General features: G+C 69.8%; 95 protein-coding genes, 1 tRNA gene and 3 pseudogenes (2 of these 99 running past the window's edge). 39 read left to right on the plus strand and 60 right to left on the minus strand.

Annotated features, from left to right (window positions below):
* The 3 genes from ACFYP5_RS22975 to ACFYP5_RS22985 all read right to left on the minus strand — a co-directional run.
* On the minus strand, positions 1-923 hold the 5' portion of the coding sequence (locus ACFYP5_RS22975) for an alpha/beta fold hydrolase (RefSeq protein WP_389038998.1). Its footprint begins 70 nt before the window's first position; 923 of the gene's 993 nt are visible here — the first part of the coding sequence; the start codon lies at positions 921-923; its stop codon lies off the left edge, out of view.
* Positions 924-1,422: 499 nt separating this feature from the next.
* A complete protein-coding gene (locus ACFYP5_RS22980; RefSeq protein WP_389039001.1) occupies positions 1,423-3,540 on the minus strand; it encodes a PQQ-dependent sugar dehydrogenase in 2,118 nt (705 codons plus the stop codon).
* 59 nt (positions 3,541-3,599) lie between these two features.
* Positions 3,600-4,562: a hypothetical protein gene (locus ACFYP5_RS22985; protein WP_389039004.1), complete on the minus strand. Its 963-nt coding sequence runs from the start codon at positions 4,560-4,562 to the stop codon at positions 3,600-3,602.
* A gap of 720 nt (positions 4,563-5,282) precedes the next feature.
* On the opposite strand from ACFYP5_RS22985, the gene ACFYP5_RS22990 reads away from it, so the two are divergent.
* Complete coding sequence (locus tag ACFYP5_RS22990) at positions 5,283-5,756, plus strand: hypothetical protein (protein WP_389039007.1); 474 nt, start codon at positions 5,283-5,285, stop codon at positions 5,754-5,756.
* A gap of 96 nt (positions 5,757-5,852) precedes the next feature.
* Here ACFYP5_RS22990 and ACFYP5_RS22995 read toward each other — a convergent pair whose 3' ends face one another.
* Complete coding sequence (locus tag ACFYP5_RS22995; protein ID WP_389039010.1) at positions 5,853-7,940, minus strand: hypothetical protein; 2,088 nt, start codon at positions 7,938-7,940, stop codon at positions 5,853-5,855.
* Positions 7,941-8,678: 738 nt separating this feature from the next.
* On the opposite strand from ACFYP5_RS22995, the gene sph reads away from it, so the two are divergent.
* The gene (gene sph, locus ACFYP5_RS23000) at positions 8,679-9,659 is read left to right on the plus strand and encodes a sphingomyelin phosphodiesterase (RefSeq protein ID WP_389039011.1); all 981 of its coding nucleotides are present in this window, start codon (positions 8,679-8,681) and stop codon (positions 9,657-9,659) included.
* A 256-nt stretch (positions 9,660-9,915) separates the two neighbouring features.
* On the opposite strand, the gene ACFYP5_RS23005 is transcribed toward sph, so the two are convergent.
* Both ACFYP5_RS23005 and ACFYP5_RS23010 read right to left on the minus strand, forming a co-directional pair.
* Positions 9,916-10,368 (minus strand): transglycosylase SLT domain-containing protein, encoded by a 453-nt coding sequence (locus ACFYP5_RS23005; RefSeq protein WP_389039298.1) that lies wholly within the window; start codon positions 10,366-10,368, stop codon positions 9,916-9,918.
* A gap of 452 nt (positions 10,369-10,820) precedes the next feature.
* Positions 10,821-11,387: a histidine phosphatase family protein gene (locus ACFYP5_RS23010; protein WP_389039013.1), complete on the minus strand. Its 567-nt coding sequence runs from the start codon at positions 11,385-11,387 to the stop codon at positions 10,821-10,823.
* Between the two features lie 231 nt (positions 11,388-11,618).
* On the opposite strand from ACFYP5_RS23010, the gene ACFYP5_RS23015 reads away from it, so the two are divergent.
* The 5 genes from ACFYP5_RS23015 to ACFYP5_RS23035 all read left to right on the plus strand — a co-directional run bounded on the left by ACFYP5_RS23015 (position 11,619) and on the right by ACFYP5_RS23035 (position 15,780).
* A complete protein-coding gene (locus ACFYP5_RS23015; RefSeq protein ID WP_389039015.1) occupies positions 11,619-12,443 on the plus strand; it encodes an N-formylglutamate amidohydrolase in 825 nt (274 codons plus the stop codon).
* Positions 12,444-12,556: 113 nt separating this feature from the next.
* On the plus strand, positions 12,557-13,237 hold the full coding sequence (locus ACFYP5_RS23020; RefSeq protein ID WP_389039018.1) for a DUF899 family protein: 681 nt from the start codon (positions 12,557-12,559) through the stop codon (positions 13,235-13,237).
* Between the two features lie 391 nt (positions 13,238-13,628).
* Positions 13,629-14,069 carry a hypothetical protein gene (locus ACFYP5_RS23025; protein ID WP_389039021.1) on the plus strand — a complete coding sequence of 147 codons (441 nt, stop codon included), beginning with the start codon at positions 13,629-13,631 and terminating at the stop codon, positions 14,067-14,069.
* On the plus strand, positions 14,066-15,457 hold the full coding sequence (locus ACFYP5_RS23030) for a hypothetical protein (RefSeq protein WP_389039024.1): 1,392 nt from the start codon (positions 14,066-14,068) through the stop codon (positions 15,455-15,457). Before ACFYP5_RS23025 ends, ACFYP5_RS23030 begins: the two co-directional genes overlap by 4 nt.
* Before the next feature lie 59 nt (positions 15,458-15,516).
* The gene (locus tag ACFYP5_RS23035) at positions 15,517-15,780 is read left to right on the plus strand and encodes a hypothetical protein (RefSeq protein WP_389039027.1); all 264 of its coding nucleotides are present in this window, start codon (positions 15,517-15,519) and stop codon (positions 15,778-15,780) included.
* A 468-nt stretch (positions 15,781-16,248) separates the two neighbouring features.
* Here the strand turns inward: ACFYP5_RS23035 and ACFYP5_RS23040 are convergent, their stop codons facing one another.
* The 5 genes from ACFYP5_RS23040 to ACFYP5_RS23060 all read right to left on the minus strand — a co-directional run bounded on the left by ACFYP5_RS23040 (position 16,249) and on the right by ACFYP5_RS23060 (position 21,086).
* The gene (locus tag ACFYP5_RS23040; protein ID WP_389039030.1) at positions 16,249-17,010 is read right to left on the minus strand and encodes an inositol monophosphatase family protein; all 762 of its coding nucleotides are present in this window, start codon (positions 17,008-17,010) and stop codon (positions 16,249-16,251) included.
* Entirely contained in the window at positions 17,007-17,633 is a 627-nt protein-coding gene (locus ACFYP5_RS23045; RefSeq protein WP_389039032.1) for a 2'-5' RNA ligase family protein, read from the minus strand. The genes ACFYP5_RS23040 and ACFYP5_RS23045 overlap by 4 nt, the downstream gene beginning before the upstream one ends.
* Positions 17,630-18,487, minus strand: coding sequence for a carbohydrate kinase family protein (locus ACFYP5_RS23050; protein ID WP_389039035.1), 858 nt, complete (start codon positions 18,485-18,487; stop codon positions 17,630-17,632). The genes ACFYP5_RS23045 and ACFYP5_RS23050 overlap by 4 nt, the downstream gene beginning before the upstream one ends.
* Positions 18,484-19,746, minus strand: coding sequence for a DUF4145 domain-containing protein (locus tag ACFYP5_RS23055; protein ID WP_389039038.1), 1,263 nt, complete (start codon positions 19,744-19,746; stop codon positions 18,484-18,486). Before ACFYP5_RS23055 ends, ACFYP5_RS23050 begins: the two co-directional genes overlap by 4 nt.
* Before the next feature lie 71 nt (positions 19,747-19,817).
* Positions 19,818-21,086: a hypothetical protein gene (locus ACFYP5_RS23060; protein WP_389039041.1), complete on the minus strand. Its 1,269-nt coding sequence runs from the start codon at positions 21,084-21,086 to the stop codon at positions 19,818-19,820.
* A 639-nt stretch (positions 21,087-21,725) separates the two neighbouring features.
* Here ACFYP5_RS23060 and ACFYP5_RS23065 point away from each other — a divergent pair.
* The 3 genes from ACFYP5_RS23065 (at position 21,726) to ACFYP5_RS23075 (ending at position 25,993) form a co-directional block, all read left to right on the plus strand.
* Positions 21,726-23,186 carry an amino acid permease gene (locus ACFYP5_RS23065; RefSeq protein ID WP_389039044.1) on the plus strand — a complete coding sequence of 487 codons (1,461 nt, stop codon included), beginning with the start codon at positions 21,726-21,728 and terminating at the stop codon, positions 23,184-23,186.
* Positions 23,187-23,498: 312 nt separating this feature from the next.
* On the plus strand, positions 23,499-24,449 hold the full coding sequence (locus ACFYP5_RS23070) for an LLM class flavin-dependent oxidoreductase (protein ID WP_389039047.1): 951 nt from the start codon (positions 23,499-23,501) through the stop codon (positions 24,447-24,449).
* Between the two features lie 305 nt (positions 24,450-24,754).
* Entirely contained in the window at positions 24,755-25,993 is a 1,239-nt protein-coding gene (locus tag ACFYP5_RS23075; RefSeq protein WP_389039301.1) for an Ig-like domain-containing protein, read from the plus strand.
* A gap of 455 nt (positions 25,994-26,448) precedes the next feature.
* On the opposite strand, the gene ACFYP5_RS23080 is transcribed toward ACFYP5_RS23075, so the two are convergent.
* The 3 genes from ACFYP5_RS23080 to ACFYP5_RS23090 form a co-directional block, all read right to left on the minus strand.
* Positions 26,449-26,574 carry a hypothetical protein gene (locus ACFYP5_RS23080; RefSeq protein WP_389039049.1) on the minus strand — a complete coding sequence of 42 codons (126 nt, stop codon included), beginning with the start codon at positions 26,572-26,574 and terminating at the stop codon, positions 26,449-26,451.
* Between the two features lie 263 nt (positions 26,575-26,837).
* The gene (locus ACFYP5_RS23085) at positions 26,838-27,371 is read right to left on the minus strand and encodes a hypothetical protein (RefSeq protein WP_389039051.1); all 534 of its coding nucleotides are present in this window, start codon (positions 27,369-27,371) and stop codon (positions 26,838-26,840) included.
* Positions 27,372-27,755: 384 nt separating this feature from the next.
* Complete coding sequence (locus ACFYP5_RS23090) at positions 27,756-28,028, minus strand: hypothetical protein (protein ID WP_389039054.1); 273 nt, start codon at positions 28,026-28,028, stop codon at positions 27,756-27,758.
* Positions 28,029-28,196: 168 nt separating this feature from the next.
* Here ACFYP5_RS23090 and ACFYP5_RS23095 point away from each other — a divergent pair, with 168 nt between their 5' ends.
* Together ACFYP5_RS23095 and ACFYP5_RS23100 are read left to right on the plus strand one after the other, a co-directional pair.
* Positions 28,197-28,829, plus strand: a complete 633-nt coding sequence (locus tag ACFYP5_RS23095; RefSeq protein WP_389039057.1) for a hypothetical protein — start codon at positions 28,197-28,199, stop codon at positions 28,827-28,829.
* Positions 28,830-29,380: 551 nt separating this feature from the next.
* On the plus strand, positions 29,381-31,258 hold the full coding sequence (locus tag ACFYP5_RS23100) for a CocE/NonD family hydrolase (protein ID WP_389039059.1): 1,878 nt from the start codon (positions 29,381-29,383) through the stop codon (positions 31,256-31,258).
* A gap of 517 nt (positions 31,259-31,775) precedes the next feature.
* Here ACFYP5_RS23100 and ACFYP5_RS23105 read toward each other — a convergent pair.
* Positions 31,776-32,870: a MerR family transcriptional regulator gene (locus ACFYP5_RS23105; RefSeq protein WP_389039061.1), complete on the minus strand. Its 1,095-nt coding sequence runs from the start codon at positions 32,868-32,870 to the stop codon at positions 31,776-31,778.
* A 155-nt stretch (positions 32,871-33,025) separates the two neighbouring features.
* Here ACFYP5_RS23105 and ACFYP5_RS23110 point away from each other — a divergent pair, with 155 nt between their 5' ends.
* Positions 33,026-33,811: a hypothetical protein gene (locus ACFYP5_RS23110; RefSeq protein ID WP_389039063.1), complete on the plus strand. Its 786-nt coding sequence runs from the start codon at positions 33,026-33,028 to the stop codon at positions 33,809-33,811.
* 247 nt (positions 33,812-34,058) lie between these two features.
* Here ACFYP5_RS23110 and ACFYP5_RS23115 read toward each other — a convergent pair.
* Positions 34,059-34,143: transfer RNA gene (locus ACFYP5_RS23115), tRNA-Leu, on the minus strand.
* Between the two features lie 226 nt (positions 34,144-34,369).
* Here ACFYP5_RS23115 and ACFYP5_RS23120 point away from each other — a divergent pair.
* Positions 34,370-35,674 (plus strand): DUF2254 domain-containing protein, encoded by a 1,305-nt coding sequence (locus ACFYP5_RS23120; protein ID WP_389039065.1) that lies wholly within the window; start codon positions 34,370-34,372, stop codon positions 35,672-35,674.
* A gap of 19 nt (positions 35,675-35,693) precedes the next feature.
* On the opposite strand, the gene ACFYP5_RS23125 is transcribed toward ACFYP5_RS23120, so the two are convergent.
* The 3 genes from ACFYP5_RS23125 to sucC all read right to left on the minus strand — a co-directional run bounded on the left by ACFYP5_RS23125 (position 35,694) and on the right by sucC (position 39,614).
* A complete protein-coding gene (locus ACFYP5_RS23125) occupies positions 35,694-37,262 on the minus strand; it encodes an aldehyde dehydrogenase family protein (protein ID WP_389039066.1) in 1,569 nt (522 codons plus the stop codon).
* Between the two features lie 283 nt (positions 37,263-37,545).
* The gene (gene sucD, locus ACFYP5_RS23130; RefSeq protein WP_389039069.1) at positions 37,546-38,469 is read right to left on the minus strand and encodes a succinate--CoA ligase subunit alpha; all 924 of its coding nucleotides are present in this window, start codon (positions 38,467-38,469) and stop codon (positions 37,546-37,548) included.
* Positions 38,470-38,480: 11 nt separating this feature from the next.
* The gene (gene sucC, locus ACFYP5_RS23135; protein ID WP_389039072.1) at positions 38,481-39,614 is read right to left on the minus strand and encodes an ADP-forming succinate--CoA ligase subunit beta; all 1,134 of its coding nucleotides are present in this window, start codon (positions 39,612-39,614) and stop codon (positions 38,481-38,483) included.
* 165 nt (positions 39,615-39,779) lie between these two features.
* Between sucC and ACFYP5_RS23140 the strand changes: the two genes are divergently transcribed.
* From ACFYP5_RS23140 to ACFYP5_RS23155, 4 genes are all read left to right on the plus strand, one after another.
* Positions 39,780-41,462, plus strand: a complete 1,683-nt coding sequence (locus ACFYP5_RS23140) for a thiamine pyrophosphate-binding protein (RefSeq protein WP_389039074.1) — start codon at positions 39,780-39,782, stop codon at positions 41,460-41,462.
* Positions 41,463-41,478: 16 nt separating this feature from the next.
* Positions 41,479-42,708, plus strand: a complete 1,230-nt coding sequence (gene frc, locus ACFYP5_RS23145) for a formyl-CoA transferase (protein WP_389039077.1) — start codon at positions 41,479-41,481, stop codon at positions 42,706-42,708.
* A 2-nt stretch (positions 42,709-42,710) separates the two neighbouring features.
* Entirely contained in the window at positions 42,711-44,858 is a 2,148-nt protein-coding gene (locus tag ACFYP5_RS23150) for an acetate--CoA ligase family protein (RefSeq protein ID WP_389039080.1), read from the plus strand.
* Between the two features lie 127 nt (positions 44,859-44,985).
* Positions 44,986-46,374 (plus strand): OFA family MFS transporter, encoded by a 1,389-nt coding sequence (locus tag ACFYP5_RS23155; RefSeq protein ID WP_389039083.1) that lies wholly within the window; start codon positions 44,986-44,988, stop codon positions 46,372-46,374.
* 296 nt (positions 46,375-46,670) lie between these two features.
* Here the strand turns inward: ACFYP5_RS23155 and ACFYP5_RS23160 are convergent, their stop codons facing one another.
* The 15 genes from ACFYP5_RS23160 to ACFYP5_RS23230 form a co-directional block, all read right to left on the minus strand.
* A complete protein-coding gene (locus ACFYP5_RS23160; RefSeq protein ID WP_389039085.1) occupies positions 46,671-47,828 on the minus strand; it encodes a sugar phosphate isomerase/epimerase family protein in 1,158 nt (385 codons plus the stop codon).
* Positions 47,829-47,877: 49 nt separating this feature from the next.
* The gene (locus ACFYP5_RS23165; protein WP_389039087.1) at positions 47,878-49,293 is read right to left on the minus strand and encodes an alkaline phosphatase family protein; all 1,416 of its coding nucleotides are present in this window, start codon (positions 49,291-49,293) and stop codon (positions 47,878-47,880) included.
* Positions 49,290-50,465 carry a metabolite traffic protein EboE gene (gene eboE / locus ACFYP5_RS23170; RefSeq protein ID WP_389039089.1) on the minus strand — a complete coding sequence of 392 codons (1,176 nt, stop codon included), beginning with the start codon at positions 50,463-50,465 and terminating at the stop codon, positions 49,290-49,292. The genes ACFYP5_RS23165 and eboE overlap by 4 nt, the downstream gene beginning before the upstream one ends.
* Positions 50,466-50,469: 4 nt before the next feature.
* A complete protein-coding gene (locus tag ACFYP5_RS23175) occupies positions 50,470-51,318 on the minus strand; it encodes a TatD family hydrolase (RefSeq protein ID WP_389039091.1) in 849 nt (282 codons plus the stop codon).
* Positions 51,318-51,998 (minus strand): EboA domain-containing protein, encoded by a 681-nt coding sequence (locus ACFYP5_RS23180; RefSeq protein WP_389039094.1) that lies wholly within the window; start codon positions 51,996-51,998, stop codon positions 51,318-51,320. Before ACFYP5_RS23180 ends, ACFYP5_RS23175 begins: the two co-directional genes overlap by 1 nt.
* Entirely contained in the window at positions 51,995-52,867 is an 873-nt protein-coding gene (locus ACFYP5_RS23185; protein WP_389039096.1) for a sugar phosphate isomerase/epimerase family protein, read from the minus strand. Before ACFYP5_RS23185 ends, ACFYP5_RS23180 begins: the two co-directional genes overlap by 4 nt.
* Positions 52,864-53,979, minus strand: a complete 1,116-nt coding sequence (locus tag ACFYP5_RS23190; RefSeq protein ID WP_389039099.1) for an SCO3242 family prenyltransferase — start codon at positions 53,977-53,979, stop codon at positions 52,864-52,866. Before ACFYP5_RS23190 ends, ACFYP5_RS23185 begins: the two co-directional genes overlap by 4 nt.
* A complete protein-coding gene (locus ACFYP5_RS23195) occupies positions 53,976-55,094 on the minus strand; it encodes an inositol-3-phosphate synthase (RefSeq protein WP_389039101.1) in 1,119 nt (372 codons plus the stop codon). Before ACFYP5_RS23195 ends, ACFYP5_RS23190 begins: the two co-directional genes overlap by 4 nt.
* Positions 55,095-55,236: 142 nt before the next feature.
* Positions 55,237-58,959 (minus strand): ThuA domain-containing protein, encoded by a 3,723-nt coding sequence (locus ACFYP5_RS23200; RefSeq protein ID WP_389039104.1) that lies wholly within the window; start codon positions 58,957-58,959, stop codon positions 55,237-55,239.
* A gap of 454 nt (positions 58,960-59,413) precedes the next feature.
* Positions 59,414-60,418 (minus strand): sugar phosphate isomerase/epimerase family protein, encoded by a 1,005-nt coding sequence (locus ACFYP5_RS23205; protein WP_389039106.1) that lies wholly within the window; start codon positions 60,416-60,418, stop codon positions 59,414-59,416.
* 12 nt (positions 60,419-60,430) lie between these two features.
* Positions 60,431-61,660 (minus strand): Gfo/Idh/MocA family protein, encoded by a 1,230-nt coding sequence (locus tag ACFYP5_RS23210; protein ID WP_389039109.1) that lies wholly within the window; start codon positions 61,658-61,660, stop codon positions 60,431-60,433.
* A gap of 68 nt (positions 61,661-61,728) precedes the next feature.
* On the minus strand, positions 61,729-62,766 hold the full coding sequence (locus tag ACFYP5_RS23215) for a substrate-binding domain-containing protein (RefSeq protein WP_389039111.1): 1,038 nt from the start codon (positions 62,764-62,766) through the stop codon (positions 61,729-61,731).
* Between the two features lie 97 nt (positions 62,767-62,863).
* Positions 62,864-63,913 (minus strand): ABC transporter permease, encoded by a 1,050-nt coding sequence (locus tag ACFYP5_RS23220; protein WP_030916189.1) that lies wholly within the window; start codon positions 63,911-63,913, stop codon positions 62,864-62,866.
* Positions 63,910-65,445, minus strand: coding sequence for a sugar ABC transporter ATP-binding protein (locus ACFYP5_RS23225; RefSeq protein ID WP_389039113.1), 1,536 nt, complete (start codon positions 65,443-65,445; stop codon positions 63,910-63,912). Before ACFYP5_RS23225 ends, ACFYP5_RS23220 begins: the two co-directional genes overlap by 4 nt.
* A gap of 146 nt (positions 65,446-65,591) precedes the next feature.
* On the minus strand, positions 65,592-66,773 hold the full coding sequence (locus tag ACFYP5_RS23230) for an ROK family transcriptional regulator (RefSeq protein ID WP_389039115.1): 1,182 nt from the start codon (positions 66,771-66,773) through the stop codon (positions 65,592-65,594).
* 196 nt (positions 66,774-66,969) lie between these two features.
* Between ACFYP5_RS23230 and ACFYP5_RS23235 the strand changes: the two are divergent.
* Positions 66,970-67,929: pseudogene (locus ACFYP5_RS23235) on the plus strand (MFS transporter); the annotation flags it as partial.
* 166 nt (positions 67,930-68,095) lie between these two features.
* Here the strand turns inward: ACFYP5_RS23235 and ACFYP5_RS23240 are convergent.
* Together ACFYP5_RS23240 and ACFYP5_RS23245 are read right to left on the minus strand one after the other, a co-directional pair.
* Positions 68,096-68,773 (minus strand): GntR family transcriptional regulator, encoded by a 678-nt coding sequence (locus ACFYP5_RS23240; protein ID WP_389039118.1) that lies wholly within the window; start codon positions 68,771-68,773, stop codon positions 68,096-68,098.
* Between the two features lie 75 nt (positions 68,774-68,848).
* On the minus strand, positions 68,849-69,805 hold the full coding sequence (locus ACFYP5_RS23245; RefSeq protein ID WP_389039120.1) for a beta-ketoacyl-ACP synthase III: 957 nt from the start codon (positions 69,803-69,805) through the stop codon (positions 68,849-68,851).
* 341 nt (positions 69,806-70,146) lie between these two features.
* Here ACFYP5_RS23245 and ACFYP5_RS23250 point away from each other — a divergent pair.
* Together ACFYP5_RS23250 and fdhD are read left to right on the plus strand one after the other, a co-directional pair.
* A pseudogene (locus tag ACFYP5_RS23250) lies at positions 70,147-70,296 on the plus strand (Fe-S-binding domain-containing protein); the annotation flags it as partial.
* Positions 70,297-70,301: 5 nt separating this feature from the next.
* A complete protein-coding gene (fdhD, locus tag ACFYP5_RS23255) occupies positions 70,302-71,150 on the plus strand; it encodes a formate dehydrogenase accessory sulfurtransferase FdhD (RefSeq protein WP_389039122.1) in 849 nt (282 codons plus the stop codon).
* 162 nt (positions 71,151-71,312) lie between these two features.
* Here the strand turns inward: fdhD and ACFYP5_RS23260 are convergent, their stop codons facing one another.
* Positions 71,313-72,374, minus strand: coding sequence for a bile acid:sodium symporter family protein (locus tag ACFYP5_RS23260; RefSeq protein ID WP_389039124.1), 1,062 nt, complete (start codon positions 72,372-72,374; stop codon positions 71,313-71,315).
* A 117-nt stretch (positions 72,375-72,491) separates the two neighbouring features.
* Here ACFYP5_RS23260 and ACFYP5_RS23265 point away from each other — a divergent pair, with 117 nt between their 5' ends.
* From ACFYP5_RS23265 to ACFYP5_RS23280, 4 genes are all read left to right on the plus strand, one after another.
* Positions 72,492-73,394: a LysR family transcriptional regulator gene (locus ACFYP5_RS23265; RefSeq protein WP_389039127.1), complete on the plus strand. Its 903-nt coding sequence runs from the start codon at positions 72,492-72,494 to the stop codon at positions 73,392-73,394.
* A 228-nt stretch (positions 73,395-73,622) separates the two neighbouring features.
* Complete coding sequence (locus ACFYP5_RS23270; protein WP_389039129.1) at positions 73,623-75,422, plus strand: AMP-dependent synthetase/ligase; 1,800 nt, start codon at positions 73,623-73,625, stop codon at positions 75,420-75,422.
* Between the two features lie 108 nt (positions 75,423-75,530).
* Entirely contained in the window at positions 75,531-76,367 is an 837-nt protein-coding gene (locus ACFYP5_RS23275) for an aldo/keto reductase (protein WP_389039132.1), read from the plus strand.
* 90 nt (positions 76,368-76,457) lie between these two features.
* On the plus strand, positions 76,458-76,940 hold the full coding sequence (locus ACFYP5_RS23280) for an RICIN domain-containing protein (RefSeq protein WP_313940084.1): 483 nt from the start codon (positions 76,458-76,460) through the stop codon (positions 76,938-76,940).
* A gap of 158 nt (positions 76,941-77,098) precedes the next feature.
* On the opposite strand, the gene ACFYP5_RS23285 is transcribed toward ACFYP5_RS23280, so the two are convergent.
* From ACFYP5_RS23285 to ACFYP5_RS23295, 3 genes are all read right to left on the minus strand, one after another.
* Entirely contained in the window at positions 77,099-78,028 is a 930-nt protein-coding gene (locus ACFYP5_RS23285; protein WP_389039135.1) for a class I SAM-dependent methyltransferase, read from the minus strand.
* Between the two features lie 159 nt (positions 78,029-78,187).
* Entirely contained in the window at positions 78,188-78,931 is a 744-nt protein-coding gene (locus ACFYP5_RS23290) for a class I SAM-dependent methyltransferase (protein WP_389039138.1), read from the minus strand.
* A gap of 77 nt (positions 78,932-79,008) precedes the next feature.
* Positions 79,009-79,773, minus strand: a complete 765-nt coding sequence (locus ACFYP5_RS23295) for a LysR family substrate-binding domain-containing protein (RefSeq protein ID WP_389039140.1) — start codon at positions 79,771-79,773, stop codon at positions 79,009-79,011.
* 58 nt (positions 79,774-79,831) lie between these two features.
* Here ACFYP5_RS23295 and ACFYP5_RS23300 point away from each other — a divergent pair, with 58 nt between their 5' ends.
* Positions 79,832-80,236: a DUF5997 family protein gene (locus ACFYP5_RS23300; RefSeq protein ID WP_389039143.1), complete on the plus strand. Its 405-nt coding sequence runs from the start codon at positions 79,832-79,834 to the stop codon at positions 80,234-80,236.
* A gap of 233 nt (positions 80,237-80,469) precedes the next feature.
* On the opposite strand, the gene ACFYP5_RS23305 is transcribed toward ACFYP5_RS23300, so the two are convergent.
* A complete protein-coding gene (locus ACFYP5_RS23305) occupies positions 80,470-80,775 on the minus strand; it encodes a 4a-hydroxytetrahydrobiopterin dehydratase (protein ID WP_389039146.1) in 306 nt (101 codons plus the stop codon).
* Positions 80,776-80,837: 62 nt separating this feature from the next.
* Here ACFYP5_RS23305 and ACFYP5_RS23310 point away from each other — a divergent pair, with 62 nt between their 5' ends.
* Positions 80,838-81,647 (plus strand): helix-turn-helix domain-containing protein, encoded by an 810-nt coding sequence (locus tag ACFYP5_RS23310; RefSeq protein ID WP_389039148.1) that lies wholly within the window; start codon positions 80,838-80,840, stop codon positions 81,645-81,647.
* Positions 81,648-81,686: 39 nt separating this feature from the next.
* Here ACFYP5_RS23310 and ACFYP5_RS23315 read toward each other — a convergent pair whose 3' ends face one another.
* From ACFYP5_RS23315 to ACFYP5_RS23360, 10 genes are all read right to left on the minus strand, one after another.
* Positions 81,687-82,430 (minus strand): YoaK family protein, encoded by a 744-nt coding sequence (locus ACFYP5_RS23315; protein ID WP_389039151.1) that lies wholly within the window; start codon positions 82,428-82,430, stop codon positions 81,687-81,689.
* A 157-nt stretch (positions 82,431-82,587) separates the two neighbouring features.
* Positions 82,588-84,891 carry a protein translocase subunit SecD gene (gene secD, locus ACFYP5_RS23320; protein WP_389039153.1) on the minus strand — a complete coding sequence of 768 codons (2,304 nt, stop codon included), beginning with the start codon at positions 84,889-84,891 and terminating at the stop codon, positions 82,588-82,590.
* A 51-nt stretch (positions 84,892-84,942) separates the two neighbouring features.
* Positions 84,943-85,491, minus strand: coding sequence for a hypothetical protein (locus ACFYP5_RS23325; protein WP_389039155.1), 549 nt, complete (start codon positions 85,489-85,491; stop codon positions 84,943-84,945).
* Between the two features lie 86 nt (positions 85,492-85,577).
* On the minus strand, positions 85,578-86,402 hold the full coding sequence (locus ACFYP5_RS23330; RefSeq protein ID WP_389039158.1) for a rod shape-determining protein: 825 nt from the start codon (positions 86,400-86,402) through the stop codon (positions 85,578-85,580).
* A 184-nt stretch (positions 86,403-86,586) separates the two neighbouring features.
* Complete coding sequence (gene ligA / locus ACFYP5_RS23335; RefSeq protein WP_389039160.1) at positions 86,587-88,701, minus strand: NAD-dependent DNA ligase LigA; 2,115 nt, start codon at positions 88,699-88,701, stop codon at positions 86,587-86,589.
* Positions 88,702-88,728: 27 nt separating this feature from the next.
* Entirely contained in the window at positions 88,729-90,855 is a 2,127-nt protein-coding gene (locus tag ACFYP5_RS23340; RefSeq protein ID WP_389039163.1) for an alkaline phosphatase family protein, read from the minus strand.
* A gap of 97 nt (positions 90,856-90,952) precedes the next feature.
* Positions 90,953-91,357 (minus strand): hypothetical protein, encoded by a 405-nt coding sequence (locus ACFYP5_RS23345; RefSeq protein ID WP_389039165.1) that lies wholly within the window; start codon positions 91,355-91,357, stop codon positions 90,953-90,955.
* Between the two features lie 156 nt (positions 91,358-91,513).
* Positions 91,514-92,953: a gamma-aminobutyraldehyde dehydrogenase gene (locus ACFYP5_RS23350; protein ID WP_389039167.1), complete on the minus strand. Its 1,440-nt coding sequence runs from the start codon at positions 92,951-92,953 to the stop codon at positions 91,514-91,516.
* Positions 92,954-93,028: 75 nt separating this feature from the next.
* On the minus strand, positions 93,029-93,439 hold the full coding sequence (locus ACFYP5_RS23355; RefSeq protein WP_389039169.1) for a YybH family protein: 411 nt from the start codon (positions 93,437-93,439) through the stop codon (positions 93,029-93,031).
* A 32-nt stretch (positions 93,440-93,471) separates the two neighbouring features.
* Entirely contained in the window at positions 93,472-95,010 is a 1,539-nt protein-coding gene (locus tag ACFYP5_RS23360) for a purine-cytosine permease family protein (protein ID WP_389039171.1), read from the minus strand.
* A gap of 103 nt (positions 95,011-95,113) precedes the next feature.
* Between ACFYP5_RS23360 and ACFYP5_RS23365 the strand changes: the two genes are divergently transcribed.
* From ACFYP5_RS23365 to ACFYP5_RS23375, 3 genes are all read left to right on the plus strand, one after another.
* On the plus strand, positions 95,114-96,565 hold the full coding sequence (locus ACFYP5_RS23365) for a PucR family transcriptional regulator (RefSeq protein ID WP_389039173.1): 1,452 nt from the start codon (positions 95,114-95,116) through the stop codon (positions 96,563-96,565).
* A gap of 109 nt (positions 96,566-96,674) precedes the next feature.
* The gene (locus ACFYP5_RS23370) at positions 96,675-97,457 is read left to right on the plus strand and encodes an MBL fold metallo-hydrolase (RefSeq protein ID WP_389039176.1); all 783 of its coding nucleotides are present in this window, start codon (positions 96,675-96,677) and stop codon (positions 97,455-97,457) included.
* Positions 97,454-98,074: a DedA family protein gene (locus tag ACFYP5_RS23375; RefSeq protein WP_389039178.1), complete on the plus strand. Its 621-nt coding sequence runs from the start codon at positions 97,454-97,456 to the stop codon at positions 98,072-98,074. Before ACFYP5_RS23370 ends, ACFYP5_RS23375 begins: the two co-directional genes overlap by 4 nt.
* Here the strand turns inward: ACFYP5_RS23375 and ACFYP5_RS23380 are convergent.
* Together ACFYP5_RS23380 and ACFYP5_RS23385 are read right to left on the minus strand one after the other, a co-directional pair.
* Positions 98,064-99,143, minus strand: a complete 1,080-nt coding sequence (locus tag ACFYP5_RS23380) for an MBL fold metallo-hydrolase (RefSeq protein ID WP_389039181.1) — start codon at positions 99,141-99,143, stop codon at positions 98,064-98,066. The genes ACFYP5_RS23375 and ACFYP5_RS23380 overlap by 11 nt on opposite strands.
* A 105-nt stretch (positions 99,144-99,248) precedes the next feature.
* Positions 99,249-100,532 carry an aminotransferase class I/II-fold pyridoxal phosphate-dependent enzyme gene (locus ACFYP5_RS23385; protein WP_389039184.1) on the minus strand — a complete coding sequence of 428 codons (1,284 nt, stop codon included), beginning with the start codon at positions 100,530-100,532 and terminating at the stop codon, positions 99,249-99,251.
* A 260-nt stretch (positions 100,533-100,792) separates the two neighbouring features.
* Between ACFYP5_RS23385 and ACFYP5_RS23390 the strand changes: the two genes are divergently transcribed.
* From ACFYP5_RS23390 to ACFYP5_RS23400, 3 genes are all read left to right on the plus strand, one after another.
* Positions 100,793-101,947 (plus strand): mandelate racemase/muconate lactonizing enzyme family protein, encoded by a 1,155-nt coding sequence (locus ACFYP5_RS23390; protein ID WP_030916291.1) that lies wholly within the window; start codon positions 100,793-100,795, stop codon positions 101,945-101,947.
* On the plus strand, positions 101,944-102,966 hold the full coding sequence (locus tag ACFYP5_RS23395) for a zinc-binding dehydrogenase (RefSeq protein ID WP_389039188.1): 1,023 nt from the start codon (positions 101,944-101,946) through the stop codon (positions 102,964-102,966). Before ACFYP5_RS23390 ends, ACFYP5_RS23395 begins: the two co-directional genes overlap by 4 nt.
* Before the next feature lie 115 nt (positions 102,967-103,081).
* Complete coding sequence (locus tag ACFYP5_RS23400) at positions 103,082-104,044, plus strand: hypothetical protein (protein ID WP_389039191.1); 963 nt, start codon at positions 103,082-103,084, stop codon at positions 104,042-104,044.
* 49 nt (positions 104,045-104,093) lie between these two features.
* Here the strand turns inward: ACFYP5_RS23400 and ACFYP5_RS23405 are convergent, their stop codons facing one another.
* The 3 genes from ACFYP5_RS23405 to ACFYP5_RS23415 all read right to left on the minus strand — a co-directional run bounded on the left by ACFYP5_RS23405 (position 104,094) and on the right by ACFYP5_RS23415 (position 106,457).
* The gene (locus ACFYP5_RS23405) at positions 104,094-104,936 is read right to left on the minus strand and encodes an SMP-30/gluconolactonase/LRE family protein (RefSeq protein ID WP_389039194.1); all 843 of its coding nucleotides are present in this window, start codon (positions 104,934-104,936) and stop codon (positions 104,094-104,096) included.
* Between the two features lie 5 nt (positions 104,937-104,941).
* A complete protein-coding gene (locus ACFYP5_RS23410; RefSeq protein ID WP_389039197.1) occupies positions 104,942-105,715 on the minus strand; it encodes an IclR family transcriptional regulator in 774 nt (257 codons plus the stop codon).
* Between the two features lie 151 nt (positions 105,716-105,866).
* Entirely contained in the window at positions 105,867-106,457 is a 591-nt protein-coding gene (locus tag ACFYP5_RS23415; protein ID WP_389039200.1) for a TIGR03086 family metal-binding protein, read from the minus strand.
* Positions 106,458-106,538: 81 nt separating this feature from the next.
* Here ACFYP5_RS23415 and ACFYP5_RS23420 point away from each other — a divergent pair, with 81 nt between their 5' ends.
* The 3 genes from ACFYP5_RS23420 to ACFYP5_RS23430 all read left to right on the plus strand — a co-directional run bounded on the left by ACFYP5_RS23420 (position 106,539) and on the right by ACFYP5_RS23430 (position 109,386).
* Entirely contained in the window at positions 106,539-108,044 is a 1,506-nt protein-coding gene (locus tag ACFYP5_RS23420; protein WP_389039202.1) for a bifunctional phosphatase PAP2/diacylglycerol kinase family protein, read from the plus strand.
* A gap of 115 nt (positions 108,045-108,159) precedes the next feature.
* Entirely contained in the window at positions 108,160-108,969 is an 810-nt protein-coding gene (locus ACFYP5_RS23425; RefSeq protein ID WP_389039205.1) for a methyltransferase domain-containing protein, read from the plus strand.
* 63 nt (positions 108,970-109,032) lie between these two features.
* Entirely contained in the window at positions 109,033-109,386 is a 354-nt protein-coding gene (locus ACFYP5_RS23430) for a VOC family protein (protein ID WP_030971888.1), read from the plus strand.
* A gap of 100 nt (positions 109,387-109,486) precedes the next feature.
* Here ACFYP5_RS23430 and ACFYP5_RS23435 read toward each other — a convergent pair whose 3' ends face one another.
* On the minus strand, positions 109,487-111,457 hold the full coding sequence (locus ACFYP5_RS23435) for a DUF5107 domain-containing protein (RefSeq protein ID WP_389039208.1): 1,971 nt from the start codon (positions 111,455-111,457) through the stop codon (positions 109,487-109,489).
* A 215-nt stretch (positions 111,458-111,672) separates the two neighbouring features.
* On the opposite strand from ACFYP5_RS23435, the gene ACFYP5_RS23440 reads away from it, so the two are divergent.
* The 3 genes and pseudogenes from ACFYP5_RS23440 to ACFYP5_RS23450 all read left to right on the plus strand — a co-directional run bounded on the left by ACFYP5_RS23440 (position 111,673) and on the right by ACFYP5_RS23450 (position 113,040).
* Positions 111,673-112,008, plus strand: coding sequence for a DUF6204 family protein (locus tag ACFYP5_RS23440; RefSeq protein ID WP_389039211.1), 336 nt, complete (start codon positions 111,673-111,675; stop codon positions 112,006-112,008).
* Between the two features lie 263 nt (positions 112,009-112,271).
* A pseudogene (locus ACFYP5_RS23445) lies at positions 112,272-112,370 on the plus strand (metallophosphoesterase); the annotation flags it as partial.
* Positions 112,360-113,040, plus strand: coding sequence for a 4'-phosphopantetheinyl transferase (locus ACFYP5_RS23450; protein ID WP_389039214.1), 681 nt, complete (start codon positions 112,360-112,362; stop codon positions 113,038-113,040). The pseudogene ACFYP5_RS23445 and the gene ACFYP5_RS23450, both read left to right, overlap by 11 nt.
* 272 nt (positions 113,041-113,312) lie before the next feature.
* Here the strand turns inward: ACFYP5_RS23450 and ACFYP5_RS23455 are convergent, their stop codons facing one another.
* The 3 genes in view from ACFYP5_RS23455 to ACFYP5_RS23465 are tightly spaced (at most 38 nt apart) and all read right to left on the minus strand, a layout consistent with a single transcriptional unit that may run on beyond the window.
* The gene (locus tag ACFYP5_RS23455; RefSeq protein ID WP_330247193.1) at positions 113,313-114,680 is read right to left on the minus strand and encodes a YcaO-like family protein; all 1,368 of its coding nucleotides are present in this window, start codon (positions 114,678-114,680) and stop codon (positions 113,313-113,315) included.
* 38 nt (positions 114,681-114,718) lie between these two features.
* Positions 114,719-114,847 carry a hypothetical protein gene (locus tag ACFYP5_RS23460; RefSeq protein ID WP_389039217.1) on the minus strand — a complete coding sequence of 43 codons (129 nt, stop codon included), beginning with the start codon at positions 114,845-114,847 and terminating at the stop codon, positions 114,719-114,721.
* Positions 114,847-114,989, minus strand: partial view of an MFS transporter gene (locus tag ACFYP5_RS23465; protein ID WP_330247191.1) — the 3' end only. 1,186 nt of this gene lie beyond the right edge of the window; 143 of the gene's 1,329 nt are visible here — the last part of the coding sequence; the start codon falls outside the window, past its right edge; its stop codon occupies positions 114,847-114,849. The genes ACFYP5_RS23460 and ACFYP5_RS23465 overlap by 1 nt, the downstream gene beginning before the upstream one ends.

Below are 114,989 nucleotides of genomic sequence, written 5' to 3' on the forward strand. Positions count from 1 at the left end.
TCCCCCTCCGCGCTGCCGGGCCGCCCCACCCGCAGCAGTTCCCGCCACCGTTCCTGGCTCCAGTCGGCCGGGGCCGTGGTGCGCACGAAGTCCTCGACCAGGGCGCGGAAGCGCGCGGGGTCGCTGTGGAAGGGGAAGTGGCCCGCGCCATGGAAGATCTCCAGGCGGCTGCCGGGCATCGCCGCGTGCGCGCGGTAGGCGTGCCGGACCGGCACCACACTGTCCCGCGATCCCCACAGGAGCAGCGTGGGCATGCCCTCCGCCAGGTAGCAGCGGTCGAGCATGGTCACCACCTGGCCCTGCCAGTCGACCACCGACCGCAGGGTGCTGATGAACGCGCTTCGCGACGTGGCGTCGGGGAGGGCGTCCACCACGTTGAGCAGCTCTGCGGCATCCTGGCCCAGGTCGGTGTCGAGAAGCTTGATCAGTCGGGTGAAGAGGTCGACCTGGCTGCGCATGCCGGGCAGTCTCAGCGCGGAAAGCATGAGGTCTGCGCCCGGCAGCGACACGGCCCGCAGGACAGGGTTGACCTCGCGCCCCACACCGCCCGTGCTCACCAAAATCAGGCGGTCGGTCCGCTCGGGGAACTGGTACGCGAACTGCATGGCCACGCCACCGCCAAGCGAGTGACCGACCAGGGTGGCACGCTCGATGTCCAGCACCCCCAGCAGGTCACGGATGCCGTTCGCGTATGCCGCCACCGAGTAGTCTGCCCGCGGCTTGTCGGAGGCCCCGTGACCCAGGAGGTCGGGGGCGATGACGGTGTAGTTGCGCGCCAGGTCGGGGATGAGATCCGCCCAGGTCGCGGAGGAGTCGCCGATGCCGTGGATGAGCAGGATCACGGGACCGTCTCCGGCGATCCGGTATGCGCGGCGGTAGCCGTGCACCACGTGGTGGCGCAGCGGTACGTCCTGCCCGGACACCGAGCGCAGGCGGCCCGCTCGGCGCGGGCTCGGTTCAGGTTCTGGGGCGCCGACCACAGTCTCGTCTCCCGTCTGCTTCTCCCCGCTTCCTCCTCGAGCGTAGAGCTTTTGACGCACAGGGGATTTCCGGGACGTTTCAGGCGGTGTGCGTCTGCTCGGCGAATTCGACCGGGCGAAAGGTGGAAGGACTCCCGTCGAATCGGCATGGAACCACGCGCCCGCGAATTCCGTAACACGGACGTAGCAGTCGGGTGGTCCGTGCACCCTGTGATCACCCCCCGGCACACCGCCGCGCCTGGACGAACCAGAGGTGTCCGTCGACTCGCCGTGCTTCTCGCCGCAGGCGCCCGACCGCACGACCGAGCCACATGACCCGTCTCGGCGTACCGAGTCCCGTGATCCACTTTCGATGCACGACCTCACCGCGTGTGCGCGTCGAGCCTCGAGCTTTCGTGACAGCGTGGGAGCGGGCCGACGGTATCGGCCCGCTCCCACGAGGTCAGTCGCCGGCCCGAGCGCCCGTCACCTTCAGGTGACGGATGCGGCCCGCGTTGTCGAAGGATCCGAAACCCACCCGGCCCGAGGCGAAGACCGGGTCGGTGGCCGTGATCAGCGGGGTGCGGCTGCCATCCAGGTAGACGGCGGTCTCACCGGTGTCGGCGCAGTGGGTGAGGCGCACCTTGTGCCATCCTTCGTCCTTGATCGCCGGAGGCGCGCCGTAGGTTCCGTTCCACTGGTCGTCGATGCGCAGCCGGTCGGCGTCGTTCACGGTGAACAGACCGTTGTGCGGGTAGATGGTGTTGTCGCTCGACAGGTGTGCGTACTGGAACCGGGTGTCCGACTGATAGTCCCAGATGAGGATGACGTCACGGTTGGTGATCTCGACGGGGGTGTCGATCCGTACCTCCGCCTCGACGGTGACGGAGGAATAGCGCGGGCCCGCGGTCAGGACGGCGTACTCGAAGGGGCGGCGCGGTCCCGGGCGGGCGACGCCCGGCTCGGTCATGATCGTCTCCCGTGTGGTGTACGCCCACTTGGCCGGGGTGACCGGCGCCCAGTTGTCCGGCCCGGTGGTGTGGGTGGTGGGGGTGTTGCCCACCTCGCAGTCGGCGAAGGTCCGGGTCCCGGTCACCTTCCAGACCTTGCCGTTGGCCTTCGAGACGATGTACAGGCCGCCGCTGCGGTCGGAGCCGAAGCGCAGGTCGACACGCTGGTCACCGGCGAGATCGCGCATGGTGACCGTCTTCCCGGTGGACTTGTCGAACAGCATCAGCTGTTCGAGCGGGGCGAGTTCGCCGCCGCGCTGCATGTCGCGGGTGTCCGCGGCCAGGATCCGGCCGTCGACGAGGTCGCCGAAGATGTACTTCCCGCGCAGCGCCGGCGCGTCCTTGCCGCGGTAGACGGAGCCTCCGGCGATGGCGCGGCCCACATCGGACCGGCAGTTCCAGTCGGCACCCGGGTCGTGGTCGTAGGCGGCGACGGGATAGGTGTAGCCGTACTGGGCGTCGTCGGCGGGGAGGGGAAGGATGCGGGCGCACGGGTCGGTGGCCTTCTTGTCGAATGCGAAGGGGCCCTCGCGCTCGCTCCAGCCGAAGTTGTCGCCGGCCTTGACCTCGTACACCGACTCGATGGCGTGCTCGCCTATGTGGCCGAGGTACATGCGGTGGCTGCCGCCCGCGTCCCAGCTGAAGCGATGCGGGTCCCGCATACCTATGGCGTAGATCTCCCCGAGCGAACCGGGCTCACCGGCGAACGGGTTGGACTCGGGGATGCCGTACCGGCCGTTGGCGCTGTCACGGCCCGTGGGATCGATTCGCAGAAGTTTGCCGTGCGGGAGTGTCAGGTTCTGCGGCTCGCCGTTGCCGACGCCCTGGCCTCCGTCGCCCACCGCGAGGTAGAGGAGGCCGTAGTCCTCGTCGTGGGGCTTTGCCGTCGGGTTGAAGTCGATCTGCTGAATGCCGTGGACCTGGCCGGTGAAGCCGATACGCAGCACCTCGCGATGGGTGCCGTGGAAGACGGCCGCGGAGGGGTCGTCGGCGGTCCACTCGGTGATGATGCCGTGATAGGTGAGTGTGCCGGCCTGCCGGTAGTCGGGCGTCTCGGTGGCTTGCGAGGCGAGCTCGGTATGAATGGTGTAGAAGCGCCCGTTCGTTCCGAACTCCGGGTGGAATGCGGCGTACCCGAAGCCCTGACCGAGGCCTCGGCCCGAGAAGAAGTGCGGGAATGCCGCCTTCACGTCCAGGTAGGGGCGCGGGGTGCCTCCGGAGGTGCGCGTCGCGGTTCCGGGATCGGTGAGGTACAGCGTGCCGTTGAGGTCGGGGGTGGCCATCCGACCCGAGCCGTCGGGGAGTTCGTTGATGGTGTTGATCCGGGCATGGCGCATCAGGCGCGGATCCGTCGGCGCGGGCACGGGTTCCGACTTGGGGAACTGTGCGAACTCCTGCAGGACGAGACCCGTCCTGGACTGAACGGGCTTCTGCGGAATGGGGTCGGTCAGGGCGGCTGTCGCCGCGGCGGGCTCGTCGGCATGGGAGGGCGCGGCGAGACCGCCCAGGGCGAGGGCTGCGCTGACGGCCACGGCCGCCCAGTGCCTTCGGTATGTACGTCGTGACGCCATGCGGGTCCCTTCGGGCTGGCGTGACAGGTGAGGAAAGGACGATCCGGCGGCGAGAGGGGTCAGTGGCCCCGCGTCATGCGCCGGTATTCCGCCGCCACCGCTCCGGCCGGCACCGGGCGGTTCAGGAACAGGAGGTCGTCCATGCGGCAGTCGCAGGCGTTGTTCTCCCGGGTGTTCTGGGGGAAGCTGCCGCCGATCTTGATGCCGCGGGGATCGGTGGGCGAGGCGCGGTGGGGCGCCGGCGTGGTGGCGAGCTCCCAGGGGTCGCCCGGCGTGACGTAGAAGCCGTCCAGGGGCTTGCCGTCGCGGTAGAGGGCGAGGGTGCCGTCGCGGAAGTCGAACGTCGCGGCCAGGTGGACCCATTCACCGCGGGGCAGCAGTTCTTCCCAGGGGATGTCGGCGGCGAAGGTCTGGGAGGCGCCGCTGTCCAGGCGTCTCCCCAGCGCGACCAGCTTCAACTCGCCGTTCACCTGGATGAGTTCGAGCAGAGCACGCACCGCGTGACCGTCGGAGGTCCCGGACAGTACGCCGGCCAGCCCGATCGCGTTGTAGTGGTCACCCGGGTCGGCCGTGTTGGAGTTGAGGGCGGGATTGTCGCCCGTCATCTTGAACCAGCCCATGACGGTGGCGCCCCGGGCACTGCGGAAGGCGTCGAGGGACGATATGCCCTCGGCGTCCCAGGTCCCGGCCTTCCAGTCGTCGTTGCCCGCAGTGGCCGGGTTCTGCTGGCGCACCTGCAGGGCGGGCGACGCACCCGGGTACGCCTCGTCTGCCACGCGCATCGCGGAGCCGCCGTTGATCAGGCTGAGCGCGGTGCCGGAATGTCCGATGTCGCGCTCGCGACCGGGGTCGGCGGGGTCCGGGTGCCCGAAGTCGTACGCCGCCACGGCCTGGGCTCGCAGCGGAGTGTGGGCGGTTGAGGGGCGGGCCGCCTGGGCCGGAATCGTGGCGGCGGCAAGCGAGGTGGTCGCGGCGAGCGCGGCGACGGCGAGTGAGTAGCGTCTGGTGCGGGGCGGTGTCATGCAGCCTCCCAGCGGCAGCGAAGGGGCAGTCGACCGGGGTGATCCCGGACGACAGAAAGCGCTTTCGTCCGCGTGCAGGGACCATGTAACCCCTTCGCCGCGACCCTGACAATGGGCGTGTACTCGCCAATTTTCCTGGGCGCTTCAGCGGCGGCGCGGACCTCCTTGCGGACAAGCACGGAGACCCGAGAGCGGCCCATCCCGGCTCGGACGCCACCGGCCCACGGCGGTTCACGAGCACCTCGCCCCGAGTCCCGGCAGGTACGACGGGTGCGTGAAGCAGTCCGGCGGCGACCGCACGAGTGCGGGTTCACCTGGCGGACCACATCGCTCTGCGGCCTCAAGTGAGCTCAGAAATACGCTAGTTACCCCACAACCCCGCCCTTCCCTCGCCCGTTGCCTCGCGCTCGCCCTCACCGGCCATCACGTCCGCAGAACCCGAGCCGGCTACCCGGTCGTCACGGGTTCGCACACACTGCACCCGGTGGCACCGCGGCAGCAGCGGACAGCCCCTCCGTCGCCACGACAGCGACCACCGCTGTCCCGCCGAAGTCCCCCTACGCCCAATCGGCCGGGACACCCAGGGGCTTTCCCCAGGGGGCGCCTGGGGGGTAACCCCCAGCAAAGTCGGGGATCAACCCGGTCGCTCGGACGACGCCCGGTCCGTAGGTTCCGGGGTGGAATCGAAACACCGTCCCGCCCAGCCCACGGAGGCCCCTCGTGACCGCCCCTTCGCGCCCGCAGACGCGCACTCCTCATCCGCTCGTCGCGACCTTCGTGCGGTTCGTCGTGTGCGGTGGCGGTGTCGGGCTGGCGTCCAGCGGGGTCCTCGTACTGCTCAACGACCGGATCCCGATGGCCCTCGCCAACGCGCTGGTCACCGTCGTCTCCACGGTCATCGCCACCGAGTTGCACGGGCGGGTCTCCTTCCGGAGCGGGCGGAAGGGGTGGGGGGTCCATCTTCAGTCCGGGGTGACCGTCGCCGTGAGCTACGCGTTCACGACGGGGGCGCTGTTCTGCCTGTACGCCGTCCGGTCCGAGCCCTCGGCCCTGGTCGAGCAGACGGTCTATCTGTCGGCGTCCGCTCTGGCCGGGATCGGACGGTTCGCGCTACTGCGGGTCGTCGTCTTCGCCGACCGGACCCCCGCGCCCGACCCCTCGCTCAGCAAGGCCGCAGTGGCGATGGCTGCGTGAGGTCGCCGCCTTCCGGAGATCGTGGAATGCGTCGCTGTGCAGTCGTCCTCCGGCCAGGCCGCCCTCGCTGCTTCCTCGGCCTCGTTCCCGGCGGCGTCAGTGCCGGCGCCTGCCGCCCCTGCCCCGGCCGCTTGCGCCCGGTCGGCGCCGCTGATGGGCGCGGCCGAGATGCGCGGCCGGCCGCCGACGGGCCTGCTCGGCGACCGTCCTCAGATCCGCCAGACCCGCCTCGTCGGGATGACCGGATGCGAGAGCGGCCTCAAGAGCCTTGTGGGCGGAGAGTTCCTGGCCTCCCAGGATTTCGAGCAGGCCCTCGGGGCCCGCTGTCTCCAGGAGCTGGAGCAGACTCTCGGCGACCATGACGAGGCTCTCGGGTTCGTTGAGGTCCTCGGCGCCGAGGACCTGCCGGCGCACCAGGACACTCAGGGCGGTGGGGCCGAGCAGCGGGTCGCCGCGCAGGCCGCGCAGCAGGGCCTCGCCGTCCGGGTAGGCGTCCACCAGTGCGTCCAGCATCGCTTCGGCGCGGGTACGGAACGGGGTCGCGCGCACCGCGTCGGTCAGCTTCTCCAGCGCCTCGGCGGGGCTCTCCCGGGCGGCGACCCAGGCAGCGAGTTCGGTCCGGGCCGCATCCGGGTCGTAGTGCTCGGCAATGACGCCGAGGAGCCCGGAGGCAGGGGCGTGGACGAGTTCCCCGACGCGAGGGGCGTCACGCCCCTCGGCGAGCAGCCGGCGACGTACGCAATCGTGGCCGAGGGCGGTGAGACGTATCAACTCGACGGGACCGCCGGTCAGTTCCGCCCGCTGATTCCTGCTCCGCTCCGCGGCATCCTCGCTCTCCCCGTGTCCACCGGCGACGACACCGAAGAGCTCGGCGAGCTCCGGCGGCATCCCGGCGGGCGGCAGCACGGCGTCCTCGAGCGGTATGTCGAGGAACACCGGGTCGGCCGTGCCCTCGTGCCGCTTGATCGCGCCCAGGTCCTCCAGCACGTCCAGTGCGGTGCGCAGATCACGGTCCGCGTGGCCGAGTTCCATCTGCCAGGCGTAGCCGCCGGCCAGTTCGTGCTCGGCGCGGTAGCGCAGGTGCAGCGAGTCGCGCAGCCTGGGCCAGGGCATGGCGTGCGGCAGGCTGTAGAGGGTGTTGAGAACATCCGGCACGGTGTCCTCGAAGCTGTCGAAGAGCATCGACCCGACGTGTCGGCCGCTGTGGGCGCCCAGGAGCGGCATGCGTAGCTCGGGGAAGGCCTCGAAGGCGCGCCGCCACAGCGCGAGCGGGTCCTGCAGCAGGGGCCGGGCCTTGGCGACCGCGTACAGCCGTCCCTTGGCCACCCGTACCAGCCGGGCCTTCTTCGCCCACTCGACCGCGAGCCCCAGCCTCGGCAGCTGCGTGGAGGAGCGCACCGCATCCACCGCGTCGCCTGTCCCCAGCTCGGCGACGAGGGCTCGCGCGTCCGCCATTCGCAGGTTGCCCTTCGCGGTGAGCACGCGCCCCTCAGGGCCCGCCCAGTCGGCGATCCCTCGCAGCCACCGCAGCGCGCGGGACGTCTCGGCGCGTGCCCGCAGCTCCTTCTCCGCGGGCAGCAGGACCGGCAGCTGCGGTTCGGCGCGTGTCACCACTGCCGGGCCGCGCGCCAGGTGATTGCGCAACACCTCGTCCAGTGCGTCCTGGTCGTACGGCGCCTCGCCTTGCTGAGCCTGCTCCACGAAGCTTTGAAGCGCCGCCGGATCCTGGACATCGACTCCCTGCTCGGCTGCGGTGACCGCCCAGAACTTCGCCATTCCCCAGCGGCCACGATCCGCCATGGCGGGGGCGTACCGGGGTGCGAGGGTCTCGATCGCGGCAAGGTTGTCGGCCGCCGAGGCCCCGCGCGGGTCGCCGAGGCCCATCGCATCGAGGTAGCGCAGCAGGGCCGCGAGCGTGCCGGGCGCATCCGCCGGCTCTTCGCCGGGCAGCACGGTGACTGTGCGCGGCAGCCAGTCCAGCAGATACTCCTCGATGTGCCGGGGCTCCCACAGCCCCAGCCGCCCGTCGCAGGTTCCCCGGTGGCGATAATCGAGCGCCGACTCGACGACGAAGGGGTCCACGCTCTCGCCCCGCTCGTGGGCCCACTGAACCGTCCGACGGATCAGCAGCGAACGCGCTGCCTCGAATTCCTCGGACTCCTCGGGCGCGAAGAACGTCCTCATCACACCGGCCCTGCCTGTCCTGTCGTACGGCCGCCGTCCCACAGCATGCCGGTGGTCCCGGGCCCGATGGAGATCGCGGTTCCGCGGGACCAGGCGGTCACTATTGAACCGTAACCGGTCCGCCGGCGGCCGCAGATGCTGACGGGGGGAACAAGGTGATTCTGCACTGTCGGCAGCGGTTCCCCGTTGAGTTCAGGGCGCTGCGAAAAGTGCGGGAACCGGGAGCGAGGGTTTGGCTCAGGTGAGCGATCGGGCCCCGGACGATGGCGCCCCACGGGCGGCAGCAGCCGGTGGGGCCTGGCGACCGGACCGGCGCCGGACGGCGAGCGCGCGCTCGCTCTGTCCATTCCACTCTTTGCCGCCGCCCCGCGCGCTCGCCATTCCACTCTTCCCCGCCGCCCCCTCGCACTGTGCGAGGGCAGCAGGCGCACAATGCGCCGCGCCGCGGCTGTGGATGCCATGTCTCGATGCGCGGCCATCTGCTACTCGAGCGGCTGCCCGCACGGTGCCGGGTCGTACGCGGATCAGCTGGCCGGTGAAGGTGTCACCGAAGAAGCCCTGCGGGTCGGCGCGTTGACCGCCCGCCGACCGGGATCGGCGCGGACGCGCCCGCCGGGTCCCCACACCATTGGTACGCCGATGGAGAGACTCCCGACACCGGGCGTCTACCCATGGGTAACTCCCGCTGATTTGATGTGGGTTGCCTGTTCCCCCCCATCAGCAGAAACAGGAGACCCCGTGCCGCTCACCGCGCTCCGTCGCACCTCCGGCGTGACTCTGTCCGCCGCGCTCGTCGCCGTCACGCTGGCCGCACATGCTCCGCAGGCATCGGCCGCCGACACCCCGTCGTTGAGAGTCCTCACCTACAACACGTTCTTGATGAGCAAGAGCCTGTACCCGAACTGGGGTCAGGACCACCGGGCGACGGAGATCGCGAAGGCGTCGTTCTTCCAGGGCAATGACGTCGTCGTGCTCCAGGAGGCGTTCGACAACTCCGCCTCCGACGCGCTGGCACGGAACGCGTCCGCCCAGTACCCGTATCAAACACCGGTGGTGGGCCGGAGCAAGAGCGGCTGGGACGCCACGGGCGGCGCCTACTCGGCCGCCACTCCGGAGGACGGTGGTGTCACCGTACTGAGCAAGTGGCCGATCGTCCGCAAGGAGCAGTTCATCTACAAGGACGCCTGCGGCAGCGACTGGTGGTCCAACAAGGGCTTCGTCTATGCCGAACTGAACGTCAACGGCACGAAGGTGCATGTGGTGGGAACCCACGCGCAGTCGACCGACTCCGGATGCGGGTCGGGTGAGGCGGCGCAGATGCGCAGCCGGCAGTTCAAGCAGATCGACGCCTTCCTCGACGCCAAGAACATCCCCGCGTCGGAACAGGTCATCGTGGCGGGCGACATGAACGTTGACTCCCGCTCGCCCGAGTACGCATCGATGCTCGCCGATGCCGGACTTGCCGGAGCCGATGCCCGCACCGGGCACCCGTACTCCTTCGACACGCAGGACAACTCGATCGCCTCGTACCGCTATCCCAGCGACCCTCGCGAGGATCTCGACTACGTCCTCCACCGCGCGGGGAACGCGAAGCCGTCCGGGTGGACCAACGAGGTGATCAAGGAGCAGAGCGCGGCCTGGACCGTCTCCAGCTGGGGCACGGACTACACGTATACGAATCTCTCCGACCACTACCCGCTGATCGGCTCCGTCGGCTAGCGGGACCGTGCGAACCGGCCGGCCTCGGAGTCATCCGTGTCCTACGTGGTGCCGGCCGGTGCCGCTTCGACCGCAGCCACGGTGCGGTGCGGGGGTACGCCGCGGGGTCGGGGCGTGCCGTGGGTGGCTGCGGGAACGGCTGTCGTCGGCCGGCCGGTCGCGGGGGCGCGGCCTGCGGTTCTGTGCCCGGTGGGTCTTGTTCGGGCGCTGGTCTCCCGGGACTGGTTGGGCGACCGAGGTGTTTCGTCGGGCCGGATCAGTAGGCCGAGTTGACGTTGTCGATCGAGCCGTAGCGGTGTGCGGCGTAGTTGGCGGAGGCCGTGATGTTGGCGACCGGGTCGTAGATGTTCGTCGAGGTGCCGGCGACGTGGTAGGTGTTGAAGGTGGGGTCGATGACCTGCATCAGGCCCTTGGAGGGGATGCCCTTCATGGCGTTGGAGTCCCAGTTGTTGATGGCGTTGGGGTTGCCGGAGGACTCGCGCATCAGGTTCTTGTGGATGCCCTCGTAGGTGGCCGGGATGCCCTGCTTGTGCAGGATCTCCAGCGACTGCTTGATCCAGGTGTCGACGTTGCCGCCGGACTGGGTGGGGGTGGCGGCCGAGGCGGCCGGGGCGCTGACGACGGTGCCGGCCATGACGGCGGCGCCGGCTGCGACCATGCCCAGCGAGATCTTCTTGGTCTTGGTCATGCGGGCGAACTTCTTGGGCATCGCGGTGATCTGCACGTGGTAATTCCTGTTCTGTCGGGGGGTGATGCCAAGAATTGTTAATCAGGAGTGAATCCCGGGTCAATGCCCACCTTTTACTACTGCAATTAGTACCGGCGCTGAAAATGGTTGAAGAAGTGGCTTCGTGGCCGGGAAGCGGGACCTCGAGGGTCTACTATTCGACGTCGGAGTGACGCCGGTCATATGGCTCACCCCACACGGCAAATGCCTCAAATCGGCATAAGAGTGACCCAAGTCATGTGGCCTGCGCCATATTGGAGGCTTCCAATTCACTCAGCGTAATACGCCAAATGCATTCCGCGTTCATGGTGCGGCGGGGAATTACCGGTGCTCGTCGGCAAGGAATCCTCGTCGGTGATTTAGGGCCGCTGGTCGAGACCTGATGGGCCTGCCAGATGAATACATCGGGCACCTCGTGCGCCGGCCGGGAAGTGTCACCGGGATGCGCCGGCCACGCGCCAGGGCGTGGGGAGCGTGTATTCCCATCCGGGCTGCCACAGGGGTGGAGCCTCGACGAGGGCTTGCCACTGGGCACCTGTGAGCAGGCAGTCCAGCGCCCAGCGGTTGGCGGAGTGCGCGATCACGAGGACTCGGGTTCCGTCCCGGTCGGCAGCGAGGTCACGCAGGAAGTCATCGGTGGCGGCCTCGACGTCGCGGTAGCTCTGGCCACCGGGGAAGGGCTCATCGATGTGCCGGGTCCTCCGGGTTTCGACGAAGGCCATCGGCCGGCCGTTGAGTTCCCCGTAGTTGCATTCACGCAGACGGGGGTCCTGGTGGATGGGCAGCGCGGTGTCGGTGAAGGCGATCTGCGCGGTGTTCACGGCGCGGTCCAGATCGGAGGTGAAGACTGCGACGATGCCGTCGTCGCGGCGGCGGCGGCCGAGTTCGCGGGCCTGTGCACGGCCGGTCGCCGAGAGTGCGCCCGGCAGCCAGCCGGTGGCGATCCCCGCCTCGTTGTCGGCCGTGGTGGCGTGGGTCTCGTACACGATCTGAATGGACATGCGCGGACTCCGTCGAGATCAGCCGCTTCGGTAAGGGGACATCCGTCGGATCAGGAGGACTTCTCCGTCTCCGGCAGGGTGGACTTCTCCGTCTCCGGCAGGGGGACTTCTCCGTCTCCAGCGGGCCCCACAACGCCCTTGGCAGATAATCGGGTAGCGGGGGCGACACGCACCACACGACCGGCACTCCCCCGCCCATGTCCCGGATCTGCCCCCCGAAGGAACCTCTCCATGGGCCACGCCCTCCCGCCGTTCCACCTCCTGCCCGGCGCGCCCGCGTCACCGGTCCTGCTGCACGTACCGCACTCGGCACGTGTCGTCCCCGATCACGTACGCGCCGGGATAAAGCTGGACGACGAGGCTCTGGGCCTCGAACTCAACCACATCACGGACTCCCACACGGCCGAACTGGCCGCCGGGGCGGCTACGGCCGCACCTCTCACGCCCTGGCGATTCGTCAACGGTCTGTCGCGACTCGTCATCGATCCCGAACGGTTCCCCGACGAACGCGAGGAGATGCTGGCCGTCGGCATGGGCGCGGTCTACACACAGACCACGCACCGCGAGCCACTTCGCTCACCGGACGTGGATCCGCAGCCGTTGATCGACCGCTACTTCCACCCGTACGCGGCAGCGATGACCGCCGCTGTCGACGCACGCCTGGCGGCCGCCGGACGCGCTGTCGTCATCGACGTCCACTCCTATCCGTCGGCTCCGCTTCCCTACGAACTCCACGGCACCGGACCACGCCCACCGATCTGCCTCGGCACCGACGCCTTCCACACACCGCCGGACCTGCTGGCCCGGGCCGAGGAGGCGTTCGCCGGGTTCGGGGGCACGGCCGTCAACAGCCCCTTCGCCGGTACGTACGTACCGCTCAAGCATTACGGAGCGGACCCGCGGGTCAGCGCACTGATGATCGAGATCCGCCGGGACGTGTACATGTCCGAGCCGGGAGGCCCCGCCCACCCCATCGGATCGACCGCGCTGGCGTCGGCGCTCGCCGCCCTGGTCGGCGCGCTGTCCGGTGCGAGCGATCAAGGTTCACGAGCGTGACACCCGGCCCATGCCTTTCACCACTTTCCACCACAGCACTGCCGCCTCGCGAGCCCCCGTGCGGGAACGGACAATGGTGACCGGGGCAGTAGCGGTCCCTCGAGGAGGTAGCGATGCGTCTGACCAATCTCGTCGGGGAGTCGGCCGAACACCTCAGCGCCCGCGAGGAGCTGCGCCTGGCCGAGATCGAGCTCATGCGCCACCGCGAACGCGTCGCTGACCTGCGCCGCCGACTGCCGCTGGGGCCCGTCGTCGACGACTACGCGTTCGAGGAAGGCCCCGCGGATCTCCACGCAGACGATGCGCCGGTGCAGACCGTGCGACTGAGCGAGCTGTTCACCCGGCCCGGACGCGACCTGGTCGTCTATCACTTCATGTTCGGCAAGCAGCAGACCCAGCCTTGTCCCATGTGCACGATGTGGATCGACGGGTTCAACGGAATCGCCCACCACGTCACGCAGAACGTCGACTTCGCGATCGTCGCCGCGGCCGACCTGCCCACACTCCGCGCGCACGCGCGGGACCGGAAGTGGGACAACCTGCGGCTGCTCAGCGCCGGGGCCGGCACCTTCAAATATGCCCTCGGCAGCGAGGACGCCGAGGGCAACCAGGACTCGACGGTGTCGGTGTTCACCCGCGACAGCAACGGCTCGGTACGCCACTTCTACTCGGCACACCCCCGGATGTCCGACGACATCGACCAGCGCGGAATCGACCTGCTCAGCCCGGTGTGGCACATCCTCGACCTCACCCGCCAAGGCCGGGAAAACTGGTTCGCAGAACTGAGCTACTAGCCTGATTCGGTCGGGCTCAGCTGCGCTGGGCCGATAGCCGTCGTGGCCGGCCGCCCGTGGTCGGACAGGGATGACCAGGGGCCGGCGCGCGGACGGGCTGCTTCGAAGGCTCCTCGGATCGTGGGTGATCAGGGAAGCGCCGGCCGGCACACACCCGCTGCGCACCCAAAGCCCGATGGGCAGCTGTTGAGAGTGCTCTTCCGGAACGACTTGACCCAGACGACGCCGGAGGCGGAGAAACAGCAGACCCCGGCCTCGCCCGAACGATCGAGAGGCTGCGCATCAGGGCTTCAACACAACGACTGAAGACGCTAGTTCAGGCACACAGCACTCCTCGTTGGTATGATCATCTACTGCTCGTGAGGCGGGGCCGTCGACCACAGGGGGATATATGACGTTCGACGAGGAGTGGGCCGAACTCAAAGCGGAGGCGCTGACACGCCAGTCCACCAGCATGCAGCTCAATCAACTGCCGGCGGATCCGGGCGGCGCTACCGCCACTGGAACCCTGGACTACAACACTGCTTCGATCAACGGCAATGCAAATTTGCTCATCGAGATCGCGGGCTTCCTCTACGAAGGCAGGCCTGACGGAGACCTGTGCACCATGGCCCGGGAGCCCAGGACGCACGGCGACGTAGCAGCGCAGGTCGAACGCTTCGGCAGTTTCGCCGACGACCAGTTCCAGGATGCGATCGCACTCTTTGCGGCCCTCGCCACACGACTGAAGACCACCGGGACCGACTTCGTGACCGTGGACGACGGCAACGCCCAAGGATTCCTCGACAACATCTTGCGCTATGGCCAGTACGTGGCGCCGGAGGCGAAGTGAACGGTCTGAGCCACCGCAAGGACGTCGAATTCCTGGAAGGCTGCAACCCGGCACTCGTCGAGCGGAACGCCGACGAATTCAAGCGGATACGCGACATGCTGGTGGAAGTCGACGAGCCCGCCGAGCGAGCGGAAAAGAGAACACACTGGCACAGCGAAGGAAGCCAGCACTACGAAGCACGCGTCGCTGAGGCGCGCAAGCTGCTGACGGAGATCGCGGACGGGTACGGCAAGGCCGGCAGCGCCTTGCGCACGTACGCCTATGCCCTGGAGACAGCCAAGAGCCACTACTCCAACGGTAAGGCGAACGAACAGGCGCTGGCCGATCTGATCGGCACCAAAGGCACCGCCATCACCCGTGAGGCACAGGACGCGGAGCCCATGCGCCAGTGGGAGGACATGCGGGAAACCACGGGCGTCCTCGACTTCTTCGCCGAACTCACCATGGACATCGATGACATCAAGGACCAGGCAAACAGGCTGCACGACGCCGCAGGGGGCGACTTCCACCTCGCCAGGACCACGGAGAAGGAAGCCCGCGACATTTGCGTGCACGGAATGAAGGAGGCATACGAGCTGCTGCCCGAATTCCGGATGGGTTCCGTGAAGCGTGTGGACATCTTCTCGGCCATCGCAGCCATGCGGCGTGAAGCCCATGAAGGGAGTGGGAATCCCCTCACACATCTCCCGGGCAGCGGCCCCAAACAGGGCTACGCCGTGCCTGTCGGGGAGAGCCCGATCTCGCCGACGCTCCGTGACATCCGGATGCGGGTGGCCAATCTGCCCGGGGCGGAGGACAGCTACTGGGATCCGCCGTCCTCGGACCAGGATCGGAAGGAGTGGATCGCCGCGAACAGGGCGATCATTCAGGCCGCGGCGAAGAACTCGGGGCTGCCTGCCGACATGGTCGCCGGTATCGCCTGGCAGGAGATCGGCGGCCAGCCAGGAATCGCGGACGATGTCGTCGATACGATCCGCGAGCAGGCCGATGCGCCCTGGGGGCTGGGTCCCATCTCGCCCGAGAACCTGCCGGGACGCCTCGGTGGAAGCCCCGACGAAACGTCCTTCGGCCCCATCGCGATCCAAGTACGTCGCGGCGCCGAAGTGCTCGGCTACGATCCGAACAACCTGACCGAACACCAGCGGTCGGCCGTGGAGGAGTCCCTCCAGGATCCAGGACAGAACATCTTCATCGCATCCGAGTACCTCGCTCAACTCAAAGCCGAGAGCGACTTCGCCGACGTGCCGCCGGAGGAGATGACGCCTGCCCAATACCAGGAGCTCGCGGCGCGGTACAACGGCGGACCGTACTGGGCGGGAGACGACGCCCAGGCATACGGCCGGGGTTTCAACAACGACCTCGACAACGCAAGGAACGCGCTGCGCTGATGCTCGAACGCTCCGAAACTACTCGTACGGCTGAGGACCAAGGCTGCCTTCGGTGGGTCATGGCCGTCCCCCTGGTGATCCTTTATGCCATCGCCGCTGGCTGCTGCTACTACGCGCTGACCATCCGTCCGTCAGGAATCTGGGACAAGGACGCATACGGCGCGATCACCTTGTCGTGTTTCTGCACCATCGCTGTCAGTGCCGTCGCGCTGCTCATCACAGTCGTCCCTGCTTCGGTGCGGCGGGCCATGGGACGCGCGTGGCTCGTTCCACCACTCGTCCTTGCCGCGGTGGCCGCGTTCCGCTGGGCGTTGGGCGGCTGACGTCAGCCGTGAAAGTCGATCTCGGTTGGCCTGCTGTCCGTCCGCGTGACCCTGGTGGTAGCCACTGCCCTTGAAACAGGTGCGGCGAACCTTGCCGAGCTTCGGGTACTGCGAGGCGGCTTCGGCCTGAATCGCGGTCGTCCGGTCGGCCAGGACAAGGCGCTGCGACCGGCGGGCGCCTGTCGGTACGCTGGTCACCCTCGGTGTCGGCCCGGGCAGCTCGCTCCGCCTCGGCAATTCGCGTGGTCACGGCCCGGACGAAGCCGAGCATCCACGAGCACTTGTACGCGCGCGTCCTCACCGGCCGGCCGGTGCCGCGTGACGGCCAGGTCGGCGCCCTGCAGCTGCCGAGACCTCGCTCAACCCCCAGGTCCCCACGATCACGCCCTTCGCACTCTGCCACTGACCGGTCCATGACGTCCTGTTCGTCGTACTCGACGGCATCGACGATGTCCGCGTCACCCGAATTCAGGCCTGGGTTTCCCAACAAGCCACGAGCTGCCTCGCCAGGGCTTCCCGGCCCGCGGCCAGTACCGGTGAGCCGAAGGTGAAATTCCGGCCGCCCGGTCCGAGGACTGCCATGCCCCGTTCTCGGACCAGCGCGGTCCCCGCTGCGACGTCCCACGGCTTCGGGCCGATGCAGATGCAGGCGTCGAGCCACCCTTCGGCCACCCCCACCAGGTCCATGGACATGGCCCCCTGCATCCTGATCCGGTACACCTCCCCGTACAGGCGGCCGATGAAGGCCTTGTGCCGGGGATTCCCGGCTCCGGCTCCGGTGATGCCGATCACCGCCCGGGACAATTCCCGGGCCCCTGACGGCGCCGTTGCCCGGCCGGGCGTTCTCGCCGTGACCCAGCGGCGGCCGAGAGCCGGTGCATCGATCACGCCCAGGGATGGCTGCCGGTCCTTGACGTAGGCCAGCGAGAGCGCGTAACCGGGGGCGCCCCGGGTGAAGTTCATCGTTCCGTCGATGGGGTCCAGCAGCCAGCAGGTGGGCGGCAGCGGGCCTCCGGCCGCGGACTCCTCACCGATGACCGGAACCTCGGGCGTGCGTCGGCGCAGGACGCGTGACACCCGGTCTTCGACTTCGACGTCGGCGTCCGTGACCTCCTCGCCCGACGGTTTGATCTTCCTCTCCCGCCACTCCGCACCCGCCAGGGCCAGCCACTCCGCCCCCGCGTCCATGGCCTCCTCGGCGACGGAGCGCAGCTCCGCGTCCTCTCTCACGCCGGATCCAGCGACCGCTCCACCAGCTTTTCCGCGTGGGCCCCGTGTTCGCCCATCACGTAGAAGGTGAGGCGGTCGAAGGTCCACTCCTTCTGCACGGAGGTGCGCTCGGGGGCGGACCCAACCAGTTTCAGAGCGATGTCTTCCTCGGCGCGGCCCAGCGTGATGTGAGGTGCATACGCGTCCCCGGTGTACCGGTACCCGTACTCGGCGAAGCTGGCTTGCTCGTCCGGAGTGAACCGCGAGGTGTCCTTGGACGTGTCGAACGCCGCGCGGTCGAGGTGGGGGGCGAGCACCGACAGGACAGCTGCTTGCAGTTCACTCAGGAGCTTTGGCCTCTCCAGCGAGAGGAAGACCCAACCGGTGGGCTGGTAGACGATGCCCGTGGAGGCGAGCCGGATCACCTCGGGAAGGCTCATCGAATCTGCGATGGTCCGCAGTTCCCTCTCCGGGCTCAGGGAGTCGAGGAACGGTCCCTGAAATACGGTGACGTGAGGAAGGTTGCCGTCGGGGCTCAGAGGGGGTTGCAGTCCATGGTCTTCCCCCACGTCCGTCTGCAACTGGACAGCGGAACGGGTGTGTTCCGCGGACGGCAGCAAGGCAACACCCAGCCATCGGGTCACGGTTGAGCTCCTGTCTTCGTAATCACGTGCAGCGCGGCGTCGAGTCCCCTGCGCATGCATTGCGCCGGTGCCTCCCCGTACAACCAGCCGGCGATCACTCCGGCGTTGAAGGCGTCTCCGCCTCCGGTCCGGTCCACCGGCTCGACCGGCACCGTCGGCTCCTGGACGAGTCGGCCGTTGGATGACGCCCAGAGTGCGCCATCGGACCCCAGGGTCAGAATGACATCCCCGGAGAGCAGCTTCGCGTACCGCTGTGCCGTACCCGCCGTGTCGCCCGGTGACGCCTCGGGCAGGCGGCTCGCCTCGTCGGAGTTCATGAGGTTCAACGATGCGCCCCGGGCAAGTGGACTCATGTCCCTGCCGTTCCATTCGACGGAGACCGAGCGGCCGGCACGGTGGGCGAGTTCCGCCAGACGTCCGAGCGAGGGTGTGGGGTCGCCGACCAGATGTATGTGATCCGCGCGGGCTACGTCGTCCTCCGTGACGGCGTTGAAGGCCAGGTCACGGTCTGCTCCCGCGAAGGTCATCATGCGTTTTCCGGTGGTGGAGGAGAGAACGATCGCCATGCTCGTGCGAGTAGTTGTGTCGACGCGCATCAGCGATGTGTCCACCCCGCCCGCCCGCAGGCCGTCGAGGCAGGCAGTGCCCAGGGTGTCATTGCCGACGGCGGACACCAGCTCGGCCGTACATCCCTGCTTCACCAGGCCCAGAGCGGTGTTGGCCGCGGATCCTCCGGGAAAGGCCGCGTAGTCGTTGCCACGGAGCTTTTCGTGCTCGTCCGGAAGTCTCGTGGCCCGGACGATGATGTCGAAGTTGGTACCACCGGCTACGAGGACATGCTTCCCGGCGATCACGGCTGCCCCAGACGGTAGCTCTCGAACAGGACATGCCGCACCAGCCGTTCCCTGCTGCGGGGACTGCTCTGCTGCGGAAATGTCGCATGGGCGACAAGGTCGTGGACCAGTTCCTCGAATCTGTCGTCGTCCGAGCCGATGTCGTGGAATCCACGCATGAGTTCTCGGTGGAGCTCCCCCGGCTGCACCCTCAGCTCCTCGAGCCAGGACCGGTTGGCCATGAGAACGTTGGCCGCCGCCGCACGAAGTCGCGCCTGTGCACTGTGCGGGAGCATGTCCGAGTTGAGCAACTCGAAGTAGTCGTCGTCATCACGGGCATGCATCCGGAGATTCTGCCCGCCGACCGCCAGGACGTCCCTGTTCAGATGGAAGAGCTCCAGACCGAGATGGTGCGGAACATCGAGGATGCTCACGCCGCGCTCCGTCAGACCCGCTTCATCGGTCGAGAACGCCGCCAGAATGTTCGCGAACATGTCGCTGTGTTTCGGCACAGCGATCTGAGCTCCTGCAGGATCGGCGAGAAACTCCTCTGCCGTCGTCATTCCCCAGCGACCGCCACGAGCCGCCAGGAGATAGAAATTCCGGCCGCCCATCGAGTATCCCACTCGCCCGACGGGGACGACCTGGGACCGGAGCTCCTCCTCGTCGAGCATCCGGAGCAGGCGTTGTTCGTTGTAGATCGCGAGATCCAGGGTCCGCTGGGCGACATCCCTGACCAAGTGGTCGGACCAGGGCAGCTGCACGGCAACGACCCTGTGGTTCCGCCTGGCCAGCACATTCTCGAACCCGCACCCGAGGAGCAACGCCTTCACTACGACCAGCGTGGAATCGGCAAGTCGGGTCGTCCCTCTGGCACGCCGGACAGCAGCCAGCGCCTGCCGTGCCTCGTTCTCTGCAAGAGACGTACTCGTCTCGCCGTACCAGACAGCCAATTGCGTCAGCGCGTTGAGACACGGCTGCACGTCGTCGGCGGAGATCTCTTCGCCCGAACCGTCCAGGGCATGGCTGCCGAAATTGCCGTAGTTCTGAATGGTCCGAATGGCCAGTACGACCTTCGGCGGAACCAGCCCTTTGCTGGTGAGCACCGTGAGTAGGGACTCCAGAGTCGGTTTGGAACCGACAGCTTCCTGCATGGCGATATCCAAGAGGATCGACTCCGCTGCCCTTCTCGCTGTGCTGAGGAAGACCTCGGGATCCGACTCCGCGTATCTCAAAGCCTTCTGGTAAAGCCGGAGCGACTCGCCCTCGTTGACCGTCACGTCGTCCGTGTCCTCTGCGGCAGTTTTGGCCTGACACTAGCAAGTGCGTTTCTGGTGGAGCCAGTTGTCATTCAGTCATCGCGGTGGGGGCCGCCGCGGAGGGATCCCAGCACAAGACGCCCGTAGCGGGTGCCCAGGGCGGCTGCCGTGGAAGCGAAGGCGACGCCCAGCCCGATCAGGAGATGGACGGGGTCGTCGTCACCGAGCACCTGGAGGATGCTCAGAGCGGTTCCGAGCGGAAGCCCGAGGATGGTGAGAACACCGAGGGCTCCGGCGATCTGCTGACCGTCCTGGGTCTGAACGAGACGGGAGTAGTCGGCCGCTTCGGCGAGGATCTCCGCGAAGCGGGCGGGCAGGCGATGCTGCCCCTGATAGGCCAGGAGCAGCTCATTGGCCGGGCCGTGCGCGGTCAGATGCTGGCGCCAGTACGTACTGCGGAATCCGGCGATGTCCTGTTCCAGCGCCGTGACTCGGCGGGCGAGCCCAGGACCGTCGAACACGTCGGCGAGGCCGTCGGTCAACTCGTCGATGTGGTCGCGCTGGATCGTGCCGAGGAGCAGCGCGTCGAGATAGACCGTACGGAAGTGCAGTTCCGCGAAGTCGTAGAAATCGCCGTCCCCCTGGTCGGGACGGTGGCCGAGGAAGGCGGCCCCGTGCCGCAGCACAAGGGCGCTCCAGTCGGCGGAGACGCGCACGATGTGCTCGGTCTGGTCCCGTAACTGCTCCGGGGTCGTCGGAAAGTCGGTCTCGTTGGAGCGGGAGGCCAGCGACCAGAGCCAGCTGTCGGCACTATCGGGAAGCCGGCCGTCGTTGCGCAGAGCTGGGGTGTGCGTGTCGTCGGGGGTGAGGAAGGCGACGGTATAGGGGCGGGCGAGGGCGAAGGGCGCTTCGGCACCGCGGGGTTCCGCGACCCCGGCCAGGAGTGTGCCGGGCGCCAGCGGCCCGTCGAGAGGATCGGCTCCTGCCGTGTGCCGATGCCCGATGGCACGCAGGACGTCCAGGAGGACAGGTCCCTCGACGGTGAAGTGCAGGACCGCCAGTGCGTATTGCTGGTCCTGGGCCGTGACCGTGCGCAGGAGTTCCATGCCGTGCAGGTGCAGGGGCCCGTGCGTGATGTCCGTGAACCGGTGCCAGCGACGGGGCCGCTCGCGGGTTCCGTAGAGCCCGCGTGCGGCGGCCGGGGTGAAGTAGGTCTGCCGGGTCTCCGCGTCTGTTCTTCGGCTGCCGAGCTCGAAGGGTATGGGGCCACCGGCCCAGGAAGGGGGGGAAGGGAGCCGGACAGGGATGACTACGGTGATCGCCTGCCGGACACCGGCGAGGGAACCGATCTCGGTCGTCACTGGAATTGTCCCCGTCCTCACAAGTCCGCCTGCGCCCATGCCTGCGTCTGCCATGCCCGGCGCGTGTCTGCCCGACGGACCGGACAACCGCCCGGCGTCGACTGCCAGTTGCCGTCATCTTGCCGTCATCCGAATGCTGACCGCCGGTCAAGGTTACCCAGTTGGGATCATTGAGCACGCGAGGCCCGCCCCTCTCAGAGACAGGAACGGCCCACAGGCCCGGTCCGCAGCGGAACGCGCTCAGGGCACCTCGGACCCTGAGCCATGGAGCAGGCGAAGCCACCCCGACGGAAGTGAGGCATTCGCCATCGCCCCTCGCGCAGCCCTCGATGCCGGTGACGTCATCCGTCCGGAGAGGCAGAGGGAGGGGATGGAGAGGGAGGAGGAGAAGTGTCGGGCCGGAGCCGAGCCGGCGAGCGCCTTGTCCAGGGAGACCGCGCCACCGTCGCCTCGCGGCACCCCCTTGCTTACCGCCCCGTAACCTCTGAATTACCTCAGATTTATTCCTGCGTGACTTTGGGCACTGTCAGAATCGCAGGATTCCCGGATGATGTGGCGTCGGCCGTGTCACGGTGACGACTCCCTGGCCCGCCACGGCCGGGAACGCCCTCCTTCCCCTCACAAAGGCGAACCCTCTCCATGAGTGACCGCATCACAGCGGCCGAAACGCTCGTTGCCGCCCCACCGGCGGCGGGCTCCCCCCACGTGGACGCCGGCGATGCCGGGTACAGCAAGGACCTCAAGTCCCGCCACATCAACATGATCGCCATCGGCGGCGCGATCGGCACCGGGCTCTTCCTGGGCGCGGGCGGCCGGCTGGCCGGGGCGGGTCCGTCACTGGCCATCGCCTATGCGGTCTGTGGCGTCTTCGCGTTCTTCGTCGTGCGCGCGCTCGGCGAACTGGTGCTCTACCGGCCGTCCTCCGGCGCATTCGTCTCCTACGCCCGTGAGTTCATGGGCGAGAAGGGCGCCTTCGCGGCCGGCTGGCTGTACTTCCTGAACTGGGCTACCACGGCTGTGGCGGATATCACCGCGGCTGCCACCTACGCCCACTTCTGGGGCATGTTCAGCGATATCCCGCAGTGGATCCTTGCGCTCATCGCCCTCGCCGTCGTCCTCACGGCCAACCTCATCTCGGTGAAGTACTTCGGCGAGATGGAGTTCTGGTTCGCGATCATCAAGGTCGGCGCCTTGGTCGCGTTCATGCTAATCGGCATCTTCCTGGTGGTGACCCAGCACCCGGTGGACGGTCACACGCCCGGTTTCTCCACGATCTCCGACAGCGGTGGCATCTTCCCCGTCGGCATGCTCCCCATGCTGCTGGTGATCCAGGGTGTCGTCTTCGCGTACGCGTCCGTCGAGCTGTGCGGCGTGGCCGCCGGTGAGACGGAGAGCCCCGAGAAGATCATGCCCAAGGCGATCAACTCGATCATGTGGCGTGTCGGTCTCTTCTATGTCGGCTCGGTGGTGCTGCTCGCCCTGCTGCTGCCGTACACCTCGTACTCGGGGGACGAGAGTCCGTTCGTCACCGTCATGGACAAGCTCGGCATCCCGGGCGCGGCCGGTGTGATGAACCTTGTCGTGCTGACCGCGGCGCTCTCCAGCCTGAACTCCGGGCTGTACTCCACCGGCCGCATCCTGCGCTCGATGGCGCTTTCCGGCTCGGCGCCCAAGTTCACCGGGCGGATGAACAAGGGACAGGTGCCCTACGGCGGCATCCTCCTCACCGCCGGCTTCGGTGTCCTCGGCGTCGGACTCAACTACGTCATGCCGGGCGAGGCGTTCGAGATCGTCCTCAACTTCGCGTCGATCGGCATCCTCGGCACGTGGGGCATGATCATGCTCTGTTCGCTGCTGTTCTGGCATCGCTCGCGCGACGGCCGGGTCACCCGCCCCTCGTACCAACTGCCCTGGGCTCCCTACACGCAGATCGTCACGCTGGCGTTCCTCGCCTCGGTCGTGTTCCTGATGTGGTGGGGCGGCGGAGTGGGCCGTACGACCGTGCTGTGCCTGCCGCTGATCGCGGCTGCGCTGGTCGGCGGCTGGTTCATCGTCCGGCGACGGGTGAACGACCTCGCGCGGGAGCGCCAGGACATCTGATCCTCCCGGTCGAGTGGACGGCCCCGGTGGAAGCGTGAAGGCGCTTCCACCGGGGCCGTCGTCGAGCGGTAGCAGCGCATCGCGCCTCATCCCTACAGCCAACGACGGAGGGCGTCCTCGCCCCGGTCGCGCCCACTCACCTGGGGGTGCCATCGGCCGTGCGTCGAACCGATTCAAGGATGGCCCCGGCGCGGCCCTCGATCAGAAGCGCGCGGCAGGAAGGCCTCCGGGGAAACAGCGCACATGGTGGCCGAATCGACGAGCGGCGTGGCACAGCAGTGCCCAGCAGGTGACGCTCCATAAGATGCGCGTGTGCGATTCGCGATCTCCATCCCACAGTTCTACGCAGATGGCGAGTTCGATCCGGTCGCATTTCGCGCCTACCTCACACGTGTGGAGCAGTTGGGCTTCGGCGGCGCCTGGACGCAGGAACAGACACTGGGTTCGAAGCCGCAGCTCGGACCGATCGAGACCATGACCTACGCCGCCGCGTGCACGGAGCGCCTTCGTCTCGGATGCGTGGTCTTCGTGTCCACGCTGCACAGTCCCGTGCACCTCGCGAAAAGCATCAGCTCGCTGGACCAGATCAGCCGAGGCAGGATCGAGGTCGGCTTCGGTACGGGCGGCAAGCAGCGGCCCTTCGCGGCCTTCGGCATCGGACCGGAGCGCTACGTCGCCCGCTTCTACGAGGGCATCGAGGTGATGACGCGCCTGTGGCGCGATTCCCGAGTCGGCTTCTGCGGCGAATTCTGGCAGTTGACTGATGCTGCCATGGAACCGAAACCGTTCCAGAAGCCCAATCCTCCGTTGTGGTTCGGCGGGAGCGGACGCACCGCGCTGCGACGTGCCGTGATGAGCCCGGGCTTGTTCAGCGGCTTCTTCGGTGCGGGCCAGGTCCCGACCGCGAGGTTCGCCGAGCAGGTCCGGACCGTGCGGCAGGCGCTGGCCGAGTCCGACAGGCCGACGAATGACTTCACGATCGCCAAGCGCGTCTACATCGCGGTGGACGGCGATGCCCAGCGGGCCCGCGACCGGATCAACGCCGAGCTGGCCGCGCTCTACACGAAGCGGTCACCCGAGATCGAGGCTGCCGCGATCGCGGGAACTCCGATGGACTGTGTTCGCGCGCTGCGTGAGGTCGTCACCGCCGGCGCGGAACTCATTTTGTTCTCGCCGCTGTTCGCGCCGGCCGAACATGCCGAACGGCTGGCCTCAGAGGTCATGCCGCAGCTCGAGGTGGACTTCCGGAAGGACAGGCCGTAGCTCAGGCAACGGCGACGAAGCATCTGTCGGCTCCACGTCGAGATCGTGCAGAACATCGGCCGGGCGCTCCGCCTGAACCGGGCTCCCCGTCATGACCGGCTCCGGGCTGCGAGAGCGGATCACTACGCGCCATCCCATCCGTCAGTCGAGCAGGGCCTCGGCGACGCACTCGACGACGCGTGGCCTTCACCACATTTTGCCCATTTTGGACAGATAGACCCATATAAATAGATCTATAGATAGCTGCACTCCCTCGACATCCAAGTCGAGGGATTCAACGACGAGTGACACGGGAGAAGCGTTTGATCACGGCACGTAATGGACGCACCCGGCTGGTGGCTGTGGCCGGTGTACTCGGCGGTGCGCTCTCACTCACGACCCTCAGCGGTATCAGCAACGCCGCCACCAGCGGTGACAACGCCGGGAATCACCCGAAACCGCAGGCGCGGGCGGATCAGGCGGCCACCCAGAAGGCTTCCGACGCCCGAATAAAGATCACGCCCAAGCAAGGCGCGTACGACGTCGGGATCAACGACTCCGTCAAGGTCACCGTCAGCGACGGCAAGCTCACCAAGGTAACCATGACCGCCGTCGCGGCCGGTGCCGAGGTTCCGGGCACCCTGTCCGCCGACGGCACGTCCTGGAAGCCGGACGGCCGGCTGGAGCGGGCCACCAAGTATCAGGTCACCGCGGAGGCCAAGGACGCCAAGGGCCGCTCCGTCACCGGGAACGCCACGATCACCACGATCTCCCCGGCCAACAACTTCATCGGGCACCTCTCCCCCGAGGACGGCTCGACCGTCGGCGTGGGCATGCCGGTGACGGTCAACTTCGACAAGGCGATCAGCAACAAGGCCGCCATGGAGTCGAAGATCAAGGTCAGCTCCAGCAGCGGCCAGCAGGTCGTCGGCCACTGGTTCAACGACGACCGCCTGGACTTCCGCCCCGAGAAGCACTGGAAGCCCGGCTCCAGCGTCACCGTCAAGCTCAGCCTCCAGGGCATCCAGAAGACGGTCACGTTCAAGATCGGCCGGAGCCAGATCAGCACGGTCGACGCAAAGACGAAGCAGATGACCGTCGTACGGGACGGCAAGACGATCAAGACCATCCCCATCTCGTCCGGCAGCACCGAGCACCCGACGTACAACGGTCAGATGGTCATCTCCGAGAAGTTCAGGCAGGTCCACATGAACGGTGCGACCGTCGGCCTCACGAAGAAGGACGGCAAGCCCTCCTACGACATCGAGGCCGTACCGCACGCCATGCGCCTGACCGCCTCGGGCACCTTCATCCACGGCAACTACTGGGGTACCGACGCGGTCTTCGGCAAGGTCAACACCAGCCACGGCTGCGTAGGTGTGCAGGACGTCAAGGGCGGCGGCGACGGCAAGCAGCCCGCCGCGTGGTTCTTCGACAACTCGATGATCGGCGACGTCGTGATCGTCAAGAACTCCGAAGACACGACCAAGCTGGCCCCCGACAACGGCCTCAGCGACTGGAACATGCCGTGGAGCGAGTGGGTCGCGGGCAGCGCGACCGGCTGACGCCACGTCACTCCCCGAGCATCTGAACCTGAATCCCTTCCGCCAGGCGGCGGGCGACACCATGTCGCCCGCCGCCTGCGGCGTCAGGGCGCTCGAGCTGACCTCGCCGCGTGTGGGACCGCGGTTGCGTCACGTCGCCCAATGACGACCGATGGCTGCGGTCCGGTGAGCTGTTCGACACCAGCACCGTGCGCCCACCGCCCGCCAGTCCCGCTTGATACTGGCTCTGACGCCGCGCGGCTCGAGCCCGAGGAAGCCCACACCCTACTGCGCACCCTCGCAGTGAAGCGTCAAACTCGAAGACGCGCTCGTCGGCGCACACTTCACCGTCGCCACCCGCGCGGCCGCCGAACTGTGACGGCATGAGAAGACCCGGATGCCGACGGGGGGACGGCATCCGGGCCTGTATTCATGCTAGATCCCCCGGACACGCAGACGTGTGCGGGGGCCATCGTTCACGCCTCGGCGTTGGCCGGGAAGGTGATTGCGCCCAGCCCCCGCAGCGTCATCACGCCAGGTGCACCACTGGCCGTCCGTGTCCGCGCGGCAACCAGGGAGGCCGTGAGAGCGAACCAGTCCACGGCCGTGAGGCTGGCTTCCCCCTCGCTGCACAGCGCGCACACCGGGCGCCCGGTCGCACCGTCGTGACGGGAAATGCTGCCCAGCCGCCACGGACAACGTGTGGGCTTTGATCACGTTCGGCGATCACGGTGGCGGGTCGGCCGCAGCGAGGGCCTCCTGGTCGTTCGGTGGTGATGTCGCTCTCCACGCCGAACCCGGGAGGCCCTCATTCGTTCAAGATCCCAAAGCTCTGGAGTCCGTCACGAACCTCGTGGACAGAACCCTAGACGGTCGGGGAGGCGCTGAAATTCGTGTTCCGGTAGCCCTTGCCGTCACCGTCCCAGTCCAGCTGGATGACGCCGTCGGCGAGGTAGCGGCCTGAGCCGGCCTTGTACTTGATCGTCCCGGTGGTGTAGCTGCCGTTGCCTGCCGTGTTGCCATGTTCGAGCTTGTACTCGAGGCCGGTGTAGTTCGCCGATTTCACGACGGGGTCGGTGCCGGATGCGGACTTTTTGATCTGGAGGTGGAAGCGGGCGGCGTCGAGGGTGTCGGTCTGGTTGACGTACCAGACGGGTCCCTCGAAGTCGACCTTGGCGTATGCGTATATGTAGCCGCCGGAGCGCTTGGCGCAGAGCTTGACGTCGAAGTTGTAGTTGTCGGAGTAGGGACCGGAGTAGGCCGGGTTGTCGACGGAGGCGCTGCTGGTCTTGCAGTGGTAACTCGCCGCGGAGGCCGTGGTGGCGGTGGCCAGCGAGGTGCCGGTCACAACCGTGGCAGTGATGAGGGACGATGCGGCGAGGCGCTTGAGGCGGAGCATGTGGGGTGTTCCTTCGAGAAAAGTACGGGTGGGATGCTGGGGCGGTGAAGACCGCCGGCCGTGCCGGGCAGGTGCCTGAGGTCCGCCAGGTTCGAGACCGCCGTGCGCTTGCCGGAAAAGCGCGGGTGGCCCGTAGCCGGTCGCAGGAACTCGCGAACCGTGGCAGAGAGCTCGTTCTGACCTGCGGATCTTGAATCTACCTCCCGTCAATGGCGAGTTAATCTCGGGTTCAGCTGTCACTTGCCCGGACGCAGGGCGGGCTGGTGCGGTTGCGGCGTGCCGGCAGGGACCGTTCGCGACCCCTGGACGCAGCAGTGTTCCGGACGGTCAGCCATCCGGTGCACTGTCAGTGCGAATTAGGGATGTGCGGGGCAACCGCCCCACTCAGGCAGGATTCTGGCAGTACCGCCAGCACTTGTTGGTGTCGTTGACGGCCAGTTCTGCCCGTGCGAGGTCGACGTGCATCGTGATGCCGGGCCGACTCCCGACCTTGATCAGGAAGTTTCCGCGTCCGGGCGGGTCCACGGTGTTGTCGGTGGTGTCCCAGCCGGGCGGGGTGGACCATTCCGTCAGCCGCTGCTGCTCGACCTTGGACACGTTCACGACCTGCCGCAGCCGGGGCATTTCGTCCCGGGGCAGGCCCGACTGTCTCGGCATCGGCCATGTCCCGGCCGGCGCCGAGAAGTCCGACACCCGCCGATGACGGCAACTCGATCGGAATCACCCCCACCGGTTGCAACCATCTGGGCTTCACAGTTGTCACACAATTCGTCCACATGTTGTCGTGGCCCCATCGCACCGGCAGACCCTCACGACAGGCAGGCCATGACCAACTCCACGCCCTCCCGGGCCGACGGCGAGCAGCCGACCACCACCTGTTCCACCACCGACTCCACGACCGCCCCGGATGTTCCGGACGTTCCGGATGTTCCGCCGATGCCGGCCACCCCGCCCGCCGCGGCACCGGCCGCCGCGGCACCGGCCCCCGGGGAGTCCGGTATCCGACGCACCCTCACCACGCTCCTCATAGGCGCGGTTGCCGGGGCTTCGATCGTCGGCGGCACCTGGTACACGACCAGCAGGGACAACAGCAACAGCATCACGGTCGACGGAAAGCCCGCAGCACCGAAGGGGACGTTCACCCTGAAGGGCGATTTCACCCTGACTGACGGTGCGGTCGAAGACGGCATCGGCGGATGTGAAGGGTCGGGCGGCTACGACGACATTGCGCTCGGCACGTCGGTGACCGTGTACGACGCGGCGGGCGCTGTCATCGCGACGAGTGCGCTGATCTTGTCGGAGTACGACGAGACGGCCGGGACGTGCACGTACGACGTGTCCGTGCCCGGTGTCCCAGGTGGTGAGGACTTCTACCAGGTGGAGATCAGCCACCGCGGGAAGATCCAGCTGTCCGCCGAGGAAGCGAAGTCTGGGGGTTTCTCCGGTTCGCTGGGCTGACCCCCGACCTCACGTCGCCCCCACCCCTTACGCCTGAGGTGCCCCACTGCCGAGGAGTCGCAGGCGAAGCTCAGCCGCCGCGACCTGTCGGAGTGGAAGCTCCTCGGTGACGCGTTCAGCACGAGCCGAATGGTCGCGGCATATCCCGTTCGCTGGTGCCGGTTTGGGCGCACTGGGCGGAAGCAATCAGGGCGGATCGGGCCACATGTCGCACCGTCACCGCCTGCTCCATGCCGGACGCGTGGACTTTGCGGGTTCTTCTCGTGGGGAAGCATTTCCATTTCGCAGGTGGTACTTGATCCGCACTACGGATCATCCGGCAGGCGGGGACTTGTTTCCGCCACATCAGTAACACTACGGATGCACAGCACCGTTGACGCGTTTCAGTACTGACCCTAGGCTCGCTCGCCATCGGTTCCAGCCAGGGTTCGCACACGTGATCCCGTTCCTGACATGTGTACGACAGTCCGTCGTCGCTGCGATGGCGGGCAGGGCTCTGCCGCTCGACCGGAATCGCCGTTTCGCTCCGTACCGACGACTCGGGAGAACTTGTGAACAGACGTCGCGCGCCCGGCTGGGCCGCCTCGGCACTCGTCACCACTCTGGCGCTGACCGGCGCACTCGCCGGCCCCGCCGCCGCGTCACCGACCGCCGCTTCCGTTCGGACCCCGACCACGGCGGTCGCCACCGCGACCGACGGCATCACGCACGAGCAGAACGACCGTGTCCCCATGGGCTCGATCTGGACCCAGCACTACTTCCCGTCCTCGGACGGCTCCGGTACCGAACTGCACGGCGATCTGCTGATGCCCGAAGGCGTGCCCGCCGGGCGGAAGGTGCCGGTCATCCTCTCCATCGGCCCGTATTTCGGCCACATGGGCCAGACGAACTCCGAGGGCTGGACCCACACCGGTCCCTCGAATCGCTTCCAGGACTTCATCGAGGGCAGCGATCTCTTCTCCCACGGCTACGCGTTCCTCATGGTCGACCTGCGCGGCTTCGGCGGCTCGACCGGCTGCCTCGACTGGGGCGGTCCCGGTGAGCAGGCCGACGTGAAGGCCGCGATCAACTGGGCCGCCGGCCAGCCGTGGTCGACCGGCGCGGTGGGCATGTACGGCAAGTCCTACGACGCCGTCACCGGCCTCATCGGCAACGACCTGAAGCAGTCCGCGCTGAAGGCAGTTGTCGCCGGGGAGCCCCTCTGGGACATGTACCCGTACATCTACTCCAACGGCGTCCCCCGCCCGAATGTGACCGGAACCGCGAATGCCTACAACGGCATTGCCACGATGGCCCCGCTGTCGGACGACGACGTGCGCTATCAGGCCAACGCCCGGTACGAGGACGACCACCCCGGATGCCTGACCGAGAACTCGGCCGGCTACCGGATATCCGACCGGAACGACCCGTTCTGGACCTCCCGTGACCTGGCCAAGATGGCTCGGCGCACCGACACGCCGCTCTTCGTCACCCAGGGCTTCGTCGAGAACAACACCAAGCCCGAGGAGATGCAGGAGTACCTCACCAACCACACCGGCCCGGAGCGCGGTTGGGTCGGCCAGTGGGACCACGTGCGTGGCGGCGACCGGGTGAGCGACGGTCGTCTGGCCATGGGCCGCGAGGGCTGGTACGACGAGACGCTGTCCTTCTACGACCAGTACCTCAAGGGAGTTCGGCCCTCGGTCGACTACCCGAGGTACTCCGTCGAGGACTCCGCCGGTCACTGGCGGGCCCAGGACACCTGGCCGGTGGTGGAGCGCAAAGTCACCCTCTCTCTGGGGAGAGGCAGTTACCTCGACGACGGCGGTGCCTCCGCCCGCGCGAACCTTTCCGTAGCCGGCACGCCGGCGCCCAGGGCCGTGCAGCCGCCGGGCAACTGGGACATGGAGAACGCGCCGACGACCGAGCAGTCTGTGCCCAAGGGGCTGGCCAAGGGGGTCGCTAAGAAGCAGCAGGCCGGTGAGGTCGGCTCCAGCTTCTTCGTCTGGTCGAAGCCACTCGCACAGAATGTACGGCTGACCGCCACACCGAACATCTCGCTGACCGCGAAGGGCAAGGGCAACGTCATGCTCAAGCTCTACGACGTCGGCCCGGACGGCAAGGCCGTGATGTTCGACGAGCAGGTCTCCCTGCTGAAGGCGGGTCGGATGAGCGTCGACCTCAAGGCGACCGACTGGACGCTGGCTGCCGGGCATGTCCTGGCCGTGGAGATCGGCTCGATCCAGACCGGATCGTGGCGTGACACCCCATCGGGTCAGACCATCAAAGTCTCGGGCGCCGTGCTGAGGCTGTCCCTGGACGATCCATCGGACGACGTAGCCACCCAGGGTGACCGCTCACCGTACCTGGACACCTACCTGCGCCAGAACACGGTGGACCTGCCGGCCGGTCCGGCGTCCTTCACCGTGACGCCCGGCGGCCACATCTGATCCCACGCCCACAAGCCGGCGCCGGCCGGCACGGCTCCCGGCCCGCGCCGGAGCACCATCCGGCACCGGCCCAGGCATCGCGCGATGTCGCCCCCGATCAGTGCGACTCCGAAAAACAGAAAATGCTGGTCGAGATAAATCTCAACCAGCAATCTGGGGTGCGGAGAGGTCGCCTCGAACCGGCGCGACGAACAGGAGAGGGTCGTCCTGTACCTGCGCATCCTCCAGTCCGCCCTGGTCTACGTGAACACCCCTGATGCTCCAGGACGTCCTCGGCGAACCGGAGTGGGCCGAGCTTCTCGCGCCCGCCGACCGGCGCGGCCTGACCCCGCTGTTCTGGTCGCACGTGCGCCCGTACGGCGAGGTCAACCTCGACATGGGCACCCGTTTCGTGCTCGCTGCGGCCACGCTGTCCGGCCCCCGCACCGCAGGGAGCCGAGTCCAAGGACGACGACAGCAGCGCCATGAACTCGGCCCCAAGTTGACCGTCAACGGCGACCAAGCGCCCGTCCAGTGGCTAGTTCTCCAGGCGGACAGGCATCAGTATCGAAAAGGCGTCCTCGGTGTCGGTCCGGCGGATCGCCAGGGGCGCCGTAGGGGTGCCGAACTCCAGGATCAGCTGGTCCCGGGCTCCGGCGGCGAGGGCATGCAGTAGGAACTCGCGGTTGACGGCAACGTGCTCCTGGTCGTCATCACCGTCTTCGCAGACGGTCACCACGCCGTCGGCCGCCACCCCGAGCACGCTGAGGTCACAGGAAACACCGTCCTGCTCGCGCACCTCGCTTGCACGGACGGGGCCGGTTTCCACCGCCTGCCGGAAAGCCGTGACATCGATAAAGGCGCGGTGCCCTGCCGGCAGGCGGACGAGGCGACGGTAATCAGGGAAGTCGTGATCGAGGCACTGACCCGCCGCCTGACGGTCTCCCGTCTCCAAGGCAACACGGTCACCGTCCACAGTGAGCTGAACGGATGCGTCGTCGCTCAACAGCGCCCGCATCGCGTCGGCGAGCGGGGACGGCACGATGACCTGCACACGAGGCCCGCCATGCCCGGTGGTACCGGCTTGTGCGACAGCCATCCGGTACCGGTCGGTGGCCACGACATGGAGCGCCTCACCCTCGATGTCGAACAGGACACCGCCGAGCATCGGCAGCGCCGGGTCGGTACTGGCGGCGAAACGGACCGCGTCCAACGCTGCGGCCAGCTCAGACGCGGAGATAGCTAGCCGGACGGTGGCGGTGTGGAGCATAGTCATGGGATTCTCCCTGCATTCGAGTAGCGCTCGGACTGCGGAGAACTCAATGCGGGCATCGGACAGCCCCAGTTCAAGACGACGCAGATGGGCCTGAAGCAGCTGCCGCACCAGGTCGGTGTCCTCACTGGACCAGCCGGCCAGCACCAGCCGAATGTCCGCCACCGGCATACCCGCCCGACGTAGCCGGGCCAGCAACCGGGCCTCTTCAAGCTGCTCGGGGCCGTACCAGCGGTAGCCGCTCACCGGATCCACCCAGGCCGGGACCAGCAAGCCAGCACCGTCGTAGAACCGCAGGGCGCTCACACTCAGTCCACTGTCCCGAGCCATCTCACCAATGCTGCGCATCTCGCTCTCCACACCCAGAACTCTGAGCCCTCCACCAAGTCGAGGGTCAACAGCCGGCCGACCCGAACACTGAACACCATGCGGGAACAGATGCGAGACCGGCTGATGGAGGTCGGGCAGGACGAACGGCTCGTTCCGAAATTGATTTCAAGCTCGGCCTCAATGCGATGAAGCACTGCAACGACGACAAGGTCGACCGGCAAGGGGAGTTCCACGGCATGGAGCTGGTCGGCGGCGAGTTCTACTGCCCGATGATGCCCACCCCGCTCGTCACCGCAGGCAGCACTTACATCAACAGCCGCACGGACGAGGACCGCGCCCACGCACTCGACTTGATCCGGTCCCGAAAACACTTCCAGACTAAAGGTCAAGGAGTACGGGCCCGCGGGCGACCGGCGTCGGCAGTGCCCGGCTCTCGGACCACACGCCACGGTCACCTGCTACCGCGCCCCCAACTGTGCCCGTCGACCATCGTTGACCTCGACGCCCCCACCCTCCGCACCCCAGCCGCCCTGCCCACCGTCCCCAAGCCCAAGCGGGACACCAGCACCTACCCCGACATCTGCACCGGGAAGAGCATCACTGTCCCAGGCACCGTGTTGGCCAAGTGGCGGCAGAAATACGCCCTGTTCACCCCTCTGTGGCAAGAGGCCTGGTCGGGGCTGCGCAGCCAGAACGAGGGCGGCAACGGCAACCTCAAGAAGTCCGCCCTCGACAGCATCGACAACCCCCAGTTTCGCCTGCCCCACGGCCGCGTCGCGCAGACACTGCTCAACGCCGTGATCATCTTCGTGGCGAATCTCAGAGCCATCGAACGGTTCCGCCGCGACCAAGGCATCCAGCCGCGCCGAATCAGCACGCCGTGTACCGCGCCCCAAAGCGGCCAGCCCGCCGACGCGCCCCGGTCGGAACCGCTTCCGGCCGGGCCGGCCAAGCCTCCGCCACATGAGTGACGCACCCCCGCCCCACCCCACCCCCTGAAAACCCCACATGCCTGCGCCACGGCCACCAGCCATCGCGCAGGCATGTCCTGATTCCGCAGGTGAGAGGTGCAGCAACCGGACCGCCACCGCACCAACCCCTCACCGAGCCGATCACGCGACCCGAAGGCCCCAGGAACGACGAAAAACCGGTGAGTCATATGACTCAACCGGCGATTCGTGAACGTATCGAGGACGATCTCGTGAACGTCCCTGTCGGTGTCCGAGGGGGGACTTGAACCCCCACGCCCGATAAAGGGCACTAGCACCTCAAGCTAGCGCGTCTGCCATTCCGCCACCCGGACTAGGTGATCGGCCCCGGTCTCCCGCGGCGACAAAGAAAACAATACCAGGGGTTCGGGGTGCCTCTCACCTGCATATTCGGTGGTCAGTGCGGTGCGGCGGGCGCGCGCGAGGGGGCCGGGGAGCGTCGCGTACGGTCCGGAGTCATGCGCGTACGGGCCGTGCTCCCGAGGTTTCGCCGGGCGGCGTAACAGGCCTGGTGGGGGTGGTCGGGCTACCTTCGCGGACATGAGTGATCGCGGCTATCGGCGGCCCCGGACGCTGTCCCCTTTGCGCGAGCATCTGCGCGATACGTTCTGGTTCGCTCCGACGGTGGGGCTGCTGTGCTCCTTCGCGCTGTGGTGGGGCGTCTCCACGCTCGATGCGGAGATCGTCACGCACCTGAAGGACGAGCAGGCGTACGAGGAAGTCGGCGACCTGATCAGGTTCGCCGACGACGCCAGGACCATCGTCACCACCGTCAGCTCGGCGATGATGACCTTCATCGGTGTCGTCTTCAGCATCTCGCTGGTGGCCGTGCAGATGGCGAGCGGTCAGCTCACGCCCCGGGTGGTGCGGATCTTCGTCAGGAGCCGGATCAGCAAACTGACGCTGACGGTGTTCCTGGCGACGTTCGCGTTCTCGCTGCTGGTCCTGACCTCGTACGAGAGCGAGAGCGACCCGCGGCGGGTCACGTCCGTACCGCTTGTGCAGAGCATGCTGACGCTGGCCATGGTGGGCCTCAGCCTGTTGCTGTTCATCGCGTACGTGAGCTCGACGCTGCGGCTCATGCAGGTGGGGCCGGTCGTCGATCGCATCACGCATGAGTCCCTGCGGGTGCTCGGGCGGCTGCCCGGCGGGGTGCGGGAAGAGCTGCCGCTCGGGGCGGAGACCGCTCGGCTCGGCCACTCGGGGCGGGCGGGGGTGCTGCGCGAGGTGAACGTGGCGCGGCTGGTGCGGGCTGCTCGGCGGCATGGGGTGGTGTTGCGGCTGATTCCCCGGATCGGGGACTTCGTGGTGCCGGGGACGCCGGTGCTGGCCGTTCACGGTGGGGCCGCTCCGCCGCGGCGGATGCCGAGGTACACGATCTCGGTGGGAGTCGAGCGCACACCGCAACAGGATCTGGCCTTCGGACTGCGTCAGCTTTCCGACATCGCGCTGCGGGCGCTGTCCCCGGCGGTGAACGATCCCACCACCGCCGTGCAGTGTCTGGACCGTATCGTGCAGTTGCTGGCCGCCATGGCGCACCTGCCGCTCGGGGCGGTGCAGCACCGGGACGGGGCGGGTGCGGTGCGGCTGGTGCAGGACGGACCGGAGTGGACCGATCTGGTGGATCTTGCCTTCGAGGAGATCCGGTGGTGCGCGATGAGGAGTCCGCAGGTGTCCCGGCGGATGCTGGCCGGGATCGACGATGTGCTGGCGCTGGCTCCGGAGGACCGGAAGGGCGCGCTGGTCAGGCACCGTGAGCTCCTGGTGAAGGCCGTGGAGCGCACGGTGCCCGACGTCACCGAGCGGGAGTTCGCGCTCTCTCCCGATCGTCAGGGGATCAGGTGAGGCGGGTTCCTCCTGGGTGTCACGGCATCAGGTGGTAGTCCGGGAAGTTGCCGGGGAGGCGCTCCCCCGCCGGGCCGTCCGTCACCGCCCTGACCAGCAGTTCGCCCCCCACGAAGGCGCCGCGCCAGGACGCGCCGAAGCCGCCGAAGAGTTCGTCCCGGTCGCCTCGGGAGCGGGGTGTGCCGTGGCCGGTCTTGAACGCGCGGATCTGTGGGGCCAGGCGCTCGTACGTTGCCGGGTCGTCGGTCGAGAGCGTGGCCACCAGGGCGCCGTTCGAGGCGTTCATGGCGGCCAGGAGTTCCGCCTCCGTGTCGACGAGGACGATCGTGTCGACCGGGCCGAACGGTTCCGCGTGGTGGAGCGGGGAGGACGGGGGCGGGTTGAGGAGCGTGACCGGCTGGAGGTACGCGCTGGTGTCCTGCCCCGGGAGGAAGTGCGCGTCGGCCGTCGATCCACGGTGGAGGGGGATCGCGCCCCGGTCGATGGCCTCCACCACCTGGTCGGCCAGTTCCTTGGCCTTCGCCGCGTTGATCAGCGGGCCGAAGTCCAGGCTGGGGAGGGGGTCTGTCGGGTCCGCCACCGCCAGGGGGTGGCCGGTGCGCAGTGAGCGGACGGCGGGGAGGTAGGCCGTCAGGAACTCGTCGAACGCGCTGCGCTGGACGACGAAGCGGGGGTACGCGGTGCACCGCTGCTTGCCGTAGTCGAAGAGCTTCGGGATGACGGCGGTCAGGGACGGCCAGTCCGTGAAGTTCCAGATGCCCCAGGTGTTGAGACCCTCCTGTTCGAGGATGTGCCGTTTGCCGAGGTCGGCGACTTCGGTGGCGATACGGGCCCCGGTGTCCCGGCCACCGACGAAGGAGACGCAGCCGATCTCGGGCGAGCGGACGAGAGGCGCGGAGAGTTCGCTGCCGCTGCCGCTGAGGAGGGTGAGCGGGATGCCCTCGCGGGCGGCGAGGGCGCAGGCCAGGGTGAGACAGGCGACGCCGCCGTCCGTCGGCGTCTTGGCGATGACCGCGTTGCCGGCCAGGGCCTGTACGAGCATCGCGTGGACCAGCACGGACATGGGGTAGTTCCAGCTGGCGATGTTCGAGACCGGGCCGGGGAGCGGGGTGCGGTCGGCCAGGAGGCGGTCGATGTTGTCGACGTACCAGCGCACACCGTCGATCGCGCGGTCCACGTCCGCCTGGGCGAGGCGCCAGGGTTTGCCGATCTCCCAGACGAGGAGGAGCGCGAGGAGTTCCCGGTGCTCGGTGAGCGCGTCGAGGGTGGCGGATACGCGGGCGCTGCGCTCGGCCAGCGGGATGTGACGCCAGGCGCGGTGCTGGTCGAGGGAGGCCCGGACCGCCTGTTGGGCGGTCGGGGCGTCCAGGCGGGGCGGGCCGGCGATGGGGGTGCCGTCGACGGGGCTGGTGGCGGGGAGGGGGTGGCCGTCCTGCTGCCAGGACGCCGCCCAGAGGTTGAGGACCCGGTCGGCCTGGAATGCCTCGGGAGCGGTGGTGAGGCAGCGTTGCCAGGCGTCCGACCAGGCTGTGCCTGGTTTGAGGGTGAGGGTGGGGGCGTTGGAGCTGACGGGTCGGGTCGGTGCCATGGAAGTCTCCGCTCTCGGTGCACAGTCGGGGCGGGAGGTGGAATGGCTCGCTCCTACCGGACGGTAGTGAAGCTGGCGCAGGGAAGGCAGGGGTGTTGCCTCAGTGGTGAGGGACGTCACGCGGTCTGCGGTGAGGGTCGGGGCCGGGGTGCGGGGCGGTGCCGTGGTCGCGGGGGGTGGGCGCCTGCGGCGGCCCTTCCCCTGCCCGCCCCTTCCCTTCCCGAAACCGGGGCTCCGCCCCGCACCCCGTTCCTCGATCGCCGGACGGGCTGAGACTGTCCGGCTAGCCGCGTGCGTCCGACGAACCGGACGTGTCCGACGGGCTGGGTACTCCCAGCTTCTGCCGCACCAGCCTGGCCGTCTCCGTCGGAGTGGCGCCGACAGCCACGCCTGCCGCTTCCAGCGCCTTCTGCTTTGCCTCCGCCGTACCGGACGAGCCGGAGACGATGGCACCCGCGTGACCCATCGTCTTGCCCTCGGGGGCCGTGAAGCCCGCGATGTAGCCGATCACCGGCTTGGTGATGTGCTGCGTGACATACGCCGCCGCTCGTTCCTCCGCGTCGCCGCCGATCTCGCCGATGAGGACGATGAGTTCCGTGTCGGGGTCGTTCTCGAACGCCGTCAGGCAGTCGATGTGCGTGGTGCCGATGACCGGGTCGCCGCCGATGCCCACTGCCGAGGTGAAGCCGATGTCGCGCAGTTCGTGCATCAGTTGGTATGTCAGCGTGCCGGACTTCGAGACCAGGCCGATCCGCCCCGGCCCGGGTGCGATGTCGGCCGGGATGATGCCCGCGTTGGACTGGCCGGGGGTGATCACGCCGGGGCAGTTGGGGCCGATGATGCGGGTGCCGCGGGTACGGGCGTGGGCGTGGAAGGCCACCGCGTCGTGGACCGGGATCCCCTCGGTGATGACGACCGCCAGGCCTATACCCGCGTCGGCCGCTTCGATGACGGCCGCCTTGGCGAAGGGTGGCGGGACGAAGACCACCGTGACGTCCGCTCCGGTGACGTCCATCCCTTCGCGCACCGAGCCGAAGACGGGGATCTCGGTGCCGTCGAGGTCGACCTTCCGGCCCGCCTTGCGCGGGTTGACGCCCCCTACGATCCGGGTGCCTGCCGCGAGCATTCTGCGGGTGTGCTTCATGCCCTCGGCGCCGGTCATCCCCTGGACGAGGACCTTGCTCTCCTTGGTGAGAAATATGGCCATGTCCGGTCTCCTTAGGCTGCGTCGGCCAGTTGGGCTGCTCGGCGCGCGGCGCCGTCCATCGTGGTGGCCTGCTCGACCAGGGGATGCGCGTGTGCGTCGAGGATCGCGCGGCCGCGGGCGGCGTTGTTGCCGTCGAGGCGGACGACGAGGGGTTTGGTGAGGCGTATGGACCGCAGTGCCTGGACGATGCCGTCGGCGACCGCGTCGCAGGAGGTGATGCCTCCGAAGACGTTGACGAAGACCGACTTCACCGCCGGGTCGGAGAGGATGACGGAGAGGCCGTCGGCCATGATGCCGGCCGAGGCGCCGCCGCCGATGTCGAGGAAGTTGGCCGGGCGGGCGCCGCAGCCGGCGACGACGTCGAGGGTGGACATGACCAGTCCGGCGCCGTTGCCGATGATGCCGACCTCGCCGTCGAGCTTGACGTAGTTGAGGCCCTTGGCCGCAGCCGCCGCCTCCAGCGGGTCGCCGTGCGGGTCATCGGCCTCAGTTCCCCAACGGGACCGGCGGAAGCCGGCGTTGTCGTCGAGCGTCACCTTGCCGTCGAGCGCGAGGATCCGGCCGTCCGTCGTACGGACGAGGGGGTTGACCTCGACCAGCAGGGCGTCCTCCCTCGTGAGCACCTGCCACAGGTGCTGGAGCACGGGGGCGGCCTCGGGCGGTAGGGCTGCCGCTGCGGCGATCTGTGCGGCCTTGCGTTCCGTCACTCCTTCGACGGGGTCGATCGGGATGCGGGCCACTGCCTCCGGCCGGGTTGCGGCGACCTCCTCGATCTCCATGCCGCCCTCCGCGGAGGCGATGGCGAGGAAGGTGCCGGCGGTTCGGTCGAGTACGTAACTGACGTAGAACTCGTTCTCGATGTCCACGGGTTGGGCGAGCATCACCGTCCGCACCGTGTGACCCTTGATGTCCATCCCGAGGATCTCGCGGGTGGTCAGTTCGGCGGCCGCCGGGTCGGCCGCGATTTTCACGCCGCCCGCCTTGCCCCGGCCGCCCGTCTTCACCTGCGCCTTGACGACGACCCGGCCACCGAGCCGGCCCGCTGCTTCCTTTGCGTCGGCCGCCCGGTCGATGACCTCGGCCTCCGGTACCGCTATGCCGTGTTCTGCGAAGAGTTGCCGTGCCTGGTGCTCGTACAGATCCATAGCCACTCCCGATCGTGCCGATTGTGAAAGTGCCGCTCGCCCCCTGGACACCACCCACCGGATGCGGGATAACAAGCTTCATACAGTATTCGTCGACTGTATGCAATGTACCGCGGGAGCACGGGCCATGGCTCCTGCACTCCCCTACGAAGGGACAGGAAGGGCATGCCCGAGGAGAGCCCGGAACTCATTTCCGGTGGGCACTTGGTCGCCAAGGCGTTGAAGGCCGAGGGGGTGGAGCGCATCTACACCCTCTGCGGCGGCCACATCATCGACATCTACGACGGCTGCGTCGACGAGGGCATCGAAGTCGTCGACGTACGCCATGAACAGGTCGCCGCGCATGCCGCGGACGGCTACGCACGGATCACCGGCAAGCCGGGATGCGCCGTCGTCACCGCCGGACCGGGGACCACGGACGCGGTGACAGGGGTCGCGAACGCCTTCCGCGCCGAGTCACCCATGCTGCTGATAGGTGGTCAAGGAGCGCACAGTCAGCACAAGATGGGGTCGCTCCAGGACCTGCCGCACGTCGAGATGATGTCGCCCATCTCCAAGTTCGCCGCCACCGTGCCGGACACCGCCCGGGCCGCCGACATGGTGTCCATGGCGTTCCGTGAGTGCTACCACGGGGCGCCGGGGCCTTCCTTCCTGGAAATCCCGCGCGACGTGCTGGACGCCAAGGTGCCGGTGGCGAGGGCCCGGGTGCCGGAGGCCGGTCAGTACCGGGCCTCGACCCGTACGGCCGGTGACCCCGCGGCCGTCGAGAAGCTCGCCGATCTCCTTGTGCACGCCGAGAGACCGGCGATCCTGCTGGGCAGTCAGGTGTGGACGACCCGGGCGACGGACGACGCCATCGAGCTCGTACGGACACTCAATGTCCCCGCCTACATGAACGGTGCCGGGCGCGGCACGCTGCCCCCCGGCGATCCGCACCACTTCCAGCTGTCGCGACGGTACGCGTTCTCCAACGCCGACCTGATCGTGATCGTGGGTACGCCGTTCGACTTCCGGATGGGCTACGGCAAGCGACTCTCCCCCGACGCCACCGTCGTACAGATCGACCTCGACTACCGCACCGTCGGCAAGAACCGGGACATCGACCTCGGGATCGTCGGCGATGCCGGGATGGTCCTGAAGGCGGTCACGGAAGCGGCGAGCGGGCGGCTCGACGGGGGTGCGGTCAAGCGCAAGGCGTGGCTGGAGGAGCTGCGTGCCGCGGAACGGTCCGCGATCGAGAAGCGGCTGCCCGGTCTGAAGTCGGATGCCTCGCCGATCCACCCGTACCGGCTGGTGAGCGAGATCAACGACTTCCTCACCGAGGACTCGATCTACATCGGGGACGGCGGCGACATCGTCACCTTCTCCGGTCAGGTCGTCCAGCCGAGGTCGCCCGGCCACTGGATGGACCCGGGGCCGCTGGGCACGCTCGGCGTCGGAGTGCCGTTCGTGCTGGCGGCGAAGCAGGCCCGGCCCGACAAGGAGGTCGTGGCGCTCTTCGGCGACGGCGCGTTCTCCCTGACCGGATGGGACTTCGAGACGCTGGTCCGCTACGACCTTCCGTTCGTCGGGATCGTCGGCAACAACTCCTCGATGAACCAGATCCGTTACGGCCAGAAGGCGAAGTACGGCGACGAGCGCCAGCGGGTCGGCAACACCCTGGGCGACGTCCGCTACGACAAGTTCGCCCAGATGCTGGGCGGTTATGGAGAGGAGGTCCGCGACCCGGCCGACATCGCACCGGCACTGCAACGGGCCCGGGAGTCCGGACTCCCGTCGCTGATCAACGTCTGGGTCGACCCCGACGCGTACGCCCCCGGAACCATGAATCAGACCATGTACAAGTAGCAGAGGAGCCATTGGCATGACCAAAGCTCTTGAGGGCGTCCGCGTCCTCGACATGACACACGTCCAGTCCGGTCCCTCCGCCACCCAGCTGCTCGCCTGGCTCGGCGCCGATGTGGTGAAGCTCGAGGCGCCGAGCGGCGACATCACCCGCAAACAGCTACGCGATCTGCCCGATGTCGACTCTCTCTACTTCACGATGCTCAACTGCAACAAGCGGAGCATCACCCTCAACACGAAGAGCGAGCGCGGCAAGGAGATCCTCACCGAACTCATCCGCCGCTCGGACGTGATGGTGGAGAACTTCGGGCCCGGCGCCGTCGACCGGATGGGGTTCACCTGGGAACGGATCCAGGAGATCAATCCGCGGATCGTGTACGCCTCCATCAAGGGATTCGGTGAGGGTCCGTACACCAACTTCAAGGCGTACGAGGTCGTCGCCCAGGCCATGGGCGGTTCGATGTCCACCACCGGCTTCGAGGACGGCCCGCCGCTGGCGACCGGTGCGCAGATCGGCGACTCCGGAACCGGCATCCACGCGGTCGCGGGCATTCTGGCCGCGCTGTTCCAGCGCGAGAACACCGGGCGCGGTCAGCGCGTCAATGTCGCCATGCAGCATGCGGTGCTCAACCTGTGCCGGGTGAAACTCCGTGACCAACAGAGGCTGGAGCACGGGCCGTTGGCGGAGTATCCGAACGAGGACTTCGGCGACGAGGTGCCGCGCAGTGGCAACGCGAGCGGCGGCGGGCAGCCCGGTTGGGCGGTGAAGTGCGCGCCCGGTGGGCCCAACGACTACGTGTACGTCATCGTGCAGCCGGTCGGCTGGCAGCCGCTCGCCTCGCTCATCGGGCGCCCGGAGCTGGTGGACGACCCCGAGTGGGCGACGCCCGAGGCCCGCCTGCCCAAGCTCGACAAGATGTTCCAGCTCATCGAGGAGTGGTCCGCGACGCTCCCCAAGTGGGAGGTGCTGGAGAGGCTGAACGCGCACAACATCCCGTGCGGCCCGATCCTCTCCACCCGGGAGATCATCGAGGACGAGTCCCTGGTCGCCAACGAGATGGTCGTCCAGGTGGAGCACCCGGAGCGCGGCACGTTCACCACCGTCGGCTCCCCCCTGAAACTGTCCGACTCCCCCGTGGATGTCGTGACTTCGCCGTTGCTCGGCGAGCACAACGAAGAGGTGTACGTCGGCGAGCTGGGCCTCGGCGACGAGGAACTGCGGCTGCTGAAGACGAACGGAGTCATCTGAACATGGTGGAATCACAGGACCGCGAGACCGTACGGGCGCTGCTCGAATCCGTCCGCGCCTCCGGACGCAGTGCGCTCACCGCACCCGAGGGCAAGATCGTCGCCGATGCGTACGGGATCGCGGTGCCGGGCGAGGAGCTGGCGCGGGACGTCGACGAGGCGGTGGCCTTCGCGAACCAGCTCGGCGGACCGGTCGTGCTGAAGATCGTCTCCCCCGATGTGCTGCACAAGACGGATGCCGGCGGCGTCGTCGTCGGGGTGGAAGGCAGCGCTCAGGTGCGTGACGCGTTCCATCGCATCATCGAGAACGTGCGGGCGTACGCGCCCGACGCTCGGATCGACGGTGTGCAGGTGCAGCAGCTGGTTCCGCCCGGCCAGGAGGTCATCGTCGGCGCGGTCACGGACCCGACGTTCGGGAAGGTCGTGGCCTTCGGGCTCGGCGGTGTGCTGGTGGAGGTGCTCAAGGACATCACCTTCCGCCTGGCCCCGGTGAGTTCGGACGAGGCGCTGTCGATGCTCGACTCGATCGGCGCGGCCGAGATCCTGCGCGGGGTGCGGGGGGCGGCGCCCGTGGACCGGTCGGCGCTGGCCGAGCAGATCCGGCGGGTCTCCCAACTGGTCGCGGACTTCCCGGAGATCGCGGAGGTCGACCTCAATCCGGTCATCGCCGCTCCGGACGGTGCGGTCGCGGCGGACATCCGGATCCTGCTGGCGACGGAGGTGGTCAAGCCCCGGCGTACCTACCCGCGCGAGGAGATCCTCGCATCGATGCGCCGACTCATGGAGCCGCGCTCCGTCGCCGTGATCGGCGCGTCCAACGAGCAGGGCAAGATCGGCAATTCGGTGATGCGCAACCTCATCGACGGCGGCTTCTCGGGGGAGATCCACCCGGTGAACCCCAAGGCCGATGACATTCTGGGCCGCAAGGCGTACAAGAGCGTCACGGACGTCCCCGGTGAGGTGGATGTGGCGGTCTTCGCGATCCCCGCCAAGTTCGTGGCAGCGGCGCTGGAAGAGGTGGGACGCAAGGGGATACCCAATGCGGTCCTCATCCCTTCCGGGTTCGCCGAGACCGGTGAACAGGCGCTCCAGGACGAGATCGTGGCGATCGGCGAGCAGTACGGCGTACGGCTGCTCGGGCCGAACATCTACGGCTACTACTCGACGTGGCAGGACCTCTGTGCCACCTTCTGCACCCCGTACGACGTGAAGGGCGGGGTGGCGCTGACCTCGCAGTCCGGTGGTATCGGCATGGCGATTCTCGGCTTCGCCCGTTCGACGAAGACCGGTGTGTCGGCGATCGTCGGGCTCGGCAACAAGTCCGACATCGACGAGGACGACCTGCTGACCTGGTTCGGCGAGGACCCGAACACCCAGTGCATCGCGATGCACCTGGAGGATCTCAAGGACGGACGCGCGTTCGTCGAGGCGGCGCGGGCGACCGTACCGAAGAAGCCGGTCGTGGTGCTGAAGGCCGGCCGTACCACCGCCGGCGCGAAGGCAGCGGGTTCGCACACCGGGGCGCTGGCGGGCGACGACGCCGTGTACGACGACATCCTGCGCCAGGCGGGAGTGATCAGGGCGCCGGGGCTGAACGACATGCTGGAGTACGCGCGGGCGTTGCCCGTCCTGCCGACGCCCAAGGGCGACAACGTCGTGATCATCACAGGGGCCGGCGGCTCCGGCGTTCTCCTGTCGGACGCGATCGTCGACAACGGGCTCTCCCTCATGGAGATTCCGCAGGATCTGGACGCTGCCTTCAAGGCATTCATCCCGCCGTTCGGCGCCGCCGGCAACCCGATCGACATCACGGGCGGCGAGCCGCCGTCCACGTACGAGGCGACGATCCGCCTCGGAATGGAGGACCCTCGCATCCATGCGCTGGTCCTCGGCTACTGGCACACGATCGTCACTCCCCCGATGGTCTTCGCCGAACTGACCGCGCGGGTGGTCGCGGAATTCCGCGAGCGCGGGATCGAGAAGCCCGTGGTGGCGTCGCTGGCCGGCGACACCGAGGTGGAGGAGGCGTGCCAGTACCTCTTCGAGCACGGCGTCGTCGCGTACCCCTACACGACGGAGAAGCCGGTGGCCGTTCTGGGCGCCAAGTACCGATGGGCCCGTGCTGCCGGGCTGCTGGGCGGTGATCGATGATCTGACGGCGAGAACTCGAACCAGGGGTCTGCGGCGAACCGCTCGGCCGCAGACCCCGGGCGACGCGAAGTGGGAAAGGACAGGGGGCGCTGGCCAGACTTCTTCCACGCGAGGGGTTCGATCGATCATGACAACGACCAACATCTCCACAGCCGTCCCCTTCAGGGAGGTGACGGACCGCAACGGCCGTACCTACCGGCTCGGTGAGACCGACCGGGACATCATGCGGAGACCGCGCCGGACCATGGTGCTCTTCCCATGGATCGGCATGATGGGCATCAGCTCGTCGGAGTACGCGTTCACTTCCGCCGAGGAGACCTTGCACGACGCGCATTTGTGGGCCAGTGGCCACATCTTCTGGCTGATGGGGGTCTGGATCTTCTTCCAGGCGGCCGTCGCCTTCCCGGCCGGTCAGCTCCGTGAGAGCGGGCGGCTGCCGGCCAAGAGCGCGATGCTCCTCGGGGCGCTGGGCACCCTGCTCGGCTATCTCTCACTGGCGTACGCACCCCATGTCATCGTCGCCTACTTCGGCTTCGGCATGTTCAGCGGTATCGGCGCCGGACTCGTCTACGCGACCTGCGTGAACATGGTCGGCAAGTGGTACCCGGAGCGCAAGGGCGGCAAGACCGGCATGGTCAACGGCGGTTTCGCCTACGGCTCGGTGCCGTTCGTGTTCCTCTTCACCTCGTACATGGATCTGTCCAACTACCAGGGTGTGCTGGTCTCGGTCGGGGTCATCTGCTGTGCGGTCGTCGCGGTCGCCGGCTGGTTCTTCAAGGACCCGCCGAAGAACTGGTGGCCCCATCACGTCGACCCGCTGAAGGTCTCGGACGACCCGCGGATCGTGCGGTCGCTGGCCAAGAACCCGCCGGCGGTCAAGCAGTACACCCCGCGTGAGGCGGCCCGGACCCCGGTGCTGTGGATGATGTGGTTCTGCCTGCTGTGCACGGCGGGCATCAACATCTTCGGTATCGCCATGCAGGTGCCGTTCGGCAAGGAAATGGGATTCGCCGGCGGCATCGTGGCCACCGCCATGTCACTCAAGGCGATCGTGAACGGGACCGGCCGGGGAGTCATCGGCTGGATCTCCGACCGGTACGGCCGCCGCAACACGCTGATCATCGTCTGCCTGGTCCTGGGATCCGCACAGTTCGGGGTGTTCTTCTCCGGCGACATCGGCTCGATGCCGTTCTTCCTGTTCTGCTCGATGGTCTCCGGCTTCGGAGGCGGCGCCATCTTCCCGCTGTTCGCGGCGATGACCGCGGACTACTTCGGAGAGAACAACAACGCCTCGAACTACGGAATGGTCTACAGCTCGAAGCTGATCTCCGGCCTGGTCGGCTCCGGCGTCGGCGCGGTCGTGGTCGGTGCCTGGGGCTACGGCGGCGCCTTCGCCCTGGCCGGCAGCATCGGACTCGCCTCCGCCGTACTGGCGGTGTTCCTGCGAGCGCCAGGCCGGCCGAGCCCCAGGCGCATCGAACCCAATCCGCGTCCGATCAGCCGGGAGATCTCCTGATGTGGCAGCGGAACCTCATGTGACGCGGTCCGCGCCGGCCACCACGGCGGGCGCGGGCTTCCGCGGGATCACGGACGCACAGGGCGACGACTGCCGTCGGCCGGCCCGAGCGGCAGATCCTCGGCCAACGCCCGCGTTCGGTCGTGCGGTTCGGGGTGCTGGTCAGGCACCGTACGCTCCACTTGACGGCCTGGGAGCGTACGGTGCCTGACGTCGCCGGGCGGGCGTCTGCGCTGTTCCCCGGTGTCAGGGATCCGGGGTGAGGCACGGACCGCCCCTCCGGCGCCGCCTCGGTCCTACTTGCGCAGCGTCGCCAGGTTGTCGTAGCCGATCCGCGCATGCTTCAGGGACTGCGCGAGGTCGGTGGAGCTCGGTGCGTTGTCCTGCTCGACCATCGGGTTGCGGTAGTTCTTCTCCCCGACCCGGCTGAAGAACGTCCGGTAGTCGATGACCCCGGTACCGAAGGGGACCATGTCGTAGCCCTGTCCACTGGTCGTGTTGACGACGCCGTCCTTGGCGTGGAACAGCGGGTAGCGCTTGTTGTTGCGGCGGACCAGTGCCGCGGGGTCGAAGATGTTCTCCCGCTGCGATCCGTCGTGGGCGGTGTAGGTGTGGAACTTGTACTGGGCGACGTGCGCCCAGAAGATGTCCATCTCCAGCCATACGGTCTTCGGGTCGGTGACCTTGAGGAAGTACTCGAGCTTGCGGATGCCCGAGCTGCGGGTGGGCCGCCCCTGTGCGTCCAGCGGACCGCCGTCGAGCAGGAAGCCGTAGGCCGCGTCGTGGTTGTGGGTGTACAGCTTGATGCCCGCGCGATGAGCGATCTGCCCCAGGGCGTTCCACTTGTCGGCGGCCACGTCCCAGTCGGCACGGTAGGCGCTGCCGGTGGGGTCGCCGCCGGTGCCCATGTGGTCCATGCCGAGGATGTTCGCTATTTCGAGGGTCCGCTTGAACTGGTCCAGGTCGCTCTGGCTCAGCGGCCAGGACGACGGGATGAAGCCGTGGTTGCCCTGGGCGCGCAGACCGTAGTCGTCCAGCCACGACCGCAGCAGCTTCGCGCCTTCCACCGTTTCGAGGTTGCTTCCGCCGGGCGCGTTGGCGTGCTGGCCGTACCCGGCGAACTCGACCTGCTTGTAACCGTAGCGGGCCAGCTCTCTGAAGACCTCGCGGAAGCCCGAGGGAAGGTCGGTGCTGAGCGGATCCCGGCCCGTGGCGTCGCGCACGGTGTACAGGATGATTCCACGCTTCGCCGCCGGGACCAGGGCCTGGCCGTTGCCGTGGCCGTGGCTGTCGTGGGGAGCGGGCTGGGCGAAGGCCGGCGACGCGCCGAAGGCGGGCGCGGCGATCGCCGTTGCCGCAGCGGCGGTGCAGGTGCTGAGAAAGCGGCGGCGACTGACGCCGAGGCTGCGGCGCAGGGCGCCGTCCGTTCCGGATTCGTCGTTGTACTCGGTCACGGTCTCTCTCTTTCTCGAAGATGCTCGCAACGCTGTGCACGGACCGATCTCACGCGAGGCCGGCAAGCGCCAGGAGCAGGGACTTCACTTCGGTGGCCCGGACGGGTCCGGTGAACGCGTGGGGGGTGGAACAGAGGATGAGCGGACCTTCGTCGTCGCTCATGGGGAGGCGGCCGTGGCTGCCGCGGATGGGTGACGGGTCGAGGGGCACGACCGCCATGCGGTAGCGCATGCCGAGCTTCTTGCGGGCCACGGCGGTGGCCGCCTTGACGCGCACGTACGGGTCCTGGGGGTCCAGGAAGAGTTCGACCGGGTCGTAGCCGGGTTTGCGGTGGATCTCGACGAGCTGCGCGAAGTCGGGAGCGCGTGCGTCGTCGAGCCAGTAGTAGTACGTGAACCAGGCGTCCGGGTCGGCGACGGCGACGAGTTCGCCGGAGCGCGGATGGTCGAGGCCGTGTGCCTTCTTGCCCTCGTCGTCGAGGAGCTGCTCGATGCCGGGCAGCTCCGCCAGGGCTTCGCGGGTGGCGTCCAGATCCTCGGGGCGGCGTACGTAGACGTGGGCGAGCTGGTGGTCGGCGACGGCGAAGGCCCGGGAGGCCATCGGGTCCAGGTACTCCATGCCGTCCTGGGTGTGGACCTCCAGCAGGCCGGCTCGGCGCAGCGCCCGGTTGATGTCGACCGGCCGGTCGACGCGGGTGATGCCGTACTCGGAGAGCGCGACGACGGTGCGGCCCTCGCGGCGGGCGTCCTCGAGGAGCGGGGCCACGGCCCGGTCGAGGTCGGCGGCGGCCCTGAACGCGCGAGGGTCGTCGGGGCCGTAGCGCTGGAGGTCGTAGTCGAGGTGCGGGAGGTAGCACAGGGCCAGATCGGGGTGGCGGGTGTCGAGGATGTGCCGGGTCGCGTCGATGATCCACTGCGAGGACACCAGGTCGGCGCCGGGGCCCCAGAAGTGGAAGAGGGGGAAGGTGCCGAGCTTCTCGGTGAGTTCGTCGTGGAGGGCGGGTGGCCGGGTGTAGCAGTCGGGCTCCTTGCGGCCGTCGGCGTAGTAGACGGGGCGCGGGGTGACGGTGATGTCGGTGTCCGCGCCCATGGCGTACCACCAGCAGATGTTGGCGACGGTGTAGCCGGGGTGGACGCGGCGGGCGGCGTCCCAGAGTTTGTCGCCGGCGACGAGTCCGTTGTGCTGGCGCCAGAGGAGGACGTCGCCGAGCTCGCGGAAGTACCAGCCGTTGGCGACGATGCCGTGCTCGGCGGGGGTGGTGCCGGTGAGGAAGGTCGACTGGGCGGCGCAGGTGACGGCGGGCAGCACGGTGCCGAGGGGGGCGTGGGTGCCCGACTGCCCCAGGGACTTGAGGTGCGGCATGTGGTCGAGGAGCCGTGGGGTGAGGCCGACGACGTCGAGGACGAGCAGCGGGGTGGGAGCGGCGGATAGAGGGGAGGACGTACCCGTTTCGGCTGTGGTCATGGGAGCTCCTTGAGGCCGAGGTCGACCAGGAGGTCGCGGGCGAGGGTGAGTTCGGCGGCGATGCCGTCGGCGAGCTGGGGGCGGGTGCGGGGGCGCAGCTCGGCGGGGAGCGCCTGCCAGGTGTACGTCTCCACCTCCAGGTGACGGGTCAGCGGCCGGGCTCCGCCGACCAGGCGGGTCAGCGCGGCCCTGAGCACCGGGAGCGTCGAGGTGAGCGGTGGGGCGGGAGGTGCGTGCAGCGGTACGTGGAAGTGGGCGCGCCACGGGGTGCCGTCGGGCAGTGCCTGGCCGGCGACCGCCTCGTCCAGGTCGTCGGTGCCGCGCAGTCCGTGCGTGGTGCGGGTGCGGGTCTGGTGGAGGAAGCGGGGTTCGGCGAAAGCGGCGAGCGCGGTACGCACCTCGGGCAGGTGCGGGTGCTCGGCGTGGAGTGCGGCGGAGAGCTGGGTCTTGGCCACCGGGATGCCGGCGGCGGTGAGCGCGTCGAGGGCGGTGCCCGGGTCCTCGAAGGAGGTGGCGAGGTGGCAGGTGTCGATGCAGATGCCGATGCGCCGGTGTCCGACGGCGGTGAGCGGTGCGATCGCGTCGGCGGTGGTCTCGACCGTGCAGCCCGGTTCGGGTTCGAGGCCGATCCGGATGGACTTGCCGGTCAGCTCGGCCAGGACGTCAAGACGTTCGGCGAGGGTGGTGAGGGCGGTGTGCGCCGTGCGGGCGGCTTGCGGATCGCCTGTGTACGGGGTGCGCCAGGCGATCGGGAGGGTGGAGATGGTTCCTTCGGTGACGTCGTCGGGAAGCAGTGTGGCCAGGAGCCGGGCGAGATCGGTGGTGTGGGCGAGTCGTTCCGGGTCCGTCCAGTCCGGCTTGTACACCCGGTACTTGACCTCTTCGGCTCCGAAGCCTTCGTAGGGGAAGCCGTTCAGGGTGACGACTTCGAGGCCGCGGCGGTCGAGTTCGGCACGCAGCGAGCGCAGTTGGGCGGGGTCGTTGATCAGGGTGCGCGCGGCGTCCTTGGCGAGCCAGAGGCCGATGCCGAGGCGGTCGCGGCCGAGGCGTTTGCGGACCGGTTCGCAGTGGTCGCGCAGCTGGGCGCGGACCCCGTCCAGGGACTCGGCGGGATGGACGTTGGTGCAGTACGCGAGGTGGACGGTGGATCCGTCGGGGTGGCGGAAGCGCATCGGGTCACTCCCCGCCGCGAAGGATGGAGTTCCCCTCGTGCAGCTGATCGGGGGTGGTGAGGTCGAGCTGGAGGCGGCCGCTCTGGCCGTAGAAGGCGACGGGATTGCGCCAGAGCACCTGATCGACGTCGTCGTCGCGGAACCCGGCGGCGAGCATGGCATCGCCGACCTTGCGGGTCTTGAGGGGGTCGCTCCTGCCCCAGTCGGCGGCCGAGTTGACCAGGATCTTCTCCGTGCCGTGGGTCTTGAGGATCGCGATCATGCGGTCCTCGTCCATCTTGGTGTCTGGGTATATGGAGAAGCCGGCCCAGCAGCCGCTGTCGACGGCGTCCTTCACGGTCGTCTCGTTGAGGTGATCGAGCAGGACCCGCTCCGGGGGGAGGTGGGACTCGCGGACGACGTCGATGGTGCGGTGCAGGCCGGCGAGTTTGTCGCGGTGCGGGGTGTGGACGAGGGCGGGCAGCCCGTGGTCGGCGGCCAGCTGGAGCTGGGCGGCGAGGGCGGTGTCCTCGGCCGGGGTCATGGAGTCGTAGCCGATCTCTCCGACGGCGACGACGGAGTCCTTGACGAGATAGCGGGGCAACGCGTCCAGGACGGGAGTGCAGCGGGGGTCGTTCGCCTCCTTGGGGTTCAGCGCGAGCGTGCAGTGGTGGGCGATGCCGTACTGGGCGGCTCGGAACGGCTCCCAGCCGAGCAGGGCGTCGAAGTAGTCGAAGAAGCTGGCGGGTGAGGTGCGGGGCTGGCCGAGCCAGAAGGAGGGTTCGACGAGGGCGCGGACGCCGGCGTCGTACATCGCCTGATAGTCGTCCGTGGTGCGGGACGTCATATGGATGTGGGGGTCGAAGATGCGCATCAGGACTCCTCCGTGGGGGGATGGGGTCGCCCCTGCTCGGGAATGTTCGAGTGCTCGGGGAAGGGTGCGGGGGCCGTCAGGGTGAGGACGCGGCTCAGGTCGTGCGGGACGGTGCGGCCGGCCGCGGTGCGTTCGGCGGCGAAGTCGCCGAGCATGCGGGCGAGTTCCGCGTCGCCGCGGGCGCGCCGGGCCAGTCCGTCGACGGCGTCCACGGGGACGCCGGTGAAGAGGCACTTGAGGATGGCGTGCCGCCATTGGTGCGCGTCGAGATGATCGGCTGCGTACGGGCCGACGGCGGCTGCGACCAGCCGGGTGTCGTTGGTGCGCAGGGCGTCCTCGACGAGTGGAAGGGCGGTGGGACCGAGGTCCAGCCGGTGCAGGGTGAGGAGGACGGCTCGCCGTTCGGCGGCGGTCCCCTGTTCGTAGAGTCTGTTCACGGCGGGCAGGCCGGCGCGGGCTTCGAGGAGCAGCAGCGCGCGTACGGAGTCGGCGTACTCGAGTCCGCAATGCCGGCCGGCGGCGGCGAACCGCAGCTCCCAAGGGGGGACGGCGTAGCGGTTGGCGGGCGCGGTGTCCACGGTGTCCTCGTGGAAGGCGGTGTGCGCGGCCTCGGCGAGGGCCTCGTCGAGCCAGGCGCGTGCGGCGCCACCGAGCTGTGCGTCGAGTTGCTTGCGGGTCATCGGCACGGTGTTGCTCCCTTCGAGGACTTCGACGGGATGCGGTCGCGCAGGAACTCGATGGAGCTCCTGGCCAGTTCGGGGCCGGCGTGGGAGTGACGGGGCAGTTCGACGACGGTGAGGCCGCGGTATCCGGTGTCGCCGAGGGCGTCGAGCACGGGCGGGAAGTCGATCTCGCCTTCGCCGAACGGGAGGTGCTCATGGACGCCCCGGCGCATGTCCTCGATCTGGACGTGCCGCAGCCAGGGGGCGGCGGCACGGACGCAGTCGACGGGTGCGGCCGGTTCGAGGCACTGGCAGTGCCCGATGTCGAGGGTGAGCCCGAGAGGTTCCGGGTCGCCGCTCAGGTCGCGGAGGTGGTGGAAGTCCGAGAGGGTGGCCAGGAGATGGCCGGGCTCGGGCTCGATGGCGAGCGGGACGCCGGTGCGGGCGGCGGCGTCGAGCACCGGGGCGAGGGCGTCGGTCAGCCGCTGCCAGGCCGTGTCCGGTGAGGTCTCGGGTGGGGTGATGCCGCTGAAGCAGTGCACGGCGTGGGCGCCGAGGTCTGCGGCGACGTCGACGGCCCGCAGCAGCAGCCGGGTGCGGGCGGCGCGGGCCTCCGGGTCCGGGTCGAGGAGGGACGGCCCGTGCTTGCGGCGTGGGTCGAGGACGTAGCGGGCCCCCGTCTCGACGGTCACGCCGAGCCCCAGCCGGCCGAGCCTGCCCGCCACGTGCCGGGTGCGGGCGGCGAGATCGGGTGCCAAGGGGTCGAGGTGCATGTGGTCGAGGGTGAGGCCGACGCCGTCGTAGCCGAGGTCCGCGAGGAGTCCCAGGGCGTCGTCCAGCCGGAGGTCGGTGAGCCCGTTGGTGCCGTAGCCGAGACGGATCGTCATGTGAGGCTCACCTTCCGGGCGAGTGTGCGGGCAAGGGGGACGAGCCCCATGACGGCGAGCCCGGTGCCGGCCGCTCCCGCACGGGCGGCGAGCACGGCCTGGAGCGGGATCATCGCCCGGATGCCGCCGCCGACGGCGCGCTGGGTGAGGGGCGGGGACGGGTTGAGGGCCGCGTGGAGGAGGGGCTTGACGGCGGTACGGAGGTAGGCGGCGGTGAGTGCGGTGAGGAGGACGCGGGGCGCGCTTGCTCCGGGTCGGGGCCGGTGGTGGTCACCAGCGCCGCCCTTTCCCGGCTCCGGGGTCAGGTCCCGGGACCCGCGCTGCTCGCGTACCGCGGTGGCGCCGAGCGCGACGATCGCCGCGAGTGCGCCGAGGGGCGCGGCGGTGGAGCCGCCCTGCGCCTCGTGGCGGGAGACGGCGGTGACGGCGTAGGTGTGCGCCCCGAGCAGGGCGGCGGCGGGTACGGCGGCACGGACGTGGCGGTGGGTGTTGCGAGCGGGTCGCGCCGGGTGGGCGGGGCCGCTTGCACGGTCACCGCCCAGTGCGCGCGCACCGCTCAGGATGCGGGCGGTGCGCGGGGGGAGGACGGCGCCGGCGGTGGCGGGCGACGGGCCGGTCGCACCCACCGGGCGCTTGACACCCGCGGACTCCGCGCCCGTCCCCGCCGTCGCCGTCGCGCCCAGCAGCAGGTCCAGAGCGCGTGCCCCCGCCATCGCTGCCGGACCGGCCTGGGTGTGCTTCAGATGGAGGTCGTAGGCCCAGACCGTCGCCGCCAGGCCGGTGGCCACCGTCAGGGCCGGGCGGCCCGCGCGGGCGGCCAGGGTCAGGCCGGCAGCCGTCAGGGCGCCTGCTGCCGCGAGGGCCGCGCCGGGGGTGATCCGGCCCGAGGGGATGGGGCGGTGCGGGCGGTCGATGGCGTCCTCGTCGCGGTCGGCCCAGTCGTTGAGGGCCATGCCCGCCTCGTACAGGCACAGTGAGGCACCGACCGCCAGCGCGGTGCCTCGGCCGGGCCGACGGCCGAGGGCCGCCGCCCCCGCGAGCGCGTCCCCGGGGACGGTGAACAGCGCCGAGACCCTGAGCAGTTCGGCCCAGGCCCGTACTGCGGCTTTCACTTCTGCCCCCGCAGGCGTTCGGCGAAGGCCAGGAGCTGCAGGTACTGCTCGGAGAGTGCGGCGGGGCCGCCGTCCGGGTCCTTGAAGTAGAAGCCGAGTTCGGGCCGCGGGCCCGTCAGACCCGCTTCGTGGGCGCGGGCCAGCAGTCGCGCCAGGTCCAGTACCAGCGGGGCGGCCAGTGCCGAGTCGCAGCCCTGCCAGGTCGTCTGAAGGACCATGCGCGCCCCGAGGAAGCCGTCGAACGCGATGTGGTCCCAGGCCGTCTTCCAGTCACCGAGGGCCGGTACGTCGTCGATGTGGACCTCGCCCTCGGGCGTGACGCCCAGTGTGTCGGCGAGGACGCGTTCCTTGCCCGCGTTCTTGGCCGCCGCGGCGCCCGGGTCGGCCAGCGCCGCCCCGTCCCCGCCGCCCAGCAGATTCGTGCCGGACCAGGCCCTTACGGGCAGGGCGCGTTGCACGAACATCGGGGCGAGCACGGAGCGAAGCAGCGTCTGGCCCGTCTTGCCGTCGCGGCCTGCGTGAGGAAGTCCGCAGTCCGCGACGGCGTCCTGGAGCGCGGGGGTGCGCAGCCCGGTGGAGGGGGTGAAGTTGATGTAGGGGCAGCCGGCCCGGAGCGCCGCGGCGGCGTAGAGCGAGCTGGCGGGCAGCCGGTGCTCTCCGGGTGCCGGGACCGGCTCCGTCGACGCGACGTTGACCACGACGGTGCGGGCGAGTTCGTTGCGGCGGCCGAAGTCGGTGAGGTCGGCGGTGAACGCCGCGATGAGTTCCTCGTCCGTCCGGGTGTCGCCGGGCAGCGGCCCGCCGGGGCGTATCTCCGCGTCGGCGGCGGTGAGTTCGGACCGTACCGCCGAGGGCAGTCCGTGCGGCAGCACTCCCCCGGCCGCCAGTGCCTCGGCCCGTTTGGGCAGCGGACAGCCGACGGTGTCGTGTCCGCCGAAGACCAGGGAGTTCAGCGCCGGCAGACCGCTGTCGGCGAAGGGCGCGGTCTCAGTGACCATGCCCGCCGCCGGGTGGAGCCCCGCCGTGACGGCTGCGCAGCCCGCTGTGGCGGTGGTGGCGACGGAGCCGCGTGCTCCGATGAACCAGACTCCGGTACGAACGGCAAGTGCTGACACGGGCTGCCTCCCTGGCTGGGGGTCCTGGCTGGGCAGTGCGAAGAGAGCGGCGCTGATCGGATCGGGGCGGGCAGGGAAGAGGTGGTGACGGCGGGCGGGGTAGGGCCTTTGCCCCGCCCGCCGTCGGACTGCGGCTGTCGCCCTACGCGGCGGGCAGCTCCTTCAACTGGATGTTGCGGAAGGACACCTGGTCGTCGGCCCCGTGGTTCTGGAGGCCGATGTAGCCGTCCTTCAGGCTGCGTACGGGATCGGTGTTGGTGAAGTCGTTGATCTTGACCCCGTTCAGGAAGACCTGGAGCCGTTCACCCTGGACCTTGATCTCGTAGCTGTTCCACTGGCCGGGCGGCCGCAGGACCTGGTCGCGGGCCTTGATGTTCGCCGCCTTGAAGGTGTAGACGGAGCCCGTGGTGCGGTCGGGCGCGTCGGTGGCGTCGATCTGGACCTCGTAGCCGTTGTTCACCGCGGACCAGGGGTCGTCGGACTCCGGGAAGCCGACGAAGACACCGGAGTTGTCGTCACCCGCCAGCTTCCAGTCGAGCTTCAGCGAGTACGACCCGAGCTCCTTGGCCTGGTAGGTGAGGAGACCCATGCCGCCCTCGGAGCGGAGTTCACCGTCGACGACGTCGAACTTGCCGGGGCCGGCCTGCTTCCACCCTTCGAGCGTCTTGCCGTTGAAGATCGACCGGTAGCCGGTGTCCGGCTTGCAGTCGGCCTGCACCTGTCCGGCCGCGTAGCGGACGCCGCCGAGGAGGAGCTGGCGGAAGGCCGGTTCGGCGTACGACTCCTTGGTGTGGCCGAGGCCGGTGTAGAAGGAGCGGCCGCCTCCGTAGGACTGGCACCAGGTGATCGGGTGATCGCCCTTCATGGTGCCGCCGGTGTAGGTCGTCTCGTCGAGGGTGGCGAGGACCTTCACCTTGTCACGCGGGTTGGTGCGGTAGTTGTACAGCTCGTCGGTGCGGTCCCAGGCGTCGTCCAGGTGGGCGGTGGCCGGGTGCTTGTGGTCCTCGACGCGGACGGTGACGGGCTGGATCGCGGGGTGCCCGGCGAAATAGGCTCCGACCAGTCCTCCGTAGAACGACCAGTCGTACTCGGTGTCCGCGGCGGCGTGCACGCCCATGTAGCCACCACCGGTGGCGATGTAGTTCTCGAACGCCTTCTGCTGGTCGGCGTTGAGCACGTCACCGGTCGTGGAGAGGAACACGACGGCGTCGTAGCGGGCCAGGTTGCTGGTGGTGAACTGGCCTGCTTCCTCGGTGGCGTCGACGGTGATGTTGCTGCTCGCGCCGAGTTCCTTCAGTGCGGCGACACCCTCGGGAATGGCGTCGTGGCGGAAGCCGGCCGTCTTCGAGAAGACCAGGACCCGCTTGGCGGTCCGGTCGGGGGCGCTGTTGGAGAGTTCGAAGTCGTCGATGTCGTACAGCGCACCCTCGCCGCCCTTGAAGACCAGGAAGAGTTCCGTGGCCTGCTTCGGGACGCCGCGCAGCGGTACGTCGATGTCCTGGAAGTTCTCCCAGCCACCGGTCACCGGAACCGGTGCGGAGCCGAGGATCTTGCCGGTGGCGGAGCCGGACCGTACTTCGAGGAAGCCGCCCGCGCCGCCGGACGAGATCCGGGCGGTGAGCTTGGTGGAGTCTCCGAGGATGTACGGCTTGAAGGCGATCCAGTCGTCGTTGTTGATGTCGCCGACCGTCTTGCCGCCCTCCGCGTTCGCCTTGTCGTACGTCTGGATGCCGGACGACTCGGTGAAGTGCTCGGCCTGCCGGTGGCGGGGCTGGAGCTGCGACTGGTCGTGGCCGCTGAGCGCGGCCTGGCCGCCGCCTCCGCCGTCGGTGTACGAGGCGTCGATCACTCCGAAGATGTTGGCGTTCGGGTCGTGGCCGCCGTCCATCTCGGTCTTGATGGTGCCGGAGCAGCCGTGCGCCGTGGTGATCGGGTGGCCGTGGCTGTCATGGCCGAGTACGAAGCTGACCTGGACCTTGGAGCAGTCGATCGCGCCGTCCTCGGGGTCGGTGACGGTCACCTTGAACGGGATGTCGTCGCCGAAGCTGAACAGCTGCCCGTCACCGGGGAGTTCCAGGTTCACCTTGGGTGCGGTGTTGCCGACGGTCACATGGACGCTCGCCGAACCGGTGCGGCCGGTCGGGTCCTTGGCGGTGACGGTCGCGGTGTAGGTGCCGTTCTTCTTGTACGTGTACGTGGGATTCGCGGCGGTCGACGTACCGCCGTCGCCGAAGTCCCAGGCGTAGGTGAGCGCGTCGTTGTCGGAGTCCGCGGTGCCCGCGGAGGAGAACTGCACCTTCAGCGGTGCGGTGCCGGACGTCTTGTTGGAGGAGGCTTCGGCGACCGGCGAGTGGCCACCCGTGGCGTTCTCGATGCGGTAGAGCGCGGAGTGCTCGTCGCCGCCGAACCAGGAGACGCCGTAGTCCAGGACGTACAGCGCGCCGTCCGGGCCGAAGGCCATGTCCATCACCTGGGTCCCGGACCACGGGATGTCGTTGATGGACTGGACGTTGCCGTCGCCGTCCTGCTCGATGCGCTTGATCCACTGCCGGCCGAACTCACCGGCGAAGAAGTCCCCGTCGTACGCCTCGGGGAACTTCACGGGCGAGTCGAGGTCGGCGTCGTAGTGGTAGACGGGGCCGCCCATCGGCGACTCGGAGCCGGTACCGAACTCGGGCACGGAACCGCCGTCGTACGGGATCCAGGCGGGCTGCGCCGGGGGCAGGTCGACCAGGCCGGTGTTGTGCGGCGAGGTGTTCTTCGGGGCGGCGCAGTCGAAGGCCGCACCGGACGTCTTCGTCGCGAAGTCGTACTCGACGAAGGGGTCGTTCTTCCCGGTGCAGAACGGCCAGCCGAAGTTGCCCGCCTTCGTCACGCGGGCGAACTCGACCTGTCCACCGGGTCCGCGCTTCGGGTCGGCCGCGCCGGCGTCGGGACCGTAGTCACCGACGTATGCGATGCCGGTGGCCTTGTCGACGCTGAAGCGGAACGGGTTGCGGAACCCCATCGCGTAGATCTCGGGCCGGGTCTTGTCCGTGCCCGGGGCGAAGAGGTTGCCGTCGGGGACGGTGTACGAGCCGTCGTCGGCGACCTTGATCCGGAGGATCTTGCCACGCAGGTCGTTGGTGTTGCCCGAGGTGCGCCGGGCATCGAACGCCGGGTTGCGGTCTGGGCGTTCGTCGATCGGTGCGTAGCCGTCGGACGCGAAGGGGTTGGAGTCGTCACCGGTCGACAGGTACAGGTTGCCCTGTGCGTCGAAGTCGATGTCGCCGCCGACGTGGCAGCAGATGCCGCGCGACGTCTTGACGTCGAGGACCTTCTTCTCGCTGCTCAGGTCGAGGGTGCCGTCCTCCTTGAGGACGAAGCGGGAGAGCCGGTTGACGCCGTCGAACTTGGCGAAGTCGGCGGCGGTGCCGGTCTCCGGGGCGTCGCCGGACGGGGTGTCCAGCGGCGGCGCGTAGTAGAGGTAGATCGCCCGGTTCTTGTCGAAGTCCGGGTCGATGCCGACGCCCTGCAGGCCTTCCTCGTCGTGCGAGTAGACCGGGAGTACGCCGGAGATCTTGGTGTCGCCGGCGCTGTCGGTGATCCGCAGCTCGCCGCTGCGCGAGGTGTGCAGGACGCTGCGGTCCGGGAGTACGGCCAGTGACATGGGTTCGCCGGTTTCGGCGGCCCCCTTGGCGAGGGTGACCTGCTGGAAGTCCTCGCCCGCGGCCGCCGCGGCGTCGGTGGCCGCCGGCGAGACCGGGCCCGACGCGGAGGCGCCGGGGGCGCCCAGGGCGAGGGTGGCTGCGGTGAGCAGACCGCCGGTGAGCAGGGCGAGGGACTTACGGAGTCGGGGCCGGATTCTGGTTCTGCTTCTGTGCACGAGTGTCCTCCGGAGAGTGCCGGTTGTACGGGCGGGTGGAGCCGGGCCGTTCCGCGCGGGGACTGCCGCGCAGGTCACCCGGAGCCCGATGGGGCTCCGGCGACGCGAGTCATTTCGTGTACACCACAGGGACGGTAGACCTGTTCGTCCGGGTCGGAAAGCCCTTGCACAGCAGTTGCGTTGAACTTTTTCCTGCTGCAGGACAAAGAGGGATGAGGGCAGCCGGGAGCGCCCCGACGGCGCGCTTGCTGCCGTCGGGCCTTTCCCCTGCCCGAACCGGGGCTCCGCCCCGGACCCTGCGGTCCTCAATCGCCGGACGGGCTGAACAAGGTGCCCTCAAACGCCAGGCAGGCTTGGGTTCTGCGGCCTGGGCGGGCCGCCGGAGCCGAGTCCGGGAAGCCCGCCCTCCGGCGATCGAGGAGCGGAGATGCGGGGGCGGAGCCCCCGGGAACCGTCAGTCGCCGCCCCCGAACGCCGCGTCGAACGACGCCGCCGGTGGGTCGAAGTCGTACCGCTTCATCGTGGCAAGCGCTTCCGGCGCACCCACCAGCCGGTCCATTCCGGCGTCCTCCCACTCCACCGAGATCGGCCCTTCGTAGCCGATCGACCGGAGCATGCGGAACACGTCCTCCCACGGCACGTCACCGTGCCCGCCGGAGACGAAGTCCCAGCCGCGCCGCGGATCACCCCACGGGAGGTGCGAGCCGAGCCTGCCGTTGCGTCCGTCGAGGCGTTTGCGCGCCTCCTTGCAGTCCACGTGGTAGATCCGGTCCCGGAAGTCGTAGAGGAAGCCGACCGGATCGAGGTCCTGCCAGACGAAGTGGCTCGGGTCGAAGTTCAGCCCGAACGCGGCCCGGTGGCCGACTGCCTCCAGGGCGCGGTGCGTGGTCCAGTAGTCGTACGCGATCTCGCTGGGGTGCACCTCGTGTGCGAACCGCACGCCCTCCGCGTCGAACACGTCGAGGATCGGGTTCCACCGTTCGGCGAAGTCCTCGTACCCCCGCTCGATCATCCGCGGCGGCACCGGTGGGAACATCGCCACCAGGTGCCAGATCGACGAGCCGGTGAAGCCTATGACGGTGTCGACTCCGAAGGCCGCGGCGGCACGCGCGGTGTTCTTGATCTCCTCGGCGGCCCGCTGCCGTACCCCCTCGGGCTCGCCGTCGCCCCAGATCCTGCCGGGCAGAATGCCCTGGTGCCTCTCGTCGATCGGGTTGTCGCAGACGGCCTGACCGACGAGGTGGTTGGAGATCGCCCAGCACTTCAGCCCGTACTTGTCGAGCAGCTGGTGCCGCCCGGCCAGGTAGCCGGGGTCATCGAGGGCCTTGTCGACCTCGAAGTGGTCGCCCCAGCAGGCGAGTTCGAGCCCGTCGTAACCGAAGTCACGGGCGAGCCGGCAGACCTCCTCCAGCGGCAGGTCGGCCCACTGGCCGGTGAAGAGAGTGAAGGGACGGGGCATGCGCGGGACCTCCTAGAGCTGTACGGGGGTGTGGACGGAGTTCTTCTCGGCGCTCTCCTCCACGGCCGCGAGCACCCGCTGCACCTGGAGCCCGTCGGCGAACGACGGCACCGGGTCCGTCCCTTCCGCGATCGTCCGGACGAGGTCGCGGGCCTGGTGGATGAAGGTGTGCTCGTAGCCGAGGGCGTGGCCCGGCGGCCACCACGCCTCCAGGTAGGGATGTTCGGGCTCGGTGACGAGGATGCGGCGGAACCCGGCCGTGACGGCCGGTTCGGTGTGATCGTGGAAGGACAGTTCGTTGAGCCGCTCCAGATCGAAGGCGAGCGAGCCGCGCTCCCCGTTGAGCTCCAGTCGCAGCGCGTTCTTGCGGCCCGCCGCCATCCGGGTCGCCTCGAACGACGCCAGCGCTCCGGAGGCGAGCCTGCCGGTGAACACGGCCGCGTCGTCGACGGTGACCGCACCCCGGGCCTCGCTGCTCGCGACGCCCGAGAGTCCCGCCGACGCACCGGAGAGCAGGGGGCGCTCCCGTACGAACGTCTCGGACACCGCCGACACCCCCACCAGCAGCTCCCCCGCCAGGTACTGGGCGAGGTCGATGATGTGCGCCCCCAGGTCGCCGAGCGCACCGGATCCGGCATGTTCGCGCTCGAGCCGCCAGGTGAGGGGTGACTCGGGGTCGACCAGCCAGTCCTGGAGGTAGGTGGCCCGGACGTGCCGCAGGGCGCCGAGCCTGCCGTCGGCGATCAGCTTCCGTGCGTAGGCGATCGCCGGCACCTTGCGGTAGTTGAAGCCGACCATCGCCACCTGGCCGCGGGCCCTGGCCCGTTCCGCGGCTTCGGTCATGGCCTCCGCCTCGGCGACCGTGTTGGCGAGCGGCTTCTCGCACAACACGTGTTTGCCGGCCTCCAGGGCGGCGATGGCGATCTCCGCATGGCTGTCGCCCGGTGTGCAGATGTCGACGAGCTGGACGTCGTCCCGGGCGATCAGGGCGCGCCAGTCGGTCTCCGCCGCCGCCCAGCCGTGCCGTTCGGCTGCGGCGGTGACCGCCGTACGGTCGCGTCCGCAGATCGCGGCGAGAGCCGGCCTCATCGGCAGGTCGAAGACGTGTCCCGCGGTGCGCCACCCCTGGGAGTGAGCGGCACCCATGAACGCGTATCCGACCATGCCGACCCCGAGCGTCGCCGCCGGCTCTGTCGGCGGCGGCGCTTCGGCTTCCTGCTCCGTCTCTTCCCTACGGGCCATACGGGCTTCCTCCTCGTCGGTCGTTCGGTGGGGGCGGCAGGAGGGTCAGCACCCTCCTGGACTGCGGATCAGCTGAAGCCCGTCGGCAGGTACTGGTCGATGTTGTCCTTGGTGACGACAGCGGAGTAGAGCGTGAGGCTGGTCGGGATCTCCAGTTCGGAGAGGCCGCCGATGCCCTTGCTCTGGCCGAGTGCGCGCGCCAGGTCGATGGCGGACGCGGCCATCGTCGGCGGGTACAGGACGGTGGCCTTCAGGACACTGTTGTCGGCCTTGATGGCGTCCATGGCGGACTTGGCGCCCGCGCCGCCGACCATCAGGAATTCGTCCCGTCCGGCCTGCTGGATGGCCCGCATCGCGCCGACACCCTGGTCGTCGTCGTGGTTCCACAGGGCGTCGAACTTCTTCTGTGCCTGCAGGAGTTGGGCCATCTTCGCCTGGCCGGACTCGACGGTGAACTCGGCGGCCTGCCGGGCGACCAGCTTGATGTTGGGGTAGTTCTTGAGCGCGTCGGCGAAGCCCTGGCTGCGCTGCTTGGTGAGCTCCAGGTTGTCGATGCCCGCGAGTTCGACGACCTTGGCGTCCGGCTTGTCCTTGAGCTTCTCGCCGATGTACGTACCGGCGTTGAGGCCCATGCCGTAGTTGTCGCCGCCGACCCAGCAGCGGTAGGCCTGAGGTGAGGCGAAGATGCGGTCCAGGTTGATGACGGGGATGCCCGCCTTCATCGCTTCCAGGCCGACCTGGGTGAGTGCCTTGCCGTCGGCCGGGAGGATGACGAGGACGTCGACCTTCTTGTTGATGAGGGTCTTGACCTGGCCGATCTGGGCGGCTGTGTCGTTGGAGCCCTCGGTGATCTCCAGGGTCACCTCGGAGTACTTCTCCGCCTGCGACTTGGCGTTCTCGTTGATGGCGTTGAGCCACCCGTGGTCGGCCTGCGGTCCGGCGAAGCCGATGGTGACGGGCTTGCCGGGCTTGTCGTCGGCGGCCGGCTGGTTGCTCTGCGCGGTCTGCGACTTCTTGGGCTCGTTGCTGGTGCAGGCGGTGAGGAGGGCGCCCGCGGAGACGGCTGCGGTGCCGAAGAGCAGTCCTCTGCGGCTGGTTTCTGGCATGGCTGTGGAACCCTTCATCCGGTGCGTGGGTGGCATGCGGAACTGTGGGTGGGGCGGGATCTGGTGAGGTGGGACAGGGGTGGGAGAGCCCGGGGACTCAGGTCTCCCCGTGGGCCGAGGTTCGACCCTGGACCAGGACGGCGGCGACGATGATCGCGCCCTTGGCGATCTGCTGGACATCGCTCTGCAGATTGTTGAGAGCGAAGATATTGGTGATGGTGGTGAAGACGAGGACGCCGAGGACGGATCCGACGATCGTGCCGCGTCCGCCACTGAGCAGGGTGCCGCCGATGATCGCGGCGGCGATGGCGTCGAGCTCGTACAGGTTGCCGTTGGTGTTCTGTCCCGAGCCGGACAGGATGATCAGCATGAAGGCGGCGATGCCGCAGCACAGCCCGGAGAGGAGGTACAGATAGAGCCGCTGCCTGGTGACGTCGATCCCGGCGAGCCGGGCCGCTTCCGCGTTGCCGCCGACCGCGACCGTGCGGCGCCCGAACGTCGTGCGGTTCAGCACCAGCCAGCCGATAACGGTCGCCGCGGCGAAGACCATCACCAGGGGTGGAATGCCGAGGATGTACGAGTCGGGCAGCCCCAGGTCCAGGACCGACTGCACGGTGACGATCTGTGTCTTGCCGTCTGTGAGCAGCAGGGCGAGACCGCGGGCCGAGGCGAGCATGGCCAGCGTCGCGATGAACGGCACCATCCTCCCGTAGGCGATCAGCAGTCCGTTGACGAGTCCGGCGCCGAGTCCGACGAGCACGGCGGTGAAGAGGATGCCTGCGAAGCCGTACTCCTGGGTGGCGAGGGTGGTCGCCCAGACCGAGGCGAGCGCGACCATGGCACCGACCGACAGATCGATGCCGCCGCTGGTGATGACGAACGTCATGCCGACGGTGACGACACCGATGACGGACGACTGGGTCAGGATCAGCTGCAGGTTCCCGGTGTCCAGGAAGGCGTCGGGCTCGGTGAACCCACCGACGGCGATCAGTACGGCGAGGACGCCGAGCAGCGACAGGTTTCGGACGTCCGCGCGCACCCGGAGAGCGCGCGGACCGCCGCCCTTCGAGGGCGGCACCGAGGCGGGGGCGGGCGCGGCCGCCTTGTCCGGCCCACCGTGCTGCGCCGAGGAGACGGGCTGTGTCATGACGTCGGGCTCCCATCCATCACGAGGTCGAGTACACGGTGCTCGTCGAGCTCCCGGGCGTCCGCCGTATGCACGACGCAGCCCTCGCGGAGCACCAGCACCCGGTCGGCGAGGCCCAGCACTTCGGGCACTTCGCTGGAGACCAGCAGGACGGCGAGGCCTTCGTCGGCCAGCCGGCGGATCACGGCGTAGAGCTCGGCGCGGGCGCCGACGTCGACACCGCGGGTCGGTTCGTCGAGCAGCAGCACCCGGCAGCCGCGCAGCAGCCAGCGGGCCAGGACGGCCTTCTGCTGGTTGCCGCCGGAGAGAGTACGGACGGGGGTGTCCGGGTTGTCGGGACGCAGGGACAGTTCGCGGGTGGCGGTGCGGGCCGCCCGGCGTTCGGCCCCCCGGTCGAGCCAACCTGCCCTGGAGAAGCGGGACATGGAGGAAACGGAGACATTGCGGGTGACGGATTCGAGCATCAGCAGGGCCTGCGCCTTGCGTTCCTCGGGGGCGAGCCCGATGCCCGCGGCGACGGCGGCGCGGACGCTGCCGGGGCGCAGCGGCCGCCCGCCGACCCGGACCCGGCCCGCGCTCGGCCTGCGTGCTCCGTAGATCGTCTCCAGGATCTCGGAGCGTCCGGAGCCGACCAGGCCGGCGAGGCCGACGATCTCGCCGGGCCGCAGTTCGAGGTCGAGCGGTGCGAACTCCCCTTCCCTGGCGAGTCCTTCGACGGTGAGTACGGGCTCCTGCCGGACGGCGTCCGCGACCTCCGCGGACGCCCCGGGGCGCTGCGGGAAGACGTACTCGACGTTGCGGCCGGTCATCATGGCGACGATGTCCCGCGTCGGGGTGGTCTTGGCGGGCAGACCGACCGCGACGGCCCGCCCGTCCTTCAGCACGGTCACCCGGTCGCCGATCCGCCGGATCTCCTCCAGCCGGTGGGAGATGTAGACGACGGCGACGCCGTCGGCGGTGAGTGAGGCGACGATACGGAAGAGGTTGTCGACCTCGTCGGGGTCGAGGGCGGCGGAGGGCTCGTCCATCACGATGAGCCGTACGTCGTGGGAGAGCGCCCGTGCCATGGAGACGATCTGCTGCTGGGCCGCGGAGAGCGCGCCGACGGGGCGGGCGGGATCGATCTCGGGGTGGCCGAGGCGCTTCAGCAGTGCGGCCGCCGCCGTCCGGCCTTCGCGGGTGCGGACGATGAAGCGGGCGGTGGTGGGTTCATGGCCGAGGAAGATGTTCTCGGCGACCGAGAGGCCCTCGACCAGGTCGAGTTCCTGGTAGATGGTGGCGATACCGAGGCGCATGGCGGCGATCGGCGACTTCAGCGCGACGGGCTCGCCACGCCAGGCGATCTCGCCGTCGTCGGGCTGGTGGGCTCCGGCGAGCACCTTGATGAGGGTCGACTTGCCGGCGCCGTTCTGCCCGAGCAGACAATGGACCTCACCGGCCTGGACCTCCAGGTCCACGCCGTCGAGAGCGCGCACACCCGGGAACGACTTGGTGATGCCGGACATGGTGAGCAGGGGTGGTTCTGGTGCCATGACAAATCCCCTCGGCGAATGGGGTCTCCCCCTGCTCCAGCGAAGCTGAGAGCTTGGGGAAGGGCCGGTGAGCGGGCAGGGCTGTACCAGGTGCGGGTGGTGCTCGGTTGCCGATGTATCGGTGGTGCCGTACCGCCGGCCGAGGATCAGGCCGGTGAGAACAGGTGGTCGCTGATGAGCCGGGCGGCGCCGATGACTCCGGCGGTCGGTCCCAACTCGCCCAGCACGATGGGAAGATTTCCGGTGGCCAGCGGCAGGGACTGCCGGTAGACCTGGGTCCGGACGCTGGCGAGGAGTGTGTGGCCGAGGCCGGTCACGCCGCCCCCGATCACCACCAGTCCCGGGTTGAAGAAGCTGACGAGTCCGGCGATGACCTGGCCGACCCGGTTGCCGCCCTCGCGGATCAGGTCGAGCGAGGTCGCGTCACCGGCGGCCGCCGAGGCGGCCACGTCGGCGGCGGTGAGCCGGCCGGCCGCCTCCAGTCGGGCCGCGAGCTCCTGCGACTGTCCCGTGCGCGCCGCGTCCTCGGCATCGCGGGCCAGCGCCGCGCCGCTGAAGTGGGCCTCCAGACAGCCCCGGTTGCCGCAGGCGCAGGCGCGCCCGTCGGGTTCGACCTGGATGTGCCCGATGTCGCCCGCGCTGCCCGTCGTACCGCGGTAGACGTCTCCGCCGACGACGATGCCGCAGCCGATGCCGGTACCGATCTTGACGCAGAGGAAGTCGCCCACGGAGCGTGCGACGCCCGCGTGCTGCTCCCCCATCGCCATCAGGTTCACGTCGTTGTCGACCATGACGGGGCAGCCCAGTTCCTGGCTGAGCGCCTCGCGGACCGGGAAGCCGTCCCAGCCGGGCATGATCGGGGGTGCGACCGGTACACCTTCTGGGAAGCGGACCGGTCCGGGTACGCCGATGCCGGCGCCGTCGAAGCCTTCCGCGAGCCCGGAGGCCCGGAGCTTGGCCGCCATGGACAGCACCTGTTCGAAGATCGCGACAGGTCCTTCGCGTACGTCCATGGGGTGGTTGAGGTGGCCCAGGACCTCCAGCTCCGCGTTGGTGACCGCCACGTCGATCGATGTGGCGCCGATGTCGACGCCGAGGAAGCGCAGTGCGGGAGCGAGCCGGATGTTGTGCGAGCGACGCCCGCCGCGGGAGGCGGCGAGTCCGTCGGCCACGACAAGTCCGGTCTCCAGCAGCCGGTCCACCTCGACGGCGAGCTTGGAGCGGGAGAGATCAATCTGATCCCCCAGCTGCGCCCGTGAGTTGGGCCCGTCGTCGCGCAACAGCCGGAGCAGTCGCGCCTGATGCGCATTCGCGGGTCGTGCCGTCATACGTCTCACGCGCCCCTCCCCGCCACATCGGCTCATCCGTCGGGCTTTCGAGGGGAACGTAGCAGCGGTTGCCGGGAGTGGGAAGAAGTTGCGCAGGAATCAGCTCCAACTTTCTCCACACCGAGGACAAAGCCGTGCGCCTTGTCGGTGCGTCGCTTCGGTGCGGGCGCCTTCGCGACACGCGCCGCGGCGCAGGGTGGTCGCGGTCCTGGCCCTGGCCGTCGGCACACTGATCTGGGTCTTCGTGCCCGGAGACCGCGAGAACAACGCCTCGGGCGGCTTCGACCTGCTCGGTGCCATCGGCCTGGGCACCGCGCTGATCTGCCTGCTGCTCGCCGTGTCCAAGGGCGCCGACTGGGGCTGGGGAAGCGGCACCACACTCGGCCTGCTCGCCGCCGCCGTCATCGTGCTGCTGGTCTGGGGCTGGTGGGAGCTGCGCATCAGTGATCCGCTGGTCGACCTGCGGGTGACCGCCCGCCCCCAGGTACTGATGACCAACGCCGCCTCGATCCTGGTCGGGTTCGCGATGTACGCCCAGTCCCTGGTCGTACCCCAGCTGCTCCAGCTGCCCGAGGCCACCGGCTACGGCCTGGGCCAGTCGATGCTCGCCATGGGCCTGTGGATGGCGCCGGCAGGCCTGATGATGATGGTCATGTCGCCGATCGGCGCCAAGCTCTCAGCCGCCAAGGGCCCCAAGGCCACCCTGGCCGTGGGCAGCCTGATCATCGGCGTCGGCTACGGCATCTCCCTGCCGCTCATCGGCTCCGGCTCCACCTGGAGCCTGCTGGCCGTGACCATCGTCTGCAACACGGGCGTCGGCTTCGCCTACGGCGCGATGCCGGCCCTCATCATGGGTGCGGTCCCTCAGTCGGAGACTGCCTCCGCCAACAGTTTCAACACCCTGATGCGTTCGATCGGCAGCTCGGTCTCGGCCGCAGTGATCGGTGTGGTCCTGGCCCAGCTGACCACCGACTTCGGCGGCTACGCCCTTCCTTCCGAGAACGGCTTCCGCATCGCCATGCTGATCGGCTGCGGCGTGGGTCTCGCGGCTGCGGTCGTTGCTTCCCTCATCCCCGTGAGGCCGGCCGCACAGCCGGGGTCCGCCGTTTCCCAGCACGCGGCCCCCGAGGCGACCGAGGCCGAAGTCAAGGCCTGACCGGGAGGGCTGTCCCGTAATCCCTGGTGGATCAGCGCGCGGCGTCGGATGCGGTGCATCGCAAGGCGGAGAGGCGTCCTCATACCGGTCGTATTCGGGCGTTCCGACAACCCGGCGAGGTGCCGTAGCCGTCATCGTGCGCCCGCCAGGGATTACGGGACAGCCCTTAGCCCTCTTCGCGCTGGTGGTACGTCTTGCGCGTGTGTTCCGTGTGCGTCCGCATGATCTCCGTGGCCCGCTGTTCGTCCCGCGAGGAGATCGCCGCAATCAGTGCGCGGTGCTCGATCCAGGACTGAGTGCCGCGCTGGCGGGCCACCGGGGTGTAGTACCAGCGGACCCGGCGGTCCACCTGCCCGGCGAGTTCGGCGAGGACGACATTGCCCGCCAGTTCCATGACCTTGGCGTGGAACGCGGCGTTGGTGGCAACGGCGAGATCCACATCGTCGTCGGCGACCGCCTGCTCACCCTTGGCGCACAGCTCGTCGAGCGCGGCGATGCCGGCCGTGCCCGAGTTGGCCGCGGCCAGCCGGGCGGCCTCGGCCTCCAGGAGCGTACGGACCGACAGCAGCTGGTCCGCTTCCTCCTCGGTGGGTTCATGGACGAACGCACCTTGCGCGGGCCGCAGATCGACCCAGCCCTCGGTGTTCAACCGCTGCAACGCCTCGCGCACCGGCTGCCGGGACACGCCGAGGTGTCCCGCGAGTTCGCTCTCGACCAGATGCTGGCCGGGGCGGAGCGCACGCGTGGTGATCAGTTCGAGCAGCGCCTCATAGACACGCTCGCGCAGCGGACCAGGCCGTTCCAGCTTCGGCACAGCCCCTTGCGGCAGTCCTGTGGACAACATCGCGGTCCCCCTCCGGGCGACGAGCAAGCGACGAGCAACTGCTTATCGTCTACAGTCTACCGAGCACAATAGGGCTCAGGGACAGCGGATCACCTGACCCGCGTACGAAAGATTTCCACCGAACCCGAAAAGCAGCGCCGGAGCACCGCTCTCCACCTCGCCGCGTTCGACCAGTTTCGACAGCGCCATGGGGATGGAAGCGGCGGATGTGTTGCCCGAATCCACTACATCGCGGGCGATGACGGCGTTGACCGCACCGATCTTCCGGGCGACCGGTTCGATGATCCGCAAATTGGCCTGATGCAGTACCACCGCAGCGAGGTCCTCGGGCGCGACCCCGGCCTTTTCGCACACCTTGCGTGCGATGGGCGGCAGTTGAGTGGTGGCCCAGCGGTAGACGGACTGCCCCTCCTGGGCGAAGCGCGGCGGTGTCCCCTCGATCCGGACCGCACGCCCCATCTCCGGCACCGAACCCCACAGCACGGGGCCGATTCCGGGCGCGGCGTCCGCATCACCCCGCGGATCCGCGACCACGACCGCCGCGCCCGCACCGTCGCCGAGCAGAACGCAGGTGGAGCGGTCGGTCCAGTCGGCGATGTCGGCCATCTTGTCGGCGCCGATCACCAGCGCACGGGTCGCGGCGCCTGCCCGGACGGCGTGATCCGCGGTGGCGAGCGCGTGGGTGAAGCCGGAGCAGACGACATTGATGTCCATCACGGCCGGGGAACCCATGCCGAGACGGGCGGCGACCCGCGCCGACATGCTCGGCGACCGGTCCATGGCGGTGGAGGTCGCGACGAGGACCAGATCGATGTCGGTGGGGAGCAGACCTGCCGTGGCGAGCGCCTTGGCCGCCGCGTGCGCGGCCATCTCGTCCACCGGCTCGTCAGGGCCTCCCACATGGCGGGTCTTGATCCCGACGCGACTGGTGATCCACTCGTCGCTGGTGTCGACCATGGCCGCCAGGTCGTCGTTGGTGAGTACCTTGGCGGGCTGATAGTGGCCGAGCGCCACGACACGTGAGCCGGTCATGTAGAGGTTCCCCTCGCTACGTATGGCAGGAACTATCCAGTCTTGGTGGCTACCGCCCGGTACGGGTGCACGTGATCCCACAGGATTACCGGCCGAGGCTTGGAGGCTTGACAACACCCTTGACCCCTTTGAACGCATACTGTAGACAATATTCGTCGGCTTGACATCGTCTCCTGTTCCCTCGCTCGGTCCTTCACCGAACGGAGAGCCCCGTGAAAGTCGCAGTTGTCGCTGCCGGTGCGATCGGCGCCCATGTCGGGGCCGCGCCCCACCGCACCGGCGCCGAGGCCCCTGTCATCGCTCGCGGCCGTCGTCGAACTGGCCGACCCGGCCGGGGTGGTGCCCACTGCGGTGCGGGACGCAACGTCACACTCCATGTGCAGGACAATGAGTTCGTCACGGTCACCTCACCGCACGACAACCCGGTGACCCACGGCAACCTTTGCATCAAGGGCCGTTTCGGCTTCCACCACGTACAGAATCGGGTTTAACCGCCATGGGACGGGTCACCGAGCGCCGCCGCACCATTCGCATCCGGGACGGGGTGGTCTCCACCCGCCCCGACACACTCGTCGCCGAGGAGCCTCTGGAGATCCGGCTGAACGGCAGGCCGCTGGCGATCACGATGCGTACGCCTGGCGACGACTTCGCACTGGCGGCGGGCTTCCTCGTCAGCGAGGGCGTGATCGGTGACGGCTCCGAGGTGCAGTCGATCGTGTACTGCGCGGGGGCCACGGCCGACGGCGTGAACACGTACAACGTGGTGGACGTGAAGCTCGCGCCCGGCGTGCAGGTCCCCGACATCACGCTGGAGCGCAACGTCTACACGACGTCGTCCTGCGGGCTGTGCGGCAAGGCGAGCCTCGACGCGGTCCGCACCACGACCCGGCACCCGATCGCCGACGCTCCCCCGGTCCGGGTCGAGCCCGCGCTGCTCTCGGCCCTCCCCGACCGGCTGCGCGAGTCGCAGCGGGTCTTCGACCGGACCGGGGGCCTGCACGCGGCTGCACTGTTCTCCGAAACGGGGGAACTCATCGACATCCGGGAGGACGTCGGCCGGCACAACGCGGTCGACAAGCTCGTCGGCCGGGCCCTGACCGACCACCGGCTGCCGCTGTCCCGGGCGATCCTGCTGGTATCGGGGCGGGCCTCGTTCGAGCTGGCCCAGAAGGCGGTGATGGCCGGGATCCCGATGCTCGCCGCGGTCTCGGCACCTTCGTCGCTCGCCGTCGACCTGGCGGCCGAGACCGGACTGACCCTCGTCGGCTTTCTGCGGGGTCCGTCCATGAACGTGTACGCGGGTGACCACCGCATCGCCCTGGAGGCGACGGTCGGCCAGGGCTGAGCCGCCCGGCCCGCAACACGGGTCAGGGATCCGGCCGGCGGGGAGCGCCCCCTGCGCCGGCCGGACCCGCCCCCGTGAGCACGTCGTCGGTCCGTTCGGGGGCGGTCGAACAAGCCGTCGGGCCACACCACCGGTCAGCAGCTCATGCCACGGGCGAGCCGGTCAGCCCACCGCGACCGGCTCCTCCGCCGCAACGCTCGCCGGAGTCACGGACCGCTCCCGGCGCCCCTGCTGCGGATCGAGCCGGTCGAGCCGGTCGCGCGAGCGACGCTTCGCGATCACCGCGCACACCATCAGTTGCATCTGGTGGAAGAGCATCAGCGGAAGCACGGCCAGGCTCGCGTGTGCCCCGAAGAGCACGCTCGCCATCGGCAGCCCCGAGGCCAGGCTCTTCTTCGAACCGGCGAACTGAATGGCGATCCGGTCGCCCCGGTCGAAACCGAGCCGCTTCGCCCCGTACCAGGTCAGTGCGAGCATCAGCGCGAGCAGCACCGCTTCGGCGGCGAGCAGCGCACCGAGCCGGACCGGGGTGACCTGGTGCCAGATGCCGGCGACCATGCCCTCGCTGAACGCGGCGTAGACGACGAGCAGGATCGAGCCCCGGTCGACGTAGCCGAGCACCTTCCTGTGGCGGGTGATGAACCCGCCGATCCAGCGGCGCAGCAACTGCCCGGCGACGAACGGCAGGAGCAGCTGGACCCCGATCTTCAGCAGCGCGTCCGCCGAGAATCCGCCACCGCTGTTACCGAGCAGCCCGGCGGCGAGCAGCGGGGTGAGGAAGATCCCGGCGAGCGAGGAGAAGGAGCCAGCACAGATCGCCGCCGGCACGTTGCCGCGGGCGATGGAGGTGAACGCGATCGACGACTGGATGGTCGAAGGGACGAGGCAGAGGAAGAGGAAGCCGCTGTAGAGCTGGGGCGTCAGGACGTACGGAACCAGGCTCTCGCCCGCCAGACCCAGCACCGGGAACGCTACGAACGTGCAGATCAGGACGGTGAGATGGAGCCGCCAGTGCTTGAGTCCGTCGAGCGCCTCGGCGGTCGAGAGGCGGGCGCCGTACAGGAAGAAGAGAAGGGCGACCGCTCCGGTCGACGCGCCGCCCGCCACATCGGCGGCGGCCCCGGACGCGGGCAGCAGCGCCGCAACCGCGACGGTGCCGATCAGCGCCAGGATGTACGGGTCGATCGGCAACCAGGACGGCAGCTTCAAGGTGCGGCGGCTCATGTGCTCCACGTGTTCTCTCGTTCAGGTCGTGCCCTCTCCATCTTGCTCTTGATCACCGCAATCGGGAATCCCGCATACCGCTCTCACTGTCATCATGTTCCGCGATAACCTGGCGCTATGTACGACCCTGCACAGCTCCGTACCTTTCTCGCCGTCGCCCAGACGCTGAGTTTCACCCAGGCCGCCCGCCGGCTCGGCGTGCGGCAGTCCACGGTGAGCCAGCATGTGCGGCGGCTCGAGGACGCGACGGGACGGCAGCTGTTCACCCGGGACACGCACCGGGTCGATCTCACCGGGGACGGCGAGGCGATGCTCGGCTTCGCCCGGACGATCCTCCAGGCCCATGAGCGGGCAGCGGCGTTCTTCACCGGGACCCGGCTGCGCGGCCGGCTTCGGTTCGGGGCGTCCGAGGACTTCGTGCTGACCCGGCTGCCGGAGATCCTGGAGTCGTTCCGCCGCGACCACCCGGAGGTCGAACTGGAGCTGACCGTGGAACTCTCCGGGACGCTGCACCGGCAACTGGCGGCGGGCCGGCTCGATCTGGTCCTCGCCAAGCGGCGGACCGGCGACACGCACGGTGAGCTGGTCTGGCAGGACACGCTGACCTGGATCGGCGCACCGCACGTGCGGATCGATCCGGACCGCCCGGTGCCGCTGGTCCTCTTCCCGCCGCCGGGCATCACCCGCGCCCGTGCCCTGGAGGTGCTGGAGGAGCACGGCCGCTCGTGGCGGGTCGCCTGCACGAGCACGAGCCTCAGCGGGCTGATCGCGGCGGCCCATGCCGGGCTGGGCGTGATGGCGCACACCCGTGGCCTCATCCCACCGGGACTCACCCCGGTGCCGGCCAGGGCGGGGCTGCCGGAACTCGGCGATGTGGATTTCGTCCTGCTGCACGGCCGCCGCCGCGACGCGGCCCAGGAGGCGGCGGACGCGCTCGCGGCGGCGATCCTGGCGGGAGGCGACCGGCTGATCCGCTCCGTCGGCGGGATCAACGCGATCGGCGGACGCGAGGGCGCGTGACCGAGACGTACAGATTCGGTGGAGATTCCGGCGCAAGCTACTTACTCCTCCGTCAGATGTGCGCCCGAGCGCTGCCGATGTGGCCGGATATTTGTGGCTGACCTGTACAGATGCCACACCTTCCGGAGTCTCCGGGGCCTCCCGCCGCGCCGCCCGATCAGGTAGCGTCACGGCGCTGTGCGGAGCGCCACAAGGAGCAGTTCATTGCGCGAGTTCACGGTCCCACCCATGGCGGCCGCGCCCCACGTCGGCGGTCTGGCTGATGTCGTCTTCGACTACCCGGAGGAGGACCCGCATCGGATTGCGCTCGGCCGGAAGGACGCGAGCGGACGCTGGCGTGACATCACCGCCGCGACGTTCCGTGACGAGGTGCTGGCCCTCGCCAAGGGGCTGATCGCCCATGGCGTCCGGTTCGGCGACCGGGTCGCCCTGATGTCCCGTACCCGGTACGAGTGGACGCTGTTCGACTTCGCACTGTGGACGGTCGGCGCCCAGTCCGTGCCGATCTACCCGACGTCCTCGGCCGAGCAGGTCTTCTGGATGCTGCACGACGCCGATGTGTCCGCCGTCGTGGTGGAGCACGAGGACCACGCGATGACGATCGCCTCGGTGATCGACCGGCTGCCCGGGCTGAGGCGGCTGTGGCAGCTGGACGCGGACGCGGTGACCGAGCTCGTCGACGCGGGCACCCATGTCGAGGACGAGGTGGTGCACCGGCACCGGCGCGCGGTGACGCCCGAGTCCGTGGCGACCATCATCTACACCTCCGGTACGACGGGCCGGCCCAAGGGCTGTGTGATCACCCACGCCAACTTCATGTTCGAGACGGACACCATGGCCGCCCGGTGGGAGTCGGTCTTCCACTCCAAGCCGGGCGACGAGGCCGCCACACTCCTCTTCCTGCCGTTGGCGCATGTCTTCGGCCGGATGGTCGAGGTCACGGCGATCCGCGGCCGGGTGAAGCTGGGCCATCAGCCGGAGCTGTCGGCGAAGGCATTGATGCCGGACCTGGTGACGTTCCGGCCGACGTTCATCCTGGCGGTGCCGTACATCTTCGAGAAGGTCTTCAACGGCGCCCGGCGCAAGGCCGAGGCGGAGGGCAAGCTCGGGCCGTTCGACAAGGCCTTCGACATCGCGGTGAGGTACGCCGAGGCGATGGAGCACAAGGCGTTCGGAACCGGCCCGGGGCCGTCGCCGGGGCTGCGTATGCAGCACCAGTTCTTCGACAAGGTCGTGTACAAGAAGGTCCGCGATGCGATGGGCGGCCGGGTGCGGCACGCCATGTCGGGCGGCTCCGGGATGGAGCGGCAGCTCGGCCTGTTCTTCGAGGGCGCCGGCATCACGGTGTACGAGGGGTACGGACTGACCGAGTCGACTGCGGCGGCCACCGCCAATCCGCCGGAGCGCACCCGGTACGGCACGGTCGGACAGCCGATCCCCGGCACCACCGTGCACATCGCCGACGACGGCGAGATCTGGGTGTACGGCGGCAATGTCTTCGGCGGCTATCTGGGCGACCCGAAGGCCACCGACGCGGTGCTGTACGACGGCTGGCTGGCCACGGGCGATCTGGGTGCACTCGACGAGGACGGCTATCTGACCATCACCGGGCGGAAGAAGGAGATCCTGGTGACGTCGGGCGGCAAGAGCGTGTCGCCGGCCGGTCTGGAGGAGCGGGTGCGGGCGCATCCACTGGTCGCGCAGTGCATCGTGGTCGGCAACGACCGGCCGTACATCGCGGCGCTGGTGACCGTGGACCAGGAGTCCGTGGACCACTGGCTCTCCATGCAGGGACGGCCGCCGATCAGGGCCGCGGACCTGGTGCGCGACCCGGATCTGGAGATGGAGGTCCGGCGGGCGGTGGTGGCGGCAAACACGGCGGTGTCGCAGGCCGAGTCGATCCGTACGTTCCGGATACTGGCGCATCAGTTCACCGAGGAGCACGGCCTGCTGACCCCGTCCCTGAAGCTGAAACGGAAGGCGATCGAGACGGCGTACGCCGCCGAGGTGGACGCGCTGTACCGATGAGGCAGGCCCGGAGGCGCCGACCTGAAATGCCTCTCGCCGGGAATGCTTCAGGGCTGTTGATCGTTGACCTGAGGAATACCGAACCGACGACGTAAGGATCGACCGCTCGTGAGCCAGGTCCCCTCCATCACCCTCAACAACGGCGTCGAGATGCCGCAGCTCGGTTTCGGTGTCTGGCAGGTGCCGGACACCGAGGCGGCGAAGGCGGTCAGGACAGCCATCGAGTCCGGGTACCGGAGCATCGACACCGCCGCGATCTACGAGAACGAGCAGGGCACGGGCAAGGCCATCGCCGACTCCGGTGTCGCCCGGGAAGAGCTGTTCGTCACCACGAAGCTGTGGAACAGCCAGCAGGGCTACGACACCACCTTGCGGGCGTTCGACGCCTCGCTCGACAAGCTGGGTCTCGACTACGTCGACCTGTACCTGATCCACTGGCCGCTGCCGGCCAAGGACGCGTACATCGACACGTACAGGGCCTTCGAGAAGATCTACGCCGACGGCCGCGCCAAGGCCATCGGTGTCTCGAACTTCCTGCCCGAGCACCTGGAGCGCCTGCTCGGTGAGACCTCCGTGGTTCCCGTGATCAACCAGATCGAGCTGCACCCGCAGCTCCAGCAGGCTGATTCCCGCGCCTTCCACGCCAAGCACGACATCGCGACCGAGGCCTGGTCTCCGCTGGGTCAGGGCAAGGGTCTCCTGGAGGTCCCGACGGTCGTCGCGATCGCCCAGAAGCACGGTCGCACACCCGCGCAGGTGGTGCTCCGCTGGCACATCCAGACGGGCAACGTGGTGATCCCGAAGTCCGTGACGCCGTCGCGGATCGCGGAGAACCTCGATGTGTTCGGCTTCGAGCTGGACGCCGACGACCTCGCCGCGTTCGCCGCGCTGGACGAGGGCAAGCGCCTCGGCCCGAACCCGGGCGAGTTCAACCTCGGCGCCTGAGCTCCGCCGCTCCACGACCGAATCACATGGAACCGCCGCCCGGCCTCGCGCCGGGCGGCGTCCGCATGCCCGAACCTGGAGGACCGCGCCATGAGCGGGGAGACCGCACCCGTCGTCGAACCGGGCCTGTACCGGCTGCGCAATGTGGGCAGCGGACTGCTGCTGGAGGTGTACGGCTCCGCCAAGGGCAGCGGCGCCAATGTGCAGCAGGGCAGTGAGAAGCGGGACGGAGCGGGCGCCCAGCACTGGCAGCTCTCCCCGGTGCACGAGGGCGCCGCCCTCTACCATCTGACCAACGCGCACAGCGGCAAACGGCTGGACGTGGCCAACGCCTCCACGGAGAACGGCGCCAACGTCCAGCAGTGGAAGGCCAACAACTACGGCGCCCAGGAATGGCTGGTCGAACAGCACCTGGATGCGCCGGGCACCGTGACCCTGGTCAGCTTCATCAGCGGACTCGTCCTGGAAGTGGCCGACGGCAGCACGGCGGACGGTGCCAACGTCCAGCAGTGGGAGGACACCGACTCCCCCGGCCAGTGGTGGCAGTTGGAACCGGTGTCCCAGGGGCGCTGAAGGCTGTCGTGTCGTCCCTGTGGATCACCGCACGGCGTCGGATGCCGTGCATCGCACGGCGGAGGGACATTCGCATACCGGCATAGCCGGGTGATCCGACAACGCAGCGAGGGGCCGCAGCTGTCATCGTGCGCCCGCCAGGGACGACGGAACAGACCTCAGACGCGCCGGGCCAGGTGCACCGTGCGTGCCGTGAGCAGGAAGACGTCCTGGCGGAGGCGCAGCCCGGCCGGGTCCTCGGGATCGAGCAGCCGGTCGAGTACGGCGAGGTCGTCGGCGGGGAGCGCGTCGGCGAGCATGTCGCGCCGCTGAGCGAATTCGGCGATGACATGGTCGCGGGCCTGGTCGGAGAGTGGTGCGGGCAGGTCGAGCAGGAAGGTGCGGGTGCCCTGCGGAGCCAGCCCCACCGCGGTGAACAGGGCGCTCCAGTCCTCGGTCTCCCGCTTGGCGTCCGGAAGGGACGCCCGCATCTCCTCGAACCAGTCCGCGATCACCGCGTCGAGCCTCGCCTCCAGGCCCGGCCGGCCGAACCCGATGTCGCGCGGCAGCTGACGGGGCGGCAGCCCGCCCTCGACGAGGGCGACGGTGCCACCCGGGCGCAGCAGTGCGGCGAAACCGGCGAGGGCGCTGCGCTGGTCACCCATGTGGTGCAGCGCATTGCCCGCCCAGATCAGGTCCGCGTCCCCCAGCTTCGTCAGTTCGTCCGGGAGCTCCGCGTGCAGCGTGCGGACCCGGTCACCGAGGCCGAGTCGTGCGGAGCGGGCCCGGGCCCGCTCCAGCAGTGCCGCGGTGCCGTCCACGGCGACGACTTCGGCTTCCGGGAACGCCTCGGCGAGCAGACACGCGATCACGCCGGGGCCACTGCCGATGTCGAGGACCCGGCGTACCCGCGGGGCGGTGGGAAGACCGGCGATCCAGCGGGCGGCCTCCTGGTACTGCGGGCTGCTGAGCTCGGCGTTCCGCTCCAGGACCGGGCCCATGACGTCCCAGTCGAGGTCGGTGGTGTCGTGGTGAGGGCCGTGCGCGGCACGGTCGTGCCGACCGTGGGCGGTGTCGTGGTGAGGGCCGTGATCGGCGTGCTTCGTCATGCGGACAAGACTCGCCCCTTGTCAGGTGTCCGGCATAGTCCTGTTGCCGATTCGGCAAGCCGCCGCACCGGCCCTGCGGAGGACACGGTCGTCGACGGTGGGCGCGTCACTCGTGCGCCGGGCACGAGTGCGGACCATCCGTGCACCACGGTCCCGCCGTCAGTCCCCGCGGCGGAACACCAGCAACCGGTACTCCGGGTCGCGGCGCGACCGGTCCGGGTCGGGCAGGGCCAGCAGCGCCGCCGCGAGCCGGTCGGCCGCCGCCCCCGGCAGCTCCAGACGCGAGACGAAGTCGCCCCTGCGTACGCTTCGCGCCGCCGCCTGCGGTGTCCGCCCCTGTCCATGGCCGAGGAAGCGGGCCTCCCCCACCACGTCGAGCCCGGCTTGCGCCCCGTACGCGACGACCAGTTCCTCACTGTCCGACGGCTTCGGCCTCAGATAGGGGGCGAACACCTCGTCGATGTCGCTGCCCACGTCGTGCGCCGCGTCCTTGTCGACCGTGGTGACGAACACCCCGCCGGGCCGCAGTACCCGGGCCGCCTCGGACACCACCGCCCGCGCCTCCCCCGCCCCCCGCAGCAGATGCAGCAGCCAGACCGCACCGACCGCGTCCACCGTCGCGGCGCCCAGCGGCAGCCGCCGCGCGTCGCCGAGCGCCACCGCGCCGATCCGCTGCCGGGCGAGCCGCGCCATTCCGTACGAGGCATCGGTGCCCAACACCTTCAGTCCGGGCCGGGCCGCCGCGATCCGCTCGGTGACCAGCCCCGTACCGCAGCCGATGTCCAGCAGTGTGCGCGCGGACTCCGGGATCAGGCCCAGCACGGCGTGGGCTGCGGACTCGGCCCTGGGCACGCCACCGCGGGTCGCGTCGTAGACAGCCGCCTCGGTGTTGTAGTCGAGCATGCGGACGACTGTAGGACACCGGCCGGCCCCCGGGTGGGTGGGCGCTGCCGGAAGACTGCGAATGAGCGAAGCCGGGGCTACGACCGACGGCGCGGCTTGCCGCGCTTGCCGCCCTTCGGGGCACCGGAGCCGCCCCGTGGGCTCTTGCCGCCCGACTTTCCGGCCGCGGGCTTCCGCCGTGCGTCGCCCGTGTCGGGGCGCTTGCGCTGCTTCGGCTGCGGCGGGGTGGCGGTGCGGCCCCGGGAGCTGTTCACGGTTCGCCCCCGGACGATCCCGATGAAGTCCTCCACCATGTCGGTGGTTGCGTCCTCCGGCCACGACAGGGCGACGCGCGACTCGGGAGCGCCGGTGACCGGCCGGTACGTGAGGTCCTTGCGGTGGTGCAGGCGGGCCAGCGACTGCGGGACGACCAGCAGTCCCACTCCCGCCGCCACCAGTTCGACGGCGTCCGCGGTCGTGGCGGGGCGCTCGTTCGCGGGCAGGCCCGGCGGACGCTCCCAGTCGAGGGTGTCGTCGAGGGGGTGCAGCACGATCTCGTCGGCCAGATCCTCGGTGGACACCTCGTCGACCGCTGCCGCGATGTGGTCCTTCGGGATCACGACCACCGTCGTCTCGGTGTACAGGGGGATCGCGCTGAGGTCCGTCCGGTCGATCGGCAGCCGCACGAATCCCGCGTCGGCGCCGCCGCCCCGCAACACGTCGGATGCCTCCGCGGCGGTCACCGCGACGAGGGTCAGTGGGATCTCGGGCAGCCGCTCGTTCCAGATACGCACCCACTTGGTCGGCGTCACGCCTGGTACATACGCAAGCCGGAAAGAAGGGGGGATCTCGGAGCCTGTCACCCCGCCAGGTTACCGGTCGTGGTCGGAGGTATCGCACACGCTCGCTACTCTTGACACCATGACGTCGCACCAGACCACCCAGACCATGAAGCCCGCGACCGCGGCGAAGAAACTGGGTGTGTACCTCGAGGCCACCCCCACCGAGTTCCAGGAGGGTGTCGTCTCGCGCAGCGAGTTCAACGCGCTGCAGGCCGATCCGCCCGAGTGGCTGCAGGAACTGCGGCGCAACGGCCCCCACCCCCGTCCGGTGGTCGCGGCGAAGCTCGGCATCTCCATCTCGGGCCTCGCGCGTGGCGGCGTCACGGACGCCCTCACCACGGAGCAGATCGAGGCGCTGAAGAAGGAGCTCCCTGAGTGGCTGCAGAAGGAACGCGCCACCCAGGCCGAGGTCCGGAAGGAAGTGGTCCGGATCAAGGAGAAGAACGCGGAGAAGCAGGCGGAGCAGGACGACCGTACCCGCTGACCTCGCTCCTCCCCCTCGACGGCGGTGGACGCGGCCGCCGGTGCCACGGTGAGCGGGTACACCCGGGAGGCGACGGGGAGGCGGTGGTGCGCAGCGACACCCGAACGCGTCGGCTCGCCGCGCACCCCCGGTGCGGCGCGGCGCCCTGACGAGCGCGGCGCCCTGGTTCAGCCGCCGTGACATCGCACCCCTCGTGGCGCTCCCGTTCCGTCACCGGCGTCACCCGCGTTCCGTCAGTGCGCTCCGTGCACCGTAGCGACCGCCTCCACCCGTGCCGCCAGCGTCAGGTCCTTCTCGGTGACCGCACCGCCCGCATCGTGCGTGTTCACCGCCAGGGCAACTGTGTTGTAGCCGAGCGTCAGATCGGAGTGATGGTTCAGCTCGTCCTGGATCTGAGCGACGTGGACGGCCATTGCGGCGGCGGCGAAGTGCGAGGCGAGCCGGTACGTGCGGGTGATCCGGTCACCCTCCAGCGCCCATCCGGGCAGCTCGCTCAGCCGGTCCTCGATCTCTTTCTGCGACAGCGGTTCGGTGGGCACGGGGCGGCTCCCTCACGAGGTCGGTTTCTGATGGGCGGTGGCGGTGACGTTACGGTCTCCGTATGACAACTGTCGCGCTAGACACGGGGGTAGGGCCACTGCTGCGCAGCTGGCGTCAGCAGCGGCGGATCAGCCAGCTGGAGCTGGCCCTGCGCGCCGACTCCTCGGCCCGTCACATCTCGTTCATCGAGACAGGCCGTTCGCGCCCCAGCGAGGACATGATCCTGCGGCTGGCCGACCATCTCGACATCCCGGTGAGGGAACGCAACGCCCTGCTGGTGGTGGCCGGTTACGCGCCCCGCTACGCGGAGACCGCGCTCGACGACCCGGCGATGGGCGCGCTGCGCGACGGCATGGAGCAGCTGTTGCAGGGGTACGACCCGTATCCGGCGCTCGTCGTCGACGGCACCTACACCGTGGTGGCGGCCAATCGTGGCATCGCGATGCTGCTGGAAGGGGTCGCGGAGCATCTGCTCGCCCCGCCGCTGAACGCCATGCGGCTCACCCTCCATCCGCAGGGGCTCGCTCCGCGCATCCGTAACCTGCGGGCGTGGCGGGCCGATCTGCTGGCCCAGATGGAGCGTCAGATCGCGCTTGCCCGTTCGGCGGAGCTGCGTGAACTGTACGAGGAGGTCGCCGCCTATCCGGTTCCGGGAGACGCCGAAGGTCGGGACGAGCCGGCGGGGCCGCCTTCGGCGCTGCCGTTCGCGCTGCCGCTGGTGATCGAGTACCACGGGCGGGTGCTGTCGTTCGTCTCCTCCATCGCGACGTTCAACACGCCGATGGATGTCACGGTGGCCGAGTTGGCGATCGAGACCTTCCTGCCCGCCGATCAGGAGACGGCCTCGTATCTGCGGTCGCTCGCCTCCTGACGTCCGGCGTCACATGCGTCCCCGGCCGGGCGCGAGGTGTCACCTCTTGGTGAGGGGGCGGGTCCACGGGGCGTCGGTGCGCGCCAGGACGGTCGCGATGGCGCTCGCCGCGGCCAGGATGACCGCCGCGAGCAGCACGGGCAGGGTCGGGTGTCCGTTCAGGACGGCGATGGCCCCGACGACGGCGCCGAGCAGCATGGCGCCGGCCGAGACCACCCGCCGGCCGGCCTTGGTGCCGGCTCCTCCGGTGAGATGGCTGTCGGCGGCGATGCCGGTGATGGTGAGGGTCAGCACGGTCGTGGTGAGGTCGGGGACCGCGAGAGCGCGGGAGACGGCGTTCTGCACGCCGAGGCCGAGGGCGAGCAGCACGATGAGGGTGAAGCGGACCCCTCCCACGAACGGAGTGCCGGACACCAGCGTGACGATCACGGCGGCCGCGACACATACGGTCTCGGCGAGCAGCCCGTACTGGAGCATTCTGCCCCGGTGGGCGTGGGTGCGGTGCACGAGCAGGCCGCCGAGCAGCGCCCCGGTGGCGAAGGCGGCGAGCGCGACGAGCGAGGCGGCGAGCGAGAAGCCGGCGGCCCCGGCGAAGGCGAAGCCGGAGAAGACGACGTTACCGGTCATGTTCGCGACGAAGACCCTGCCCAGCTGCAGATAGCTGACGGCGTCGACCAGGCCGGTGACGACGGTCAGGGCGAGCATCAGGGGCGGCAGCGGCCCGTGCCGGTCGGTCATGTCCGGCACCACGGTGGCCCAGGCGTCACGAAACAGGACGGGCATGGGCACGCTCCAATCACCGGGACGGAATCAGGATTGTGCCGTGATCGGGGTGCGGAACGGAGGACCGCCGCAGCGTGTGCCGCCCCGCACCGCCGCAGCGTGTGCCGCCCCCGCACCGCTGGGCGGGGGCGGCACACGCTGTGTAAGGGCGAAGCGGTTATACGCGCGCGCCGTTGTCGAGCGGGTCCCGGCGTTTCGCTCCTGCGCCGGACGTGCGTCCGGAAGCGCGCTTGCGGGCGGGCGGCGGGGTCTTGGCTCTCTTCTCCAGGGTGAGCGCGACCGGTACGGCGGTCAGGACGGAGGAGTACGTGCCGACACAGATGCCGATGAGCAGGGCGAGCGCGAAGTCCTCGAGGGAGTCGCCGCCCAGCACGGCGAGGGCGGCCAGGATGAAGAGGGCGCCCATGCCGGTGTTGACGGTTCTGGGCACGGTCTGCAGGACGGCGCGGTTGGCGATGGTCGACACGGATTCGCGGCGTGCCTTCGCCCACAGTTCGCGGACCCGGTCGAAGACGACCACCGAGTCGTTGACGGAGTAGCCGATGACGGTGAGGAGTGCGGCGAGGAAGATGCCGTCGACGGTGCGGCCGAGCCAGGCGAACGCGCCGACCAGCAGGATGACGTCGTGGACGAGCGCGGCGACCGATGCCAGGGCGAACGTCCAGCGGAACCGGACCGCCAGATAGGCGAGTTGCACGAAGACGGCGACGGCGAGCGCGATCAGCGCGTTGCGCCGCAGTTCGTCACCGAGGCTGGGGCCGATGAGCTCGTCGCGGACCTTGGTGGTCCGGCCGCCCTCCTCGGCGAGGGCGGCACGCAGGGCATGCTCCTCGTGGTTGTCGAGGTCTCCCGTGCGTACGGAGAGGTCACCGGCGCCCGCCGTCGTGACCTCGGCGTCGCCGAATCCCGCTCCGGCCAGGACGGTGCGGGCGGTCTCCACGTCGACGGGCCGGCTCGTGGAGTATTCGACGAGCCGGCCGCCGGTGAACTCCACGCCCAGGTTGACACCCCGTACGACGACGCCGAGGACCGCGACGGCGATCAGTGCCGTGGAGATCAGCAGCCAGCGGCGGGGGGTCCGGAACAGCTGCGGGTCGCGGCGGGCCAGCCAGGTCCGTACGCGTCCGGGGCGTGCGATGCCGTTGACGCCCCGGTAGTCGCCGACGAACCGTGAGCGGGACGCGATCTCGGTGAGGGCGCGAGCGATGACGAGTGCCGAGAACATCGACGCGAGAACACCGATGGCGAGCGTGACCCCGAAGCCCTTGACCGGTCCGGAGCCGAGAAAGAAGAGCAGGCCGGCCGCGATCAGTGTGGTCACGTTGGAGTCGGCGACCGCGCTCCAGGCGTTACGGAACCCGGCGGTCATCGCGGAGCGCAGGGAGCGGCCCGACCGTTCCGCGTACTCCTCCCTGGCGCGTTCGAAGACCAGCACGTTCGCGTCGACCGCCATCCCGATGGCGAGGACGAACCCGGCGAGTCCGGGCAGGGTGAGGGTGACGCCGAGGGCGACCAGTGCGGCGTACGAGATGACTCCGTACGCGGCCAGAGCCGTCGCGGCGAGGGCGCCGAAGAGCCGGTAGACGAACGTGATGAAGAGAGCGGTGGCGGCGGCCCCGATGAGGGCGGCACGGGCGCTGGCGTCGATGGCGGCGGCGCCGAGCGTCGGGCCGACGGTCCTCTGTTCGACGATCTCGACGGGAAGGGGCAGCGCGCCGCCCTTGATGAGCAGCGCGAGATCGCGGGCCTCGTCGGCGCCGAAGGAGCCGGTGATCTGCGTGGAGCCGGACGGAAGGCCCACGTCGCAGCCGACGGACGGGGCGACCTGGGGCGAGGAGATGACCTGGTGGTCCAGGACGATGGCGACCCGCCGCCGTTCGTCCTGAGCCGGATGGCAGGCGGCTTCGCCGGTCAGCCGGGTCCAGTCCCGGCCCGCGCCCTTGTGGAAGTCGAGGGCGACGGTCCAGCCGGCGCCCTGCTGGGCGTCGAAGGAGGCCCCGGCGTCCTTGACGCCCGCGCCGGTGAGCCGGGCCGGGCCGAGAGAGAGAAGGCGGCCGTCCTCGTCGGGCAGCGTCAGCCCGGTGGCCTTGCCCTTCTGCTGTTCCGTGCCCGGGCCCCGGACGGCGTGGAAGCTGAGCTGGGCGGTCCTGCCGACGACTTCGGCGGCCTTGCGCGGGTCCTGGACGTCGGGCAGTTCGACGATGATCCGGTCCTCCCCGGACCGGGTCAGGGTCGGTTCGGAGACGCCGAGCGAGTCGATGCGCCGGCGCAGCACCTCAAGGGTCCGGTCGGTGCTCTCCCGGTCCGCCTTCGCGGTGGCGGAGTCCTGGGCCTGGAGCACCATCCTGGTGCCGCCCTGAAGGTCGAGGCCGAGTCTGGGTGACATGGTCAGCGTGATGAGCACGGAGACGAGCAGCACGGCAGCAGCCAGCACCGCTCGCACCGTGGTGGCGCGAGTCATGGGAATCCTCCGAGGGACGACGGCCGTCCTCACCGCGGCGAGGACGCGCCGTCAGATCTGTCGAGCAGAACGGTGGCCGAGGGAACGGTCCGTCCTCGGAGGGCCCCGTACGCCGGGGAGCGCCACGCGGAAGCGGTCGGCTGCGAAGGAGGGTGCGTCCGCTGCCTGATGCCGAGCGGGAAGCGGTACCTGGATGCCGAACGGTCCCGGCAACAGGGCGCCGCCGGGGCCGGGCGGCGGGAGCTGGTGCTGAATGCGGATGTGGTCGGTGGCGACCCAGGGCCGGGGCACGGCCGGGGCGCGCGTGAGTTCGTGGCCGGTCGCCGTGGCCGTGCGGGTCCGCCGGGTGTCGTGCGGGGGGCCGGTGCGGGCGGTCAGGTCGGTGCGCCGGGCGGGCGTCGGGGCGGCAGGCGTGTGAGCGGCAGCGGACTCAGGACCGGACAGGGAGCGTGACGGAGCTACGCCTCCGGCAGACGCCGGACCGGACAGGAAAGGTGGCAGGGTTCCGGCTCCGGCGGCCGCTACGGCTGCGGACGCGCCGCCGACGACGGAGAACACGACGAGGAGGAGCGCGACCAGGGTTTGACGGGCCGCCGTCACGCGCCCCCGGCCCGCCGTACGGCGGGCCGGGCTGTTCGGGCACCGTCCCAGGGGTGGGTACCCCGGGAGCGGCCCCGGGAAGGTGGTCACCTCACCGGGCCGGGCAGGGCGGGTGCCGCGCCGGCCGCGCGGAGCGCGGAGCCGAGGATCAGTCCCGCGCCGCGGACCACCGTGGTGGCCGGGTCGTCGGCGAGTCGCACCGGGACCCCGAGGCGGACCGCGATCCGGTTGGTGATGTCGGGGCGCAGCGCACCGCCTCCGGTGAGCAACGGCCCCTTGCGCAGGGCTCCGAGGACCGCGCCGTGCCGGTCCTGCCGCCACATCTCCATGATCATGTCCAGCGCGGTGCGGACGACGGCGGTGGCCGGCTCGGCAGGCCCGAGGTCGCTGAGCCCGGTCTCGGCCTGGCGGGCGTCACGGACCATTCCGTCGGCCAGGAGGGTGACTTCGGTCAGCTCGGCGCCGATGTCGACGACGAGCAGCGGGCCGCCGTCCTGCGGTCCGGCGTATGCGGCGGCGGCTCTGGCGCTGTCCAGCACGATGATGCTCGTCGGCCCGAGTGCGGCGAGCAGCTCCCGCACCTCGGCCCGGTGTTCGGGCCCGGCGAGCACCGGGTGGCTGAGGACGATCAGGGTCTCGCCCCGGTCGGCGCCCAGTGCCGTGTCGGCGAGGCGGCTGAGCATCCGGCCGCAGGACTCGTGGTCGGCGATGCGCCCGCGCCGGACCGGACGGCCGTGACCGGTCCCGCCCTCGGGATCGCCGCCGGACTCGGCGTCGGTGACGACGCCGAGTCCGGGGATCCAGGCACGGGTGCGGGAGCTGCCGAGGTCGAGGGCGAGTCCGCGGCTGACACCGCGGTACCCGTTGCGGATGGACCGGCCGTGTCGCCGTCCGTCGTGCGGAGAATGCACCGTCCCTCATCCCCCGGCCTGCCGCAGCAGCCGTTCACACACACGTCGACCCGCCGATAGCGAGGCACGACCGAGCCCTCACTATGCAATAGGAAGGCAAAGAAAGCCACTCTCAGGCAAAATCCAAGGGTTCGGCGCGCCCGTCCGTCCACTCTCGCGGACGGGCGCTCACGTGTTCCGCCCGTCACACCTCCGACGGCAGGAACCCGGCGATCAGCTCGGCGAACTCGTCCGGTGCGGCGATCCGCACACCGAGATCCTCCGCCTTGGTGCGCTTGGACCCGGCCTTCTCCCCGGCGACCAGCAGCGTGGTGCGCTTGGAGACGCTGGACGAGGACTTCCCGCCGGCCCTCTCGATCAGCTCGTTCATCTGGTTCCGCGAGAGCTTCTCCAGCGCCCCGGTCATGGCTCCGGTGACCACCACCGTCATCCCGTCCAACGGCCGCTCGGCCACCGCCTCACCGTCCACGGGGGCAGTGGCGCCCTCCGTGTTCTCCTCGCCGTGCTCCGGCGGCGGCGTCGCACCGGGCTCGGCCATGTTGACCTGGGCGGCGACCAGCTTCTCGATCAGCGGGGCGAGCTCCACCAGCTCCGCGACGACGGCTGCGGCCTTCTCCTTGCCGATGCCGTCGACCTGCTGGAGCGCATCGGCATCGGCGGCCCGGATCCGGTCCATGGTCGCGAAGTGGCGGGCGATCCGCCGCGACATGGAGCGGCCGGTGCCGCGCACCCCCAGTGCGCAGAAGACCCGGGAGAGCGGCCGGCTGCGCGCCGTCTCGATGGCGGCCAGCAGATTGTCGGTGCTGGTCTCGCCCATCCGCTCCAGGCCGAGCAGCTGCTCGCGTTCGAGCGTGAAGAGATCGGCGAAGTCGGCGACCAGGCCGGCATCGACGAGCTGGACGACGCGGGTCGCCCCGAGCCCTTCGATGTCGAGCTGGTCGCGTCCCGCCGCGTACGAGATGGAGGCGACCAGCCGGCAGTCGCGGCCCCGGACACAGCGCCACCGCTGCTCACCGGTGTCGATCTCGGAGCCGCACTGCGGGCAGGTCTCCGGAAAGACGATCGGCTTCTCGTCGCCGGTCCGCAGATGGGCGACGGGTGCTTCGATGCGGGGAATGATGTCGCCCGCCTTGTAGACCATCACCTGGTCGCCCAGGCGGAGATCACGGCGCGTGATGTCGGCCGGGTTGTGCAGCGTGGCGTAGCTGACGGTCGATCCGTCGATCTCGACCGGCTCGAGCACGGCGCGCGGCGCGATGATGCCGGTCCTGCCGACGTTCCACTCGACAGCGAGGAGCCGGGTGACCTTCTCGACCGCCGGGAGCTTGTACGCGATGGCCCAGCGCGGCGCCCGGGTCCCCGAACCGGCTTCGCGCTGGTCGGCCGCGAGATCCGCCTTGATCACGATGCCGTCGATGCCGAACGGCAACGAGGCACGCAGCGCGGCGACTTCCTCGACCCGGGCCTGCACCTCCTCGACGGTGGTGACGGTGCGCGGCGCCACGTCCGTGTCCGCCGCGGTGTGCACGCCGAGCCCGGCGACGTACTCCAGGACCTCGCTGTGCGGGAGTTCGGCCAGTGTGCCGGTCAGCTCGCCGGACTCCGGCAGGGGCAGGGCACCGTACGCGAAGAACGTCATCTCGACCGTGTAGGGGCGGTCCTTGGCGCGCAGCGTTCCCGCCGCGCCGTTCCTCGGGTTGGCGAAGGGGGCGCCGCCGTGCTCGGTGCGCACGGTGTTGGCCTGTTCGAACTGTTCGTTCGTCATCAGGATCTCGCCGCGTATCTCGATCGTCACCGGCTCGCCGAGCTGTTCCGGAAGCCCGACGACGGTGCCGATCGCATGCGACACGTCCTCTCCCGCGGTGCCGTCGCCCCGGGTGATCAGGCGCTCCAGCCGGCCCGAACGGTAACGGGCGGCGACCGCGAGTCCGTCGAGCTTCGGCTCCACGGACCAGGCGGCCACCGGTCTGCCGATCCGGCGCTCCAGGGACGCCGTCCAGGTGACGAACTGCTCGGCGGAGAACACGTTGTCCAGGGAGAGCATCGGGACCGTGTGCGGCACGTCTCCGCCCGCGGCGCCGCCGGCGACCTTGCCGGTCGGTGAGGCGGCCAGCACGTCCTGCGGATGTGCCTCCTCGTACGCGGCGATCCCGCGCACCAGCCGGTCGTACGCGTCGTCGTCGAGCGTGCTCTCGCCCGTGGCGTAGTACGCGGCGGCGGCCGCCGAGGCATCTTCGACCGCGGCGGCGTAGGCGGCGGCATCGGCGAGCACAACAGCTGAGTTCGTCATGGCCCCCATCCTGCCGCTCACCACTGACAACGCCCCTCAGCCGGCCGCCTGCACGATCCCGTCCGCCTCGCCGGCGTCATCCTCACCATGGGGCGTCAGCGGCACCTGCGGCCCGGAGCACTCCCGCAGCCAGCGCCGCAGCACCTCGTGCACCTGCTCGGCCCCCACCAGCTCCGCGTCCGGCGCCGCCGATGCCTGGGAGGCCGCCGGATCCGACATGGTGCGGGGCCAGAGCAGGAACGGCCGTGACTGCCGGCCGCCGAGTCCGCCGTGCGAGCCGATCTGTTCCTCGAAGGCGTGCACGCAGCCCGTGTCCGGGTCGTACATCGAGTTGACCATCACATCGGCGACGTGCGGGAAGGTGTCGGTGCGCCGCACCGCGGCAGCCGCGCCCGGGCCGAACGGGGCCAGTGGGCCTTCCCCGTCCTTCAGTTGCGACACCGGGATCTCGGCACCGGCGCGCCCCAGCACGACCGAGCCGTGCCGCTCGCTGCGGACCAGCAGGAAGCCGATGCCCGGGTGGTCGGCGAGGGTGCGGAGCAGCGCGGGGTGGCGGCGGTCGAGCTGTTCGCGGGTCGCGCGTCCGTCGATGCCGGGGAAGGAGATCAGGCCGAGGTTGCCGGAGGCCAGGACAATCGGGTCCGACGGGCGTCCTGCGTGCTCCACCGCGCTCTCCTCGACGGGCCGGTGCAGGGCGATCCGTACCGCGTCACGCGCCTCCGAGGCACTCTTCGTGTGCTGCGCCCGGCGCGGCACGGGCAGCCCGCAGCCCGCCCGCACCAGGTCCTTGAGCGTCAGCCCGTACACCCCCGCGAAGGTCTCCCCCGGGCTCTGTCCGTGGTCGGAGAGCAGCACGATCCGGTAGGTGCGCGGGGTGTGTTCGGCGATCTTGACGATCAGGGCGAGCGAACGGTCCAGCCGTGCCAGGACCTTCTCCGCGTCCCGGCTCTGCGGGCCGGAGTGGTGCGCCACTTCGTCGTACGCGACCAGGTCGGCGTAGACGGCGGTGCGCCCGGCGAACATGTCGCCGATGACCGCGGCGACCACCACATCGCGTTCGACGACGGTCGCGAAGGCGCGGATGAAGGGGTAGAGCCCGCCGCGCTTGATCCGGGGTGTGTCCTTCCGGAGCCTCGCCCTGGTCGACTGGACGATCTCCCGGACGACCTCGGCGACGAACGACAGCGCGGTACGGACGGCGTTGGCCGGGTCGGAGAAGTAGGCGAAGTAACCCGCCCGTGAGCGGCGTCCCTTGCCGCGCCTCGCGGCCATCGAGAGCACGAGCGCGAGCTGGTCGGCGCCGCCGCTGAAGAGATTGCCGCGGCTGGCTCCGTCGAGGGTCAGCAGCCCGCCGTCATGGGTGCGCACGATGGCGCGCCGCTGCAGTTCGAGGGCGCTCGCGGGTCTGCTGGAGACCATGACGTCGCCGGTCTCCTTCTCGTACCAGCGGAAGGCGGGTATGTCGTAGTTGCTGCCGTGCAGAATGCCCAGCTGGCTGGCGCCGGTCTGGCTGGACCAGTCGGTGCGCCACGGCGTGAGCCGGTGGCTCGACCCGTCGCCGAGCCAGTGCGCGACGGTGGGCATCAGCCCGTCGGCGGCGGCCTGCGCGAGGACGTCGTGGCCGACACCGTCGAGCTGGATGAAGACCGTTCCGGGCGGTTCACCGCGACCTGTGTCCATGCCCCGGCCCGTGCCGGTGCGACGGCGGCGCCGGTCGGCGAGGCGGGAGAGTCTGCGGCGGTAGGCGTTGTCGTCGCGGACGGCGAGCGCGGTGGATGTCGCGGAGGCCACGGCGGACATCACGGCGGCGACGACGACCGCGGTCTCGGGGTTGGCGGCGCCGCGCCCGTCCGGGGTGAGCCGCAGGGCGACCAGCAGCAGCGAGCCGTTGAGGAAGAAGACCAGCATCCCCAGGACGAGGGCGGGCACGATGAGCAGTGCCCGTACGAGAGCCGGCCAGACCAGCGCGGAGAGCAGACCGAACGCGCCCGCGCCCCAGGCCGCCGTGAACGCGATCCGGGTGATGCTGTCACCGTTGTCCGACTGGAGCTGGAAGTCCGGCAGGATCCCGGCGAGTGCCAGCATCGTGAGGGTCGATACGGCCCACACCACGATCACTCGCACGAGGGCGCTGCCGGCCGTTCGCCATCGCCCGTCACTCACGCCGTTCCCACCTCACACGTCCGGGTCACCTTGCTGCCGAGGACCCGCTCCCAGCCTTTCACAGGGGGCTCGTACGGCGCGGAGCTCCGGGCGGCGGTCAGCAGCCGTCGTAACCGGCGGTCGGCATGGAGAGCCTGCGGTGCACGCTCGCCTTGGTGCGGCTGCTGTACGACGGCTCGTCGAGACCGGCGAACTCCAGCCGTACGCCGCGCCGCTCGCACTCCGCGGCGAACTGCGGCACCGACGTCAGTGCCCGGGCCAGGACTCGGTCGTTGGGGGCCACGAACAGTTCGACGTCGCCGGCCTCGACATCCGCCCACAGTGCGTGGTGGTCGGGGCGCAGGCCGTAGAAACGCAGTTCGCGCGTGACGACATAACCCTTGTCCGCGGCCCACCGGGCGCACATGACCTGCTGACTGCGGGTGTCCACGAGAAACGGGTCGCTGTCGAGCTCCTCGAGCGGTGTGAGACTGGCGATCGCCGCCACCCGTACGTCCCCCATGGGCGTTCCCCCCGTGCTAGGCGTACCGGCGACCCTACTCCTCCGACACTCGTACAAAAAGGCGCATGTCAGGACGGGAGGCGTACGGGGCGGGAGCGCGCCGCCGCCCCCGCGCCGGGGCGGAACCCGGGGCGGGGGCGGCGGGAGGAGCCGGCGTCAGAGCGACGTCATGACGTGCTTGATGCGCGTGTAGTCCTCGAAGCCGTACGCGGAGAGGTCCTTGCCGTAACCCGACTGCTTGTAGCCGCCGTGCGGCATCTCGGCGACGAGCGCCATGTGCGTGTTGATCCACACGCAGCCGAAGTCGAGGTTCTTGGACATCCGCATGGCCCGTGCGTGGTCCTTGGTCCATACGGAGGAGGCGAGGGCGTAGTCGACGCCGTTGGCGTACGCGACCGCCTGGGCCTCGTCGGTGAACGACTGGACGGTCATGACCGGGCCGAAGACCTCGTTCTGGATGATCTCGTCGTCCTGGCGCAGGCCGGAGACCACGGTCGGGGCGTAGAAGTAGCCCTTGTCGCCGACCCGGTGGCCGCCCGCCTCGACCCTGGCGTGCTCCGGGAGCCGGTCGATGAAGCCGCTGACCTGGGCGAGCTGACCTGCGTTGTTGAGCGGGCCGTACAGCACGTCCTCGTCGTCCGGCTGCCCGGTCTTCGTGTCGGCGGCGGCCTTGGCCAGCGCGGTGACGAACTCGTCGTGGACCGACTCGTGGACGAGGACGCGGGTTGCGGCCGTGCAGTCCTGACCGGCGTTGAAGAAGCCGCCGACGATCAGGTCCTCGACCGCCTTCTCCAGGTCCGCGTCCTCGAAGACGACGGCCGGGGCCTTGCCGCCGAGCTCCAGGTGGACCCGCTTGACGTCCTTGGCCGCGCTCTGCGCGACCTGGATGCCGGCCCGGACGGAACCGGTGATGGAAGCCATCGCCGGGGTCGGGTGCTCGACCATCAGCCGGCCGGTCTCACGGTCGCCGCAGATGACGTTGAAGATGCCCCGGGGCAGCTCCAGCTCCGCCAGCACGCCGCCGATGATCTCGGCGATCAGCACGGTGGAGGCCGGGGTGGTGTCCGAGGGCTTGAGAACCACTGCGTTGCCCGCGGCGAGCGCCGGGGCGAACTTCCAGACCGCCATCAGCAGCGGGTAGTTCCACGGCGCGACCTGCGCGCAGACGCCGACCGGCTCGCGGCGGATGATCGAGGTCATCCCCTCCATGTACTCGCCGGCCGAGCGGCCTTCGAGCATCCGCGCCGCACCCGCGAAGAAGCGGACCTGGTCGATGGCCGGGGCGAGTTCCTCGCTGCGGGTGAGGTGGAGCGGCTTGCCGGTGTCCCGGCTCTCCGCCGCCACCAGCTCGTCGGCCCGCGCCTCCATCGCGTCGGCGATCTTCAGCAGTGCCAGCTGTCGTACGGAGGGGGTGGTGTCGCGCCATACGGGGAACGCGGCAGCGGCGGCCGCCATCGCCGCGTCGACGTCCGGGGCGCCGGAGAGCGGGGAGGTGGCGTAGACATCGCCGGTGCTGGGGTCCACGACATCGAGCGTGCGGCCGTCCGAGGCGTCGGCGAAGGCGCCATCGATGTAATTGCGGAACGTGGTGCTCATGGAACCGGTCTCTCTCGTGGTCGGTCGGCGTCACAGGTGCGCCCCCGGTCGGGCGGCCGCACCCGTAACGCCTCGTCAGGCGGTGGTGCGGGCGGACAGGTGCTCGTGAACGGCGGGCCAGCTGCCGTCCTCGGCGCGGGCGAAGACGATCGTCTCCCGCTCGTGGACGGTCTCCTCACCGGCCCGGGTGGCGATCCTGGTCTCGACGTCGTGGCTGAACACGCCGGTGGAGCCGAGGTGCTGGATCAGCTGTCCGGTGGAGATGCAGCCCAGGATCCGGAAGTCGTCCTCGGTCACCCACTGCTGCCACAGCGCGCGGTACTCGGCCGTGGAGGCGAGCCGCTGCGGCGTGGAGTGGAAGACGAAGGTGGCGTCCGGGGCGAAGGAGCCGAAGTAGTCGTCGAGGCGCCCCTCGGCGAAGGCGGCGACGAGCGCATCGGCGGCGGCCTGGATCTCCTGGACGGGGGTGCTCTCGGACGTGCTCATGGGTGGCTCCTGGTTGCGGGCGGGGCTGGCGCTCAGTGAGCGGCGGCGGGTTCGGCGGCGAGGGGCTCCTCCGGACCGCCGGTGATCGGCGGGACCTCGGTGTCCGACGCCCGGACGAGCCGGGGTCCGTGCGGCCCGTACACCCCGCGCGGCTCCGGGAACACGGTGAGCAGGGCGAGGTAGAGCACGGCCGCCAGGGCGAGGCCGACCGGCAGGGAGATGTCCGCGCCGTTCGCCAGGTTGCCGAGCGGGCCGACGAACTGGCCGGGCAGGTTGGTGAAGAGGAGCGCCACGACGGCGGAGATGACCCAGGTGGACATGCCGCGCCAGTTCCAGCCGTGGTTGAACCAGTAGCGTCCACCGGTCTGGCGGCGGTTGAAGACCTGGAGGGCGTCCGCGTCGTACCAGCCGCGCCGGGTGAGGTAGCCGAGAGCCATGACGATCATCCACGGGGCCGTGCACGTGATGATCAGGGTGGCGAAGGTGGAGATGGACTGCGCGAGGTTGAGCGCGAACCGGCCGACGAAGATGAAGGCGATCGACAGGGCCCCGATGAAGAACGTCGACTGGACCCGGCTGAAGCGCGTGAACACGCTGGAGACGTCGAGCCCGGTGCCGTACAGCGCGGTCGTGCCGGTGGAGAGGCCACCGATCAGGGCGATCAGGCAGAGCGGCAGGAAGTACCAGCCGGGCGAGACGGCGAGCAGTCCGCCGACGTAGTTGGGGGCGGCCGGGTCGACGTACTTCGCGGCCTTGGCGGCGATGATCGAGGCGGTGGCCAGGCCGAAGAGGAACGGCAGCAGGGTGGCGACCTGGGCGAGGAACGCGGCGCCCATGACCCGGCGGCGCGGCGTGGCGGTCGGGATGTATCGGGACCAGTCGCCGAGGAAGGCGCCGAACGAGACCGGGTTGGACAGGACGATCAGCGCGGAGCCGATGAAGGCCGGCCAGAAGAGCGGGTCGGCGGTCGAAGCGAAGGCTCCCGCGTACCCCGGGTCGAAGTCTCCGGCGAAGGCGAAGGCGCCGAGGACGAAGAGCGCCGAGGCGGCGACGACCGCGATCTTGTTGACCAGCAGCATGAACCGGAAGCCGTAGACACAGACGACGAGCACCAGTCCGGCGAAGATCGCGTAGGCGACGCCGTAGCTCACATCGGACTCGGGGAGGCCGGCGAGCCGGTGGGCTCCGCCGACGAGTGCGTCACCGGAGGACCACACGGAGATCGAGAAGAACGCGACCGCGGTGAGCAGCGAGAGGAACGAGCCGACGATCCTGCCGTGCACGCCCAGGTGGGCGGAGGAGGACACGGCGTTGTTGGTGCCGTTGGTCGGGCCGAAGAGCGCCATCGGGGCGAGGAGCAGGGCGCCGACGAGCAGACCGAGGACGGTTGCCGCCAGGCCCTGCCAGAAGGAGAGCCCGAAGAGGATCGGGAACGCACCGAGCACACAGGTGGCGAAGGTGTTGGCGCCGCCGAAGGCGAGCCGGAAGAGGTCGAGGGGGCGGGCGGTGCGGTCCGCCTCGGGTATCCGCTCGACCCCGTTGGTCTCGACTTCGGTGATCGAGGAAGTCACGAACGCTTCACCTACTGTTCACGCACGGGGGCTGGCCCCTCAGTCTGTGGTGCCGAACCGTGGGCGGCAATTGTGAAAATCACAAAGGGATACGCTGTTGTCTGTGGCCAGCGACAAACTCACCGTTGAGGATCTCCTCTCGTACCCCGCCCTCCAGCTCACCGTGAAGGCGGGCAGCAGCGGTCTGGGCCGCTCGGTCTCCTGGGCGCACGCGAGCGAGCTGGACGATCCGACGCCCTGGCTCCTCGGCGCCGAGGTGATCATGACCACGGGCCTGGCGATGCCGCGTACCGCGGCGGGGCAGCGCGCGTATCTGGAGCGGCTCGACGACGCCGGGGTGTCCGCACTGGCCCTCTCGGCGCAGCTGCACATGCCCCCCTTGCACGACGCCTTCTTCCGGGCGGCCGAGGAGCGGGGCTTCCCGGTGCTCGAGGTGCCGCTCGCCGTACCGTTCATCGCGGTGTCCCAGGAGGTCGCCGCGTCGGTCCAGGAGGATGCCAGGCACCGGCTCGGCGCCCAGCTGCAGGTCTTCGGTTCACTGCGCTGGCTGGTCGCCGAGGATCTCGACACTCCGGCACTGCTGCGCCGCCTCGAACGCCTCTCGGGCTACGACGTCTACCTCTGTACGCCGCAGGGGCGCCCCCTCCTGCCCGGCGTGCCCGTGCCCGATCCGGGCGTCCTGCCCGCCTCCGTCGATGCCCCGCCGACCGTGCCCGGCGGTTTCGTGCTGCCCGTTCCGGCGCCCGGCGGCCCGGCTGGGTTCCTCGTCGCCTACGAACGGGAGGGCGCCCAGCCGGCCGGGCTCGCGGTCGTCCAGCACATCGCCACGGTGGCGGCGCTGCGGGTGGCGATGGTGCGCAACGAACGCGAGACGCTCCGCCGGGAGGGTGCGGAGACCCTCGCCGAGCTGCTGCAGGAGGTCCTCGATCCGGAAGCGGCCCGGCGCAGGCTCGCCCGGCACGCGATCGAGGGCGACACCGTGCTGATCGTGGTCCGGCGGACCACGGACGAGGCACTGCTGCGGTGTCTCCAGGACCATCCGCATCTCCTGCTCACCTGGGGCGAGGACCGCTATGTGCTGGGTGCGCCGCAGCTGGCCGACCGGATCGGTGAACTGCCGGACGTGGCGGCGGGGATGAGCCGCCCGTTCCTGCCGGGCGCCGCACTGCGGGTGGCGCAGCGCGAGGCCCTGTGGGCGGTCTCGAAGGCCGTCGAGTCGGGCCGCCCGGTGATCCGTTACGGGGACGCTTCGATGGGCCGCTGGCTGCCTGACGACCCGGCGGTGCTGACCGCACTGGTCGAGCACGTCCTCGGCGCGGTACTGCGTTATGACGAGGCGCACGACTCGCAGCTGCTGGTCTCCGCCCGCACCTGGATGGAGCGCGACCGCCGCACGGATGCGGCGGCGGCCGCCCTCCACATCCACCCGAACACCCTCACGTACCGGCTGCGGCGGTTCGGCGCGCTGACCGACCGCGATCTGGCGTCGACGGGAGCACTGGCGGAGGTGTGGCTGGCGATCCAGGCTGCGGGCGCTCTGGGGCTCACGGACTGAGATCTCCCTGTCGCAGAGCGCAGCGGGGGCCGGACGCGCCCGGTCCCCTGCCCGGCGCCGGCATTACGCTCAGGGGACCGAGCGGGAACCGCGGGCGAGGAGGCAGCCGGTGCCGGTGGAAGTCACCTGGTGGGGTCATGCCACCTGCACCATCGAGGACTCCGGAGTCCGTGTCCTGACCGACCCTCTCTTCGTGCGCCGCCTCGCCCACCTGCGCCGACGCCGTGGCGCGCTCCCGGGCCCCGAGGCCACCGTCGCCGATGTCGTCCTCATCTCCCATCTGCACTCCGACCATCTGCATCTGCCGTCGCTGGCGCGCCTCGTGCCGGGCACCCGACTGATCGTTCCGCTCGGCGCCGTCCGTTCCGTACCGGGGCTGCGGATGCTGCGCCGGGTGCGCGGGCTGCGGATCACCGAGGTCGCGGCCGGGGACGAGGTGCGGGTCGGCGGCGTGCGGGTACGGGCCGTCCCCGCACAGCACGACGGCCGGCGGCTGCCGGTGGGCCCGCACCGTTCGCCCGCGCTGGGCTATGTCGTCGAGGGCGAGGCGCGCACGTACTTCGCCGGGGACACCGGTCTGTTCGACGAGATGGCGGGGGCGGTCGGCCCGGTCGACGTGGCGCTGCTGCCGGTCGGCGGCTGGGGCCCCTACCTGGGCCACAGTCATCTGGACGCGGGCCGCGCCGCCCAGGCCCTGGCCCGGCTGGCGCCGCGATCGGCCGTGCCGGTGCACTACGGCACGTACTGGCCGATCGGGATGGACGGGATCCGTCCCCACGAGTTCCACTCACCGGGCGACGAGTTCGTCCGTAAGGCGGCTCTGCTGGCACCGGACGTGATGGTGCACCGGCTGGCCCACGGGGAGCATGTGCGGCCGGAGGCCGCCAGGTGATCCAGGAGATAGTGGGGCAGCTGCCCGCTGAGTCGACGCAGCAGGCAGTCGGCTATCCGTCCCTCTTCCTGCTGGTGGCACTGGGTGCGCTGGTGCCGGTGGTGCCGACCGGGGCGCTGGTGAGTTCGGCGGCCGTGGTGGCGTTCCATCAGACGGATCCGTTCGCGCTGCTGGTGGTGTTCGGGGTGGCGTCCGCGGCGGCGTTCCTCGGGGACATATGTCTGTACTGGCTGGGGCAGCGCGGGGTGCGGTCCAGGAACGGTTCGAAATGGCTGCAGGCGATCAGCGACCGGGCGGCGCCGGAGCGCCTAACCCAGGCGCAGCAGAAGCTGGACGAGCACGGTTCGGTGGTGCTCGTGCTGTCGCGGCTGGTGCCGGCCGGGCGGATTCCGGTGATGCTGGCGTGCCTGCTGGGCCGGATGCCGATGCGCCGGTTCGCCCGGGGGGATGTGCCGGCCTGTCTGGCGTGGGCGGCGACGTACCAGCTGATCGGCATTCTGGGCGGTTCGCTGTTCCCCGAGCCGTGGCAGGGCGTGGTCGCGGCGGTCGGCCTGACGCTGCTGATCAGCGGGGCGCCGGCGGTGTGGCGCAGGGCGCGGGCCCGGTTCAGCCGCTGATGCCCTTGGGTGGCTGCGGTGAGCGCGGGGTACGGGCCCCGTCCAGCACCCTGGAGCCGCCGATCGGCAGGTCCCAGAGGAGTTCGCGCGGGTGGCCGGCCCGCTGCCAGGCGGTACGGAGCCGAATGAGCGGTTCGAGTACGGGCTCCGCGGAGAGCAGGAAGGTCGCCCAGTGCATCGGGGCCATCGCGCGGGCGCCGAGATCCTCGTACGCCTGCACGGCCTCTTCCGGATCGGTGTGTACGTCGCCGAGCCACCAGCGCGGTTCGTACGCCCCGATCGGCAGCAGCGCCAGATCGATCCCGGGGTGGCGGCGGCCGATCTCCGTGAACCAGCGCCCGTAGCCACTGTCCCCGGCGAAGTAGACCCGCTGTCCGTCGCCACCGCCGATGTCGTTGATGATCCATCCGCCCCACAGGGAGCGGCAGGTGTCCGTGAGGGTCCGCTTCGACCAGTGGTGGGAGGGCACGAAATCGAAGCGGACGCCGTTCAGCACCGCCGACTCCCACCAGTCGAGTTCGGTGACGCACGAGAAGCGGCGGCGACGGAACCATAGGCCGAGTCCCGCGGGGACGAAGAACGGGGTGTCCTGCGGCAGTCTGCGCAGGGTGGGGGCGTCGAGGTGGTCGTAGTGGTTGTGACTGATGACCACCGCGTCGACGGTCGGCAGATCCTCCCAGCGAACGCCGACGGGCGTGATCCTGGCGGGTGTGCCGAGGATGCGGCGGGACCAGACGGGGTCGGTGAGGATGGTCAGCCCGCCGGTCCGGACGATCCAGCTGGCGTGTCCGACCCACGTCACGGTGGTCGTACCCGGGTCGGTGTCGGGCAGCGGTCCGGGGGCGTACGGGAGCCGGTGGACACCGCGCAGTCCCTCCGCGTCGGGCCGCACGGCGCGCTCGTAGGCCAGTCTGGGCATGCCCCTGACACTCGGCAGCGGGGCGGTGAGGCGGTCGGCGAACGTGTCGGGCCAGACCCGCACCTCGCCGAGCGGGCGCGGTGACACGATCCGGCCGAGGGGAGCCGGGCGCGCGGGCCCTCCGAGGGAGCGCTCGGTCTGTTCCGTCATCGAGGATCCCGTCTCGGAGTGCGTCGTCGGGTGCGTCGTCGCGGGTGCGGCGGCGCGCGTGCAGCATCGCGCAGGCCGTCGGGTATGCCGTCGGGTACGTCGTCGTCAGCGGAGTTCGCCGAGAGCTGCTGCAAAAATGTTCAGCGACCGGGCGACGTGCGGCAATTCAAGGGGCTCCACCGCAGTGAGGGACTCCATCTGCTGCTCCTGGGTCGAGCCGAGCAGCGGTCCGGTGCCCAGCCGCACCCGCAGCGCACCCAGTTCGTCGCCGAAGCGGTGGCCTCCCGGGGTGGGAGCGCCGAGGCGTTCGGTGAGGTACTCCTCCAGTTCCAGTGAGTCCGTGACGCCTTGGGTGGCCAGCCGGGACCGGAGAGGGCCGAGGTCGGCGTAGAGATGACGGCCGGCCTGCGGGGGCCTGGCCAGCGCCCCCGAGGCGAGCACCGCCCGGTGGGCCGCGGCCGCGACCTGCGCCTGCAGTCCGGCGGCCAGACGGACCCGCGCCGTGACGGGCTCCGGTTCACGCAGCGCGTGGGCGGCCGCGGCAGCCACCGGGCCCGCGACGAGGGCGCCGAGCGCGGTGAGGATGTCGAGGGTACGGGCGTGACGCGCCGCCGCCCGTTCGGTGTCCGGGAATCTGGCGACCGCGACCGGCCAGGCAGAGGGAGTCAGCGCACCGGCCAGATCACTGACGACGGTGACGTCCTCGGGGCACATCTCGGCGGGGCTGAGCAGGACGGTGTCGTGCGGCCGGTGCAGTGTGTCGCGCCAGGTCTCGTCACTGACGATGTGCATCCCCTCGGCGACCGCGGCCTCGCACGCCTCGCGCACGAGTTCCGGCGGGGCGACGGTGGCGGTCGGGTCGTCGACGACGGAAATCAGCAGGAGCCGGGGGCGGCCGCCCTCGGCGCGCACTCTGCGTACGGTCTCGAGGAGCGCATACGGATCGGGCACACCGCCGCACTCGGCCGGGGTCGGCACATGGTAGGCCGGCCGGCCCAGCAGCCGGGCCTGCGGGATCCAGCTGGGGGGACAGGGACGCGGCATGAGGACATCGCCGCCGTGTGCGGCGATCAGGGCGAGCAGCAGGGGTGAGGCGCCGGGGGCGGCGGCGATGTGCTCCGGTCCGCCGCGCAGCCCGCGCCGGATCCAGTAGGCGGCGGCCGCCTCCCGCAGGGCCTCGCCGCCGCCGGTCGGTTCGGGCTCGCTGCGCCCGGCCGCGGCGGCGAGCACGTCGGCCAGTTCGGGCAGCACGGGCAGCCCGGGATCGGGTGCGGGCGGCCCGTACCGAACGGGCCCGCGGTCCTCCCGAAGGGTCGCGGCGGCGGCCCGCCCGGCGCCGCTCCAGGCCGGTCCCGCGTCCCCGTCCTGCCCGGCCCGCTCCCGTGCCATCCCGGGCCTCCTTCGCTGTCGCTCCGTCACCCTGTCTCGTTCCCAGGGCCCTTTATACGGAGGTTTGAGCGGCACCGCTTGCCCGGCCGGGCGACACACCGGCTACCACCCGGCAGGCGGGCTGCCCGGGGGCACCCTCCCGACCGGGAACGGCAGCGGGACCCGACGGCCCCATTGACACTCGACCCGCCGCGTCATTACGGTCACGCCAGAATTTCGAACGAGTGACGAAATATCGAACACGTCGAGGGGCAACTCCCGTGCGCATCACCGGAATCAGCACACACGTCGTCGGCACCCCCTGGCGCAACCTCACCTACGTCCAGGTCCATACCGATGAGGGCCTCACCGGTGTCGGCGAGACCCGGATGCTCGGCCGCACCGACGCACTGATCGGCTACCTGCGCGAGGCGGAGACCAACCACATCGCCGGCTCCGACCCGTTCGCCGTGGAGGACCTCGTACGCCGGATGAAGTACGGCGACTACGGGCGGGCCGGAGAGATCGTGATGTCCGGCATCGCGGTCGTCGAGATGGCCTGCTGGGACATCAAGGGCAAGGCGCTCGGCGTCCCCGTCTGGCAGCTGCTCGGCGGACAGGTCACCGAGCGGGTCAAGGCGTACGCGAACGGCTGGTACACCACCGAGCGCACCCCGGAGGCGTACCACAAGGCCGCGCGGGCCGTGGTCGAGCGCGGCTACCGCGCTCTGAAGATCGACCCGTTCGGGACCGGCCACTTCGAGCTGGGTCAGCAGGAGACCCGGTACGCGGTGTCGCTGATCGAGGCGGTACGGGACGCCATCGGCCCCGACGCCGAGCTGATGCTGGAGATGCACGGCCGGTTCAGCCCGTCGACCGCCGTTCGGATCGCCCACGAGATGGCACCGTTCCGTCCGGCCTGGCTGGAGGAACCGGTGCCGCCGGAGAACCTCAAGGCGCTGAGCAAGGTCGCCGGAAAGGTCGATCTGCCGATCGCGACCGGTGAACGCATCCATGACCGCACCGAGTTCCGTGAGCTATTCGAGTCGCAGGCCGCCGACATCATCCAGCCGGACGTCGGCCACATCGGCGGCATCCTGGAGACCCGTAAGCTCGCCGCGACCGCCGAGACCCACTACACGCTGATCGCACCGCACAATGTGGGCGGCTCCGTGCTGACCGCCGCCAGTCTCCAACTCGCGGGCTGTACACCAAACTTCAAGATCCTCGAACACTTCAACGACTTCGCGGACGCCGACATCAAGAAGGTCGTCAAGGGCGCCCCGCAGGTGGACCCCGCGACCGGCTGCTTCGAGCTCTCCCACGCTCCGGGGCTGGGCGTGGAGCTCGATGTGGACGCGGCCGCCGAATTCCCGCAGCAGCAGGCCCGGTTCGACCTGTGGGCGGACGGCTGGGAGAGGAGGAAGCCCAAGTGAGCAGCGCCCACTCACGGTCGGTCACGGTCGAGCGGCCCGGCGAGCACCGGCTGACCAGCGGCCCCGTTCCCGAGCCCGGCCCCGGTGAGGTCCGGGTCCGGGTCGCCGCGGCCGGGATCTGCATGAGCGACCGCGAGGTGTACGACGGCCATCGCGACCCCGCCTACGTCCGCTACCCGGTGGTGCCCGGCCACGAATGGTCCGGGGTGGTCGACGCCCTGGGTGCGGGCGCCGATCCTGCGCTGCTCGGTCGCCGGACGGTCGCCGAGGGCTTCAGGTCCTGCGGCAGATGCGAGCGGTGCCGGAGCGGGGAGACGTCGCTGTGCACGGCCGGGTACGACGAGACGGGGTTCACCCGGCCCGGGGCGTTCGCCGACCATGTCGTGGTCCCGGCAAGACTGTTGCACCCGCTGGCCGACGACGCGGATCTGCGGGCCGCCGCCCTGCTGGAACCGGCCGCGGTGGTCGCGGCGGCCGTGCGGGCGGGGACACCCGAACCGGGTGAGCGCATCGCCGTCGTGGGCGCGGGGACGCTCGGACTGCTCGCCGTGCAGCTGCTCTCCGCCATGTCGCCCGGGGAACTGACGGTGATCGACCCACGGGACGAACGGGCGGGCCAGGCCCTGGCGTTCGGGGCGAGCGAGGCCCGCGCCCCGAAGGAGGCCACCGAGCTGCACGGCCGCTACGACCTGGTCGTGGAGACTGCGGGCGCGCCGTCCACCGCCGCCGACGCCTGCCTGCTGGCGCGGCGCGGCGGCCGGGTGGTGCTCACGGGCATGTTCGCGCCGGGTGCCGCCGGTATCGACCCGGTGCATCTGTCGCTGAGCCAGCTCACCGTGCGCAGTGTGTTCGGGGCACCGTCGGCGGCCTGGTCCTATGCGGTGCGGGCGTTCACGGCCGGGCTGCTCGATCCGGCGGCGCTGATCACGCATGAGTTCCCGCTGGAGCGGTTCGCCGATGCCGTGGCACTGGTCGGCGGCGGCGGTCCCGGGACGGGCAAGGTGCTGCTGCGCCCGTAGAGCCCCGTCGGACCCCACCTTCGGACCCCACCGCACTCCTCACACCATGCACCGGCACCGCCCCACACCCGCTCACCCGAACCTCGTCCGATATCTCGAACACGAAAGGTCGCTCATGACCTCGTCCGACTCCCCCGCCCGTCGCCCCGGCGAGCCCGCGCTCACCGCGCTCGGGCTGGGCGCGCCCGCCGCCGACCCGGCCGACACATCTCCGTACGCCTTCCCCGACGGTGGCACCTGGCGGACCGAGGTCCCGTCCGTCGAAGGCCCGGAGGCCCTGTCCGTCGTCCTCAAGGAGTCCTCCCGGCTCGATGTACCGATCCATCGGATCAGCCAGGGCAGCGGCATCTGGATGCTCAGTGACGCCGAGATCACCGAGATGGTCGAGGGCTGCGCCGAACGGGGCGTCGAACTCTGCCTGTTCACCGGACCGCGCGGAAGCTGGGACACGGGCGCCTCCACCCGTACCGACTCGGGCGGGGCGGGGCTGCGTGCCCGTGGCCACGACGCGCTGGCCGGCTGTGTCGAAGACGCCCTGCGGGCCTCCGAGTTGGGTGTGAAATGCCTGCTCGTCGCCGACGAAGGGGTCCTCTGGACGCTGCACCGGCTGCGCACCCGGGGAGTGCTGCCCGCCGATACGACGTTCAAGGTGTCAGCGCTCATCGGGCCGGTGAACCCGGCCTCCTTCGCGGTCCACGAGCAGCTCGGCGCCGACTCGATCAACATTCCGTCCGACCTGACACTTGCTCATTTCACCGAGATCCGAAGGGCGTCGGGCGCGCCGATGGACCTCTACATCGAGGCGCCGGACGACCTCGGTGGCTATGTGCGGATGTACGAGGCCGCCGAGCTGATCCGTCGCGGCGCCCCGATCTATCTCAAGTTCGGCCTGTCCAGGGCGCCGGGCATCTATCCGTACGGCGCGCATCTGCGTGACGTCGCGCTGGACACCGCCCGCGAGCGGGTGCGTCGGGGGCGACTGGCGCTCGACCTGCTGGCCCGGCACGGCGCCGGCACGAACATGTCGCCGCCGGGCTCCCGACTGCCCGGCCCACTGCGCCGCTTCATGAGCGAGTAGGGGGTAGCGCGCAGCGAGGTCGAGTTCCCCCGGACCTCCGTCGCCCGACTCAGCCCGCGAAGGCCGTCCCCGGCATCCCTTGCCCCGCGCCCGGCAGCACCAACAGCGAACCGGACAGCGGGTGCGGGGCGGCGAGCCCCGTCCGGGCCGTGGAGATGTACAGGTCGCGCAGGTCCGGACCGCCGAAGGCACAGGCCGTCGGGCGCCGCACCGGCAGTGCGACGGTCCGGTCCAGCGCGCCGTCGGCCGTGTAGCGACGCAGCGCCGCGCCGTCCCACAGGGCGACCCATACGCATCCGTCGGCGTCGACCGTCAGCCCGTCGGGGAAACCCGCACCCTCCTCGACCGTCGCGAACGGCCGCCGGTTCAGGGCGCGCCGGCCGTCGAAGTCGAAGACGTCGATACGGCGCGTCGGGGTGTCGATGTAGTACATGAGCCGCCCGTCCGGGTTCCATCCGATGCCATTGCTGCAGGCCACCACGGGCAGCACCGGGGTGACCGTGCCGTCGGGCGCGATGCGGGCCAGGCTGCCGCCGACCTCCGTCTCGTCGTAGCGCATGGTGCCCGCCCAGAGCGCCCCGTCGGGCGCCACGGCCGCATCGTTGCCTCGCCGCCCGGGCTCGGGGTCGTGCACCAGCCAACGGAAGGCGCCGTCGAGGTCGTAGAGTCCGATGCCGTCGCGCAGATTGACGACCAGCCCGCCGCCCGCGCGCGGCTTCGCCGCTCCGACATGCTGCTCGGTGGCCATGACCGTGCGGCGGCCGCTCACCGGGTCGTACGTGTGGACGCGGGCGGAGAGGATGTCGACCCAGATCAGCCGACCGGTCGCCGGGTCCCAGGTCGGGCCCTCACCGAGCTCGGCCTGCTCCCGCACGGCAACGTGGAGGCGCATCGCGCTCACTGCTCCCTCCGGTGGTGTCCCAGACGTGCGGAGAGGGCGCCGGCGCCGTCCGCCGCGAGGACCGCCAGCTCCTGCTCGCGCTTCTCGCTCCAGCGGATCATCGGTACGGAGATGGAGAGGGCTGCGACGACCCGGCCCGCCCGGTCCCGCACCGGAGCCGCCACACAGCTCACATCGGGGTTGGACTCACGGTGCTCCACCGCGATGCCCCGCTCCCGCACGCCGGTGAGCACGGTCCGCAACTCGGCCGGGTCCGTGATGCTGTTGGGGGTCATGCCGGTGAGTTCGCGGCCGTCGAGCCGGGTGTCGAGCTCCCGGTCGGGCAGGGTGGCGAGCAGCATCTTGCCGACAGAGGTGCAGTGGGCGGGCAGCCTGCGTCCGGCCGCCGAGACCATCCGTACCGCATGGGTGGAGTCCACCTTGGCGATATAGATGACGTCGGTGTCCTCCAGGATCGCCACATGGACCGTCTCGCCGCAGGTCTCGGCGACCTCGCGGGCCACCTGCTGGCCCTCGGCGGCGAGATCGAGCTGCTCGGCGTACCGGCTGCCGAGCTGATAGGTGCGGACACCGAGGCGGTAGCGGCCGGGCTGGTCCGGGAGCGCCACCAGGTACGAACGGGCGGCGAGGGTGGTCAGCAGCTCGTGAACGGTGGTGCGCGGCAGCTGGAGTTTGCGGGTGACCTCGGGCGCGGAGAGTGTTCCGTCGCCGTGGAGGAAGAGTTCGAGTACGTCCAGGGCTCTGGTCACCGCAGGGACGAGTCGCCCCATGGTTGTGCACCCACCTCTCGCGTTCGACACTCCGACCATTGGCCGGAATCGCGAACACAGGCTAGCCGTCGCGCACTTGTGACGGCAATGCCACCGACGCGCCCCGCCGCCCCGCCGGTGTGTCGGTATGCTCCGTTTGCCGCCCCTTTTGTCAGACCTGCCGCCCGAGCAGTGCGAGGAGCTCGGTCTGTGGGTCCGCATCCTTCTCGGTCTTGACCGGCGGGGCGAACAGGCCGGTCTGCGACAGGCCCTTCACGTACGGCCCGACCTCGCGCCGAGTGAACTCGACCAGTTCCTGCGGCAGCCGTTCATCGGCGCCGATGGCCCGGGAGAGGTCCCAGGAGTGCACCACCGCGTCGCTCACCATCTGCGCGCAGTAGGCATCGGCGGCGCTGTCGCCGTACGAGAGATGCACGGTCCGCTTCAGCGCCCCGGGGGCCGCGAACGCCTTGCGGGCCTCTGCCGCCGCGCGGTCCCACGCGGTGACCGGGTCGTCGCCCAGCACATCGCCGTCGAAGGCGTCACCGACCTCGCCGACGGTACGCCCCTCCGTCACGAGCGCTGGGACCCACAGCTGCTCGGACGTGAGATGGGTGACCAGATCGCGGACGGACCACTCGGTGCACGGCGTCGATGCGGACCACTGGTCGTCGCGCACGGCATGCACACGGTCCGTGAAGAACTGGAGCGCCTCGGCGTGCCGGTCGAGCAGATCGTGTGCGGAGGGGGTGTGGGATGCCATGTGACCACTGTCTCCGTCCGGAGAGCCGCGCGCGAGCGCATCGGCTGCTTCGGCACGGCCGAAAGGGGTATCCGCAGTCCCATGTCGTCTCCGAGCAACGCGTCCTCAGTCCCCTCGCCCACCGGACTCCGTACCTGGCTGCACCGGGGCGATCTCGCCGTCTTCCGGAGCGTGGCCGGCCGGCACTGGCCGGGCGCCGGCCCCGTACTGCCACGGCTGAGCCGCAGCGCCGATCACGGGCTGCTGTGGTTCGGCGCCGCGGCGGGCATGGCGGCACTCGGCGGCAGCGCCCGGGCCCGGCGCGCCGCGCTCCGCGGGGTCGTCTCGCTGGCCGTGGCCTCGGCCGCGATCAATACCGTGGGGAAGGGTGCGGTGCGCAGGGAGCGGCCGGTGCTGGACGCCGTACCGGTGATAAGACGGCTCACGCGTCAGCCGTTCACCACCTCCTTCCCGTCCGGGCACGCCGCGTCGGCGGCGGCCTTCGCGACGGGTGTCGCCCTCGAATCGAAGGGCTGGGGTGCGGCGGTCGCCCCGCTCGCGCTGGCGGTCGCCGCCTCCCGCGTCTATACGGGGGTCCACTATCCGAGTGATGTGCTGGCCGGTGCGGCGCTCGGCATAGGAGCCGCGTTCGCGCTGCGCGGTGTCGTACCGACGCGCGGGCAGCTGCCCGCGCCGGGCAGACCGCCCGCCCATGCGCCCGCACTGCCGGGCGGCCGGGGCCTGGTGGTCGTCGTCAACCAGGAGTCCGGCTCGGCCACGGCCACGGCCTCGCTGGTGCGGGACTCGCTGCCGCTCGCCGAGGTGGTGGAGTGCGCGCCCGACGAGCTCTCCGCCGAACTGGAGAAGGCCGCCGGACAGGGCCATGCTCTCGGGATCTGCGGGGGCGACGGCACGGTCAACAGCGCCGCTGCCGTCGCCGCGGCGCACCGTGTGCCGCTCGCGGTGTTCCCCGGTGGAACCCTCAACCACTTCGCCTACGACCTGGGCATCGAGACGGTGGACGACGTATGTGCCGCGCTGGCGGCAGGCGATGCGGTACGGGTCGACCTGGGCCGCTTCCGGCCGGGGCCGGACGGGCCGACCGGCGCGCCGGGCTATTTCCTCAACGCCTTCAGTCTGGGCGCCTATCCGGAGCTGGTACGGACCCGCGAGCGCTGGGCGCCGCGCATCGGCGGCTGGCCGGCAGGCGTCGTGGCTGCGCTCCATGTGCTGCGTGGCGAACGCCCGCTGGAGGCCGAACTGCAAGGAAGGCGGAGGCCGTTGTGGCTGCTGTTCGTGGGCAACGGCCTGTTCCGGCGGGTGGGCCCGGCACCGGGCCGACGCCACAACCTCGCGGACGGACTGCTGGACGTCCGGGTGGTGCACGGCGGCCGCACACCCGGTCTTCGCCTCCTCGCGGCTGCGATTGCGGGCCCGTTGAGCCGCTCCCCCGTCCACGCGGCGGTACGGCTTCGCAGGGTGCGGATCGCCGGCCTGACCCCGGGAACCCCCTATGCGTACGACGGTGAAGTAGCGCACAGCCAGAAGGAGTTGGTGATCGACAAGCTACCGGAGGCACTGACCGTCTACTGCCCGATGCCTGTCTGAGCCATCGAGTCGTCGTCCAAATGTCAAGACGCCCATCTCATGATTCGACATCTCGGCGTACCGTCGGTGCCACGCTCAGCGCTTCGCATCACGCTCCGAGAGAGGACGCACAGCCATGCCGAAGGAGACCGCCGTCTACACCCACGGCCACCACGAGTCGGTGCTGCGCTCGCACCGCTGGCGGACCGCCGCCAACTCGGCGGCCTATCTGATCGGCGAACTCCGGCCGGGCATGACGGTGCTGGACGTCGGCTGCGGTCCGGGCACCATCACCGCGGATCTGGCGGCACTGGTCGCCCCCGGCCGGGTGACCGGCGTCGACACCACCGGAGAGATCCTGGACCAGGCCGCCGAGGTCGCCGCCGAACGCGGCCTGGACAACGTCGGGTTCACCACCGCCGACGTCCACGACCTGGACTTCCCCGACGACTCCTTCGACGTCGTGCACGCCCACCAGGTGCTGCAGCATGTGGGCGACCCGGTGCAGGCGCTGCGCGAGATGCGGAGAGTCTGCCGCCCCGGCGGCATCGTCGCGGCCCGCGACAGCGACTACGCGGCGATGGTCTGGTACCCCGAAGTGCCGGTCCTGGACGCGTGGCAGGAGCTGTACCGGCAGGTGGCCCGGACCAATGGCGGCGAGCCGGACGCGGGCCGGCGGCTGCTCTCCTGGGCCCGGCAGGCCGGCTTCACCGACATCACCCCGTCCGCCGCCGCCTGGTGTTTCGCCACGCCGGAGAACCGGGTCTGGTGGAGCGGTCTGTGGGCGGACCGTACGGTCGGCTCGGTGTACGCCAAGCTGGCCGTGGACGGTGGCCATGCGACCACCGAGCAGCTGAACGACATCGCGGCGGCCTGGCGCACCTGGGGTGGGCAGGACGACGCGTGGTTCATGGTCCCGCACGGCGAAGTGCTCTGCCGCGCCTGACGCGGCCGGGCCGGCCACCGGAATCGATCACAGCGCGCGGCCCCGCCAACTACCCTGTTCCGCATGGAAATTCTGGGAACCACGCTGCGCATCTGCGTCGACGACCTGGAGGCCGCGGTGGCCTTCTACGAGGACCTCACCGCCAGCCCGGCGCTGCGCTTCGAGCGCGGCGGCGTCTCGGTCGCCGCGATCAGCTGCTTTCTGCTGATGAGTGGCCCCGAGTCGGAGCTGGAGATCCTGCGCAAGGTGACGGCGACGATCGCGGTGAAGAACGTCGACGACGCGCATGAGTCGCTCACCCGCGTCGGCGCCCGGATACTCGCGGGCCCGGTGCCGACCCCGGTCGGCCGGAACCTGATCGCGGTCCACCCGGACGGCTCGGTCTTCGAGTACGTCGACCGGAACCTGCCGGCCTGATCCGGCAGGTTCCGTAACCCCTGACGCCGCTCCGTACCCACGCGCGCCGGCACCTCACCTGCCGTTCGCACGTGGGCCGCTCACTCCCGCGAGTCTCCGGTCAACTCTTCGGGCGCATACGGTAGTTGTACGCGTCGGGCACTGGCTCGTCGGTGAGCGCCGACCAGACCTCGTCCAGGATCTCCGCCCCCTCCCGCAGGTCCGCGACCTCGAAGCCCTCGTCGAAGACCGCACGGGCCGCCGCACGGTCGCCCTCGGCGAGCAGGAGCCTGGCCTCCAGCAGGCGGAACCGGCCGCGCTGCCGGATCGCCGGGCGCAGCCCGTCCCAGACCGTGCGGGCCTCATCGGTCCGCCCGGCCGCCAGCAGCGCCTCGATCGCCTCATGGCCGAGGGCGGTGGTGGCGGCGGTCCAGGCTTCGCCGTCGTCCCGGCGTTCCGCGCAGAGGTCCTCGAACGCCTCGGCGTAGTGGTCGGCGGCCCTGTTCCGCTGGCCGCCCTCCTGGGCGGCGACGGCCAGGCAGCGCAGCAGCGGCCAGCGGGACGGGGCGAGGGCCAGACCGCGCTCCCAGCTGCGGACCGCCTGGGCGCGGTCGCCGGCGTGCCACTGGGCGACCCCGAGGTGGTACTCGGTGAGAGGTTCGGCGGATGCCGTCTCCAGCATGTCGCGCCAGTGTGCGGAGACGAGCGAGGGTCCGGGAGGCGTCACACGGCGCGGCTCGGGGAAGGCGCCCTGGTCGAGCAGGTGCAGCCAGGGTGCCTGCTGTTCGCCGAGGGTGGACTCGGTGAACGGTGTGCCCGGGAGCCGGTACTTGCCGCGCCGGACTTCGAGGGCGCCCCAGCCGGAGCCGGTGGCGAGGGTCTCACCGGGCTCGGTGTCGGCGTGCGGGCGCCAGGCCGCGTACGCGGCGTCGACGTCGGCGCGCGGCAGGACTTCGGCGAGGCGCTGTTCGGTCTCGGTGCGGGCCGCGGCCCAGTCGTCGCCGTGCACGACACGGGGGTCCGCGGTCAGCGGTCCGTACGACTCCAGCCAGCTGAACTCGGCGCCCGGTTCGAGCGGGATGTGCTCCAGCTGGGTACGGGCGAGTCCGGCCTGAATCTCCGCGTAGCCGACGGTGCCGGGTTCGGTGAGCCACTGCTGCCACCGGCGCCCGCCGGGCCCGCTGCCCCAGAGGAAGAGCTTACGGCCGCGCAGCAGGTCGGTGGAGGTCTGGACGAGTCCGTGACCGTCCTCGTCGAGGGAGGCGATCCAGCGGCGGGTGCCGTCGGGCACCTCGTAGAAGTAGTCGGCGGGGAAGTCGCTGCGCAGCGGGTACGTACGGTCGACGGAACCGGTCTCCGGCACGGGCACCCGGGTCAGGGTCCGCTCGTAGCCGAAGTGCCAGGCCTCGTCGGCAGGCGCCAGGACCCGGGAGCGCGCTCCCTCTGGGACGGCGATGTTGGACCACCAGTAGACGGGCGCGGTGTGCTCATGCGGATTGCGTATCCGTACCCCGACGTGGAGGAAGTCGGAGTCCTCCGGCAGCCACAGGTCCACCTGGAACGGCAGGTCGCGCAGCCGCTCCCACTCCCAGAGGCGGACCATTTCACCGCCGTCGGGTGCGGCGACGCGGGCGGCGTGCACCGGGGCGCAGGACAGTGTGGTGTGGCCGGTCGCGCCGATGTTCCACTCGATGCCACCGGAGAACCAGGCACCGTTGAGGGCGAAGTCGGCAGGCTGCAGGACGGGGTTGGAGTAAAGCAGCTCCCGGCCGGTCGGCTTGTGGTGAAGGGAGTGGATCCGGCCGCCGAGCCCGGGCAGGACGGTGGCCCGGAGCCGGTCGTTCTCGATGACGATCGCGTCCAGGTCGGTCGGGGTCCGCTCGCGCCCGTACCCGTCGAGGATGCGCACCGGCAGGACGGTGGTCAGCGGCTCGTAGCCGATCTGCCGTGCCATGTCGCGCGGCAGCCCCGCCCGGTCACGGTCGTCGACGACATGCATCTCGTCGAGCGGCCGCAGCGCGGGCAGCGGGTTCTCCGGGCCCAGCGGTGCGGCGGGCAGAGTCAGTACGGCACGTCGTACGGTCGTGGCCAAAGCAACCTCACTCCCTCGCGCGGGCCGCCGCAGGTCCGGGCGCCCCCGATGACCATGGAACACTCTCGGAGCCGCCCCGACCAGGGGCGTCGCCGTCAGACTTCGGCAAAGGCCCCGCCACCGGCGTCGACGGCGACAATATTCCGCGTGCGGCTCGGCCTCGCCGTCGTAGCCTTGATCCTCAACGGTTCATGCGACAGAGGCGGCAGAACGGGATGAGCACCCAGCACACCTACCGAGTGATCGTGCGCGGCACCTGGGAGGGCCTCACGGACGAGACCCGCGCCCGCCTGCTGGCCGAGGTGGAGCAGCACGGCCTGGAGGCGATGCAGTTCACCGAGGAGGGTTCGCTCACCTACGACAGGGTGCTCAAGCACTTCAGCTTCCGGTACGTGATCGTGTCGGACGCCGAGGACGGCGAGGAGATGGCATCCGCGATCGCCGAGGACCGGGCGGAGACGACGCTGAAGGAGCACGGGTACGGCCACGGGCGGCTGCGCTCCACCGCGACGGACATGGACACCATGAAGATCAACTACAAGGGACGCTGAGCGGCAGGAGCGGCAGGAGCGGCGTGACGTCGCGTCGCGCATCGTCCGTGTGGCCTTCTTCCACGTGTTCAGCCTCTTGTACTTGTTCATGATCACCGCAGCAGGTAGGTGTTGATGCGATGGAGCAGGGCAGACAGCTCTCGCCTCCTCCCGCTACGCCCCTTTACCGGTGGGTCCAGCCCCACTCATGCGGCAACCGGTAACTCTCGACCGCCCGGCGTGCCTTGTCCGGATGCCGTCGGACGTGTTCTTGTTGTGCCGTTCAGGTGTCCGTGGGATATCCCCGTGAGTGGCGCAAACGCCCGCCCCCGGGCAGGCTCCGCCGCATACTGCCCCCGGAGGTGGGAACCGTTGATCGTTGATCTGCTCCCGGACTCGGTGGTGACTGTGGAGTCATTCGGTGACGACGGGGCCGATCAGACCCCGCTGTACCCCGAGGAACAGGCGGTCGTGGCACAGGCGGTGGAGAAGCGCCGCCGGGAGTTCGCCGCCGTGCGCGCCTGCGCCCGCCGCGCCATGGAGAAGCTCGGCGTGCCGCCGCAGGCGGTGCTGCCCGGCGAGCGCGGCGCTCCGCAATGGCCGACGGGCCTGATGGGCAGCATGACCCACTGCGACGGCTACCGCGCCGCCGCCCTGGTCCGCGCCGACGACCTGGCCTCCCTCGGCATCGACGCCGAACCCCATGGCCCACTCCCGGACGGCGTCCTGCGCTCCGTCTCACTCCCCGGCGAGCGGGAGCGCCTGGCGTTGCTGGCCGCGCGGCAGCCCGCCGTCCACTGGGACCGGCTGCTGTTCAGCGCGAAGGAGTCCGTCTACAAGGCCTGGTTTCCCCTGACCGGGAAGTGGCTGGGCTTCGAGGAGGCGGACATCGAGGTCCATGCGGACCCCGGAGGGGTGTCGTACGGCCGCTTCCGCGCCGAACTGCTCGTTCCCGGACCGCTCGTCGGCGGCCGCTTGCTCAGACACTTCGAGGGACGGTGGACGGTCGACCACGGTTTGGTCGCCACCGCGGTGACGATCCCCGCGGCCTGACCCCGCCCCCACGGCCGGACGCTTGTGTGGGCCGGGACTCAGGGCTCCGTCGTTCTCGCGGTCGGCCCGACGCAGCCGTTATGGGCCTGATGCCCGAACTCAGCCGTGATGGTGATTCGTTATGGATCGGCAGATACACGCGCAGGCACGGCCCCCGGCGATCATGGATTGTCGAGTTCGCTGATCACCGCAGCGGAAGACCGTGCTCACTTCACTCACTCGCTCCAGGGTAACGACCCCGGCCCGTCCGAACCCCGCCAGAGGTCGCCGCCTCAGGCGTGTGGCATCGGAAACGTGTTGAACCGCTCCGCCGCCGGCGGAGTCCTTCGCCAGCCGAGGTTCACGGCCTGTTCCTGGATCCGGCGGCCACCGAAGTAGGGACAGAAGGCCGGTGCCGCGCCGATCGTGCCCGGCACGACGACGCGGACGACGTGCATTCCCACGGCCCTGGCATGCCGCGTGGTCAGATCCGCGTACAGCACCTCATGGCCCGCCGCCTCGGCCCGCGCGCACAGCGTCTCGAACGTCGCCCCGGGCGGGCGGGGCACCTGTGTCCATGAACCCTCCGGACCGCTGCCGATCCACTTCATCGTACGGTCACCGGCCCGGCGGTCGAGGTACAGCTGCTGGTGGCAGAGGAGCTCCACCGCGTCCCGCCCGTCTTCTCGGTACTCGTCCAGGTAGGCCCGGTCCTGCCGCCACGCCTTGAGTGGGCTGCGCCGGTCGGTGCATGCCTGGGTGATGCGGGCAGCGGCCGCCTGGTCGTCGAGTGATCTGCAGGTCAGCTGAAGACCGAACGCCTCCGCCAGGGCCTTCAGCGCGGCCTCCTCGGGGTCCGCGCGCGCCGCGAAACCTATCGTGAGCCACCCTTCGGCGCGGGTGCGGACGCAGGCGGCCAGAACCGGAATGCCGAACTCGTTGTCGATGTGCGTCAGCGTCACCTCGTACGCTTCCAGCACAGGTGCGAGGTGGGCGCGGATGCGGGAGGTGAGCGGCAGCAGAGGCAGGGAAGCCGCGTTGGCCCACCACACGGCGGCGGCGTCACGTTCGACAACCTCCGTCAGGCCGGACAGCAGCGCGTGTTCCAGACTTGGCCCGGCGGCTATCCCGCCCACGGCGGGGAAGGCGTGCAGCTGCTCCGGCTGCTCCTTCGGCACGCGCGGCCACGCCGTGTGCACGAGGAACGCCGGCACGTGGATGTCTGCCTGACGGGTGAGGGACCGCACGGGTCTCCAGTGGACCGGCGACGTCGTCAGGAACGGGCGGAAGGGGTGGTCGCCGTCCGCATACTGTCGGGGCGAGTACAGGGTCAGACGCTCCGGTGCGAGCGCGTGCACGCCCGCCTCGGTGAGCTGGGAGTGGCTGCCGTAGCGCATCGGGTCGTCCGCCGGCGACACGGTACCGCTGAACCGCTCCACGGCCTCACCCCACGCGGCCGCGCGTGCCTGTTCGGCATCCGTCCACGACATACCGAACGCCTGCCGGTCGGACTGCCAGGGAATCTCCGCCGTCAGGTCCGGCAGGTCGGCGACCGCCAGGTGCATGGAGGGCGGAGTGCCGCGCAGCCCCTTGAAGGACCGGATACGTGTGGCTATGCCGTCGTAGGGACCGTCCGGCCCCGGCACGGAGCGATCGAGCATGCCCCGGCCGGCTGCCGAACAGTGATGAGCTTCGACCATCAGGCGAGGTATGCCTTCACACAGTTGTCGATCACGAAGTGCTCGTCCTCGGCATTGAGGTAGGCCTTCACGCAGTTCTCGACGACGAACAGCTCGTCCTGTGAGTCGACTTCGTACTCGTTGTTCATCAGCTACTCCTCGTGTGTTCGGTTGCCCCGTCCCCTGGTGCGGGGACGAGAGGAGGGAACGGTGTCTCGTTCCCGGCCCGCACGTCCGCGTTGTCGGCGTGCGGGAGTCTGTGGCGGGATCCGGCGGTGAAGGCGTACCCGA

The organism is Streptomyces sp. NPDC005262 (genome assembly GCF_042872425.1).
Taxonomy (GTDB): Bacteria; Actinomycetota; Actinomycetes; order Streptomycetales; family Streptomycetaceae; genus Streptomyces.

What these genes read in the sequence shown, in the direction of transcription:
- ACFYP5_RS23005 (WP_389039298.1), bottom strand. Translation starts at nt 10,368, where the DNA reads ATGCCCAAGAAGTTCGCCCGCATGACCAAGACCAAGAAGATCTCGCTG.
- secD (WP_389039153.1), bottom strand. Translation starts at nt 84,891, where the DNA reads ATGACTCGCGCCACCACGGTGCGAGCGGTGCTGGCTGCTGCCGTGCTG.
- ACFYP5_RS23440 (WP_389039211.1), top strand. Translation starts at nt 111,673, where the DNA reads ATGAGCACCCAGCACACCTACCGAGTGATCGTGCGCGGCACCTGGGAG.
- ACFYP5_RS23215 (WP_389039111.1), bottom strand. Translation starts at nt 62,766, where the DNA reads ATGCCAGAAACCAGCCGCAGAGGACTGCTCTTCGGCACCGCAGCCGTC.
- ACFYP5_RS23010 (WP_389039013.1), bottom strand. Translation starts at nt 11,387, where the DNA reads ATGTCCATTCAGATCGTGTACGAGACCCACGCCACCACGGCCGACAAC.
- ACFYP5_RS23285 (WP_389039135.1), bottom strand. Translation starts at nt 78,028, where the DNA reads ATGACGAAGCACGCCGATCACGGCCCTCACCACGACACCGCCCACGGT.
- ACFYP5_RS23300 (WP_389039143.1), top strand. Translation starts at nt 79,832, where the DNA reads ATGACGTCGCACCAGACCACCCAGACCATGAAGCCCGCGACCGCGGCG.
- fdhD (WP_389039122.1), top strand. Translation starts at nt 70,302, where the DNA reads ATGGGACGGGTCACCGAGCGCCGCCGCACCATTCGCATCCGGGACGGG.
- ACFYP5_RS23015 (WP_389039015.1), top strand. Translation starts at nt 11,619, where the DNA reads ATGGGCCACGCCCTCCCGCCGTTCCACCTCCTGCCCGGCGCGCCCGCG.
- ACFYP5_RS23455 (WP_330247193.1), bottom strand. Translation starts at nt 114,680, where the DNA reads ATGCTCGATCGCTCCGTGCCGGGGCCGGACGGTCCCTACGACGGCATA.
- ACFYP5_RS23110 (WP_389039063.1), top strand. Translation starts at nt 33,026, where the DNA reads ATGAAGCACTGCAACGACGACAAGGTCGACCGGCAAGGGGAGTTCCAC.
- ACFYP5_RS23220 (WP_030916189.1), bottom strand. Translation starts at nt 63,913, where the DNA reads ATGACACAGCCCGTCTCCTCGGCGCAGCACGGTGGGCCGGACAAGGCG.
- ACFYP5_RS23035 (WP_389039027.1), top strand. Translation starts at nt 15,517, where the DNA reads ATGGCCGTCCCCCTGGTGATCCTTTATGCCATCGCCGCTGGCTGCTGC.
- ACFYP5_RS23230 (WP_389039115.1), bottom strand. Translation starts at nt 66,773, where the DNA reads ATGACGGCACGACCCGCGAATGCGCATCAGGCGCGACTGCTCCGGCTG.
- ACFYP5_RS22980 (WP_389039001.1), bottom strand. Translation starts at nt 3,540, where the DNA reads ATGGCGTCACGACGTACATACCGAAGGCACTGGGCGGCCGTGGCCGTC.
- ACFYP5_RS23225 (WP_389039113.1), bottom strand. Translation starts at nt 65,445, where the DNA reads ATGGCACCAGAACCACCCCTGCTCACCATGTCCGGCATCACCAAGTCG.
- ACFYP5_RS23210 (WP_389039109.1), bottom strand. Translation starts at nt 61,660, where the DNA reads ATGGCCCGTAGGGAAGAGACGGAGCAGGAAGCCGAAGCGCCGCCGCCG.
- frc (WP_389039077.1), top strand. Translation starts at nt 41,479, where the DNA reads ATGACCAAAGCTCTTGAGGGCGTCCGCGTCCTCGACATGACACACGTC.
- ACFYP5_RS23430 (WP_030971888.1), top strand. Translation starts at nt 109,033, where the DNA reads ATGGAAATTCTGGGAACCACGCTGCGCATCTGCGTCGACGACCTGGAG.
- ACFYP5_RS23065 (WP_389039044.1), top strand. Translation starts at nt 21,726, where the DNA reads ATGAGTGACCGCATCACAGCGGCCGAAACGCTCGTTGCCGCCCCACCG.
- ligA (WP_389039160.1), bottom strand. Translation starts at nt 88,701, where the DNA reads ATGGGGGCCATGACGAACTCAGCTGTTGTGCTCGCCGATGCCGCCGCC.
- ACFYP5_RS23025 (WP_389039021.1), top strand. Translation starts at nt 13,629, where the DNA reads ATGACGTTCGACGAGGAGTGGGCCGAACTCAAAGCGGAGGCGCTGACA.
- ACFYP5_RS23240 (WP_389039118.1), bottom strand. Translation starts at nt 68,773, where the DNA reads ATGTTGTCCACAGGACTGCCGCAAGGGGCTGTGCCGAAGCTGGAACGG.
- ACFYP5_RS23085 (WP_389039051.1), bottom strand. Translation starts at nt 27,371, where the DNA reads ATGCTCCGCCTCAAGCGCCTCGCCGCATCGTCCCTCATCACTGCCACG.
- ACFYP5_RS23290 (WP_389039138.1), bottom strand. Translation starts at nt 78,931, where the DNA reads ATGCTCGACTACAACACCGAGGCGGCTGTCTACGACGCGACCCGCGGT.
- ACFYP5_RS23405 (WP_389039194.1), bottom strand. Translation starts at nt 104,936, where the DNA reads ATGCGCCTCCACGTTGCCGTGCGGGAGCAGGCCGAGCTCGGTGAGGGC.
- eboE (WP_389039089.1), bottom strand. Translation starts at nt 50,465, where the DNA reads ATGCGCTTCCGCCACCCCGACGGATCCACCGTCCACCTCGCGTACTGC.
- ACFYP5_RS23020 (WP_389039018.1), top strand. Translation starts at nt 12,557, where the DNA reads ATGCGTCTGACCAATCTCGTCGGGGAGTCGGCCGAACACCTCAGCGCC.
- ACFYP5_RS23185 (WP_389039096.1), bottom strand. Translation starts at nt 52,867, where the DNA reads ATGACGATCCGTCTCGGCTACGGCACCAACGGGCTCACCGACCTCCGG.
- ACFYP5_RS23415 (WP_389039200.1), bottom strand. Translation starts at nt 106,457, where the DNA reads ATGGCATCCCACACCCCCTCCGCACACGATCTGCTCGACCGGCACGCC.
- ACFYP5_RS23270 (WP_389039129.1), top strand. Translation starts at nt 73,623, where the DNA reads ATGGCGGCCGCGCCCCACGTCGGCGGTCTGGCTGATGTCGTCTTCGAC.
- ACFYP5_RS23310 (WP_389039148.1), top strand. Translation starts at nt 80,838, where the DNA reads ATGACAACTGTCGCGCTAGACACGGGGGTAGGGCCACTGCTGCGCAGC.
- ACFYP5_RS23140 (WP_389039074.1), top strand. Translation starts at nt 39,780, where the DNA reads ATGCCCGAGGAGAGCCCGGAACTCATTTCCGGTGGGCACTTGGTCGCC.
- ACFYP5_RS23095 (WP_389039057.1), top strand. Translation starts at nt 28,197, where the DNA reads ATGACCAACTCCACGCCCTCCCGGGCCGACGGCGAGCAGCCGACCACC.
- ACFYP5_RS23265 (WP_389039127.1), top strand. Translation starts at nt 72,492, where the DNA reads ATGTACGACCCTGCACAGCTCCGTACCTTTCTCGCCGTCGCCCAGACG.
- ACFYP5_RS23260 (WP_389039124.1), bottom strand. Translation starts at nt 72,374, where the DNA reads ATGAGCCGCCGCACCTTGAAGCTGCCGTCCTGGTTGCCGATCGACCCG.
- ACFYP5_RS23165 (WP_389039087.1), bottom strand. Translation starts at nt 49,293, where the DNA reads ATGACCACAGCCGAAACGGGTACGTCCTCCCCTCTATCCGCCGCTCCC.
- ACFYP5_RS23205 (WP_389039106.1), bottom strand. Translation starts at nt 60,418, where the DNA reads ATGCCCCGTCCCTTCACTCTCTTCACCGGCCAGTGGGCCGACCTGCCG.
- ACFYP5_RS23150 (WP_389039080.1), top strand. Translation starts at nt 42,711, where the DNA reads ATGGTGGAATCACAGGACCGCGAGACCGTACGGGCGCTGCTCGAATCC.
- ACFYP5_RS23125 (WP_389039066.1), bottom strand. Translation starts at nt 37,262, where the DNA reads ATGGCACCGACCCGACCCGTCAGCTCCAACGCCCCCACCCTCACCCTC.
- ACFYP5_RS23245 (WP_389039120.1), bottom strand. Translation starts at nt 69,805, where the DNA reads ATGACCGGCTCACGTGTCGTGGCGCTCGGCCACTATCAGCCCGCCAAG.
- ACFYP5_RS23355 (WP_389039169.1), bottom strand. Translation starts at nt 93,439, where the DNA reads ATGAGCACGTCCGAGAGCACCCCCGTCCAGGAGATCCAGGCCGCCGCC.
- ACFYP5_RS22995 (WP_389039010.1), bottom strand. Translation starts at nt 7,940, where the DNA reads ATGAGGACGTTCTTCGCGCCCGAGGAGTCCGAGGAATTCGAGGCAGCG.
- ACFYP5_RS23120 (WP_389039065.1), top strand. Translation starts at nt 34,370, where the DNA reads ATGAGTGATCGCGGCTATCGGCGGCCCCGGACGCTGTCCCCTTTGCGC.
- ACFYP5_RS23175 (WP_389039091.1), bottom strand. Translation starts at nt 51,318, where the DNA reads ATGCGCATCTTCGACCCCCACATCCATATGACGTCCCGCACCACGGAC.
- sucD (WP_389039069.1), bottom strand. Translation starts at nt 38,469, where the DNA reads ATGGCCATATTTCTCACCAAGGAGAGCAAGGTCCTCGTCCAGGGGATG.
- ACFYP5_RS23380 (WP_389039181.1), bottom strand. Translation starts at nt 99,143, where the DNA reads ATGACGGAACAGACCGAGCGCTCCCTCGGAGGGCCCGCGCGCCCGGCT.
- ACFYP5_RS23180 (WP_389039094.1), bottom strand. Translation starts at nt 51,998, where the DNA reads ATGACCCGCAAGCAACTCGACGCACAGCTCGGTGGCGCCGCACGCGCC.
- ACFYP5_RS23155 (WP_389039083.1), top strand. Translation starts at nt 44,986, where the DNA reads ATGACAACGACCAACATCTCCACAGCCGTCCCCTTCAGGGAGGTGACG.
- ACFYP5_RS23385 (WP_389039184.1), bottom strand. Translation starts at nt 100,532, where the DNA reads ATGGCACGGGAGCGGGCCGGGCAGGACGGGGACGCGGGACCGGCCTGG.
- ACFYP5_RS22985 (WP_389039004.1), bottom strand. Translation starts at nt 4,562, where the DNA reads ATGACACCGCCCCGCACCAGACGCTACTCACTCGCCGTCGCCGCGCTC.
- ACFYP5_RS23460 (WP_389039217.1), bottom strand. Translation starts at nt 114,847, where the DNA reads ATGAACAACGAGTACGAAGTCGACTCACAGGACGAGCTGTTCGTCGTC.
- sucC (WP_389039072.1), bottom strand. Translation starts at nt 39,614, where the DNA reads ATGGATCTGTACGAGCACCAGGCACGGCAACTCTTCGCAGAACACGGC.
- ACFYP5_RS23425 (WP_389039205.1), top strand. Translation starts at nt 108,160, where the DNA reads ATGCCGAAGGAGACCGCCGTCTACACCCACGGCCACCACGAGTCGGTG.
- ACFYP5_RS23280 (WP_313940084.1), top strand. Translation starts at nt 76,458, where the DNA reads ATGAGCGGGGAGACCGCACCCGTCGTCGAACCGGGCCTGTACCGGCTG.
- ACFYP5_RS23410 (WP_389039197.1), bottom strand. Translation starts at nt 105,715, where the DNA reads ATGGGGCGACTCGTCCCTGCGGTGACCAGAGCCCTGGACGTACTCGAA.
- ACFYP5_RS23345 (WP_389039165.1), bottom strand. Translation starts at nt 91,357, where the DNA reads ATGGGGGACGTACGGGTGGCGGCGATCGCCAGTCTCACACCGCTCGAG.
- ACFYP5_RS23400 (WP_389039191.1), top strand. Translation starts at nt 103,082, where the DNA reads ATGACCTCGTCCGACTCCCCCGCCCGTCGCCCCGGCGAGCCCGCGCTC.
- ACFYP5_RS23090 (WP_389039054.1), bottom strand. Translation starts at nt 28,028, where the DNA reads ATGCCGAGACAGTCGGGCCTGCCCCGGGACGAAATGCCCCGGCTGCGG.
- ACFYP5_RS23420 (WP_389039202.1), top strand. Translation starts at nt 106,539, where the DNA reads ATGTCGTCTCCGAGCAACGCGTCCTCAGTCCCCTCGCCCACCGGACTC.
- ACFYP5_RS23315 (WP_389039151.1), bottom strand. Translation starts at nt 82,430, where the DNA reads ATGCCCGTCCTGTTTCGTGACGCCTGGGCCACCGTGGTGCCGGACATG.
- ACFYP5_RS23350 (WP_389039167.1), bottom strand. Translation starts at nt 92,953, where the DNA reads ATGAGCACCACGTTCCGCAATTACATCGATGGCGCCTTCGCCGACGCC.